At 65.4% G+C, this 111,066-nt stretch carries 106 protein-coding genes and 2 pseudogenes (1 of these 108 only partly in view); 68 read left to right on the top strand and 40 right to left on the bottom strand.

Features of this window, described 5'->3' with window-relative positions; all coding sequences use genetic code 11:
- From fusA to ACIPZ8_RS22355, 4 genes and pseudogenes are all read left to right on the top strand, one after another.
- Positions 1-417 (top strand): annotated as a pseudogene (gene fusA, locus ACIPZ8_RS22340) (elongation factor G); the annotation flags it as partial.
- Between the two features lie 289 nt (positions 418-706).
- Positions 707-2,428 carry an FAD-binding protein gene (locus tag ACIPZ8_RS22345; protein WP_400727628.1) on the top strand — a complete coding sequence of 574 codons (1,722 nt, stop codon included), beginning with the start codon at positions 707-709 and terminating at the stop codon, positions 2,426-2,428.
- Positions 2,425-4,098, top strand: a complete 1,674-nt coding sequence (locus ACIPZ8_RS22350; RefSeq protein ID WP_400727631.1) for an FAD-binding protein — start codon at positions 2,425-2,427, stop codon at positions 4,096-4,098. Before ACIPZ8_RS22345 ends, ACIPZ8_RS22350 begins: the two co-directional genes overlap by 4 nt.
- The gene (locus ACIPZ8_RS22355) at positions 4,095-4,862 is read left to right on the top strand and encodes an SDR family oxidoreductase (protein WP_400727633.1); all 768 of its coding nucleotides are present in this window, start codon (positions 4,095-4,097) and stop codon (positions 4,860-4,862) included. Before ACIPZ8_RS22350 ends, ACIPZ8_RS22355 begins: the two co-directional genes overlap by 4 nt.
- Before the next feature lie 48 nt (positions 4,863-4,910).
- Here the strand turns inward: ACIPZ8_RS22355 and ACIPZ8_RS22360 are convergent, their stop codons facing one another.
- Entirely contained in the window at positions 4,911-5,696 is a 786-nt protein-coding gene (locus ACIPZ8_RS22360; protein WP_400727636.1) for an enoyl-CoA hydratase, read from the bottom strand.
- Positions 5,697-5,831: 135 nt separating this feature from the next.
- On the opposite strand from ACIPZ8_RS22360, the gene ACIPZ8_RS22365 reads away from it, so the two are divergent.
- The 10 genes from ACIPZ8_RS22365 to ACIPZ8_RS22410 all read left to right on the top strand — a co-directional run bounded on the left by ACIPZ8_RS22365 (position 5,832) and on the right by ACIPZ8_RS22410 (position 17,142).
- Positions 5,832-6,605: an SDR family oxidoreductase gene (locus ACIPZ8_RS22365; protein WP_400727639.1), complete on the top strand. Its 774-nt coding sequence runs from the start codon at positions 5,832-5,834 to the stop codon at positions 6,603-6,605.
- Positions 6,606-6,662: 57 nt separating this feature from the next.
- Positions 6,663-7,631 (top strand): bifunctional MaoC family dehydratase N-terminal/OB-fold nucleic acid binding domain-containing protein, encoded by a 969-nt coding sequence (locus ACIPZ8_RS22370; RefSeq protein ID WP_400727642.1) that lies wholly within the window; start codon positions 6,663-6,665, stop codon positions 7,629-7,631.
- 10 nt (positions 7,632-7,641) lie between these two features.
- Positions 7,642-8,775: an acyl-CoA dehydrogenase family protein gene (locus ACIPZ8_RS22375; RefSeq protein WP_400727645.1), complete on the top strand. Its 1,134-nt coding sequence runs from the start codon at positions 7,642-7,644 to the stop codon at positions 8,773-8,775.
- Entirely contained in the window at positions 8,747-9,166 is a 420-nt protein-coding gene (locus ACIPZ8_RS22380; protein ID WP_400727648.1) for a MaoC family dehydratase, read from the top strand. Before ACIPZ8_RS22375 ends, ACIPZ8_RS22380 begins: the two co-directional genes overlap by 29 nt.
- A 14-nt stretch (positions 9,167-9,180) precedes the next feature.
- The gene (locus ACIPZ8_RS22385; protein ID WP_400727651.1) at positions 9,181-10,359 is read left to right on the top strand and encodes a lipid-transfer protein; all 1,179 of its coding nucleotides are present in this window, start codon (positions 9,181-9,183) and stop codon (positions 10,357-10,359) included.
- Positions 10,360-10,369: 10 nt separating this feature from the next.
- Positions 10,370-11,539, top strand: a complete 1,170-nt coding sequence (locus ACIPZ8_RS22390; RefSeq protein ID WP_400727654.1) for an acyl-CoA dehydrogenase family protein — start codon at positions 10,370-10,372, stop codon at positions 11,537-11,539.
- Between the two features lie 68 nt (positions 11,540-11,607).
- Complete coding sequence (locus ACIPZ8_RS22395) at positions 11,608-12,813, top strand: acyl-CoA dehydrogenase family protein (protein ID WP_400727657.1); 1,206 nt, start codon at positions 11,608-11,610, stop codon at positions 12,811-12,813.
- Positions 12,810-13,964 (top strand): acyl-CoA dehydrogenase family protein, encoded by a 1,155-nt coding sequence (locus ACIPZ8_RS22400; protein WP_400727660.1) that lies wholly within the window; start codon positions 12,810-12,812, stop codon positions 13,962-13,964. Before ACIPZ8_RS22395 ends, ACIPZ8_RS22400 begins: the two co-directional genes overlap by 4 nt.
- A gap of 22 nt (positions 13,965-13,986) precedes the next feature.
- Complete coding sequence (locus ACIPZ8_RS22405; RefSeq protein ID WP_400727662.1) at positions 13,987-15,675, top strand: class I adenylate-forming enzyme family protein; 1,689 nt, start codon at positions 13,987-13,989, stop codon at positions 15,673-15,675.
- Positions 15,676-15,783: 108 nt separating this feature from the next.
- Positions 15,784-17,142 (top strand): DUF1329 domain-containing protein, encoded by a 1,359-nt coding sequence (locus ACIPZ8_RS22410; RefSeq protein ID WP_400728111.1) that lies wholly within the window; start codon positions 15,784-15,786, stop codon positions 17,140-17,142.
- Positions 17,143-17,245: 103 nt separating this feature from the next.
- On the opposite strand, the gene ACIPZ8_RS22415 is transcribed toward ACIPZ8_RS22410, so the two are convergent.
- Together ACIPZ8_RS22415 and ACIPZ8_RS22420 are read right to left on the bottom strand one after the other, a co-directional pair.
- The gene (locus ACIPZ8_RS22415) at positions 17,246-18,115 is read right to left on the bottom strand and encodes an RHS repeat-associated core domain-containing protein (protein ID WP_400727664.1); all 870 of its coding nucleotides are present in this window, start codon (positions 18,113-18,115) and stop codon (positions 17,246-17,248) included.
- 438 nt (positions 18,116-18,553) lie between these two features.
- Positions 18,554-19,879: a spinster family MFS transporter gene (locus ACIPZ8_RS22420; protein ID WP_400727667.1), complete on the bottom strand. Its 1,326-nt coding sequence runs from the start codon at positions 19,877-19,879 to the stop codon at positions 18,554-18,556.
- Positions 19,880-20,118: 239 nt separating this feature from the next.
- Here ACIPZ8_RS22420 and ACIPZ8_RS22425 point away from each other — a divergent pair, with 239 nt between their 5' ends.
- The 11 genes from ACIPZ8_RS22425 to ACIPZ8_RS22475 all read left to right on the top strand — a co-directional run bounded on the left by ACIPZ8_RS22425 (position 20,119) and on the right by ACIPZ8_RS22475 (position 34,777).
- Positions 20,119-21,201 (top strand): alkene reductase, encoded by a 1,083-nt coding sequence (locus ACIPZ8_RS22425; protein ID WP_400727670.1) that lies wholly within the window; start codon positions 20,119-20,121, stop codon positions 21,199-21,201.
- Positions 21,198-23,051: a long-chain-acyl-CoA synthetase gene (locus ACIPZ8_RS22430; protein WP_400727673.1), complete on the top strand. Its 1,854-nt coding sequence runs from the start codon at positions 21,198-21,200 to the stop codon at positions 23,049-23,051. The genes ACIPZ8_RS22425 and ACIPZ8_RS22430 overlap by 4 nt, the downstream gene beginning before the upstream one ends.
- On the top strand, positions 23,044-24,192 hold the full coding sequence (locus ACIPZ8_RS22435; protein WP_400727676.1) for an MBL fold metallo-hydrolase: 1,149 nt from the start codon (positions 23,044-23,046) through the stop codon (positions 24,190-24,192). The genes ACIPZ8_RS22430 and ACIPZ8_RS22435 overlap by 8 nt, the downstream gene beginning before the upstream one ends.
- On the top strand, positions 24,170-25,837 hold the full coding sequence (locus ACIPZ8_RS22440; RefSeq protein WP_400727679.1) for a DUF1302 domain-containing protein: 1,668 nt from the start codon (positions 24,170-24,172) through the stop codon (positions 25,835-25,837). The genes ACIPZ8_RS22435 and ACIPZ8_RS22440 overlap by 23 nt, the downstream gene beginning before the upstream one ends.
- 49 nt (positions 25,838-25,886) lie before the next feature.
- Positions 25,887-27,098, top strand: coding sequence for a thiolase family protein (locus tag ACIPZ8_RS22445; RefSeq protein WP_400727681.1), 1,212 nt, complete (start codon positions 25,887-25,889; stop codon positions 27,096-27,098).
- Between the two features lie 5 nt (positions 27,099-27,103).
- A complete protein-coding gene (locus ACIPZ8_RS22450; protein ID WP_400727684.1) occupies positions 27,104-28,048 on the top strand; it encodes an OB-fold domain-containing protein in 945 nt (314 codons plus the stop codon).
- 285 nt (positions 28,049-28,333) lie between these two features.
- Positions 28,334-29,302, top strand: a complete 969-nt coding sequence (locus ACIPZ8_RS22455) for a WD40/YVTN/BNR-like repeat-containing protein (RefSeq protein WP_400727687.1) — start codon at positions 28,334-28,336, stop codon at positions 29,300-29,302.
- A gap of 10 nt (positions 29,303-29,312) precedes the next feature.
- Positions 29,313-31,715 carry an RND family transporter gene (locus tag ACIPZ8_RS22460; protein ID WP_400727690.1) on the top strand — a complete coding sequence of 801 codons (2,403 nt, stop codon included), beginning with the start codon at positions 29,313-29,315 and terminating at the stop codon, positions 31,713-31,715.
- Positions 31,716-31,840: 125 nt separating this feature from the next.
- Positions 31,841-33,070, top strand: a complete 1,230-nt coding sequence (locus tag ACIPZ8_RS22465; protein WP_400727693.1) for a helix-turn-helix transcriptional regulator — start codon at positions 31,841-31,843, stop codon at positions 33,068-33,070.
- A 93-nt stretch (positions 33,071-33,163) separates the two neighbouring features.
- Positions 33,164-33,931 carry an SDR family oxidoreductase gene (locus ACIPZ8_RS22470; RefSeq protein WP_400727696.1) on the top strand — a complete coding sequence of 256 codons (768 nt, stop codon included), beginning with the start codon at positions 33,164-33,166 and terminating at the stop codon, positions 33,929-33,931.
- A gap of 12 nt (positions 33,932-33,943) precedes the next feature.
- Complete coding sequence (locus ACIPZ8_RS22475; RefSeq protein ID WP_400727699.1) at positions 33,944-34,777, top strand: SDR family NAD(P)-dependent oxidoreductase; 834 nt, start codon at positions 33,944-33,946, stop codon at positions 34,775-34,777.
- Positions 34,778-34,914: 137 nt separating this feature from the next.
- Here ACIPZ8_RS22475 and dmpG read toward each other — a convergent pair whose 3' ends face one another.
- The 4 genes from dmpG to ACIPZ8_RS22495 form a co-directional block, all read right to left on the bottom strand.
- Positions 34,915-35,937, bottom strand: a complete 1,023-nt coding sequence (gene dmpG / locus ACIPZ8_RS22480; RefSeq protein ID WP_400727702.1) for a 4-hydroxy-2-oxovalerate aldolase — start codon at positions 35,935-35,937, stop codon at positions 34,915-34,917.
- A 10-nt stretch (positions 35,938-35,947) separates the two neighbouring features.
- Entirely contained in the window at positions 35,948-36,871 is a 924-nt protein-coding gene (locus tag ACIPZ8_RS22485) for an acetaldehyde dehydrogenase (acetylating) (RefSeq protein ID WP_400727704.1), read from the bottom strand.
- Positions 36,872-36,892: 21 nt separating this feature from the next.
- Positions 36,893-37,684, bottom strand: coding sequence for a fumarylacetoacetate hydrolase family protein (locus tag ACIPZ8_RS22490; protein ID WP_400727707.1), 792 nt, complete (start codon positions 37,682-37,684; stop codon positions 36,893-36,895).
- A gap of 87 nt (positions 37,685-37,771) precedes the next feature.
- Entirely contained in the window at positions 37,772-38,545 is a 774-nt protein-coding gene (locus ACIPZ8_RS22495; protein WP_400727709.1) for a glucose 1-dehydrogenase, read from the bottom strand.
- Between the two features lie 192 nt (positions 38,546-38,737).
- On the opposite strand from ACIPZ8_RS22495, the gene ACIPZ8_RS22500 reads away from it, so the two are divergent.
- The 5 genes from ACIPZ8_RS22500 to ACIPZ8_RS22520 are packed head-to-tail and all read left to right on the top strand — an operon-like array spanning position 38,738 to position 45,543.
- Entirely contained in the window at positions 38,738-39,925 is a 1,188-nt protein-coding gene (locus ACIPZ8_RS22500) for an acyl-CoA dehydrogenase family protein (RefSeq protein WP_400727712.1), read from the top strand.
- Between the two features lie 24 nt (positions 39,926-39,949).
- The gene (locus tag ACIPZ8_RS22505; RefSeq protein WP_400727714.1) at positions 39,950-40,972 is read left to right on the top strand and encodes a 2Fe-2S iron-sulfur cluster-binding protein; all 1,023 of its coding nucleotides are present in this window, start codon (positions 39,950-39,952) and stop codon (positions 40,970-40,972) included.
- A gap of 20 nt (positions 40,973-40,992) precedes the next feature.
- Entirely contained in the window at positions 40,993-42,600 is a 1,608-nt protein-coding gene (locus tag ACIPZ8_RS22510; protein WP_400727717.1) for a FadD3 family acyl-CoA ligase, read from the top strand.
- 44 nt (positions 42,601-42,644) lie between these two features.
- Positions 42,645-44,285, top strand: coding sequence for a DUF1302 domain-containing protein (locus ACIPZ8_RS22515; protein WP_400727719.1), 1,641 nt, complete (start codon positions 42,645-42,647; stop codon positions 44,283-44,285).
- A gap of 28 nt (positions 44,286-44,313) precedes the next feature.
- A complete protein-coding gene (locus ACIPZ8_RS22520; RefSeq protein ID WP_400727722.1) occupies positions 44,314-45,543 on the top strand; it encodes an NADH:flavin oxidoreductase in 1,230 nt (409 codons plus the stop codon).
- A gap of 161 nt (positions 45,544-45,704) precedes the next feature.
- Here ACIPZ8_RS22520 and ACIPZ8_RS22525 read toward each other — a convergent pair whose 3' ends face one another.
- Positions 45,705-46,538, bottom strand: coding sequence for an alpha/beta fold hydrolase (locus tag ACIPZ8_RS22525; RefSeq protein ID WP_400727725.1), 834 nt, complete (start codon positions 46,536-46,538; stop codon positions 45,705-45,707).
- A gap of 178 nt (positions 46,539-46,716) precedes the next feature.
- Between ACIPZ8_RS22525 and ACIPZ8_RS22530 the strand changes: the two genes are divergently transcribed.
- The 3 genes from ACIPZ8_RS22530 to ACIPZ8_RS22540 are packed head-to-tail and all read left to right on the top strand — an operon-like array spanning position 46,717 to position 48,871.
- A complete protein-coding gene (locus ACIPZ8_RS22530) occupies positions 46,717-47,451 on the top strand; it encodes an SDR family NAD(P)-dependent oxidoreductase (protein WP_400727727.1) in 735 nt (244 codons plus the stop codon).
- A gap of 14 nt (positions 47,452-47,465) precedes the next feature.
- Positions 47,466-48,236, top strand: coding sequence for an SDR family NAD(P)-dependent oxidoreductase (locus ACIPZ8_RS22535; protein ID WP_400727729.1), 771 nt, complete (start codon positions 47,466-47,468; stop codon positions 48,234-48,236).
- Positions 48,233-48,871 carry a nuclear transport factor 2 family protein gene (locus ACIPZ8_RS22540; protein ID WP_400727732.1) on the top strand — a complete coding sequence of 213 codons (639 nt, stop codon included), beginning with the start codon at positions 48,233-48,235 and terminating at the stop codon, positions 48,869-48,871. Before ACIPZ8_RS22535 ends, ACIPZ8_RS22540 begins: the two co-directional genes overlap by 4 nt.
- Positions 48,872-49,005: 134 nt before the next feature.
- Here ACIPZ8_RS22540 and ACIPZ8_RS22545 read toward each other — a convergent pair whose 3' ends face one another.
- Together ACIPZ8_RS22545 and ACIPZ8_RS22550 are read right to left on the bottom strand one after the other, a co-directional pair.
- Positions 49,006-50,196, bottom strand: coding sequence for an acyl-CoA dehydrogenase family protein (locus ACIPZ8_RS22545; RefSeq protein ID WP_400727735.1), 1,191 nt, complete (start codon positions 50,194-50,196; stop codon positions 49,006-49,008).
- Entirely contained in the window at positions 50,193-51,353 is a 1,161-nt protein-coding gene (locus ACIPZ8_RS22550) for an acyl-CoA dehydrogenase family protein (RefSeq protein WP_400727738.1), read from the bottom strand. Before ACIPZ8_RS22550 ends, ACIPZ8_RS22545 begins: the two co-directional genes overlap by 4 nt.
- A 230-nt stretch (positions 51,354-51,583) precedes the next feature.
- Between ACIPZ8_RS22550 and ACIPZ8_RS22555 the strand changes: the two genes are divergently transcribed.
- From ACIPZ8_RS22555 to ACIPZ8_RS22640, 18 genes are all read left to right on the top strand, one after another.
- The gene (locus tag ACIPZ8_RS22555; protein ID WP_400727741.1) at positions 51,584-52,474 is read left to right on the top strand and encodes a VOC family protein; all 891 of its coding nucleotides are present in this window, start codon (positions 51,584-51,586) and stop codon (positions 52,472-52,474) included.
- Positions 52,475-52,487: 13 nt separating this feature from the next.
- On the top strand, positions 52,488-53,363 hold the full coding sequence (locus tag ACIPZ8_RS22560; RefSeq protein ID WP_346654536.1) for a CoA-transferase: 876 nt from the start codon (positions 52,488-52,490) through the stop codon (positions 53,361-53,363).
- An 11-nt stretch (positions 53,364-53,374) separates the two neighbouring features.
- Positions 53,375-54,172 carry a CoA-transferase subunit beta gene (locus tag ACIPZ8_RS22565; RefSeq protein ID WP_400727744.1) on the top strand — a complete coding sequence of 266 codons (798 nt, stop codon included), beginning with the start codon at positions 53,375-53,377 and terminating at the stop codon, positions 54,170-54,172.
- A 10-nt stretch (positions 54,173-54,182) separates the two neighbouring features.
- Positions 54,183-55,100 carry an enoyl-CoA hydratase gene (locus ACIPZ8_RS22570; RefSeq protein WP_400727747.1) on the top strand — a complete coding sequence of 306 codons (918 nt, stop codon included), beginning with the start codon at positions 54,183-54,185 and terminating at the stop codon, positions 55,098-55,100.
- Entirely contained in the window at positions 55,097-56,221 is a 1,125-nt protein-coding gene (locus tag ACIPZ8_RS22575; protein ID WP_400727750.1) for an NAD(P)H-dependent flavin oxidoreductase, read from the top strand. The genes ACIPZ8_RS22570 and ACIPZ8_RS22575 overlap by 4 nt, the downstream gene beginning before the upstream one ends.
- Complete coding sequence (locus ACIPZ8_RS22580) at positions 56,218-56,970, top strand: enoyl-CoA hydratase family protein (protein WP_400727752.1); 753 nt, start codon at positions 56,218-56,220, stop codon at positions 56,968-56,970. The genes ACIPZ8_RS22575 and ACIPZ8_RS22580 overlap by 4 nt, the downstream gene beginning before the upstream one ends.
- A 9-nt stretch (positions 56,971-56,979) precedes the next feature.
- Positions 56,980-58,128 (top strand): acyl-CoA dehydrogenase family protein, encoded by a 1,149-nt coding sequence (locus ACIPZ8_RS22585; protein ID WP_400727755.1) that lies wholly within the window; start codon positions 56,980-56,982, stop codon positions 58,126-58,128.
- 10 nt (positions 58,129-58,138) lie between these two features.
- Positions 58,139-59,197 carry an acyl-CoA dehydrogenase family protein gene (locus ACIPZ8_RS22590; protein WP_400727758.1) on the top strand — a complete coding sequence of 353 codons (1,059 nt, stop codon included), beginning with the start codon at positions 58,139-58,141 and terminating at the stop codon, positions 59,195-59,197.
- A 3-nt stretch (positions 59,198-59,200) separates the two neighbouring features.
- Positions 59,201-60,352 (top strand): acetyl-CoA C-acetyltransferase, encoded by a 1,152-nt coding sequence (locus ACIPZ8_RS22595; RefSeq protein ID WP_400727761.1) that lies wholly within the window; start codon positions 59,201-59,203, stop codon positions 60,350-60,352.
- 35 nt (positions 60,353-60,387) lie between these two features.
- A complete protein-coding gene (locus tag ACIPZ8_RS22600) occupies positions 60,388-61,266 on the top strand; it encodes an SDR family oxidoreductase (RefSeq protein WP_400727763.1) in 879 nt (292 codons plus the stop codon).
- Positions 61,267-61,303: 37 nt separating this feature from the next.
- Positions 61,304-62,089, top strand: coding sequence for an SDR family oxidoreductase (locus tag ACIPZ8_RS22605; RefSeq protein WP_400727765.1), 786 nt, complete (start codon positions 61,304-61,306; stop codon positions 62,087-62,089).
- A gap of 10 nt (positions 62,090-62,099) precedes the next feature.
- Complete coding sequence (locus ACIPZ8_RS22610; RefSeq protein ID WP_400727766.1) at positions 62,100-62,570, top strand: MaoC family dehydratase; 471 nt, start codon at positions 62,100-62,102, stop codon at positions 62,568-62,570.
- A gap of 6 nt (positions 62,571-62,576) precedes the next feature.
- Entirely contained in the window at positions 62,577-63,785 is a 1,209-nt protein-coding gene (locus tag ACIPZ8_RS22615) for an acetyl-CoA C-acyltransferase (RefSeq protein ID WP_400727769.1), read from the top strand.
- A 361-nt stretch (positions 63,786-64,146) separates the two neighbouring features.
- Entirely contained in the window at positions 64,147-65,142 is a 996-nt protein-coding gene (locus ACIPZ8_RS22620) for a WD40/YVTN/BNR-like repeat-containing protein (RefSeq protein ID WP_400727772.1), read from the top strand.
- A gap of 81 nt (positions 65,143-65,223) precedes the next feature.
- Positions 65,224-66,417 (top strand): helix-turn-helix transcriptional regulator, encoded by a 1,194-nt coding sequence (locus ACIPZ8_RS22625; RefSeq protein WP_400727775.1) that lies wholly within the window; start codon positions 65,224-65,226, stop codon positions 66,415-66,417.
- Positions 66,418-66,493: 76 nt separating this feature from the next.
- Positions 66,494-67,870: a DUF1329 domain-containing protein gene (locus ACIPZ8_RS22630; RefSeq protein ID WP_400727778.1), complete on the top strand. Its 1,377-nt coding sequence runs from the start codon at positions 66,494-66,496 to the stop codon at positions 67,868-67,870.
- A gap of 129 nt (positions 67,871-67,999) precedes the next feature.
- A complete protein-coding gene (locus tag ACIPZ8_RS22635; RefSeq protein ID WP_400727781.1) occupies positions 68,000-69,040 on the top strand; it encodes a Rieske 2Fe-2S domain-containing protein in 1,041 nt (346 codons plus the stop codon).
- 53 nt (positions 69,041-69,093) lie between these two features.
- On the top strand, positions 69,094-69,267 hold the full coding sequence (locus ACIPZ8_RS22640; protein WP_400727784.1) for a hypothetical protein: 174 nt from the start codon (positions 69,094-69,096) through the stop codon (positions 69,265-69,267).
- Positions 69,268-69,331: 64 nt separating this feature from the next.
- Here ACIPZ8_RS22640 and ACIPZ8_RS22645 read toward each other — a convergent pair whose 3' ends face one another.
- Entirely contained in the window at positions 69,332-70,273 is a 942-nt protein-coding gene (locus tag ACIPZ8_RS22645; protein WP_400727786.1) for an electron transfer flavoprotein subunit alpha/FixB family protein, read from the bottom strand.
- On the bottom strand, positions 70,274-71,023 hold the full coding sequence (locus ACIPZ8_RS22650) for an electron transfer flavoprotein subunit beta/FixA family protein (RefSeq protein WP_400727789.1): 750 nt from the start codon (positions 71,021-71,023) through the stop codon (positions 70,274-70,276).
- A 238-nt stretch (positions 71,024-71,261) separates the two neighbouring features.
- Between ACIPZ8_RS22650 and ACIPZ8_RS22655 the strand changes: the two genes are divergently transcribed.
- Both ACIPZ8_RS22655 and ACIPZ8_RS22660 read left to right on the top strand, forming a co-directional pair.
- Positions 71,262-72,248, top strand: a complete 987-nt coding sequence (locus ACIPZ8_RS22655; protein WP_400727792.1) for a DUF1852 domain-containing protein — start codon at positions 71,262-71,264, stop codon at positions 72,246-72,248.
- A 27-nt stretch (positions 72,249-72,275) separates the two neighbouring features.
- Complete coding sequence (locus tag ACIPZ8_RS22660) at positions 72,276-73,307, top strand: methionine synthase (protein ID WP_400727795.1); 1,032 nt, start codon at positions 72,276-72,278, stop codon at positions 73,305-73,307.
- Between the two features lie 193 nt (positions 73,308-73,500).
- Here ACIPZ8_RS22660 and gfa read toward each other — a convergent pair whose 3' ends face one another.
- Positions 73,501-74,079 (bottom strand): S-(hydroxymethyl)glutathione synthase, encoded by a 579-nt coding sequence (gene gfa, locus ACIPZ8_RS22665; RefSeq protein WP_400727798.1) that lies wholly within the window; start codon positions 74,077-74,079, stop codon positions 73,501-73,503.
- Between the two features lie 71 nt (positions 74,080-74,150).
- The gene (locus ACIPZ8_RS22670) at positions 74,151-75,284 is read right to left on the bottom strand and encodes an aminotransferase class V-fold PLP-dependent enzyme (RefSeq protein ID WP_400727801.1); all 1,134 of its coding nucleotides are present in this window, start codon (positions 75,282-75,284) and stop codon (positions 74,151-74,153) included.
- 151 nt (positions 75,285-75,435) lie between these two features.
- Between ACIPZ8_RS22670 and ACIPZ8_RS22675 the strand changes: the two genes are divergently transcribed.
- Entirely contained in the window at positions 75,436-75,906 is a 471-nt protein-coding gene (locus ACIPZ8_RS22675; RefSeq protein ID WP_400727804.1) for a hypothetical protein, read from the top strand.
- Between the two features lie 305 nt (positions 75,907-76,211).
- A complete protein-coding gene (locus tag ACIPZ8_RS22680) occupies positions 76,212-76,913 on the top strand; it encodes a hypothetical protein (RefSeq protein ID WP_400727806.1) in 702 nt (233 codons plus the stop codon).
- A 341-nt stretch (positions 76,914-77,254) separates the two neighbouring features.
- On the opposite strand, the gene ACIPZ8_RS22685 is transcribed toward ACIPZ8_RS22680, so the two are convergent.
- The 3 genes from ACIPZ8_RS22685 to ACIPZ8_RS22695 all read right to left on the bottom strand — a co-directional run bounded on the left by ACIPZ8_RS22685 (position 77,255) and on the right by ACIPZ8_RS22695 (position 79,512).
- Positions 77,255-78,091, bottom strand: coding sequence for an outer membrane protein OmpK (locus ACIPZ8_RS22685; protein ID WP_400727809.1), 837 nt, complete (start codon positions 78,089-78,091; stop codon positions 77,255-77,257).
- Between the two features lie 79 nt (positions 78,092-78,170).
- On the bottom strand, positions 78,171-79,103 hold the full coding sequence (locus ACIPZ8_RS22690; protein WP_400727812.1) for a transporter: 933 nt from the start codon (positions 79,101-79,103) through the stop codon (positions 78,171-78,173).
- 76 nt (positions 79,104-79,179) lie between these two features.
- On the bottom strand, positions 79,180-79,512 hold the full coding sequence (locus ACIPZ8_RS22695) for a potassium channel family protein (protein WP_400727815.1): 333 nt from the start codon (positions 79,510-79,512) through the stop codon (positions 79,180-79,182).
- A 195-nt stretch (positions 79,513-79,707) separates the two neighbouring features.
- Here ACIPZ8_RS22695 and potE point away from each other — a divergent pair, with 195 nt between their 5' ends.
- The 3 genes from potE to ACIPZ8_RS22710 all read left to right on the top strand — a co-directional run bounded on the left by potE (position 79,708) and on the right by ACIPZ8_RS22710 (position 82,362).
- Positions 79,708-81,039 carry a putrescine-ornithine antiporter gene (gene potE, locus ACIPZ8_RS22700; protein WP_400727817.1) on the top strand — a complete coding sequence of 444 codons (1,332 nt, stop codon included), beginning with the start codon at positions 79,708-79,710 and terminating at the stop codon, positions 81,037-81,039.
- Entirely contained in the window at positions 81,036-81,950 is a 915-nt protein-coding gene (locus ACIPZ8_RS22705) for a transporter substrate-binding domain-containing protein (RefSeq protein ID WP_400727820.1), read from the top strand. The genes potE and ACIPZ8_RS22705 overlap by 4 nt, the downstream gene beginning before the upstream one ends.
- A gap of 115 nt (positions 81,951-82,065) precedes the next feature.
- The gene (locus ACIPZ8_RS22710) at positions 82,066-82,362 is read left to right on the top strand and encodes a hypothetical protein (RefSeq protein ID WP_400727823.1); all 297 of its coding nucleotides are present in this window, start codon (positions 82,066-82,068) and stop codon (positions 82,360-82,362) included.
- Positions 82,363-82,397: 35 nt separating this feature from the next.
- Here the strand turns inward: ACIPZ8_RS22710 and ACIPZ8_RS22715 are convergent, their stop codons facing one another.
- The 3 genes from ACIPZ8_RS22715 to ACIPZ8_RS22725 are packed head-to-tail and all read right to left on the bottom strand — an operon-like array spanning position 82,398 to position 84,742.
- Positions 82,398-83,159 (bottom strand): hypothetical protein, encoded by a 762-nt coding sequence (locus ACIPZ8_RS22715; RefSeq protein WP_400727825.1) that lies wholly within the window; start codon positions 83,157-83,159, stop codon positions 82,398-82,400.
- Positions 83,160-83,197: 38 nt separating this feature from the next.
- The gene (locus ACIPZ8_RS22720) at positions 83,198-83,509 is read right to left on the bottom strand and encodes a non-heme iron oxygenase ferredoxin subunit (protein WP_400727826.1); all 312 of its coding nucleotides are present in this window, start codon (positions 83,507-83,509) and stop codon (positions 83,198-83,200) included.
- A 21-nt stretch (positions 83,510-83,530) separates the two neighbouring features.
- Positions 83,531-84,742: an NAD(P)/FAD-dependent oxidoreductase gene (locus ACIPZ8_RS22725; RefSeq protein ID WP_400727829.1), complete on the bottom strand. Its 1,212-nt coding sequence runs from the start codon at positions 84,740-84,742 to the stop codon at positions 83,531-83,533.
- 104 nt (positions 84,743-84,846) lie between these two features.
- On the opposite strand from ACIPZ8_RS22725, the gene ACIPZ8_RS22730 reads away from it, so the two are divergent.
- Positions 84,847-86,256 (top strand): PLP-dependent aminotransferase family protein, encoded by a 1,410-nt coding sequence (locus ACIPZ8_RS22730; RefSeq protein ID WP_400727832.1) that lies wholly within the window; start codon positions 84,847-84,849, stop codon positions 86,254-86,256.
- On the opposite strand, the gene ACIPZ8_RS22735 is transcribed toward ACIPZ8_RS22730, so the two are convergent.
- Positions 86,253-87,044 carry a LysR family transcriptional regulator gene (locus ACIPZ8_RS22735; RefSeq protein WP_400727835.1) on the bottom strand — a complete coding sequence of 264 codons (792 nt, stop codon included), beginning with the start codon at positions 87,042-87,044 and terminating at the stop codon, positions 86,253-86,255. The genes ACIPZ8_RS22730 and ACIPZ8_RS22735 overlap by 4 nt on opposite strands.
- A 122-nt stretch (positions 87,045-87,166) precedes the next feature.
- On the opposite strand from ACIPZ8_RS22735, the gene ACIPZ8_RS22740 reads away from it, so the two are divergent.
- Positions 87,167-87,895: an SDR family oxidoreductase gene (locus tag ACIPZ8_RS22740; RefSeq protein WP_400727838.1), complete on the top strand. Its 729-nt coding sequence runs from the start codon at positions 87,167-87,169 to the stop codon at positions 87,893-87,895.
- 89 nt (positions 87,896-87,984) lie between these two features.
- Here the strand turns inward: ACIPZ8_RS22740 and ACIPZ8_RS22745 are convergent, their stop codons facing one another.
- The 10 genes and pseudogenes from ACIPZ8_RS22745 to ACIPZ8_RS22790 form a co-directional block, all read right to left on the bottom strand.
- Positions 87,985-88,497, bottom strand: a complete 513-nt coding sequence (locus ACIPZ8_RS22745) for a DUF2878 domain-containing protein (RefSeq protein WP_400727841.1) — start codon at positions 88,495-88,497, stop codon at positions 87,985-87,987.
- Between the two features lie 2 nt (positions 88,498-88,499).
- On the bottom strand, positions 88,500-89,759 hold the full coding sequence (locus ACIPZ8_RS22750; RefSeq protein ID WP_400727844.1) for a class I SAM-dependent methyltransferase: 1,260 nt from the start codon (positions 89,757-89,759) through the stop codon (positions 88,500-88,502).
- Complete coding sequence (locus ACIPZ8_RS22755; RefSeq protein WP_400727847.1) at positions 89,734-90,546, bottom strand: DUF1365 domain-containing protein; 813 nt, start codon at positions 90,544-90,546, stop codon at positions 89,734-89,736. Before ACIPZ8_RS22755 ends, ACIPZ8_RS22750 begins: the two co-directional genes overlap by 26 nt.
- Positions 90,543-91,790: an NAD(P)/FAD-dependent oxidoreductase gene (locus ACIPZ8_RS22760; RefSeq protein ID WP_400727850.1), complete on the bottom strand. Its 1,248-nt coding sequence runs from the start codon at positions 91,788-91,790 to the stop codon at positions 90,543-90,545. The genes ACIPZ8_RS22755 and ACIPZ8_RS22760 overlap by 4 nt, the downstream gene beginning before the upstream one ends.
- Positions 91,791-91,793: 3 nt before the next feature.
- The gene (locus ACIPZ8_RS22765) at positions 91,794-92,546 is read right to left on the bottom strand and encodes an SDR family NAD(P)-dependent oxidoreductase (RefSeq protein WP_400727853.1); all 753 of its coding nucleotides are present in this window, start codon (positions 92,544-92,546) and stop codon (positions 91,794-91,796) included.
- A complete protein-coding gene (locus ACIPZ8_RS22770; RefSeq protein WP_400727856.1) occupies positions 92,543-92,965 on the bottom strand; it encodes a nuclear transport factor 2 family protein in 423 nt (140 codons plus the stop codon). The genes ACIPZ8_RS22765 and ACIPZ8_RS22770 overlap by 4 nt, the downstream gene beginning before the upstream one ends.
- Before the next feature lie 74 nt (positions 92,966-93,039).
- Positions 93,040-93,792: a twin-arginine translocase subunit TatC gene (gene tatC / locus ACIPZ8_RS22775; protein ID WP_400727859.1), complete on the bottom strand. Its 753-nt coding sequence runs from the start codon at positions 93,790-93,792 to the stop codon at positions 93,040-93,042.
- Positions 93,793-93,794: 2 nt separating this feature from the next.
- Positions 93,795-94,043, bottom strand: a pseudogene (gene tatB, locus ACIPZ8_RS22780) (Sec-independent protein translocase protein TatB); the annotation flags it as partial.
- 3 nt (positions 94,044-94,046) lie between these two features.
- Entirely contained in the window at positions 94,047-94,256 is a 210-nt protein-coding gene (locus tag ACIPZ8_RS22785; RefSeq protein ID WP_400727862.1) for a twin-arginine translocase TatA/TatE family subunit, read from the bottom strand.
- A gap of 58 nt (positions 94,257-94,314) precedes the next feature.
- Positions 94,315-95,637, bottom strand: a complete 1,323-nt coding sequence (locus ACIPZ8_RS22790) for an NAD(P)/FAD-dependent oxidoreductase (RefSeq protein ID WP_400728113.1) — start codon at positions 95,635-95,637, stop codon at positions 94,315-94,317.
- A gap of 298 nt (positions 95,638-95,935) precedes the next feature.
- On the opposite strand from ACIPZ8_RS22790, the gene ACIPZ8_RS22795 reads away from it, so the two are divergent.
- A complete protein-coding gene (locus ACIPZ8_RS22795; protein WP_400727865.1) occupies positions 95,936-96,898 on the top strand; it encodes a helix-turn-helix domain-containing protein in 963 nt (320 codons plus the stop codon).
- On the opposite strand, the gene ACIPZ8_RS22800 is transcribed toward ACIPZ8_RS22795, so the two are convergent.
- The 3 genes from ACIPZ8_RS22800 to ACIPZ8_RS22810 are packed head-to-tail and all read right to left on the bottom strand — an operon-like array spanning position 96,874 to position 99,784.
- Entirely contained in the window at positions 96,874-98,169 is a 1,296-nt protein-coding gene (locus ACIPZ8_RS22800) for an NAD(P)/FAD-dependent oxidoreductase (RefSeq protein WP_400727868.1), read from the bottom strand. The two genes, ACIPZ8_RS22795 and ACIPZ8_RS22800, sit on opposite strands and share 25 nt — an antisense overlap.
- A gap of 23 nt (positions 98,170-98,192) precedes the next feature.
- Positions 98,193-98,615 carry a Rid family hydrolase gene (locus tag ACIPZ8_RS22805; protein ID WP_400727871.1) on the bottom strand — a complete coding sequence of 141 codons (423 nt, stop codon included), beginning with the start codon at positions 98,613-98,615 and terminating at the stop codon, positions 98,193-98,195.
- Between the two features lie 29 nt (positions 98,616-98,644).
- A complete protein-coding gene (locus ACIPZ8_RS22810) occupies positions 98,645-99,784 on the bottom strand; it encodes a tyramine oxidase subunit B (protein WP_400727874.1) in 1,140 nt (379 codons plus the stop codon).
- A gap of 305 nt (positions 99,785-100,089) precedes the next feature.
- Between ACIPZ8_RS22810 and ACIPZ8_RS22815 the strand changes: the two genes are divergently transcribed.
- Together ACIPZ8_RS22815 and ACIPZ8_RS22820 are read left to right on the top strand one after the other, a co-directional pair.
- Positions 100,090-101,298 (top strand): MFS transporter, encoded by a 1,209-nt coding sequence (locus ACIPZ8_RS22815; protein WP_400727877.1) that lies wholly within the window; start codon positions 100,090-100,092, stop codon positions 101,296-101,298.
- An 85-nt stretch (positions 101,299-101,383) separates the two neighbouring features.
- Complete coding sequence (locus ACIPZ8_RS22820; RefSeq protein WP_400727880.1) at positions 101,384-102,328, top strand: ketopantoate reductase family protein; 945 nt, start codon at positions 101,384-101,386, stop codon at positions 102,326-102,328.
- On the opposite strand, the gene ACIPZ8_RS22825 is transcribed toward ACIPZ8_RS22820, so the two are convergent.
- Entirely contained in the window at positions 102,295-102,921 is a 627-nt protein-coding gene (locus ACIPZ8_RS22825) for an NIPSNAP family protein (RefSeq protein ID WP_400727883.1), read from the bottom strand. The genes ACIPZ8_RS22820 and ACIPZ8_RS22825 overlap by 34 nt on opposite strands.
- Before the next feature lie 269 nt (positions 102,922-103,190).
- Between ACIPZ8_RS22825 and feaR the strand changes: the two genes are divergently transcribed.
- Positions 103,191-104,087, top strand: a complete 897-nt coding sequence (gene feaR / locus ACIPZ8_RS22830) for a transcriptional regulator FeaR (RefSeq protein ID WP_400727890.1) — start codon at positions 103,191-103,193, stop codon at positions 104,085-104,087.
- An 18-nt stretch (positions 104,088-104,105) separates the two neighbouring features.
- Positions 104,106-104,306: a hypothetical protein gene (locus ACIPZ8_RS22835; RefSeq protein WP_400727893.1), complete on the top strand. Its 201-nt coding sequence runs from the start codon at positions 104,106-104,108 to the stop codon at positions 104,304-104,306.
- Between the two features lie 21 nt (positions 104,307-104,327).
- Here the strand turns inward: ACIPZ8_RS22835 and ACIPZ8_RS22840 are convergent, their stop codons facing one another.
- The gene (locus ACIPZ8_RS22840; RefSeq protein WP_400727896.1) at positions 104,328-105,212 is read right to left on the bottom strand and encodes a LysR substrate-binding domain-containing protein; all 885 of its coding nucleotides are present in this window, start codon (positions 105,210-105,212) and stop codon (positions 104,328-104,330) included.
- 129 nt (positions 105,213-105,341) lie between these two features.
- Between ACIPZ8_RS22840 and ACIPZ8_RS22845 the strand changes: the two genes are divergently transcribed.
- Positions 105,342-106,097: a class II aldolase/adducin family protein gene (locus ACIPZ8_RS22845; RefSeq protein WP_400727898.1), complete on the top strand. Its 756-nt coding sequence runs from the start codon at positions 105,342-105,344 to the stop codon at positions 106,095-106,097.
- Between the two features lie 315 nt (positions 106,098-106,412).
- Here ACIPZ8_RS22845 and ACIPZ8_RS22850 read toward each other — a convergent pair whose 3' ends face one another.
- From ACIPZ8_RS22850 to ACIPZ8_RS22865, 4 genes are all read right to left on the bottom strand, one after another.
- Positions 106,413-106,796, bottom strand: coding sequence for a MerR family transcriptional regulator (locus tag ACIPZ8_RS22850; RefSeq protein ID WP_400728115.1), 384 nt, complete (start codon positions 106,794-106,796; stop codon positions 106,413-106,415).
- A 129-nt stretch (positions 106,797-106,925) separates the two neighbouring features.
- Positions 106,926-107,504, bottom strand: coding sequence for an NAD(P)H-dependent oxidoreductase (locus tag ACIPZ8_RS22855; RefSeq protein ID WP_400727901.1), 579 nt, complete (start codon positions 107,502-107,504; stop codon positions 106,926-106,928).
- Between the two features lie 129 nt (positions 107,505-107,633).
- Complete coding sequence (locus ACIPZ8_RS22860; protein ID WP_400727904.1) at positions 107,634-108,095, bottom strand: type II toxin-antitoxin system YhaV family toxin; 462 nt, start codon at positions 108,093-108,095, stop codon at positions 107,634-107,636.
- Positions 108,095-108,412: a type II toxin-antitoxin system PrlF family antitoxin gene (locus ACIPZ8_RS22865; RefSeq protein ID WP_400727907.1), complete on the bottom strand. Its 318-nt coding sequence runs from the start codon at positions 108,410-108,412 to the stop codon at positions 108,095-108,097. Before ACIPZ8_RS22865 ends, ACIPZ8_RS22860 begins: the two co-directional genes overlap by 1 nt.
- A 353-nt stretch (positions 108,413-108,765) precedes the next feature.
- Between ACIPZ8_RS22865 and ACIPZ8_RS22870 the strand changes: the two genes are divergently transcribed.
- On the top strand, positions 108,766-110,238 hold the full coding sequence (locus ACIPZ8_RS22870; protein ID WP_400727910.1) for a DUF262 domain-containing protein: 1,473 nt from the start codon (positions 108,766-108,768) through the stop codon (positions 110,236-110,238).
- Positions 110,238-111,066: the 5' portion of a DUF262 domain-containing protein gene (locus ACIPZ8_RS22875; RefSeq protein ID WP_400727913.1), read on the top strand. It continues 1,130 nt past the right edge of the window; 829 of the gene's 1,959 nt are visible here — the first part of the coding sequence; the start codon lies at positions 110,238-110,240; its stop codon lies beyond the right edge, outside the window. The genes ACIPZ8_RS22870 and ACIPZ8_RS22875 overlap by 1 nt, the downstream gene beginning before the upstream one ends.

Here is a 111,066-nt window from a genome sequence, read left to right on the forward strand (position 1 = left end):
GGCGTTGTTGCCGGCTATCCGCTGCTCGGCCTGAAGGCTACGGTATTCGACGGTTCGTACCACGACGTCGACTCCAACGAAATGGCGTTCAAGATGGCTGCTTCGATGGCCACCAAGCAACTGGCCCAGAAGGGCGGTGGCGTGGTGCTTGAGCCGATCATGAAGGTCGAAGTTGTAACCCCGGAAGACTATCTGGGTGAGGTCATGGGTGACCTGAACAATCGTCGTGGTCTGATAAAGGGTATGGAGGATTCGGTTTCTGGAAAAATTATCAGTGCTGAAGTCCCGCTCGGAGAGTTATTCGGATACGCATCCGACGTTCGTTCCATATCTCAGGGTCGCGCGCACTACTCCATGGAATTCTCGAAATACGCTGAAGTTCCCTCGAATGTTTTCGAAGCACTTTCTAGACGTTGAGTCGTAAACCAGGCCTGGGAGCATGAGACACGCTGTCTATGCTCCCGGGTGGTGTTCATTGATATAACGACCGTTTCGATGGCTCAAGAATTCCAACGACATGCTTGCCAACCGCGTTTAAGGCGCGAGGGCTTGGCCAGTACTTTCACCCGTAATCATGAAATACCGCACTAGTCCGCTTTGACGATGAGTGCCCGTCAGCCAGCGCCGATCATGGGATGCACGCCGCCAGCCGCACCGCGAGGGTGCTGGCGGCTCTTCCCTGACCTTAGCGAATGGCACAACAACAATGACGGCTCAAGATCAGTCTCAAACCCAGTACGACGTGATAGTGGTCGGCTCGGGGGCCGGCGCGATGACCTCGGCGGTGTTCCTTGCCGACCAGGGCTTCAGCGTGCTGGTTCTGGAAAAGAGCGACAAGTTCGGCGGCACCTCGGCCATTTCCGGGGGCGGCATCTGGATCCCCAACAACCACTACTTCGCCCGCCAGGGCGGCAACGACAGCCTCGAGCAGGCGCGCCGCTACCTCGATGCCGCGGCCGCAGGCCAGGTCGACCCGGCCCGCCTTGAGGCCTACCTGGACAACGCGCCGAAGATGATCGAGGCGCTCACCCGCTGCAGCCGCGTGCGCTATGCGGTGGCGGCCAAATACCCGGATTACTACCCGCACCTGCCCGGCGCCTTGCCCGGCGGGCGCACCCTCGACCCGGAGCTGTTCGACAGCAGCCTGCTCGGCGCCGAGCTCGACAACCTGCGCAAGCCGTCACCCTCGACCCTGCTGATGGGCCGTATCGCCTGGACCGCACGGGATGCGCACAAGGCCATGGCCCGCGGCTTTGGCTGGCGCCTGCTGATCTTGCGGCTGATGCTGCGCTACAAGCTCGACTTCAAGTGGCGCCGCAAAAGCCGCTTCGACCGCCGTGCGGCGCTGGGCAGCTCGTTGGTGTGTTCGCTGCGCCGCTCGTTGATGGACCGCAACGTGCCGCTGTGGCTGAACAGCGACTTCCGTGAACTGATCGTCGAGCAGGGCCGGGTCTGCGGCGTGCGCATCTACCGCGAGGGCCGCGAACTCGCGCTGAAGGCCCGCCATGGGGTGATCCTGGCGTCTGGCGGCTTCGAGCAGAACCAGGCGTTGCGTGAACAGTACCTGCCCAAGCCGACGCGTATGGCCTGGAGCGCCACGCCACCGGGCAACAACACCGGCGCCGCGTTGCAGGCCGGCCTGGCCCAGGGCGCGGCCACCGCGCTGATGGATTGGGCCTGGTGGGCGCCGACCATCGCCGTGCCCGGTGAAGACAAACCCCGTGGCATCTTCGCCGAGCGCGCCTTCCCCGGTGCCATCGTGGTCAATGGCGAGGGCCGGCGCTTCGTCAACGAAGCCGCACCGTACCTGGAATTCGTCGACGCCATGCACCGCGACAACGCCCGCACTGGCGGTGGCTCGGTGCCGGCCTGGGTGATCTTCGATGGGCACTTCCGCTTCAACTACGCCATGGGCCCGTTGATGCCGGCCCAGGTCATGCCCGACAGCCGCCTGCGCCCGGAGTGGCGCGACACCTTGTACTGGAAGGCCGACAGCCTGGAGGCCCTGGCCGGAAAGATCGGCATCGACGCCCAGGGCTTGGCCGGCACCGTGGCCCAGGTCAACGACTATGCGCGCACCGGGGTCGACCTGGACTTCGGCCGCGGCGGCAACGTCTTCGACCGTTACTACGGCGACTGCAACATCAAGCCCAACCCGTGCCTGGCACCCCTGAGCAAGGGGCCGTACTACGCCATGCGCCTGGATGCCGGTGACATCGGCACCAAGGGCGGCCTGCTGACCAATGCCCAGGCCCAGGTGCTGCGTGAAGACGGCTCGGTGATCGCCGGCCTGTATGCCATCGGCAACTGCTCGGCCTCGGTGATGGGCACCAGCTACCCCGGTGCTGGCGGCACCCTGGGCCCGGCCATGACCTTTGCCTACGTGGCCGCCAACCACCTGGCGGCCACGCGCCGGGAGGTGGCATGAGCAGCGCCGTCACCGCGATTCTCGAACCGTTGCAGGTGGCCGACGCGGCGGCGCTGCAGTGGCAGGCACATTGCGATGTGCTGGTGATCGGCTGGGGCGCCGCCGGGGCCTGCGCGGCGCTGCAGGCTAGCGCCGAGGGCGCCGATGTGCTGGTCGCCGACCGCTTCACCGGCGGCGGCGCCAGTGCCCGCAGTGGCGGTGTGGTGTATGCCGGCGGTGGTACCCGGCAGCAGCAGGCGGCGGGTTTCGATGACAGCCCCGAGGCAATGTTCGACTACCTGCGGCATGAAACCCAGGGCGTGGTCAGCGACGACACGCTGTGGCGCTTCTGCCGCGACAGCGTCGCCAACCTGCAATGGCTGGAAAGCCACGGCGCGCCATTCGCCCATCAGATGCCACCGGGCGGCAAGACGTCGTACCCGCCCGACGGCGCCTTTCTCTACTACTCGGGCAACGAACTGGTGCCGGCCTATGCCGGCCGGCAGCCGGCGGCGCCGCGCGGCCACCGCACGGTCGGCAACGGCCAGTGTGGCGCGGTGTTGTACAGCCACTTGCAGGCGGCCTGCCTGCGCGCCGGCGTGCGGCCGTTGCCGCAGTCGGCTGCCCGGCGCCTGGTGCTCGACGGGCAGGGGCGGGTGATCGGTGCCGAGCTGTGGCGCCTGGCACCGGGCAGCAAGGCGGCGCGCGAACATGCGCGGCTGGCGGCCCGCGCCGAGCGCCTGCAGAACTTCATGCCGGGCTACTGCGACCGCCTGCGCCGCCGGCTGAGCGCGCTCGAGCACAAGCACGCCAGGCCCTGGCTGGTGCGGGCAGTGAATGGCGTGATCCTGAGCACCGGTGGCTTCATCTTCAACCGCGAGCTGATCAAGGCCCATGCGCCAGCCTTCCGCCGCAACTTCAAGGTCGGCGCCACCGGCTGCGACGGCAGCGGCCTGCGCCTGGGCCTCAGCGTCGGCGCGGCCAGCGACCGCCTGCAGCGGGTCTCGGCGTGGCGCTTCATCAACCCGCCGTACAGCTGGCACAAGGGCATTGTGGTCAACCGGGCCGGCGAGCGCTTCTGCAACGAAGAGGTGTACGGCGCCACCCTCGGCCAGCCATTGATGGAAGAGCAGGGCGGCCAGGCCTGGCTGGTGCTCGATGCGCCGCTGCGCAAGCAAGCCCTGCGCGAGGCGTTGTTTGGCGGTTACTGGTGGTTCCAGGCGTTGCCGGCGTTGGTGCTGATGCTGTTGGGCGCCCGCAAGGGCAAGGACCTGCAGGCACTGGCGCAAACCACCGGCATGCGCGTGGAAAACCTGCGCCAGGCGTTGCTGGCCAACAATGCTGCCGCCCGCGGCCAGGCGCCGGACCCGTTCGGCAAGTCGGCGGGCGGGCGCCAGGTGCTGGAGCAGGGGCCGTTCCATGCCTGCGATATCTCGGTGGGTAACCCGATCTTTCCGCTGGGGGCATTGACCCTCGGTGGCCTGCGCGTGGACGAGCAGAGCGGTGCGGTGCTGGACCAGGAGGGGCAGGCAATCGCCGGGCTCTACGCGGCCGGGCGCACGGCGCTGGGTATTCCTTCACATCTTTACATCAGCGGCCTGTCCCTGGCCGATTGCGTGTTCTCCGGTCGCCGTGCCGGAGCCGCCGTCGCCGGGGCACGCTTGAACACGGACTGCGAGGTGGCGTCATGAGTGAACGAAACGGGCGAGTGCAGGGAAAGGTTGCCTTGGTCACCGGGGGCGCCAAAGGCATCGGCGCAGCGAGTGCACGGCTGCTGGTAGAGCAGGGCGCCCAGGTGTTGATCAGCGATATCGATGAGCAGGCCGGGCTGGCCCTGGCCGAAGCGCTGGGCCCGGCGGCCAGCTTCATCGTCCATGATGCGAGCGATGAAGCGCAGTGGCAGCGGGTGATGGCGGTCATTGCCGAGCGCCATGGCCGGCTGGATATCCTGCTCAACAATGCTGGCATGCTCCAGCCTGGTAACATCGAGGACACCGAACTGCGCGACTGGGAGCGGCTGATGCGGGTGAATGCCGCCAGTGTGTTCCTGGGCTGCCGTGCAGGTATCGCGTTGATGAAACAGCAGGGCGGCTCGATCATCAATCTGTCGTCGGTGGCGGCCTTGGCCGGGCGTGACGATTTCCTGGCCTACAGCGCCTCGAAAGGCGCGGTGGCGGCACTGACCCGCTCGGTGGCGGCGTTCTGCCGGCGGCGGCGTTATCGCATCCGCTGCAACTCGCTGCACCCGGATGGCGTGCTGACCGACATGACCCGTGGTGGTTTTCCTGAAGGTGTCGACCCGGCGCGGTTGACCATCGAGAGCGACCCGATGAACCGCATGTGCCTGCCCGAGGATGTGGCGGCCAGTGTGTTGTACCTGGCCAGTGATGAGGCGCGCGCGGTGAATGGGGTGGAGTTGCGGATCGATAGCGGGCAGTTGGTGATGTCGATCTGAAGGAACCATTCGGGGCCGCTGCGCAGCAGCCCCGGCAAAGAATGCAAATCAGTGCCCCTCAAACCGCGCCGCCCGCTTCTCGATAAACGCCTGCATCCCTTCCTTCTGGTCCCTGGAAGCAAACAACAACGCATTAGCCTTGCGCTCCAGCGCCAGGGCCGCGTCCAGCGGCGCATCCATCCCCGCCAGGATCACCTCCTTGATCTGCTCGGCCGCCAGCGCCGGCATCCCCGCAATCACCCGCGCCAGCTCCAGCGCATGGCCCTGCACCTGGTCATCGTCAACCAGATCGCTGACCAACCCCGCCACCCAGGCCTCTTCGGCACTGATCGGCTGCCCGGTCAGGGCCATGCGCATGGCCTTGGCCTTGCCCACGGCGCGCACCAGGCGCTGGGTGCCGCCGATGCCGGGCATGATGCCGATGCGGATCTCCGGTTGGCAGAAGCGCGCACTGCGCCCGGCGACGATCAGGTCGGCAAGCATCGCCAGTTCGCAGCCGCCGCCATAGGCGTAACCGCAGACCGCCGCGATCACCGGCTTCGGGCAGTGCTGGATCGGCGCCCAGACCCGCTCGGTGTGGCGTTGGTAGATATCGATCGGGCCGACCCCGGCCATGCTGCCGATATCGCCGCCAGCGGCGAACACCTTGTCACCACCGGTCAGCAGGATGCAGCGCACATCCGGGTCTGCACCCAATTCACTGAAGTGGCGCGACAGCAACCCTTGCAGCTCCAGGCTCAGGGCATTGGTGGCGTGCGGGCGGTTCAGGCGCAGCAGCGCCACGCCCGGTAGCGGGCGTTCGAGCAGGACCGGTGGAGCAGCTGAATCAGGCATGGATTTCCTCATGTGCAGGGCGCGATGGCCGCCAGTGTTGCCCCGTGCCCCGGCCCATTCATCGTCCGTTCAGACGAAGTACGGCCGTCATCGAGCCTCTAGAGTCGGTTGCCATGGCAGAACGAGGAACAGGCAATGAGGTTTGATTACAACGGCAAGGTGGTGCTCGTCACCGGCGGTAGCAAAGGGATCGGCGCCGGTATCGCCGAAGGGTTTCTCGCAGCCGGGGCGCAGGTGATCGTCTGCGCCCGCAGCCAGCCCGAACAGCTGCCCAGCGCCGAGGGCCGCAGCGCAGTGTTCATCGCCGCCGACGTGCGTGATGGCGAGTCGCTGCAGGCGCTGTTCGACACCGTCGAGCGTGACTTCGGCCGCCTCGACGTGCTGGTCAACAACGCTGGCGGCAGCCCGTCGGCGGTGGCCGCCACCGCCTCGCCACGCTTTCACGAGGGCGTGCTGCGGCTGAACCTGATCGCACCGCTCAACGCCGCCCAGCACGCCAACCGCCTGATGCAGGCCCAGGCGCAGGGCGGTTGCATCGTCTTCATCGGCAGCATCAGCGCCCTGCGTGCATCACCCGGTACCGCCGCCTACGGCGCGGCCAAGGCCGGGGTGCTGGCGCTGGTGCAATCGCTGGCCGTGGAGTGGGCGCCGAAAGTGCGCGTGGTTGCGGTCAGCCCCGGCCTGGTGCTGACCGACCAGGCCCACCTGCATTACGGCAGCGAGCACGGCATCGCCGCCGTCAGCGCCGGCATTCCGGCCGGGCGCATGGCCGCTGCCAGCGACATCGCCAACGCCTGCCTGTACATCGCCTCACCCCTGGCCAGCTATGCCAGCGGTTGCAACCTGCTGCTGCACGGCGGTGGCGAACGCCCGGCGTTTCTCAGTGCGGCGCAGGCCCTACCGACTTGATCGACCACCTGGCGGCGGCCGCATCGGTCCGCCGCCCTCACGTTGCAGGAGACGACTTTGGCTGACCCACAATTGCTATCCAGCGTGCGCGCCCTCGTGGGCCGCGAATATGGCCGGGTGTATGCCTGGGATGCGGTGAATGCGCCGATGATCCGCCAATGGTGCGAGATCATGGGTGTCGACAACCCGCTCTACAGCGACCCCGACTTTGCCCAGAGCAGCCCGCACCAGGCCATCGTCGCCCCGCCGGCCATGCTCCAGGTGTGGACCATGGAAGGGCTGCACGCCAACCACTACCCGCCGGGCTCCACCGAGCAGAACCCGTACGAAGTGCTCAAGCTGATCGAGGAATACGGCTACGCCTCGGTGGTGGCGGTGAACTCCGAGCTGAGCTTCACCCGCCCGGTGCAGTTGGGCGAGCGGCTGTACTACACCACCCGCCTGGACGCGGTGGGGGACGAGAAGACCACCACCCTGGGCACCGGCTTCTTCGTCACCCTGGTGATGAGCCACTTCGTCGAAAAGCCCGAGGGTGACGAGCCGGTGGGCGAGCTGCTGTTCCGCGTGTTCAAGTTCCGCCCGGCCAACCCGCAACCTGCCGCCAAGCCCGAGGCCGCACCGGCCAAGGCCAAGCGCCCGCTGCCGGGAGTGAGCGACGACACCCGGTTCTTCTGGGAAGGCTGCGCCGAAGGCCGCCTGCTGATCCAGCGCTGCAGCGCCTGCGCCACCTTGCGCCACCCACCGGCACCGGTGTGCATGGCCTGCCACAGCTTCGAGTGGGACAGCGTCCAGGCCAGCGGGCGCGGCAGCCTGTATTCCTTCGTGGTCATGCATTACCCCGAAGTGCCGCCATTCGACCACCCCAACCCGATCGGCCTGATCGAGCTGGACGAGGGCGTACGCCTGGTCGCCGGGCTGATCGGCGTACAGCGCGAGCAACTGCAGATCGGCCAGCGCCTGCAGGTCGAGTTCCACACTTTCGACGAGCAGCAGACCTTGCCGCTGTTCCGGCCAGTGGCCGAATAGGAGGGCGCCCATGGACTTTCAATTGAGCGAAGACCAGCGCGCCATCGAGCAGATGGCCGAGAGCCTGTTCAGCGACCACTGCCATGACGATGCGCTGCGCCACTGGGATGCCAGCGGCGAACCGCTGATGGCGCCGCTCTGGGCGCTGTGCCAGGAAACCGGCCTGCACGCCCTGGCCATCCCGGAACAGCAGGGCGGCAGCGGCCTGGGCATGACCGAGCTGATGCTGGTGTTGCAGGCCCAGGGGCGCAGCCTTGGCCAGGTACCGCTGTGGCGGCACCAGCTGGCGGCCGCGACCCTGGCCGCCTTCGGCCTGGGCGACCTGGCGCAGCTGGCAGCCAGCGCGGCGGCGGGTGAGCGGATGTTGAGCCTGTCGCTGGACGGCCTGTATGCCGCCGGCGGCATCGTCTTGCAGGCCACGGCCTGTGCCGAGGGCTGGCAGGTGTGCGGGCAGGTGGCCGCACTGGCCCTGGGTGGGCAAGCCCACGCGGCGTTGTTGCCGGTGCTTGCCGACGGCCAGCCACGGCTGCTGCTGCTCGACCTCGACAACCCGGCCATCCGCCGTGTGCCGGGGGTGCTGACCCACGGCGAAGCAATCACCGACCTGCACATTGAGGGCCTGCGGGTCAGCGCCGACCGCGTGCTGCCCACCGCCGCACTGGCCTGGCTCGAACCCCGCGCGATCGCCGCCCTGGCGGCGCTGCAGCTTGGGGTCAGTGCCGAGCACATCCAGCGCACCGTGGCCTATGTGGGCGAGCGCCAGCAGTTCGACCGGCGCATCGGCAGCTTCCAGGCGGTGCAGATGAGCATGGCCGATGCGCACATCGCCCTGGAGGCCCTGCGCAGCGCCCTCTGGCAGCTGTGCTACCGGCTGGACGCTGGCCTGCCGGCACCGTCCGAGGCCCAGGCCACCGCCTACCTGGCCTGCGAAGCCGGCCACCGCATCGGCCATGTTGCCCAGCACGCGCACGGCGGCATTGGTGTCGACCTGACCTACCCGATTCACCGCTACCTCTACTGGAGCCGCGCCCTGGGCATTGCCCTGGGTGGTTCGGCGGCCTGCCTGGAACGGCTCGGCGACTGGCTGAGCGACAACGACAAGCTGGGATGGAAATATGACCTCGAAGAACACCAAGCGCTTTGACGATGTGCGCCCCGGCGAAACCCTGCCAGCGCTGCAGGTGCCGATCACGGTGGCGCTGATCGCCGGCGGTGCGATCGCCACGCGCGACTATTTCCCCGGCCACCACGACCTGGATGCCGCCCGTGAACTGGGTTCGCCCCACGTGTTCATGAACATCCTCACCACCAACGGCCTGGTGCAGCGCTTCGTCGAAGGCTGGGCCGGCCCGCTGGCGCGCTTCACCGCGCTGAAGATCAAGCTGGGCGTGCCCAACTACCCCGGCGACTGCATGACCTTCAGCGGCAGCGTGACCAGTTGTGACCCCGAAACCCGCACGGTGGAAGTGACCCTGAGCGGCAAGAACTCAATGGGCAACCACGTGACCGGCACGGTCGCGCTGGTGCTGCCATGATCAGCGGAGGCAGCATGAGCAACCTTTCGATTTCAGGGCGCGCCGCAATCGTCGGCCTTGGCGCCACCGAGTTTTCCAAGAACTCCGGGCGCACCGAACTGCGCCTGGCCCTCGAAGCCACCCTCGAGGCGCTGCGCGACGCCGGCATCGATCCCTCGGAAGTGGAGGGCTTCAGCTCCTATTCGGTGGACAAGGTCCCGGAGTACGAAATCGCCCGCCTGCTGGGTTGCAAGGACGTCAAGTTCTTCTCCCAGGTGCCCCACGGAGGCGGCGCCGCCTGCGCGCCGGTGATGCACGCGGCCATGGCGGTGGCCACCGGGGTGGCCAAGGTGGTGGTGGTGTACCGGGCCATGAATGAACGCTCCTGGTACCGCTTCGGCAGTGGCAGCTACGGCTTTGCCGCCACGCCGATCTTCGACAACGTCAACTACGGCTGGTACATGCCCCACGGCTTCCACACCCCGGCCGCCTGGGTCGGCATGTTTGCCCAGCGCTACATGCACACCTACGGCGCCACCTCGGAAGACTTCGGCCGGGTGGCTGTGGCGGCGCGGGACTTTGCCGCGACCAACCCCAAGGCGTTCTTCCACGGCAAGCCGATCACCCTCGAAGAGCACCAGGCCTCGCGCTGGATCTGCGAACCGCTGCACCTGCTCGACTGCTGCCAGGAGTCCGACGGCGCGGTGGCCATGGTCATCACCTCGGCCGAGCGCGCCCGCGACCTGCGGCAGAAACCGGTGACCATCAAGGCCGGCTCCCAGGGCATCACCCAGGGCCAGCAGAGCATGACCTCGTTCTACCGCGACGACATCACCGGCCTGCCGGAAATGGGCGTGGTCGCCAAGGAGCTGTACCGCCAGTCCGGGCTCGGCCCCGAGGCGCTGCAGACGGCGGTGATCTACGACCACTTCACCCCGTTCGTGCTGCCGCAACTGGAGGAATTCGGCTTTGCCCGGCGCGGCGAGGCCAAGGAGTTTGTCCGCGCCGGGCACCATGCCCGCGGCGGCAAGCTGCCGATCAACACCCACGGCGGGCAGCTGGGCGAGGCCTACATCCACGGCATGAACGGCATCGCCGAGGCGGTGCGCCAGGTGCGTGGCACGGCGGTCAACCAGGTGGCGGGCGTGGAAAACGTGCTGGTCACCGCCGGCACCGGCGTGCCCACCAGCGGCCTGATTCTGGGCACGGCCTGAGGAGCACAGCATGTTCGTCGATCTTACCCCCGAGCAACATGCGCTGCGCCGCCAGGTGCGCGACTACTTCCAGGCGCTGATGACCCCCGAGCTGCGCGAACGTCTGCGCGGCCAGGAGGGCGGCGAGCTGTATCGCCAGACCGTGCGCCAGATGGGCCGTGACGGCTGGCTGGCGGTGGGCTGGCCGAAGGCCCATGGCGGCCAGGGCTACGCCGCCACCGAGCAGCTGATTTTCTTCGAAGAGGCCAACATCGCTGGCGCGCCGCTGCCGTTCGTGACCATCAGCACGGTGGGCCCGGCGTTGATGGAGCACGGCAGCGCGGCGCAGAAGGAACGCTTTCTGCCCGGGATCGCTGCCGGCGAAATCATGTTCGCCATCGGCTACTCCGAGCCCGATGCCGGCAGCGATCTGGCCGTGCTGCGCACCAGCGCCCGGCTGGACGGCGAGCACTTCGTGGTCAACGGCAACAAGCTGTGGACCTCGGGCGCCGAGTCGGCGGACTTCATCTGGCTGGCCGCACGCACCGACCCGAGCCAGGCGCGGCACAAGGGCGTGTCGATCCTGATCCTCGACACCCGCCTGCCAGGCTTTTCCACCACGGTGATCCCGACCACCAGCAACCCGACGGCCGCCACCTACTACGACAACGTGCAGGTGCCCCGGGACATGCTGGTCGGCGAGCTGCACGGCGGCTGGAAGCTGATCACCGCGCAGCTCAACCACGAGCGCCTGGGCCTGGGCTCGTGGTCGGACAAGGTCGTCGGGCTGTTCCGCCGGGTCTACCTGTGGGCCAAGGCCCGCGATGAGCAGGGCCGGCGGGCGATGGACAAGGCCTGGGTGCGCAGTTCGCTGGCCGAATGCTATGCGCGCCTGGAGGCGATGCGCCTGATCAACCTGCGCATCGCCGCCAACCTGGAGCGCGAGCACATGGACGTGGCGTTGAGCTCGACCACCAAGGTGTACGGCTCGGAATCGGCGATCGAGATCCTGCGCCGGCTGTCGGCCATCGTCGGCGCCAATGGCGTGGTCCGTGGCGGCTCGGCCGCGGCGGCGCTGCACGGTGACCTGGAGTACGAACTGCGCGCCTCGGTCACCGTGACCTTTGGCGGCGGCACCAATGAAATCCAGCGCGAGCTGATCGCCCAGTTCGGCCTGGGCATGCCGCGCACCCAGCGCTGAGCCACCCCAACCACAACAAAAGGCCCCGCCCCGGCAGCGCCCGGGGCCTGGGCCGAGGGTTGCACCCGATGAGCACGATAGAGCAATTCAGGCACGAGACCCGTGCCTGGCTGGAAGCCAACTGCCCGCAGTCGATGCGCACCGCCATGGGCGAAGGCGATGTGGTCTGGGGCGCCAGCCAGCCGCAGTTCGCCAATGACGATGCGCGCCTGTGGTTCGAGCGCATGCGCGACAAGCGCTGGTTCTGCCCCGAATGGCCCGAGGCCTACGGCGGTGCCGGGCTGGATGCCGAGCAGCTGGCGGTGCTGGAAAGCGAGATGCGCCGCCTCAAGTGCCGGCCGCCGCAGATCAACCTGGGCATCTGGATGCTCGGGCCGGTGTTGCTGGCCTATGGCAGCGAAGAACAGAAACGCAGCCTGCTGCCGCCCATGGCGCGGGGCGAGGTGCGCTGGTGCCAGGGCTTCTCCGAACCCAATGCCGGCTCCGACCTGGCCAGCCTGAAGATGGCCGCCCGTGACGCCGGCGATCACTTCGTGGTCGATGGCAGCAAGATCTGGACCTCCTACGGTGACAAGTCCGACTGGATGTACGCGCTGGTGCGCACCGACAGCCAGGCGCCCAAGCACGAAGGCATCAGCCTGATCGTGCTGGACATGCGCAGCCCCGGGGTCAAGCCGGTGCCGATCGACCTGATCAGTGGCAAGTCGGCGTTCTGCCAGGTGTTCTTCGATGGCGTGAAGGTGCCCAAGCGTCAGCTGATCGGCCCGCTCAATAGCGGCTGGAACCTCGGCAAGTACCTGCTGCAGCATGAGCGCAAGGCCATGTCGAAGTTCGGCGAGTTCAGCCTGCCGTCGCACTTCGACCTGCTGGCGCTGCTGCGCGAGTACCTGCCGCAGCCGCGCAGCCAGGGTGAGCTGGCGTTGCAGGCGCGGGCGGTGGCCTACGCCATGGACGAGCATGCCTATGGCCTGACGGTGCAGCGCATGGCCGAGGAGGGGCGTGCTGGCGACGACATCAGCGGCCTGATGGCGATCATGAAACTGCTGCACACCGAGCAGGAGCGCGACAAGTTCGAAGTGCTGCTCGACGCCATGGGCGGCCACGCCCTTGGCTGGCAGGCACCGGGCTTCAGCGAGCGCGAGCTGGCGGTGACCCGTGCCTGGCTCAACAGCTATGCCCTGACCATTTCCGGGGGCGCATCGGAAGTGCAGCTCAATGTCATCGCCAAGCGCGTGCTTGGTTTGCCCGACGGCAAGAAAGGAGTGTCGGCATGAACCTGCGTTACAACGAAGAACAACGCCTGCTGGCCGACAGTGCCCGCGATTTTCTCGCCGCGCGCAGCCCGGTGGCGGCGCAGCGGCGCCTGCGTGACCAGGGCGTGGCGCAAGGCTTCGACAGCCAGCTGTGGCGCGAGGCGGTCGAGCTGGGTTGGAGCGCCATCCCGTTTGCCGAGCACCTCGGTGGGCTGGACTTCGGGTGCATGGGCCTGGGGCCGATCTTCGAAGCCAAGGGCCAGCACCTGTCGGCGACGCCCTTGTTGTCCAGCGTGGTCCTGGCCGGCTCGCTGCTGGCCCTGGCCGGTTCGGCGCAGCAGCAGGGCGACTGGCTGCAGGCGGTGATCCAGGGTGAGCGGCGCCTGGCCCTGGCGCTGGACGAGGGCGCCCGCCACCGCCCCAGCGACGTAGCTGTGGCTGCGCTCGCCGAAGGCGACGGTTATCGCCTGAGCGGGGAAAAGTTCTGGGTCATCGACGGTGTCGGTGCCGATGCCTACGTGGTGGCGGCGCGTACCGCCGGCCAGCCGGGCGAAGCGCAGGGCATCAGCCTGTTCCTCGTGCCGGCCGACACCCTGGGCGTGCAATGCACGGCGCTGCCACTGATCGACTCGCGCAACAGCGGACGCCTGCGCCTGGACCAGGTGCGGGTGGGCCGCGAGGCGCTGCTCGGGGAACCCGGGGCGGCCTGGGCGGTGCTGGACGCCGTGCTCGACCGCGGCCGGGCCTGCCTGGCCGCAGAGTTGCTGGGCGCTGCGCAGCAGCTGTTCGAGACCACCGTGGAATACCTCAAGACGCGCGTGCAGTTCGACGTGCCGATCGGCTCGTTCCAGGCCCTGCAGCACCGCGCCGCGCACCTGTACACCCAGCTGGCCCTGGCGCGCAGTGCAGTGATGGCCGGCCTTTCGGCGCTCGATGACCCGCAACTGGACGCCGCCCGGCGCGGGCGGCTGGTCAGCCTGGCCAAGTGGAAGGCCGGCGATACCGCACTGCAGGTTGCCAACGAAGCGGTGCAGATGCATGGCGGCATTGGCGTCACCGACGAGCTGGATGTTGGCCTGTACCTGAAGCGGGTGCGGGTGGCCCAGGCCTGCCTGGGTGATCGCGACTTCCATTGCGAACGCTATGCCGCCCTCGACGCGGCCTGCGCCTAAGCGCAGCGGCTGGAGAACCCTGATGAGCATTGACCATTGGCGGCAGGCCTGGGCGCAGTTGATCGCCCCCGGCTCACCGTTTGAAGTGATGACCCCGGCCGCTGGCGGCCCGCGGCATTTTCGCCATGCGCCGCGCAACCTGGTGCAGGTGATCGACGCCGCACGGGTGCATGGCGACAAGGAATTTGTCGTCTGGCAGCAGCAGCGGCTGAGCTTTGCCGAGTATTTCGACGCGGTCGACCGCCTGGCCGGGCAGTTGGCAGGTCGCCTGGGCCTGCGCCCTGGCGAGCGGGTGGCGATTGCCATGCGCAACCAGCCGGCCTGGCTGGTGGCGTTTGCCGCCATCCAGCGCTGCGGCGCGGTGTGCGTGCCGCTCAACAGCTGGGGCCTGCACGATGAGCTGTTGCATGGCGTGGAGGACAGCGGGGCGCGCCTGCTGATCGGCGACGATGCGCGCCTGGCCTTGCTCCAGGGCGATCTGGCAGCGGCCGGGCGGATCTTCATCGTGGTCGGGCGTGCCGCCGATGCCGGGTTGCCCGCGCACTGCCTGCGCTACGAGGACCTGCTGGCGGCCGAACCGCTGCCGCTGGCCGCCGTGGACCTGGCGCCTGAAGCCCCGGCGCTGATCCTCTACACCTCCGGCACCACCAGCCGCGCCAAGGGCGTGCTGTCCAGTCATGGGGCGATCTGCCAGGCGCTGACCGCGCTGGAGTTCCAGGGCGCGTTCTGCGCGCTGACTTCGCCCGAGCGGGTGGCGGGCATGCTCGGCAGTGGCTTCGCCTCGACCACCCTGATGGCGGTGCCGCTGTTCCATGTCAGTGGCCTGCACGCGCAGTTTCTCTCGGCCTTGCGCGGCGGTCGGCGCCTGCTGCTGATGTACAAGTGGGATGCCGAGCAGGCGCTGGACCTGATCCGCGACGAGCGCTGCACCCAGTTCAATGGCGCCCCGGTGATGATGCAGCAGCTGCTGGCCTCGCCCCGCTATGACAGCAGCGACACCGCCAGCCTGTTCGGCCTGGGCCTGGGCGGCGGTGCCTCGTCGGCCGGGCTGCTGGACGAAATGCTGGTGCGCAGGCCCCAGGTGATCGCCGGCAGTGGCTACGGCCTGACCGAAAGCAACGGCATCGGTGCGGCGATTGGCGGCGACCTGTTCGCTTACTGCCCGGCCAGCGCCGGCTGGCCATTGCCGATTGTCGAGGTGTGCATCGGCGATGACCCCTTGCAGCCGCTGCCGGCCGGCCGCGAAGGGCTGATCTGGCTGCGTTCGCCAACCTTGATGCAGGGCTACTGGAACCTCGCCGAGGCCAGCCGCCAGACCCTGCGCGACGGCTGGCTCGACACCGGCGACCTCGGTTACCTGGACGAAGAGGGCTTCCTGTACATCAGCGGCCGGGTCAAGGACCTGATCAACCGCGGTGGCGAGAAGATTTCCGCTGCCGAGATCGAAACCTGCGTCAGCGACATGCCCGGCGTGCTGGAAGCGGCAGCGTTCGCCGTCGCCGACCCGCTGCACGGCGAAGTGGTGGCGCTGGCGATCCATGGTGCAGCGGCGAGCCTGCCGGCCATTGATCAGGTGCGCACGTTCATCGCCCAGCGCCTGGCCGCCTACAAGGTGCCGGCGCAGGTCTACCGCGTCGACCAGCCATTGCCCCGCAACGCCACCGGCAAGGTGCTCAAGGCCGAACTCAAGGCACGCCTGGGCAGCGCGTGATGTTTAGTCCCTCCGGACGATGCCGCGCCGGCTGGAACCGGAACAATGAAGCCATACCACACGCCTTATCAGCGAAGGAGGCAGTACATGAAAACAACAACAACGGTAATGCTCGCAGCCGCTCTCACCCTCAACAGCGGGCTGGTCACCAGCGCCCACGCCGCCGTGCCACCGGCAGAGGCCGCCCGCCTGGGCAAGGACCTGACCTGCGTCGGTGCCGAGCAGGCCGGCAATGCCGAAGGCACCATCCCGCCCTACACCGGCAAGTACCTGGGCGAGGTGCCAGGCTGGAACCACATCAAGTTCTCCGGTGACCAGCCGGTGGACCCGTACGCCAATGAAAAGCCGATCCTGGTGATCACCGCGCAGAACATGGACCAGTACGCCGCGCACCTGACCGACGGGCAGAAGGCGCTGCTGAAGAAGTACCCGACCACCTACAAGATGAACATCTACCCGGGGCACCGTGACTTCCGCTACCCCGACTACGTGTGCCGCCGCGTCATGGACAATGCCTTGCATGCCCAGCTGGTCAACGATGGATTGGGTGTCGAGGGCCTGGGCCAGGTGCCGTTCCCGATTCCAAAGAATGGCATGGAGGTGCTGTGGAACCACCAGCTGCCGGCGCGCGCCTATACTGAGGAGAAAATCTCCGACCTCGCCTCGGTCCTGCCCAACGGCAGCATTGGCTGGGGCCGCGCCCATGCGCGCAACCTGTCGCAGGCCAACTCGCCGACCGTGGAGCCGAAGACCTCCGACATGATCCAGGCGATGAGCTACAACACCACGCTCAAGCCGGCCCGTGACAACGGCGTGATCAGCATTGCCCACGAGCCCTACAACTTCGTCACCTCATCGCGCCAGGCCTGGGCCTACAGCCCGTCGACCCGGCGCGTGCGGCAGATGCCGGGGTACGGTTACGACCAGCCGATGATCGGCACCAATGGCACCATGACCGTGGACGAGGACCGCCTGTTCAACGGTGCGCCGGAGCGCTACACCTGGAAGCTGCTGGGCAAGCGTGAGATCTACAGCCCGGCCAACGCCTTCAAGGCCAACGCCGGCACGGTCAAGTACGCCGAGCTGCTGACCCCCAATCACCCGAACCCCGAGTTCATGCGGTACGAGCTGCGCCGGGTGTGGGTGGTCGAGGCTGACCTGAAGGAGGGCTACCGCCATGTGTATGGCAAGCGTGTGCTGTTCATCGACGAGGACACCTGGAACGCGGTGATGGCCGACAACTACGATGCCCGTGGGCAGCTGTGGAAGCATGCGATGATCAACTATTACTACCACCCGGACATGAGCGGCTGGCAGGCCGGGTCGCAGTTTTTCATGGACCTGAACTCGGGGCAGTACACCGGGTACGGGATGACCAACGAGGCGAAGAAGGGGCCGATTCTGAACGAGAGCAAGTTTACCCCGGATATGTATACCGCCGATGCGGCGCGGGCGATTGGGCGTTGATGGGGGAGCTTTACTAAATAAATCGGGCCTGGCGGGACGTTCCTGTCAGGCACCTGATTTTCAGAATCTACTCGCTTGGATAACTCTCGATAGGGTGAGTAAATCATCGCTGCCGAACAGTTTTTTGCTGTTCAGGGAGTACTTTAACAGCAATATATTTGTCGTCCGTGCCAAATGCGTTTGCGTTGCGAAATTCAGTAGTTCTGTGTTGAGGTGGTCCAAGGGGTGGAGAGGGCGTGGAGGGTGTCATGTAGATGACGGGCATTCCAAATCGGTTGGCAGCTTTCTGAAAGAAAGAATGGTCAAGAAGTTCTGTTGGTGATAGCTGTAAATTTCCAATGTATTGGATGTTCCCCGGTGTTTTTTCTTTTGGGGATTTGACTATTTTATTAAAATCCTTGAGGAATTCGGCTTTTGTTAATTGGTGCTGATTGTCTGTGCGATTAATGACGAGGCTGTCAGGTACATTGTTTGAATTGCTTTTTACGGCCCATTTCAGTTTCCCTACCTTGCCCGATGCTGTTAATTTTTGAAGCCCTGTAGCTCCGGTCGGAGCGTGACCGGTAGGGTCACTTTTGTTAACGGGGTCGCGTGCAGCGAATCCATACGAGTTTATACCACCGGCACCAAAAGGGCTCAAGCCATCTGGGCTATTGAAGATCCTCAGTGTAGGTAGATAGTAACGGTATCCATTGCCTAGTGGATAACCATTGGAATTCGCATCATAAAACTCTCCCTTGTAGAGAAATGGAGAATTTTTTATGGCTTTCTTAAATCCGTAGGGGCAAAAATTAAGGTGTTCGCCCCCTTGCGAGTGATCGAGAGTAGGCGTGCTTTGATTGTCGTGGCTTATAAGATAAGAAGCGTCGCCATTTTTGATGGCTAAGGTGAAATCATTGGCGCGCGCCAGCTGTATGGCATGGTGAGGCTCGATGAACGTCACTATTTTTCTTGCGTTGTAGAAAAGATGCATTGGCGTGCCCTCCATGGGTGTGTTTCAATCATGAAGCATCATTTGAAGTTGGAAAACTGTTAAAAGTTGCAGTGGCGGTATTGTCTGTTATGTGTTTTCCCGGCCTGCTGGGTTCTTCAGCGGGGTTGAAGTCGTGGCAGTACACCAGGTTCGGCATGAGCCATGAGGCGAAGATGTGAGATCGAGCGCCGCCCGCGCGGCGCATCGCAGGCAAGCCTGCTCCTACATCTGTTTCGGGCCAATTATTCCTGAGGCATTTGCGCGCGCCCCCTTGTTTATACGACGCGATTTCGAGCCATGCACCAAGGGTACGCGCGCCCAATGGCACAGGCTTCACTGGCCCGAAACAGATGTAGGAGCAGGCTTGCCTGCGATGCGCCGCGCGGGCGGCGCTCGATCTCACAGGCGCCAAATCTCTTGAGGCAGGCACCCCGGCCCCTACACCGCCACCGCGCCAACCACCTTGCCACCCGCCAATCCTTTGATCTGCGCCCGATACCGCGGCAACGCAATAGCCAAAAACACCGCCGCCAACACCAGCAACACCACCGAAGCCGCCAACGCATACCGCAGCGATTCCCCCTGCAAGCTCGGCAGGAACAGGTCACTCAGCATCCCGATCAACAACGGCCCCAGCCCAACCCCTAGCAAGGTCATGGCCATGACAAAAATCGCCGTGGCCTGTGCCAGTCGAGTCGCCGGGAACAGATGGGTGATCGCCCCCAGGCACGGCGTCGCCCACCACACCCCAAAGAACCCGAACGCACTGTAGAACAGAAACGCCTGGGGCACGGGCGTGTCGCCAATGTAAAACGCAGTCCCCTGCGGCCACAGGAAGTACGCCAGGGCAAACGGAATGCTCAGCAACGTGCCCAGCAACGGCACGCCGATCTGCCAGCCGACATCGCGCCGGGCCAGGCGGTCGGTGAGCATGCCGCACACCAGGGTACCGATGGTCGACCCGCTGCCACCGATCACCCCCACCAGAAAGCCCGCCTGCTGCATGTTCAGGCCGTGTGAACGGATCAGGAAGCTCGGGCTCCAGGTGCCGATGGCATAGCCTGCGATCGCCGCCGCACCACCGGTCATCACCAGCCACGGGAACGACGGCATGCGCAGCAGCTCGCCCAGGGTCTGCAGCCAGCCTTCGGCCGGCGCGGCGCTGGCCTGCTGCAGCCGCACAGGCTTCGGTGCACGCACGGTCAGCAACAGCAACAGGCCGAGCAGGATGCCGGGTGCGCCAATCAGCAGGAACGCATAACGCCAACCATGCTGCTGGGCAATCCAGCCGCCCAGGCCGAGGCCGACGATGGCGCCCAGGCTCGAACCGAGCATCAGCACCGCCAGGGCGGTGGAGCGACGCTGCGGCGGGTACAGGTCGGAGACCATCGCCACCGACGGCGCGGTGCCGCCGGCTTCACCGATGGCCACGCCGATCCGTGCCAGCACCAGGGTGAAGAAGCTGCCGGCCATGCCGCAGAGCATGGTCATTAGGCTCCAGGCCATGCAGCTGAAGGCGATCACCGGCTTGCGCCCGATGCGGTCCGATAGCCGCCCCAGGGGCAGGCCGAACACCGTGTAGAACACCGCGAAAGTCACCCCTGAAAGCAGGCCGATACCGGTGTCGGAAATGCCGAATTCAAGCTTCACCGGCTCGATCAGGATGGCCATCAGCTGGCGGTCGATGTAGTTGAAAACATAGATGCTGGCCAGCACCAGCAAGGCGTAGTGAGTACGCCAGGTCACAGGAGGGGATGGGTTCACAGCACAGCTCCGCTTCTTGTTTTAGGTGCGCCCGATGCTCGGCGCATGGCGGCGCGATTTCATCGTCTGTTCAGACCAGTTTCGCCGCTGGGCCGGGGCCTTGGCCAGCCTTGCAGCGGGCACTGCAGGACTAGTCTCGACGGACGATGTTTCGCACCTGGCCAAGGTGAATCATTCAGCTCATCTCCGGTGTCGCGCGCCCCTTGCGCACCGGCAACAAGAAGAGTGAAGGAGCTGAAATGAGCATCTTGTTCGAGCCTGTGCGGCTGGGCGACCTGCAGTTGGCCAACCGCATCGTCATGGCTCCGATGACCCGCAGCCGTGCCGACCGCCAAGGTGTGCCGGGCAGCGACATGGTCACCTACTACCGCCAGCGGGCCAGCGCCGGGCTGATCGTGGCCGAGGGCACCGCGCCTTCGGCCAGCGGCCTGGGCTACTGCCGCACCCCGGCCATCTACAGCGCCGAACAGATAGCAGGTTGGCGCCAGGTGACCCGCGCCGTGCACGCCGAAGGGGGGCGCATCGTGCTGCAACTGATGCACGTCGGGCGCGCCGCCAGCCACCATAACAAGCCGCTCGGCGCCGCCACGGTGGCGCCCTCGGCGATCCGCGCCCGCACCCAGCTGTTCAGCGACACAGCCGGCATGGTCGACACCGAGATGCCCGAGGCGCTGTCCCTTGAGGGCATTGCCGGGGTGATCGACGACTATCGCCGCGCCGCGCTGAATGCCCGCGAGGCGGGCTTCGATGGTGTCGAACTGCACTGCACCAGCGGTTACCTGCCCATGCAGTTCATGGCCGCTGGCAGCAACCAGCGCAGCGATGCCTACGGTGGCGACGCCCGCAAGCGGGTGCGCTTTGCCGCAGAAGTGCTGGCGGCCATGGCGGGCGCCATCGGTGCGGGCCGGGTTGGCCTGCGCCTGTGCCCCGGCAACCCGTACAACGACATCGACGACCACGAGCCGGCCGTGACCAGCGCGGCACTGTGTGCGGCGGTGGCGCCCTTGAACTTGGCCTACCTGCATGTCATGCGTTCGCCGCTGCCTGGGCTCGATGCGTTCGCCCTGGCGCGCAGCAATAGCGCACAAGCGCTGATCCTCAACGACGGCTTCGACGGCGCCTCGGCGCAGGCGGCGCTGGCGGCGGGCGAGGGCGCGGCGGTGTCCTTCGGCCGGCACTTCATCGGCAACCCGGACCTGGTCGAGCGCCTGCGCCACGGGCGGCCCTTGGCCGGCTTCGAGCGCAAGACTCTTTACACCCCAGGGGCACGCGGCTACAGCGACTACCCCCGCTGGCAAGCCAGCGCGGAGGTGGCGCAATGAACCTGCCTCAAGCACTGCACGCACCGGTGCAACAGCCGGTCAGTCGCGAACAGACCCAGGCCTTGCTCGACCTGCGCAGCGCCGCCAGCGCGCAGATCAAGCCACGTGACCTGTACACCCTGGCCGATCGCCTGGAAGCGCAGGCCGATCGCCAGGGCGAGCGACCGTTCCTGATCTATGGCGAGCAGGTGCTGAGCTACGCCGAAGTCGACCGCCAGGCCGACCAGGTGGCCCATGCCTGCCTAGCCCGTGGGCTGCGCCCCGGTGACGTGTGCGCCCTGGCCATGGAGAACCGCCCGGCGTTCTTCGCCTGCTGGTTCGGCCTGGTCAAGCTTGGCGTGGTGGTGGCGTTCATCAATACCCAGGTGGCCGGTAAACCCTTGGTGCATGCGCTGCAAACCACCCATGCCAAGGCTTTGCTGGTTGGCGAGGAGTGCCTGGGCAACCTGCAGGCGACCGAAGACTTGCCGCCGCTGCCGGTGTGGCTGGTCAACGACGCCGAACAGCCATGGCCGGGTGAGCTGCCGGCCGGTATCGACACCACGTTCGCCGAGGACCTCGCCGCCGCACCGTGCAGTCGCTTCCCGCGGGCGCTGCGTGCGGATATCGAGGCCCAGGCGCCGACCTTGCTGATCTTCACCTCGGGTACCACCGGCCTGCCGAAAGCCGCGCGCTACAGCCACATGCGCTGGATGTCGTCGGGCGATGTGATGGAAGTGACCTTGCAGGCCACCCACGCCGATGTGTTTTATTGCTGCTTGCCGCTGTACCACGGCGCGGCCGCCACCTCGGTCACCTCCACGGCCCTGCGCGTGGGCGCGAGCATCGTGGTGCGGCGCAAGTTCAGCGTGCGTGAGTTCTGGAACGACGTGACGCGCCATCGCATCAGCGTGTTCCAGTACATTGGCGAAATCTGCCGCTACCTGCTCAACCGCCCGGCCCAGGCCGGGGAGCGCGAGCACAGCCTGCGCTGCATGCTCGGCGCCGGCCTGTCGGCAGAGGCCTGGCAGCGCTGGGTCGAGCGCTTCGGCCCGATCCAGGTTTTCGAGGGCTGGGGTGCCACAGAAGCCAACACCAACCTGATCAACGTCGACAACTACCTCGGCTCCTGCGGCCGGGTGCCGGACTGGAACCGCACCAACCTGCGCCTGGTGCGCTACGACGTGGAGAACGATTGCCACCCACGCGACGCCAACGGCTTCTACCAGCTGTGCGAAGTCGGTGAGGTGGGCGAGGCCATAGGCTTCATCGTCGACCACCCCGACATCGGCGGCGGCCGCTTCGAGGGCTATACCTGCGCGGCAGCCACCGAGAGCAAGATCCGCCGCGATGTGCTGCAGGCCGGCGATGCCTGGTGGAGCTCGGGCGACTTGCTGCGCCAGGATGCCGATGGCTATTGCTATTTCGTCGACCGCATTGGCGACACCTTCCGCTGGAAGAGCGAGAACGTTTCCACCCAGGAGGTGGCCGATGCCCTCAGCGACCTGCCGGGCCTTGAACTGATCAACGTCTACGGCGTGCAGGTGCCGGAGCACGAGGGCAGGGCGGGGATGGCCTCCGTGCTGATGCAGCCGGGGGAAGTGTTCGACCCGCAGGCGTTCTACCAGCTGACCGAGGCACGCCTGCCGCGCTATGCCGCGCCGCTGTTCGTACGGGTAAGCGCGGCGGCAGACCTGACCAGTACCTTCAAGCTGCGCAAGGTCGACCTGCAGCGCCAGGGCTACTGCCCGCAAGCCTGCGCCGATCCGCTGTTCATCCGTGACGAAGGCAGCGCCAGCTATCAGCCCTATTCGCTGCAGATGCTGGCCCAGGTCGGGCTCCCGCCGTTCATTGGTGGCCAACATGGCTGAGCACAGCACGCAAGGTCACGAGCTGGCGGGCGGCCTGCGCTACCCCTGGCCGCAGGCACAAGGCAGTGGCGAGTGGCGCGAGGTGCTGGACGGGGTGTGGTGGCTGCGCATGCCGCTGCCGTACCGCCTCGACCACATCAACCTGTACCTGCTGCGCCATGGCGACGGCTGGGTGGTGGTGGACACCGGCATGAACACCCCGCAGACCCGTGACGCCTGGGAGCAGGTGTTTGCCGGGCTGTTCGCCGGGCAGCCGGTGCTGGCGGTGATCTGCACCCATTATCACTCCGACCATGCCGGCGTCGCCGCCTGGCTCGCAGAACGCTACCGCTGCCCGATCTACATGACCGCCAGCGAGTACCGCTCGCTGTATGTGACGGTGCCAGAGGGGCAGACGCCGGGTTGGGATTTCCACGACTTCCATGCCAAGGCGGGCTTTACCGACGCGCAGATCGACGAGCTGTACCGGTTGATCCAGAGCGGCCACTTCCGCCCGCTGCATTTCAACAGCTACCGGCGCCTGCAAGACGGCGACCGCCTGCCCATCGGCCACCGTCAGTGGCGGGTGGTGGTGGGGCGCGGCCATTCCCCCGAGCACGCCTGCCTGTATGCCGAAGACGGCAGCGTGCTGATTGCCGGCGACCAGGTGCTGCCGCGCATCACCCCGACGGTGGGGGTGCATGCCAGCGAACCCGAGGCCGACCCGCTGCGTGACTGGCTGGCCTCGCTCGAACACCTGCGCAGGCTGCCCGACAGCGTGTTGGTGCTGCCGGCCCACGAGCGGCCGTTCTACAACCTGCATGCGCGCCTGGACCAGTTGCGCGCGCATCACCAGGCCCAGCTGGCAAAGCTGCTGGCCAGCTGTGACGTGCCACGCAGCGCGCTGGAGCTGATGGCCGTGCTGTTCCCCAAGCTGTCAGGTCGTTTCGACGAACTGATGGCGCTTGGCGAAACGTTGGCCCACGCCAACTACCTCATGACCGAAGGGCTGCTGGTGCGCGAGCTGCACCAGGCGCACTACCGCTACCGCCGTGGCGCGCCGGGGCAACCCGCGCCCGGCCCGACGGCAACGTTGACCATTCCAGGCAGCCAGCCGGTTGCCCTTCAGGAGAGTCCGTGTGATCGACAAGAACAACAATAACGATACTGGCCTTGCCAGCCGCGGCTTGCCGCTGGCCGGCCTGACAGCGGCGATTGCCCTGGCATCGGCGTCGGCCTGGGCGGGGGAGACCATCGAGTTCGACAATGGCGCCACCGTCGACTGGTCGGTGACTACCAGCTACGGCATCGGCGTGCGCCTGGCCAAGCCCAGCGACCGCCTGATGGGGGTCAACGCCGACGACGGCGACCGCAACTTCAACCAGGGCAGCCTGACCACCAACCGCCTGGGCGCACTGGGCGAGATGATCATGCGCATGGACAACTATGGCGCGGTGGTGCGCGCCAGTACCTTCTACGACGACGTCTACCACCGCAAGAACGACAACAATTCGCCGGCCACCGTGAACAAGGACGGTGACAACGACGAATTCACCAGCGCTGCCAAGTACTACAGCGGTGGCCGTACCCGCCTGCTGGATGCCTACGTGTTCGGCGGCTGGCGCTTCGACAACGACTCGATGCTTGACGTCAAGGCCGGCCGCCATATCGAATCCTGGGGCGAGAGCCTGTACTACCCTGGGGTCAACGGCGTGCAGAACCCCTCGGACGCGGTCAAGGCTGCGCAACCCGGGGTCGAGGTCAAGGAAGTGCTGCTGCCGGTGGGGCAGGTGTCGGCCTCGTACCGCTTCAACCCGCAGTTCACCTTTGGCGCGTACATGCAGTACGAATGGAAGGGCACCGAGCTGGCCCCGGTGGGCAGCTACCTTTCGGGCACCGACGTGATCGGCCCGGGCCGCGAGTTCCTGATCACGCCGACCGGCAACGTGCCGTACCGTGGCACCGACGAGCCCCGCGACAGCGGCCAGTGGGGCGTGCAGCTGCGCTACCGGCCGGTGCCGGCCCTGGAGCTGTCGCTGTTCCACGTCAACTACCACGACAAGAACCCGGCCACCGCGCTGGTGGGCTACAGCCCGGTGCCGGTGGGTGGCGGCCTGTTCGCCTTCGCCGCCAACGGCTACCGGGTGAAGTACTTCGAGGACATCAAGCTCACCGGTATCAGCGCCTCGACCAAGCTCGGCGAAACCCAGATCGGCGGCGAGTGGTCGTACCGCGACGGCGCGCCGGTGATGGTCAACACCGGCCTCGGGCCGACCCCGGCGCGCGGCAAGGGCCAGCAGTTCCAGCTTTCGGCCATGCGCGTGCTGGGCGACCGGCCATGGGCCAGCCAGACCACCCTCACCGGCGAGATCATCCACGTCAAGGTCGACAGCGTCGACGCCACTTCCGCAGCCGGCAACCTGCAGGGCGTGGCGTTGCTGCCGAGCCTGGCACCGCTGGTCGCGGCGTCCGATGACTACACCTACAAGACCTCGACCGGCTGGCGCACGCGGGGTGCCAGCGCCTACACGGTGGGCGCGTCGTTCAGTTACCCGGGGGTGTTCCAGGGCTGGGACCTGGAGGTGCCGGTGCGCTTCTCCAACGTGTTCAGCGGCTCGACGCCCATGGCCGGGAGCATTTCCGGTGTGCAGGGTGACCGCCGCATCAGCGTCGGCACCACCTTCAAGTACCTGGGCAACCTGGAAGCCGCGCTGACCTATGTCGGCTACCTCGGCTCGCCCGACGCCATCAAGCGGCCCTACGCCGACCGTGACTACGCCACCTTCTCGTTGAAATACACCTTCTGACCGATCACCTGACAACGCTGGCGCCCGCGGGCGCTGGCATGGAGGCACCATGGGGCTCAAAGGCCACGCAGCAATAGTCGGTACCGCGCAGTACAAGCCGGAAAAATACGCCACGGCACCGAAGATGTTCCACCTCGAACAGGTCGCCGACCTGGCCGCCCAAGCCCTGCGCGATGCCGGCCTGCAAGCGTCGGACCTGGATGGCCTGGTGATCAACGGGCCGCAGTTCCACGAAGCCTCGGTGTTCGTCCCGGCCATGGCCGCCGAATACCTGGGCCTGCGGCTGAACTTCGCCGAAGTGGTCGACCTGGGGGGCTGCACCTCGGTCGGCATGGTCTGGCGCGCCGCAGCCGCCATCGAACTGGGGCTGTGCCAGGCAGTGCTGTGCGTGCTGCCAGCGCGCATGGCGCCCTTGGGGCCGGATGAAGACCCGGGCTGGATGGCCCGGGCCATGCGCTTTGGCGGGCACAGCACGGCGTTCGGTGCCCCGGAGGCGGAATTCGACCTGCCCTATGGGCACATGGGCCAGAACACCGGCTACGCAATGATCGCCCAGCGCTACGCCGCCCAGTTTGGCTACGACCCACGGGCCCTGGCGAAAATCGCCGTGGACCAGCGCACCAACGCCCAGGCCAACCCGCAGGCGATGTTCTTCGGCCAGCCGCTGACCGTGGAGCAGGTGCTGGCCAGCCGCATGGTCGCCGACCCGCTGCACGTGCTGGAGATCGTCATGCCGGTGGCTGGCGGCGCGGCGCTAATCATCACCAACAAGGCACTGGCGGCGCGTGCGCGCAAACGCCCGGCGTTCATCACCGGCTTCGGCGAGCACCTGGCCTTCAAGTCACCGACCTACGCCCAGGACATGGTCCACACGCCGGTCGGCCCGGCCTCGCGCCGCGCCTTCGCCATGGCCGGGCTGAAACCGGCCGACGTCGACGCCGCGCAGATCTACGACTGCTACACCATCACCGCCTTGCTGACCCTCGAAGATGCCGGCTTCTGCGGCAAGGGTGAGGGCATGGCGTTTGTCCGCGAGCACGACCTCACCTGGCGCGGCGACTTCCCCATGAACACCCATGGCGGCCAGCTCAGCTTCGGCCAGGCCGGCTCGGCCGGCGGCATGTCCCAGGTCATCGAGGCGGTCACGCAGATCGCCGGGGCCGCGGGCGAACGCCAGTTGCAGCGCTGCGACAGCGTCTACGTCTCCGGGACCGGCGGCGTGATGAGCGAGCAGGGCGCATTGATTCTTCAGGGAGCATGACGATCATGTCGAACAACAAACCGATGCCCGTGGCGACCGAGATCTCCGCGCCGTTCTGGGAAGGGCTCAAGGCCCGCCGCCTGCTGGTCCAGCAGTGTGGCGCCTGTGCCCAGTGGCTGTTCTACCCGCGCCGGCACTGCCCGGCCTGCCTGGCGCCGGACCCGGCGTGGCGCGAGGTGAGCGGCCAGGCGACGCTGTACAGCTACACCTTGGCGCGCATTCCGACCCTGCCGGACTTCAGCGATGAAATGCCTCAGAAACTAGCGGTGGTGGAGCTGGCCGAAGGGGTGCGGGTCAACACCACCCTGGTGGGCCTGGAGGAAGACCAGATCCGCATCGGCATGCCGTTGCAGCCAGTGTTTGCCGAAGTCGATGACAAGGGCACCCGGTTGCTGCGCTTCACTGGCCTTGAGCAGGATGCCGCAGCGCTGGAAGCGCCCCGGGCGGTCGAGGAGGTGGCGCCTGCCGCGGCCTCCGATGACCGCCTGCAGGTCGACTGCCAGGACCATGCCGCCCTGCAAGCCCTGGTCAGCGAGCAATACAGCGACTGGAGCAACAGCCTGCTGGTGGACCAGGCGCTGATCGATGCCTTTGCCGAGCTCTCGGGTGATGACTACTGGATCCACACCGACCCCGAGCGGGCGCGGCGCAGCAGCCCGTTTGGCGGCACCATCGCCCACGGCGCGCTGGTGCAGGTGCTGCAGTCGCGGCTGAAGCTGGCGCTGGGCTTCGAGATCACCGGCTTCACCACGCAGATCAACTACGGCTCCGACCGCCTGCGCTTCCCGGCGCCAGTGCCGGCCGGGTCGCGCATCCATGCCCGGGCACGGGTCAAGGCGGTGGAACTGAACCAGCGTGGTACCCAGCTGACCTTGGAGATCAACACCCACGTGGTCGGCCAGGAACGGCCGTCGGTGATCAATGACCTGGTGATCCTGTACCAGCGCTAAGCATCCCACGATCCCTGTAGGAGCGGCCTTGTGTCGCGAAAGGGCCGCGTAGCGGCCCCAGCAATTCATGCGGCGAAGCTGAAAACCTGGGGGCGCTTCGCACCCCTTTCGCGACACAAGGCCGCTCCTACAAGTGACAGGTCGGTTCAGACAATTCTTAAGCCATTTGGACGATGTTTCCCGATCGTCCCCGACTGACTATCCCCCCATGCCCCCGCCTGACAAGAACAAGAGGAACGGCTCCATGGCTGCGTTGTACCTGCCCCTCGATCAGGAGCGATGCCCATGCGCTCGGTGATCGGCTACCTGGTCTGCCTGTTCGTCGGCCTGACTATCGTCTTTACCTTCCTGCCCCGCCCCGAAGCTGCCCCCGTCGACGACCCGCTGCGTGCCGACCGGGTGCAGGTCAATGCCTTGCTCTACCTCGACACCCGTGTGCTGGCGGTGGGCGAGCGCGGCAGCATCCTGTACAGCGACGACCAGGGCGCCAGCTGGCAGCCGGCGGTGGTCGAGCCGCAACGCGAAGTCGCCCTGACCGCCGTGGTGGCTCTCGACCGCCAGCGCTTGCTCGCGGTCGGCCATGACGGCTGGATCCTGCGCTCTGACGATGGCGGCCAGCACTGGCGCGAGGTGCGCCACGACGACCAGCTCGGCGAACCGCTGCTGGGCGTGTGGGCGGCCGGCGCCGAGCGGGTGCTGGCCTATGGCAGCTTCGGCAAGTTCTACCAGTCTGACGACGCCGGGGCGACCTGGCGGCCGTTGGCGCTGGACATCGACAGCGCCCATCTCAACGGCATGGACGGTGGTGACGACGGCCGGCGCATGCTGGTCGGCGAGCAGGGCCTGGTGCTGCGCAGCCGCGATGGCGGCGGGCAATGGCAGGCCCTGCCGGCGTTCTACAGCGGCTCGCTGTTCGGCGTCGTGCGCCTGAGCGGCAACGACTGGGTGACCTATGGCATGCGCGGGCACGTGTTCGTCAGCCACGACTTCGGCGAGCACTGGCGCCAACTTCCGGTCGGCAATGCACTGCCGCTGTACGGCCACACCCTCCTGCCGGGCGGTGGCCTGCTGATCGTCGGTGCCGGTGGTTCGCTGGTGCGCCTGGACGGGCGCGGTGAACTGGCCAGCGCCACGCGGCTGGCCGGGCACGGCACGCTGACCTCGGCGGCAATGGTGGGCTCACGGCTGCTGCTGGGCGGTGAGCAAGGGGTTTTCGACGCCAGCGCGGGCAACCTCGCTACGCTGGGCAACTGAGAGGCAAACCATGAAAAGAACCGACACCCGGTCCGCGCGCTGTGTCGAGGCCACTGCCCAGGCGCTGATGAAGGGGCGCAAAGGCCTGCTGTTGCTGTTCGTGCTGTTGACCCTGGGCTTGGGCTACAGCGCGACCCACACCCAGCTGGACCCAGGTTTCAACAAGCAGATCCCGGTGCGCCATGACTACATGGTGAACTTCCTGCGCTTCAGCCAGTACTTCACCGGTGCCAACCGCTTCCTGGTCAGCGTGCGCTGGAAGGGCGAGGGCGACCTGTACAACGCACAGTTCCTCGACACCCTGCGCAAGGTCACCGATGACGTGTTCTTCATCTCCGGGGTCAACCGGGCCAGCGTCACCTCGCTGTTCACCGCCAACGTGCGCTACATCGAAATCACCGAGGAAGGCTTCTACGGCGACGTGGTGGTGCCGCCACGCTTCAATGGCAGTGCCGCCGACCTGGCCCAGGTGCGCAGCAACGCCGCAGCCTCCGGGCAGATCGGCCGGCTGATCGCCAACGACCTGAAGTCGGCGATGGTGCGCGCCGACCTGCAGGACATCGACCCGCAGACCGGCAAGGCAGTGGACTATGTCGAAGTCGCCAAGCGACTTGAGGCGCTGCGCCAGAAGTACGCCAGCGACGACATCGAGATCAGCGTGGTCGGTTTCGCCAAGCTGGTCGGCGATGTGGTCGAAGGCCTGAACACGGTGATCGGTTTCTTCGTCATTGCCTTTGCCATCACCGCGCTGCTGCTGTGGCTGTACGCCCGGTCCTGGCGCCTGACCCTGGTCGCGCTGGTGGTGGCGCTGCTGCCGGTGGTGTGGCTGCTGGGCCTGTTGCCGTTGCTGGGACTGGGCATCGACCCGATGTCGATCCTGGTGCCGTTCCTGATCTTCTCCATCGGCGTTTCCCACGCGGTGCAGATGACCAATGCCTGGAAACAGGACGTGGTGGCCGGGGCCAGCGCCCGGCAGGCGGCGCACTCGGCGTTCTGCAAGATCTTCATCCCAGGTTCCCTGGCCTTGCTGATGAACGCCCTGGGCTTTGCCGTGATCATGCTGATCGACATCCCCATCGTGCACGAACTGGGGGTGACCGCCTGCATCGGGGTGATGCTGATGATCATCACCAACAAGCTGATGCTGCCGATCATCCTCTCCTGGCTGCGCCTGGAGCCTGCCACGCTGCAAAAGGCCCAGGCCCGCGACGCCGGGCGCCATCGCCTGTGGTGGCGGCTGTCGGCGCTGGCCGAACCGGGCCCGGCGCTGGCGGTGTTCGCCGTGAGCCTGGCGTTGCTGGTGGGCGGCGCCTGGAAGGCCCGCGAGCTGGCGGTGGGCGATATCGGTGCCGGGGCGCCAGAGCTGCGCGGCGACTCGCGCTACAACCAGGACAATGCACGCATCATCGGCAGTTATTCGATTGGCCTTGATGTGCTGTCGGTGTTCGTCGAGGTCAAGGGTGTCGAGGAGGGCTGCCTGTCGCCAGAGGTGATGCGTGCGGTCGAGGCCTTCGACTTCCGCATGCGTGCAGTCAGTGGCGTGCAGTCGGTGCAGAGCGTGGCCGGCATGGGCAAGCGGGTGATCGCCGGCAACAACGAAGGCAACCCGCGCTGGGCGGCCATCCCGGGCTCGGCCCGTGGCCTGAGCCAGGGGGCGCGGGCCTACATGCCGGACGACGGGCTGGTCACCGAAGGCTGCCAGCAGATGCAGATCCTGGTGTTCCTCGCCGACCACGAGGGCGCCACCATCAGCCACGCCATCGGCGAAGCGCGGCGGATCATCGCCGATGTGCGCACGCCGAAGGTCGACTTCCTCCTGGCCGGTGGCAATGTCGGGGTCATGGCGGCCTCCAACGAGGCGGTCAAGCGCGCCGAAGTGACCATGCTGGCGGCGCTGTTCGGCTCAGTGGCGCTGTTCTGCTGGCTGACCTTCTTCTCGCTGCGGGCGGTGCTGTGCATCCTCGTGCCCCTGGCCATCGTCGCCATCCTGTGCAACGCGCTGATGGCCATGCTCGGCATCGGCCTGAAAGTCGCCACCTTGCCAGTGATGGCCCTGGGCGTCGGGGTCGGGGTGGATTATGGCATCTACCTGTACGAGCGCATCCAGCACGAGATGGCCGCCGGCGCCAACCTGCGCGAGGCGTTCTACCGGGCCATGTGCCAGCGCGGCACGGCGGCGGTGTTCACCGCCCTGACCATGTCGATCGGCGTGTGCACCTGGGCGTTCGCGCCACTGAAGTTCCAGGCCGACATGGGCGTGCTGCTGTCGTTCATGTTCCTGGTCAACGTGCTGGGGGCGATCTTCCTGCTCCCGGCACTGGCGGCCTGGTTCAATCGCGGGCGACCGCTGGTCGCCTGCCAGGCAGCGCCGGAGCCGGTACTGGTGGGCCAAGGCGCAGGAGACATTCGCTAATACAAAATAAACCCTGGCGCCCCTATTGTCGGCGCCAGGGCGGCCAGCGAGACTGTGCCGCGGGCAACATCGCCATATAAAAATAAGAAGGGCAGGCCGAAGCCTGCCCGAGCGAGGAGAAGACTGTGGAAAAAGCTGTCTTGACCCATGATGCGCTGGCCCGGCTCGGCTGCGACCTGGCAACCTTCGATCGCCTGGTCGGTGAAGTCTACGAAGGCGCCCTCGACCCCAAGCTGATGGCCCGTGCGCTGACCAGCTTCCGTACCCTGTATGCCGCCAACTACGCCACCCTGATCCTGCGCGTGCCGGACCAGCCGGACATGGGCGTAATGATCATCTCCGGCGACATCGAAGGGGCCGGTGATGTCACCTACATGACCTACCCGCAAACCAATACGCCCTTTACCAACCAGCCACCGGACCATGTGTTCACGGTCGACGACGTCATGACCCCGGACGAGTGGGAGCGCAGCGCCTACTTCAAGATGTTCTGCAGCCAGCAGGACGTGTACCACGTGATGGGCGCCGACATTTCCACGCCCGACGGCGGCAAGCTGCGGTTTCGCATCACCCGTTCCAGACGCGAGCCGAACTTCTCGGCCGATGAGCGCGCCCTGTGCAGCATGTTCCTGCCGCACCTGCGCCGGGCCCTGCAGGTGCACAACCTGCTCGACCGCAGCGAATCGCTCAGCGAGCTCTACTCCCAGGCCATCAGCCGCCTGTCGGTGGCCACGCTGGTGTTGGACGAGAGCGGCAGCGTGCTGCGGGTCAACCCGGTGGCCCAGGAGATCCTCGCCAGCGCCGATGGCCTGAAATTGGTGGGCGGGCGCCTGGAGGCGACCTATCCGAGCGACAACCGCGAACTGCAACGGCTGATTCGCACGGCGTTTTCCGCCGATGCGCCCAAGGGCGCCGAAGCCATGTCGGTGACCCGCCCCTCGGGCCTGGTCAACCTGGGCCTGGTGGTCGAGTCGATCCCCTCGCTGGACTGGGCCGATGAGCGCGGCAAGCCGGCGGCGCTGGTGTACATCCGTGACGCGGCGAGCAAGTCACTGGCAAGCGAAGTGGTGACCAAGCAACTGTTCAACCTGACCCGCGCCGAAACCGCCCTGGCCATGGAACTGGCCAACGGCCTGTCGCTGGAGGAGGCCGCCGAAGAGTTGAACATCCGCCGCAACACGGCACGGGCGCACTTGCGCTCGATCTTCTCCAAGACCGGCGTGCGCCGGCAGACCGAGCTGGTGCGCATCCTGCTCAACAGCGTGGTCGCCCTCGGCAAGCCCAAGGTCGCGCTAAAGGCGCCCGAGCGCCTCAAGGTGCCGCTGCCGCACCTGGCCGTGGCGCGCCGTGCCTGAGGCGTGGCCAGGGCGTCGGGCTTAGTCCGCAAGGACGATGCGGGCGGCCTGGCCTTCTGCCGATACTGCGCCGACCTATCCTGGAGATCGATCATGTCTGTTACAGCTATCAGTGGCAGTGCCTCGGGCATTGGTGCAGCCGTTGCCGCAGCGTTGCGTGCGGCGGGTCATGAAGTCATCGGCATCGACCGTGCCGGTGCCGAAGTGGTGGCCGACCTTTCCACCGCGCAAGGGCGCGCAGCGGCCGTTGCCGAGGTACTTGAACGTTGCGGCGGGGTGCTCGACGGCCTGGTCTGTTGCGCCGGGGTTGGCGTGACCGCGCCGTCCTGCGGGTTGATACTGGCGGTCAACTACTTTGGCGTGAGCCAGTTGCTCGAAGGTTTGCAAGGTGCCCTGGCACGCGGGCGCAACCCGGCGGCGCTGGTGATCGGTTCGGTGGCCGCCACCCAGCCGGGCGCCGAGCAGCAGGCGATGACCGGCGCCATGCTCGACGCCGACGAAGCGCGGGCGCTGGACCTGGCCAATGGCCTGGGCCAGCCCCATGTGGCCTATGCCTGTTCCAAATATGCCATCACCCAGCATGCCAGAAGCCTTGCCTCGGCGTGGGGCCAGCGTGGCATGCGCCTGAACGTGGTGGCGCCAGGCGCGGTGCAGACGCCGTTGCACCAGGCGTCGCTGGACGATGCGCGCTTCGGCAAGGCGGTGCGCGAGTTTGTCGCGCCGCTGGGGCGCTCCGGGCGCCCGGAGGAAATCGCCGCGCTGGTGGCGTTTCTGCAGTCCGAGCAGGCGCAGTTCGTCCATGGCAGCGTGGTGTTCATCGATGGCGGCATGGACGCGATGGTGCGTGCACCGCGTTTCTGACAAGGACTCCCTATGAACAAAGTGGCCTTCATTACCGGTGCCAGCCGTGGCATCGGCCGTGCGGCGGCGCTGGCGTTTGCCCGTGCCGGTTACCACGTGGCGATCAGCGCACGCACCCTCGAGGAGGGCGAGCAGCACCAGCACGCCCTGCGCGATGGCGCAGGGGCGCCGTTGTCCGGCAGCCTCAATGGCACCGCCGAGGCGATCCGGGCGCTGGGCGCACGCGCCCTGGTGGTGCCGATGGACCTGCTCGACAGCGCCACGGCCGAGCAGGCCTGTGCGGCGGTGTTGGCGGAGTTTGGGCGCATCGATGTGCTGGTGAACAATGCCATCTACCAGGGCAGCGACCTCAACTCGACCTTCCTGGCGCTGCAGCCGGATACCCTGGAGCGGATGTTCAAGGGCTACATCCTCACGCCCCTGCTGCTGACCCAGGCAGTGGTGCAGCGGATGCTGGGGCAGGGCGGCGGGGTGGTGATCAACGTCACCTCCGGCGCCGGCGAAAGCGACCCGCCGGTGGCGGCGGACAAGGGTGGCTGGGGCTATGCCTACGGTGCCGGCAAGGCGGCCGTGTCGCGGCTGTCGGGCATTCTGTCGACCGAGCTGGGCGAGCGGGGGATTCGGGCCTATACCCTGAACCCTGGCGTGGTAACCACCGAGGCGTTGAAGGTGACCATCGGCGAGCAGGGGGTGATTGCCTTGCGCGCTGGTAGCGCACCGCCCGAGGTGCCGGCGGCGGTGATGCTGTGGCTGGCCACCGACCCGCAGGCGCAGCAGTACCAACGGCGGACGGTGGCCGCGCAGGGTTTGGCCCTGGAGCACGGAATCGTCGCCGACTGGCGCTGATAAGGCTGTCGCAATCCTTGTAGGAGCGGCCTTGTGTCGCGAAAGGGCTGCGCAGCAGCCCCAGCTATTCCACCATTTACACCAAAATCCCGGGGCTGCTGCGCAGCCCTTTCGCGACACAAGGCCGCTCCTACAAATCAGGCCCGGCGCTTGGCCAGGGTCATCGCGGTATCTTCGATCATGTCCTCCTGCCCGCCGACCATCCCGCGTCGGCCCATTTCTACCAGGATCTCCCGCGCCGAAACCCCATACTTCTGCTCGGCCCGCTTGGCAAACAGCAGGAACGAGCCATACACCCCGGCATAACCCATGGTCAGTGCATCGCGGTCGCTGCGAATCGGGAAGTCCATGATCGGCACCACCAGGTCCTCGGCCACGTCCTGGATGGCGAACACGTCCACCCCGGTGTCGATGCCCATGCGCTTGCACACCGCCACCAGCACCTCCATCGGCGTATTCCCGGCACCGGCGCCCAACCCCGCGCAGGCCGCGTCGATACGGTTGGCACCGGCGGCGATCGCGGCAATCGAGTTGGCCACGCCCATCGACAGGTTGTGGTGGCCATGGAAGCCGATCTCGGTCTCCGGGCGCAGCGCGGCGCGCATCGCCGCCACCCGCTCGCTGACCTGGTGCGGCAGCAGGTAGCCCGCCGAATCGGTCAGGTAGATGCAGTTGGCACCATAGCTCTCCATCAGCTTGCCCTGGGTAGCCAGGCCTTCGGCGCTGTTCATGTGCGCCATCATCAGGAAGCCCACGGTGTCCATGCCCAGGTGCTGGGCATGGGCGATGTGCTGTTCGCTGACATCGGCCTCGGTGCAGTGGGTGGCCACCCGCAGGGTGCTCACGCCCAGGCCGTGGGCCATCTTCAGGTGCTCCACCGTGCCGATGCCCGGCAGCAGCAGCGCCGAGACCTTGGCCTGTTTCATCAGCGGGATCACCGCCGACAGGTAGGCCTCGTCACTGTGGGCGGGGAAGCCATAGTTGACCGAGCTGCCGCCCAGGCCATCGCCGTGGGTCACCTCGATCAGCGGCACTCCGGCGGCATCCAGGCCGCAGGCGATGCGCTGCATCTCATCGAGGCTGATCTGGTGGCGCTTGGGGTGCATGCCGTCGCGCAGGCACATGTCATGTACGGTAATGCGTTTGCCGTTGAGGTCCATGGTCGGTTCCTTAGGCCAGGGCAGTGGGGGCAGAGCGCAGCAGCAGCTCGCCCTTGAGGATGGCTTCGGCGTACAGCTCGGCGGTACGCGCCGCTGCCGCCGTCATGATGTCGAGGTTGCCGGCATAGCGCGGCAGGTAGTCGCCCAGGCCTTCCACCTCCATGAAGATCGACACGCGCTTGCCGTCGAACACCGGCCCGTTGACCAGCCGGTAGCCCGGCACGTAGCGCTGGACCTGTTCGATCATCGCCTCGATCGCAGCACGGATCGCCGGCTGGTCCGGCTCTTCGTCGGTCAGGCAGTGCACGGTGTCGCGCATGATCAGCGGCGGCTCGGCCGGGTTGATGATGATGATCGCCTTGCCCAGTCGGGCGCCGCCCACCTGTTCCACGGCGCTGGCGGTGGTGCGGGTGAATTCGTCGATGTTCTTGCGCGTGCCCGGGCCCACCGATTTCGACGCTGCGGTAGCGATGATCTCGGCGTAGGCCACCGGCTGCACGCTGGACACCGCCGCCACCAGCGGGATGGTCGCCTGGCCACCGCAGGTGACCATGTTGACGTTCATCACCCCCAGCCCGAGGTTGGCCTTGAGGTTGACCGGCGGCACGCAGTAGGGGCCGATGGCCGCTGGCGTGAGGTCGATCATCAGCACGCCCAGGGCGTTGAGCTTCTGGCTGTTTTGCGCGTGCACGTAGGCCGAGGTGGCATCGAAGGCGATCTGGATGTTGTCGTCCAGCACATGCGGCAACAGGCCGTCGACGCCGTCGGCGGTGGTTTTCAGGCCCAGTTCGCGGGCCCGTGCCAGGCCTTCGGAGCTGGCGTCGATGCCCACCATCCAGACCGGCTCCAGCACTTCGCTGCGCTTGAGTTTGTACAGCAGGTCGGTGCCGATGTTGCCCGGCCCGATCAACGCACATCGGATTTTCTTGCTCATGTTCAACGCTCCACGCAAAGGTCAGGGCACGAAGCGCAGGCTGGACTGGCCCAACCCGCTCATGCTCAGGCTGATACGGTCGCCGGCAGTCACCGGCACCAGCGGCGCCAGGGCGCCGGAAAGAATGATTTCGCCACGGCGGAACGGGATGCCCAGCTCGCCCAGGGTGTTGGCCAGCCAGGCCACTGCCGCGCAGGGGTGGCCCTGGACCGCCGAGCCCAGGCCGCTGCCGGCCGGCTGGCCGTTCTTCAGCAGTTGCATCTGCACCTTGGCCAGGTCCAGCGTGCGCGGGTCGAGGCGTTGCGTGCCGAGGGCGAACACGCCGCACGAGGCGTTGTCGGCCACGGTGTCCTGGATGCGGATCTGCCAGTTGTCGATGCGCGAATCGACGATCTCGAAGCACGGCATCACCCACTGGGTCGCGGCCAGCACGTCCTCGGCGGTGATGCCCGGGCCGTGCAGGTCTTCGCCGAGGATGAAGGCGATCTCGCCTTCGGCGCGCGGCTGGATCAGCTGGTGCCGGGCGAGGCTGACGGCGCTGCCGTCCTCGACCTGCATGGCGTCGGTGAGAAAGCCGAAGTCCGGCTGGTGCACGTCGAGCATTTCCTGCACGGCGCGGCTGGTCACGCCGATCTTCTTGCCGACCACGCGCTCGCCCAGGGCCTCGCGGCGCTGCAGGAAGGCCAGCGAGATGCGGTAGGCCTGGTCGAGGGTCAGCTCAGGGTAGCGGCGGGTCAGCGGTTGCAGGGTATGGCGGCCGCGCAGGGCGTCGAACAGTTCGTTGCCGAGCGCGGTGATCAGGTGGGCGTCCATGGCAGGATTCTCTTTTTCAAGGGCAACTGCTTTCGGGAATAAAAAAGCCGGCCCGAGCAAAGGAGGGCCGGCCAAGGAAACCGTGGGTCAGCCGACCCAGACGCTGGAGTCGGCACCACCGTCGACGTCGATGATCTTGCCGGTGACCCAGCCTGAAGCCGGCGAGGCCAGGTACAGCGCAGCGGCGGCGATGTCTTCGGGGCTGCCCAGGCACTTGAGCGGGGTGTTGGCCTCCATGGCTTGGCGCATGGCGGCCGGCATCACACTGTTCAGCGCGGCGGTGAGGGTCGGGCCGGGGGCTACGGCGTTGACCCGCACCTGAGGTGCGAAGTCCTGGGCCAGCAGGCGGGTCAGGTGGCTGAGCGCCGCCTTGGCCGTGCCATAGGCGCTGAAGTGGCGCTGCGAGTAGCGCGCCGCCACCGAGCTGATGTTGACGATGTTGCCACCACCGGCGTCGCGCATCAGCGGCACGCACAGCTGGCAGAACGCGTAGGCGCTGGACACGTTGAAGCGCAGGATCTCGTCGAACTGCTCCGGGCTCAGGCTCAGCGGGTCATTGGGGCCACCGCCGCCAACGTTGTTGACCAGGTGGGTGATGCGGCCAAGGTGCTCATGGCTCTGGCGCACCAGCGCCTGGCGCTGCTCGCTGTCGTTGACATCGCAGGCGAAGGCCAGGGCATTGCGCCCCAGGGCGCGAATCTCCTCGGCCACCGCTTGCACATCGTCCAGCGAACGGGCGGCGCAGACCACATCGGCGCCGGCTTCGGCATAGGCCAGGGCGATGGCCCGGCCGATGCCACGGCCGCTGCCGGTGACAATGGCGACGCCGCCGTCGATACGAAATCGCTGCAGGATGCTCATGACGGTATCTCCTTCTCAGGGCTGTCGATGGCACCGACTATGGCCATGCCGGCCGCCCCCGTCATCGTCTCAACGGACTAGCGCCCAGGGCGCGCCGGCACTAGTCCGCTTTGACGATGATCGATTGCCTGGGCGCCCCGATGATCGATCCCAGCTCGCGCAGTGGCGCAGCGAGACCGGGAGAGACCAGTGATGCACAGCTTGCGAGAAAAGACCCAGGAAGAAGTCGAACTGATCGAACGTGCGCGGCGCATGGTGCCGCAGCTCAAGGAGCGTGCAGCGCAGGCCGAACGCGACCTGCGCATCCCCGACCAGACCATCGCCGAACTGCAGTCGGCCGGCCTGCTGCGCGCCCTGCAACCGCGCGCCTTTGGTGGCTATGAAGTGGACCCGCGGACGTTCTTCGAAATCCAGATGATCCTCGGTGAAGGCTGCATGTCGACCGCCTGGGTCTACGGCGTGATGGGCGTGCACCCGTGGCAGGTGGCGCGCTACCCGATCGAGGCCCAGCGCGAGGTCTGGGAGCAGGACCATGGCGCCCTGATTTCCTCGACCTACATGCCAGCGGCCAAGGTCAGCGTGGTACCCGGTGGCTACCGCATCAGCGGGCGCTGGGGCTTCTCCAGCGGCAGCGAGCACTGCCAGTGGGTGCTGCTCGGCGGCATTCTGCCGGCCGACGGTGATTTTGCCAGCGAGCACGGCACCTTCCTGCTGCCCCGCGCCGACTACCGTATCGAGCCCAACTGGGATGTGCTCGGCCTGCGCGGCACCGGCAGCCACGACATCGTGGTCGAGGATGCCTTCGTTCCGGCCCATCGCGTGCAGCGCACCAACAACTGGCAGATCGAAGCGACCCCGGGGCGCCTGGTGAACACCAACCCGATCTACGCGATCCCGTTCGCCCAGGTGTTTTCCCGTGCGGTCTCGACCTCGGCCATCGGCGCCCTGCAAGGAGCGATCGATACCTTCCGCGACAACGCCGCCCAGCACATCGGCAAGCACGGTGCGCGCACCGCCGACGACCCGGTCGCGCAAACGGCGGTAGCCGAGGCGGTGATCACCGTCGACAGCCTGAAGCTGGTGCTGGAACGCAACTACGAGCACCTGATGCAACTGGCCCGCGCCGGCGAGTACCCGGACACCGAAACGCGCCTGCTGTACCGCTACCAGTCGTCCTACGTCACCAACATCTGTGCCGAGCGCATCAGCGACCTGCTGCGCAGCATGGCCGCCTCGGGCCTGTACAACAGCAACCCGGTGGCGCGGCTGTTCCGCGACCTGCACCAGGCGCGCGGGCATATCGCCAACAACTTCATGGCCTACGGGCGCAGTTTCGGCGCGGTGCAGCTGGGCCTGCCCAACCCGGACCCGTTCGTCTGAGCCAGGGACAGCGAGTACCTGACCATGAATGACTATCTTGCCTTGCGTGTGGCGCGGGTGATCGAAGAAACCGCCGATGCCCGTTCGCTGGTGTTCGACGTGCCCGCGTCGCTGGCCGAGCGCTTTCACTACAAACCCGGCCAGTTCCTGACCCTGCGGGTGCCATACGACGGCGGCTGGCTGCCGCGCTGCTACTCGCTGTCGAGCACGCCGCTGCTCGATGAGCCGCTGCGGGTGACCGTGAAGCGTGTGCGCGACGGCCGTGCCTCGAACTGGTTGTGCGAGGAGTTGCAGGCAGGCCAGACCCTGCAGGTGCTGCCGCCGGCCGGGGTGTTCGTGCCCCGCGACCTGCAAGCTGACCTGCTGCTGTTCGGTGGCGGCAGCGGCGTCACGCCGGTGCTGTCGATCCTGCGTTCGGCGCTGCTGGCCGGGCAGGCGCGGGTCCTGCTGATCTACGCCAACCGTGACGAACAGTCGGTGATCTTCCGCGATGAGTTGCGCTTGCTTGCGGCGGCCCACCCGCAGCGCCTGCAGGTGGTGCACTGGCTCGACTCGGTGCAAGGCGTGCCGGCCGTGGCCCAGCTGGCCGAGCTGGCCCGGCCGATGGTCGATGCCCAGGCGTTCATCTGTGGCCCGGGGCCGTTCATGGACGCTGCCGTGCAGGCGCTGGCCAGCCTCGGCATGCCCAGTGCGCGCGTGCATGTGGAGCGCTTCGTCTCGCTGCCCGGTGAAGGCGAGCTGCCCCAGGCCAGCCACAGCGAGGCGGCGATGGCCGCGCAGCTGGCGGTGCGCCTGGACGGCGAAGACCATGCGCTGGACTGCGCCAGCGGCGAGACCCTGCTCGATGCCATGCAGCGCGCCGGCCTCGAACCGCCCAGCGCCTGCCGCGTGGGCGGCTGCGCCTCGTGCATGTGCACCCTGGAGAGCGGCGCGGTCGAGTTGCTGCACAACGATGCCCTGGATGCCGACGAGCTGGCCGAAGGCTGGATCCTGGCCTGCCAGGCCGTGCCCACCAGCCCGGTGCTGCGTATCCGCTTTCCCGAGTGATGCCGATGAGTGAGCCTTGCATGAACCCGAACTTCGCTACCTCCCAAGCGCCGGCCGCTGCGCCGGCCACCATCGCCCGCCTGCTGTTCGACAGCGCACAGCGTTTTGCCGGCCATGTCGCCATCGAAGAGCACGGCCAATGCCTGGACTATGCCGACCTGCCCGAGCAGGTACTGCAGGTGACTCGCGGGCTGATGGCGCTGGGCATCCAGCCGGGCGACCGGGTCGGCCTGTGGGCGCCCAACAGCCGCGAGTGGATCCTCGCCGCGCTGGGCATCCACTGCGCCGGCGCGGTGCTGGTGCCGGTCAACACCCGCATGAAGGGCGCCGAAGCGGCGGACGTGCTGGCCCGCAGCGGCTGCCGGGTGTTGTTCGTGCAGCAGCGCTTCCTCGATGTTGACTACCCGGCGCTGCTCGCACCCCATCGCCCGGCGACCCTGGAGCACCAGGTGATCTTTGCCTGCGACCACGCCGTCGCCGCGCACGACCTGAGCCATGAACGCTTTCTGCTCGGCGCCGCGACCATCGAGCCGCTGACGGCCAGGCGCCGGGCCCTGAGCATCCAGCCAGAATCGATCTGCGACCTGCTGTTCACTTCGGGCACCACTGGCAAGCCCAAGGGCGTAATGAGCGCCCATGGCCAGAACCTGCGGGCCTTTGCCGAGTACGTGCGGGTGCTGGGGCTGATGCCGGGCGACCGCTACCTGATCGTCAACCCGTTCTTCCATGCCTTTGGCTACAAGGCCGGCTGGCTGACCTGCCTGATCGCCGGGGCGACCATCCTGCCGCACGCCGTGTTCGATGCCGAGGCGGTATTCCAGCGCATTGCCCGCGAGCGCATCAGCGTGCTGCCCGGGGCGCCGACCCTGTACCTGTCGTTGCTGGCCCACCCGCGCCTGGCCGAAACCGACCTGTCCAGCCTGCGCATTGCCGTGACCGGCTCGGCGAGCATCCCGCCGAGCCTGATCGAACGCATGCGCAACGAGCTGGGTTTCAGCGTGGTGACCACCGCCTATGGCCTGACCGAGTGCGGTGGCCTGGCCACCCTGTGCGACCCGCAGGCACCGGCCGAGGTCATTGCCGGCACCAGCGGGCGGCCGTTGCCGGGCACCGAAGTGAGCATCCGCGATGCCGCCAACCACGCCGTGGCCCAGGGTGAAACCGGGGAAATCTGCCTGCGCGGCTTCCACGTCATGCAGGGCTACTTCCAGGACCCGGCCGCCACCGCCGAGGCGATCGACGCCGAGGGCTGGTTGCACACCGGCGATGTCGGTCGCCTGGACCCAGAGGGCAACCTGGCCATCACCGACCGCCTCAAGGACATGTACATCGTCGGCGGCTTCAACTGCTACCCGGCGGAGATCGAGGCCGCACTGCTGGCCCATCCGGCCATCGCCCAGGTGGCGGTGATCGGCATTGCCGATGCACGCATGGGCGAGGTGGGGTGCGCCTGCGTGGTGCTGCGCGAGGGGCAGCAGCTCGATGAGCAAGCGCTGATCGGCTGGAGCCGCGAGCGCATGGCCAACTACAAGGTGCCGCGCCAGGTGCGGTTCTTCGCGGCACTGCCGCTGAACCCGTCGAACAAGGTCGCCAAGAACGACCTGAGGCATGCCGTGGCCCAGGCCTGAAAGTACCGCTACGGACGAAAACAATAACAACAAAGGAGAGCAGCATGTCTACCGCGAACACGGGCCAGGCCCGGCGCCGCTGGCTGGTCGTGGCCATGGGCCTTGCCAGTGGCGGCGCCAGTGCCGGGCCGACCCTGGAGCTGGGCGAGGACACTACCCTCGATTCATCCCTCACCGTCAACTACACGGCATCGATGCGTACTGCCAAGCAGGCCAACCAGTACCTGAACGACATCAACAACGACGACGGCACGCGTAACTTCAAGCGTGGTTCGCTGATCACCAACCGCCTCAGCCTGTTCGGCGAACTGCGCCTGCGCCATGACAACGTTGGCGCCGTGGTCCGTGGCAGCCACTTCTATGACGACGTCTACCACCAGCGCAACGCCAACGACTCGCCACAGACGGTGAACAAGGTCGGCCGCCCCGACGCGTTCGTCGAGGACACCCGGCGCCTGAGTGGCAGCAAGGCGCGCCTGCTCGATGCCTATGTGTATGGCAACTACGAGCTGGGCGATACCCAGTACCTGTCGCTCAAGGCCGGCCGCCACCTGGTGGCCTGGGGCGAGAGCCTGTTCTGGGCCAACATCAGCCAGGGCCAGGCGCCGGTGGACGCAACCAAGTTCAACGTGCCCGGCACCGAGGCCAAAGACGCCTACCTGCCGGTGGGGCAGGTGTCGGCCTCGTGGTCGCTGAACGAAGACCTGGCGCTGGTCGGCTTCTACCAGTACGAGTGGGAGAAAACCGAGCTCAACCCGGTCGGCGACTACTTTGGCAGCGACTACTTTGGCCCGGGCGCGGAATTTTTCCGGCTCAATGCCGGGGCCATCGACAGCCTGCCCGACAAGAGCTTCACCGGCGTCAACTATGCCGGCGAGGTCAAGCCCCGTGACGGTGGCCAGTGGGGTATGGGCGTGCGCTACCGGGTCACCGAGAACACCGAGGTAGGGCTGTTCCACTACCGCTACCACGAGCGGGTCGGTTCGCTGTACTTCGACTTCACCGGGCAGACCCAGTACTCGTCGAACCCGCGCATCAGCGCCCGCGCCAATACCGGGGCGGCGCCGGCCTACCGCCTGGGCTACTTCGAGGACGTCGAGCTGACCGGGGTGAGCTTCAGCTCCAAGGTCGGCGATGCGGTGCAGTACGCCGGCGACCTCAGCTACCGCAACGGCGCCTCGGTGTACCTGAACAACGGCGCGCCAACCACCGGGCAGATCTGGCAGGGCAACCTCAATGCCTCGTACATCCTCGGCCCGAGCTGGCTGGCCCAGCAGACCACCGTCATGGGTGAAGTGGTGCACCAGTACATCGAGGGCGTCGACACCCTGGTCATCACAGGGGGCGGTGCGGGTGTCGACGGCCGCTTCGACGACTTCCAGTCCAAGACCCAGACTCGCGGCTCGACCCTGCTCGGGGTGGGCGCTTATATGGACTATCCGTCGATCGCCGACGGCCTGGACCTGACCACCCGGGTGGTCTGGCAGCAGAACGTCGACGGCAGCGCCTACCAGGGCCTGGGCCGTGCCGAGAAGCGCCTGACCGTCGGCGGCGACTTCAAGTACCTGGGCAACTTCCAGGTCGGCCTGACCTACGTCGCCTACCTGAGCTCCCCGGACGTCGCCCAGGGCCGCCTACTGGCGGACCGCGACTACCTGTCGTTCAACGCCAAATACACCTTCTGAGCCCAGTACAACCAGAACGAGGCCTGACATGCACCAGAACCCCGATCGATCGCCGTTCAGCCCGGTCAGCATTGGCCCGCTGACTTTGAAAAACCGCTTCATCAAGGCCGCCACCAACGAGGGCATGAGCGCCCAGGGCGTGCCGTCGCGGCAACTGGCCAAGCTGCATGCGGGCCTGGCCAGCGGCGGCGTGGCGCTGACCACCGTGGCCTACTGCGCGGTCAGCCGCGACGGCCGCACGCTGCCCAACCAGCTGATCCTCGAACGCGACAGCCTGCCACATTTCAAGGCCCTGACCGATGCAGTGCACCGCGAAGGCGGCAAGGCCAGCGCGCAGATCACCCACGGCGGCTGCTTCACCTTCATCCGCGAGCGCGCCACGCCCAGGCCGTTGTCGGCCAGTGGCGGCTTCAACAAGATCGGCATGATGAGCGGCATGTTTCTCAAGCAGGCGATGAACGAAGCCGACATGCAGCAGGTGGTGCGCGATTTTGCCCAGGGCGCACGGCTGGCCCGCGAGGCTGGTTTCGACGCCGTGGAAATCCACATGGGCCACGGCTACCTGCTCAGCCAGTTCATCTCGCCGCTGTACAACAAGCGCCGCGACCAGTACGGCGGCAGCCTGGAAAACCGCCTGCGCTTCCCGCGCCGGGTGCTGCGGGCGGTGCTGGATGCGGTCGGCCAGGACCTGGCGGTGGTGTGCAAGTACAGCATCACCGAGGGTGTGCGCGCCGGCAACAGTGCCGAGGACGGCGCGCAGATCGCCCGCATGCTGGAGCAGGAGGGCGCGCACCTGCTGGTGCTCAGCGCCGGGATGAATGCCGAGTCGATCACCACCATGTTCGGCTCGTCGTTCCCCAAGGAAAACCGCGTGCAGCAGAAGAACCCGCTGATTGCCCTGGCGATGGCGCTGCAGCGGCGCATGGACCCGGTGGTGGAATTTCGCGAGCTGTACCTGCTGGAACATGCGCGCAAGGTGCGTGCGGCGGTGAAGATGCCCCTGGCCTACCTGGGCGGGGCCAAGAGCCTGGCGAGCATCGAGCAGGTGATGGCCGAGGGCTTCGACCTTGTAGCCATGGGGCGGGTGCTGATTGCCGAGCCTGATTATGTGAACAAGCTGGCCAGTGGCGCGAGCCGCAACTCGATCTGCACGGCGTGCAACCGCTGCGTGGCGATGATGTATACCCCGGGTGGCACTTCCTGTGTGCTCGGGCAGCCGGGGGATGCCCAGCTCAACAGTCAGCGCGCTGCCGGCTGACCAGAGACCGCATTGCTTTTTGTAGGAGCGGCCTTGTGTCGCGAAAGGGCCGCAAAGCGGCCCCAGCAATTGATGCAGCGACCTTGAAATCCTGGGGCTGCTTCGCAGCCCTTTCGCGACACAAGGCCGCTCCTACACAAATCAGCGCCCGATTTAGTCCATCAACCGTGCTGCAGGAACTCCAGGCAGCTGCGGTTGAACAGCTCGCGATGCTCCACCTGCACCCAGTGCCCGCAGCGGTTGAGCACGATGAACCGCGCCTGGCGTGCCCCGTCGATGATGTACTGGGCGCCGCTGACCGGGTTGAAATTGTCGTTGCTGCCCCAGAACCCGAGGATCGGGCATTCGATCTCGCCCAACCGCGCGCGCATGTTCGGCACCAGCATGGTGCTGAACAGGTTCTTCGGCTGGGTCACCGCCACCGCCACCCGCTCCAGCAGCAGTTCTTCCGGCAGGATCGAGTCGTCGAACAGCTGCAGGCGCATCATGCTGCGCATTTCCTCGAGGCCGATGGGGCCGGCATTGAACAGCCCGACCATGCGCAGGATGCCGGGCATCTGGAAGTAGGTCTCACGCTCCTCGACACCGCCTGGGGCCAGCAGGATCAGGCGCTCCACCCGTTGTGGCAGGCGCAGGGCCAGGCCCAGGGCAATGGCGCCGCCCAGGGAGTTGCCGAGCACGGTGCAGCGCTCGATGCCGAGCTGGTCGAGCAGTGCCGCCAGGCAATCGACGAAGAAGTCCAGCTCGTAGCGCACATCGTCGGGTTTGTCCGAGCGGCCGAAGCCGGGCAGGTCGAGCAGGATGTTGCGGTAGCCGGCCGCCACCAGTTGCGGGTAGTTGCCCTTGAAGTTGCTGAAACCGCTGGCGCCCGGGCCGCTGCCGTGCAGCCACAGCACCACCGGGCCCTGGCCTTCGTCCAGGTAATGCAGGCGCAGGCCGTTGGCCAGGGTGGCGTAGTGGCCGGTGGGCAAGGGCAGGTCGACGGGTTGGTTCATGCCGGTTCTCCAGTTAACGAATGGGTTTGCGCCCTTGATCCTGTGCCGCCCGGTGCGGGCCGGCATCGTCCATCCGGACCACGAGGCACGCTCGCCGCTAGTCCTATCGGACGATGTTCGGCGCTGGCTGGCGCCCAATGATGGTGAAGACCAAAAGGCGTCAACCAAGGAGAACGCTATGAAACTGCAGAACAAGGTGGCCTTCGTCACCGGTGCCGGGCAGGGCATGGGCCAGGCCATCGTGCGCCGCTTCGTCGCCGAAGGGGCGAACGTGGTGGCGGTCGACCTCAACCAGGCCGCGCTCGCTGCGAGCCTTGCCGACCTCGGCGAAAAGGTCCTGGCGCTGGGCTGCAACGTCGCCGATGCCGCGTCGGTGGCCGATGCCATGGGCCAGGTCGAAGCGCATTTCGGCGGCCTGGACATCGTCGTCAACAATGCTGGCGTCGGCGCCCTCGATGCCTTCCTCGACACGCCGGACGACAGCTGGGCACGGGTGATCGGGGTCAACCTGGGCGGCACCTTCCAGTGCTGCCGCGAAGGCGCCCGGCTGATGCTCAAGGGCCAGCGCCAGGGCGTGCTGATCAACCTGTCGAGCACCGCCGCGCTGACCGGAGAAGGGCCAAGCCACTACTGCGCCTCGAAGGCCGCAGTGATGGGCCTGACCCGCTCTATCGCCCGTGAACTGGCGGCCCAGGGCATCCGCGTCAACACCCTGGTGCCGGGCCCGACCAACACGCCGATGATGGCCGGCATTGCCGATGAACACATGCAGGCGCTGCTGAAGAACGTGCCGCTGGGGCGCATGTGCGAAACCGACGAGATCGCCCGGGTGGCGGTGTTCCTGGCCAGTGATGACGCCAGCTTCATCACCGGGCAGAACATCGCCGTCAACGGCGGCATGGCGTTTATCTGACAGGAGCGCAACCGATGAACAAACGTCTGCAAGGCAAGATCGCCTTCGTCACCGGGGCCGGCTCCGGCATTGGCGAGGCGACCGCACTGCGCTTCGCCGAAGAGGGCGCCCTGGTGGTGCTGTGTGGGCGGCGCCGCGAGCCACTCGAAGGGGTGCGCGAGCAGATCCTCGCCCGTGGTGGTTGCGCCGAGGTGGCGGTGGCCGACGTCAGTGACGAGCAGGCCTATGTCGCCGCGCTGCAAGCCACCGCGCAGCGCCATGGCGGCCTCGACATCCTGGTCAACAACGCCATGGCCTACACCTGGGGCGGCATCGACGGCATGAGCACCGCCGACTGGCACGCCAACTTCGCCACCACCGTGGATGGCACGTTCTGGGGCACGCGCACGGCGATGCAGCTGATGAAGGGCAAGGGCGGCTCGATCGTCAACATCGCCTCGATCTGCGGCCTGTTCGGCACCGCCTGGATGGCCGGCTATTGCGCCGCCAAGGCGGCGGTGATCAACTTCAGCCGGGCCGCGGCCAGCGAAGGCGCGGCGGACAACATCCGCTGCAACGTGATAATTCCAGGGGTTGTCGACACCCCGGCAACCGCAGGCATGCTCGGCGACGCCAAGGCGCGGGCCAATACCGAGAAGGTCATCCCCATGCGCCGGGTCGGCCTGCCGCAGGAGCTGGCCAATGCCATCCTGTTCCTGGCCAGCGACGAGGCCTCGTACGTGACCGGGGCGAGCCTGGCGGTGGACGGCGGACGCGGCTCGGACCTGTACACGGTGCTGGAATGACGGCCCTTGAGAGCACCGCGCTGCTGGAGCGCATCGACCGCCTGGAGTCGCTGGACGCGATCCGCCAGCTGGCCGGCAAGTACGCGCTGGCCCTGGACATGCGTGACATGGACGCCATGGCCAACTGCTTTGCCGAAGACGTGCGGGTCGGCCGCGACAAGTTCGGCCGCGCGCACCTCAAGGCCTGGCTCGACGAGACCATGCGCCAGCAGTTCCACGGCACCTCGCACCACCTGGGCCAGCACATCATCGAGTTCAGCGATGCCGACCACGCCACCGGTGTGGTGTATTCGAAGAACGAGCATGAAACCGGGCCGGAGTGGGTGATCATGCAGATGCTGTACTGGGACGATTACGAGCGCATCGACGGGCGCTGGTGCTTCCGCCGGCGGCTGCCGTGCTACTGGTACGCGACTGACTTGAACAAGCCGCCGATTGGTGGCCTGAAGATGCGCTGGCCGGGGCGTGAGCCTTATGCCGGGAGCTTTCACGAGCTGTTTCCGTCGTGGGATGCGTTCTGGGCCCAGCGGCCGGACAAGGATGCCCTGCCACAGATTGCCGAGCCGGCGCCGTTGGAGGGCTTTTTGCAGGCCATGCGGCGTGGGGCGGGGGACCCGAAGATTCGCGTTCGTTAGTAGCGACCCTGGGGCTGCTTTGCAGCCCATCGCAGGCAAGCCAGCTCCCACAGGTACAGCGCATGACTTGAAGGCGGTGCGGTCGGTGTAGGAGCTGGCTTGCCTGCGATGGGCCGCAAAGCGGCCCCAGGGTTTTAGCGCCCCTTCACCTCCCGCGGCATGCCCAGCGCCCGTTCGGCAATCACATTGCGCTGAATCTCGTTACTCCCCCCGTAAATCGTATCCGCCCGAGCAAACAGGAACAGCGACTGCAACCGGCTCAACCCATACGGCGCGCTGTCCAGCACTTCAGCAGCATCCCCCAGCACATCCATGGCCAGCTTGCCCAGCTCGACGTGCCAGCTCGACCAGGCCAGCTTGTAGATCATCGCTTCACGCGCCAGGCTGCCGTCCTGCGGCCCGGAGAGCATGCGCAGCGAGTTGTAGCGCAGCACCTTGAGCCCCGACCAGGCCTGGGCCAGGCGCTGGCGCAGCAGCGGGTCACGGGCGGCGCCGTTGGCGCGGGCGATGCGCAACACCTCTTCCAGCTCGTTGTGAAACTGCATCTGCTGGCCCAGGGTGGACACCCCGCGTTCGAAGCCCAGCAGGGCCATGGCGATCTTCCAGCCCTCGCCGGGCTGGCCGACCAGATTGTTTGCCGCAGTCTCGGCCTGGTCGAAGAACACTTCGTTGAACTCGCTGGTGCCAGTCAGCTGCTGGATCGGCTGCACGCGGATGTTCGCCTGGGCCATCGGCACCAGCAGGAACGACAGCCCCTGATGGCCGACGCTGCCCGGCTCGGTACGGGCCAGCACGAAGCACCAGTCGGCCTCATGGGCCAGCGAGGTCCAGACCTTCTGCCCGCTGATCAGCCAGCGCTCGCCGCTGGCATCGAGGCGGGCGCGGGTCTGGACGTTGGCCAGGTCCGAACCTGCGCCGGGCTCGGAATAGCCCTGGCACCAGAACGCCTCGCCCTTGAGGATGCCCGGCAGCAGGCGCTGACGTTGCTCGAGTGTGCCGAAGGCGGCCAGGGTAGGGCCGACCAGCCCTTCGCCGATGTGGCCCATGCGCCCGGGGCCGCCGGCGCGGGCGTATTCCTCGTGGAAGATCACCTGCTGGCTGATGCTCAGGCCACGCCCACCGTCTTCCTCGCGCCAACCCACTCCAACCCAGCCACCGCCCGCCAGTTCCCGCTCCCAGGCTTTGCGCTCGGCCGGGTAGCTGTGTTCGTCGCCAGGGCCGCCGCGAAATCGCAGCTGGGCGAACTCACCTTGCAGGTGCGCCGCCAGCCAGCTGGCGACCTCGTGGCGGAACGCTTCATCTGCCTTGCTGAAACCGATTTTCATGGGCGTGCTCCCAGCAGTTCGGTGGCCAGGCATTCACGGTGCCAGGCCGGGTTGCCCAGCAGCTGCTCGCTGGCCCTGGCGCGTTTGAAGTACAGGTGCGGGTCGTATTCCCAGGTGAAACCGACGCCGCCGTGCAACTGGATCGACTCGGCCGCACAGTGGAAGAACGTCTCGCTGGCATGGGCCTTGGCGGTGGCTGCCGCGCCAAGCAGTTCACCGCGCACCACCGGGTCGCCGTCTGCGGCCAGGTATTCGCGGGCCACGCAGGCGGCGTACCACACCGCCGAACGGGTGCATTCGATGTGCAGCATCATGTCGGCGCAGCGGTGCTTGATGGCCTGGAAACTGGCCACCGGGCGGCCGAACTGGTGGCGGTCGGCGATGTAGGCCAAGGTCAGGTCCAGTGCCTGCTGGGCGCCGCCGAGCTGTTCGGCGGCCAGGCCAATGGCGGCGATACGCTGGGAGGCCTGCAGCAGCGGCCAGGCCTGGTCGAGGGCGAACAGGCGTTGTGCCTCGGTGACTTCGACCTGATTCAGGTCGAGGCGAGCCAGGCGCCGGGTCTGGTCGAGGGTGCGTAATGTAGTACGTACTATGCCAGGTGTATCGGCCGGTACGGCGAACAGGTTGATACCCTCATCGCCGCTGCTGCCCGGGCGGCGTGCGGCGATCAGCAGCAGATCGGCCTGGGCACCATCGATGACCTGGGCGTGGCAGCCATCGAGGCGGTAGCCGTCGCCATGGGGGCGCAGTTCGGCCTGCAGCTGCCCCGCCTCCAGCGGGCAGGCCAGGGTGGCGTGCAGCTGGCCGCTGGCGATGGCCGGCAGCCAGTGGGCTTGCAGCGCCGGGTTGTCGGCGAGCAACAGCGCCGGAGTAGCCAGGCAAGTGGTGGCAAACAGCGGCGAGCCAAGCAGGAAGCGCCCGCATTGCTCCAGCAGCACGGCCAGCTCGACGAAGCCCAGGCCCATGCCACCGTGTGCCTCGGGCACCAGCAGCGCCGGCCAGTACAGCTCCTGGCCGATCTGCCGGCACAGCTCGGGGTCGTAATCGGCCGCACGGCTCATGCCTGCGCGTACCGCGTGTGAATCGCTGGCCTGGGCGAGGAAACGCTCGGCGCTGTCGCGAATCAGCAACTGCTCCTCGGTGAAAGCGAACTCCATAGGGGCATCTCTAGGCTGGTGTGTAGGAGCGGGCTTGCCCGCGAAGGGCTGCAACGCAGCCCAACACCCCGAATCTAGGGATACGCCAATCACTGCGAATCATTGAAACGGACTAGGCCCGCAACCCTCGGCGCCACGCATGGCGCTTAGTCTCAACGGACGATGAGCACGGCGTGGCTGCTTTGCACAATGTCCCCCAGGCAACCCCTTGAGCCTGGAGGAACATGGGCATGATCGACATTCGTGGTTTGAGCTACTTCGTCGCGCAGATCGAGAACCTTGGCCAGTGGCAACGCTATGCCGAACAGGTGCTCGGCATGCAGGTGCAGGCAGCACCCGGCGGCGGCCTGTACGTGAAGATGGACGAGCGGCCTTACCGCATGCTGGTGGTCGAGGGCGATTCGCCGCGCTACCTGGCCAGTGGCTGGGAGCTGCCGGGCGAGCAGGCCTTCGACCAGGCCCTGCAGCACCTGGAACGCTGCGGCGTGGCCTGGCAGGTCGGCAGCCGTGAGGCCATCGAGCAACGCGGCGTGCAGGCGCTGGTCACCGTCAGCGACCCGTCCGGCAACCAGCATGAGCTGAGCTGGGGCCACCGCTCCGACTGCCAGCCGTTCGTCTCGCCGCAAGGGGTGCCGCGTTTCGTCACCGGCGACATGGGCCTTGGCCACACCGTGCTGCCGGCACCGGATTTCGACGCCACCCTGGCCTTTGCCAAGGACGTGCTCGGCTTCGGCCTGTCGGACATCTTCAACTTCCGCCCCGACCCGTCGGCGCCGCCGGTGCGCATCCACTTCCTGCACTGCGCCAATGCGCGCCACCACAGCCTGGCGCTGGCCGAGTACCCGGTGCCGTCCGGCTGCGTGCACGTGATGGTCGAGGTGGACTCGATGACCGAGGTCGGCCGCGCCCATGACCGCCTGCAGGCCCATGGCGGGCAGCTGTCGGCCACCCTCGGCCAGCACCTGAACGACCGCATGACCAGTTTCTACATGAAGACACCGTCCGGCTTCGACCTGGAGTACGGCCATGGCGGGTTGCAGGTCGACTGGGCCGAGCATTCGGCCTTCGAGTTCACCCGCGTGAGTATCTGGGGCCACGACTTCTCGGTCGGCCAGCAGTAAGGAGCAGTTGAGCATGAACAAACAAATGACCAGTGCCGATGCCGTCGCCCAGCTGCGCGACGGCATGACCATCGGCTTCGGTGGCTGGGGGCCGCGGCGCAAGCCGATGGCCATTGTCCGGGAAATCCTCCGCTCGCCGGTCAAGGACCTGACCGTGGTCGCCTATGGCGGCCCGGAGGTCGGCATGCTGTGTGCGGCCGGCAAGGTGCGCAAGCTGGTGTTCGGCTTCGTCACCCTCGATGCCATCCCGCTTGAACCCTACTACCGCAAAGCCCGCGAGGCGGGCGAGCTGGAGCTGATGGAGCTCGACGAGGGCATGTTCCAGTGGGGCCTGCGTGCGGCTGGCATGCGCCTGCCGTTTCTGCCCACCCGCTGTGGCCTGGCCACCGATGTGACGCGGCTGAACCCGGCGTTGAAGACCGTCCGCTCGCCCTATGACGACGGTGAAGTGCTGCTGGCCATGCCGGCGCTGGAACTGGACGTGGCGTTCTTGCATGTGAACGTCGCCGACCGCCTGGGCAACTGCCTGGTCACCGGCCCCGACCCGTATTTCGACCACCTGTTCGCCCGGGCCGCCAAGCAGTGCTTCGTCTCGTGCGAACGCCTGGAAGAACGCCTGCAGCTCGATGCCGAGCAGGCCCGCGGCAACACCTTCGAGCGTTACCTGGTGACCGGTGTGGTGCATGCACCGCTCGGTGCCCACCCGACCTCTTGTCCGTCGGACTACGGCTGGGACCTGGAGCACCTCAAGGGCTATGTCGCCAGCGCCCAGGAAGAGGGCGGCTGGCAACGCTACGTCGAGGCCTGCGTGGCCGGCGGCGAGCAGGCCTACCAGGCGCACAACGGCGGCGCCGCGCGCATGGGCGCCTTGCCCCTTCCCGTGTTCTGAGGATTCCCTGTATGACAACCACCCAAGCATTCACCCTGGCCGAACTGCTGATCGTGGCCGCCGCCGAAGCCTGGCGCGGCAATGGCGAGGTCATCGCCTCGGGCCTGGGCGTGATTCCGCGCCTGGGCGCCAGCCTTGCCAAGCTCACCCACAGCCCCGAGCTGCTGATGACCGACAGCGAGGCGTTCCTGGTCGAGGAGCCGATCCCGCTGGGCCCGCGTGGCGAACAGGCGCCACGCTACAGCGGCTACCTGAGCTTCGAGCGGGTGTTCGAATGCGTCTGGGGCGGCCGCCGTCACGCCATGATCGGGCCGACCCAGGTCGACCGCTGGGGCCAGACCAACCTGTCCTGCGTCGGCGACTACCACAAACCGCGCACCGCGATGCTCGGCGTGCGTGGCTTGCCGGGCAACAGCATCAATCATCTCAACTCGTTCTTCGTGCCCAACCACAGCACCCGGGTGTTTGTCAGCGGCGAAGTGGACATGGTCTCCGGCGTCGGCTTCAAGGCCGAGCGCTGGCCCGAGGGCGCGCGCCGCGACCTGATGGACATCCGCCAGGTCATCACCGACCTGTGCACCCTGGACTTCGACGGCCCTGGCCGCGCCGCCCAGGTGCGCACCCTGCACCCGGGCGTGAGCTTCGACGAAGTGCAGGACAAGACCGGCTTCCCGTTGCTGCGCTCGGCGCAGCTGCGCGAGACCGTGCACCCGAATGCCGAGCAACTGGCGCTGATCCGCCGTCTCGACCCCCATGGCCTGCGTGCCAGCGCGATCAAGGGCAACCCGCCCGGCATCCGCGCTGCCTGAGGACACCACCATGCACAGCAGCGACAGCCAATTCGTCAGCCGCGAAGATGCGGCCGTGTACGAGACCCAGGACCCGGTGCTGTATGCCGTGGCCGACGGTATCGCCACGCTCACCCTCAATCGCCCGGCGTTCAACAACGCGCAGAACTCGCAGATGACCTACGCCCTGGACGCGGCCTTGCGCCAGGCGGTGGACGACGACAGCGTCAAGGTCATCGTGTTGTGCGGTGAGGGCCGGCACTTTTCCGCAGGCCACGACATCGGCACCCCCGGGCGCGACATCAACAAGCCGTTCGAGCGTGCGCACCTGTGGTGGGACCACACCAACAAGCCAGGTGGCGAGCAGCTGTATGCCCGCGAGCAGGAGGTCTACCTGGGCATGTGCCGGCGCTGGCGCGAGCTGCCCAAGCCGACCATCGCCATGGTCCATGGCGCCTGCGTGGCCGGTGGGCTGATGTTGGCGTGGGTGTGCGACCTGATCGTTGCCAGCGACGATGCGTTCTTCCAGGACCCGGTGGTGCGCATGGGCATCCCCGGGGTGGAGTACTTCGCCCATCCCTATGAACTGAACCCGCGCATCGCCAAGGAATTCCTGTTCTGTGGCGAGCGCATGAGCGCCGAGCGTGCCTACCAGATGGGCATGGTCAACCGCGTGGTACCGCGCGAGCAGTTGCAGGCGGTGACCTATGCCCTGGCGGCGAGCATCGCCCGCCAGCCACGCATGGGCCTGGCCTTGACCAAGCAGGCGATCAACCACGTCGAGGACCTGCAAGGCAAGCGCACGGCCATGGATGCGGCATTCGCCTGGCACCATTTCGCCCATGCCCACAACGAGCTGCTATCGGGTGACAAGCTCGGCGGCTTCGATGCCAAGGGCATGGCCCAGGCCAACAAGCAGGCGCTGCGCGCCGAAGGGGGCGAGCGGTGAGCCGCTGGATGAACACCGCGCTGACCGAGGCGCTGGGCTGCCGCTACCCGGTGGTGCAGACCGCCATGGGTTGGGTTTCCGATGCCAACCTGGTGATCGCCACCACCCAGGCTGGCGGCTTCGGCTTCCTGGCCGGAGCGACGATTGCCGCCCCTGCGCTGGAGGCGGAGATCCGCAGGGTGATCGACGCCACCGGCGGCAGCAACTTCGGCCTCAACTTCCACATGTTCCAGGACAACGCTGCGCAGTGCGTCGACCTGGCCATCCGTTACCGCTTGCGTGCCGTCAGCTATGGGCGCGGGCCGGATGCGCAGACCATCGCCCGCTTCAAGGCGGCCGGGGTGCTGTGCATGCCCACCGTCGGTGCCCTCAAGCATGCGCTCAAGGCCCAGCAGCTGGGCGCCGACCTGATCACCCTGCAGGCGGGCGAGGGCGGTGGCCACACGGGCGGCGTACCGGGCTCGATCCTGTTGCCGCAGGTACTGGCGGCGGTGCGTGTGCCGGTGATCGCTGCAGGTGGCCATTCCACCGGGCGTGGCCTGGCCGCCGTGCTGGCGGCCGGGGCCAGTGGCATCGCCATGGGCACCCGGTTCCTGATGACCCGCGAATCGCCGACCCCGGCCAGCACCCTGGCGCGCTACCTCATGGTCGACGACCCACAACAGGTACGGGTGACCACCGCGGTGGACGGCATGCGCCATCGCATGATCGAAAACCGCTTCATCAACCGCCTCGAACAGGCCGGGCCATTCGGCCGCCTGCGCATCGCCCTGGCCAGTGCCTGGCAATGGAAGCAACAGACCGGCATGAGCCTGGCGCACATGGGCGCGGTGTTCGTGCGCGCCCTGCGCGAGGACCCGGCGGCGCTGTCGCAGGTGGTCATGGCCGCCAACCAGCCGGTGCTGCTGCAGCGCTCGATGGTCGATGGCGAGCCGGACGCCGGCATCCTGCCCAGCGGCCAGGTGGCGGCGGCGATCAGCGAGCTGCTGAGCTGCCGCGAGGTCATCGACGGCATTGTTGCCGAGGCCAACCAGTGCCTGGACGCCTTGCTCGCCCGCTGCCCGGCCGAAGTGTCGGTAACCCCCAACGACAGACTTGCCCCTAGCGGAGAACGCGCATGAACCCGGCCTTCACCACCCAGATCGACCAGGGCATTGCCGAACTGGTCATCGACAAACCACCGGTCAACGCCCTCGACAGCCAGCAATGGCGCGCCCTGGCCGCGCAGATCAGCGCACTGGGTGCCAACCCCGAGGTGCGCGTCATCGTCATCCGCGCCGAGGGGCGCGGCTTCTGTGCCGGCGTCGACATCAAGGAGCTGGACGCCCACCCCGAGCGCATCGTCGAGGTCAACGCCGGCAACTACGAGACCTTCAAGGCGGTGCACCGCAACCCGGTGCCGGTGATCGTCGCCGTGCATGGCTTTGTGCTGGGCGGTGGCATCGGCATTACGGGTGCCGCCGACATCGTCGTGGCCGCCGACTGTGCGCGCTTTGCCCTGCCGGAAGTGGACCGCGGCGCCATGGGCGGCGGCGCCCACCTGCAGCGGCTGTTCCCGGTGCAGAAGGTGCGCTACCTGTTCTTCACCGGCGACAGCATCGACGCCACCCAGGCCCAGGCCTACGGCTTCATCGAGCGCGTGGTACCCCGGGCACAGCTGCGTGAAACGGCCCTGGACATTGCCGCCCGTATCGCCGCCAAGAGCCCGGGGATGATCCGCATCGCCAAGGAAGCCTTGAACGGCATCGAGGACGGCAACCTGGAAGACAAGTACCGCTGGGAGCAGGGCTTCACCTTGCAGGCCTACACCAGCCCCGACTCGGCGGAAACCCGTCGGGCGTTTGTCGAAAAACGCGACGCCAAGTTCTGAGGGAACGCCATGCAACTGACCTATACCCCCAAGCAGCAGGCCTTTCGTGCCGAAGTGCGGGCGTGGCTCGCCCACAACCTGCCACGCGAGCCGCTGGCCAGCTACGACACCCGGGAAGGCTTCGAGCAGCACCGAGCCTGGGAAGCGAAGCTGTTCGAGAGCCGCTGGTCGATGGTGATGTGGCCCGCCGAGCTTGGCGGGCGTGGCTGCGACCTGACCGAATGGCTGATCTTCGAGGAAGAGTACTACGGCGCTGGCGCGCCGATGCGGGTCAACCAGAACGGCCAGTTGCTGCTCGGCCCGACCCTGATGGAGTTCGGTACTGCCGAACAGAAGCGCCGCTTCCTGCCGCGCATGGCAGCCAGCGTCGACATGTGGGCGCAGGGCTGGTCGGAGCCCAACGCCGGCTCGGACATGGCGGCGATCACCAGCAAGGCGCTGCTCGATGGCGACCACTACGTGATCAATGGCCAGAAGACCTGGTCGACCCGGGCGATCTACGCCGACTGGCTGTTCGGCCTGTTCCGCAGCGAGCCGGGCTCCAGCCGCCACCATGGCCTGTCGTTCCTGATGGTGCCGCTCGACGCGCCCGGGGTCAGCATTCGCCCGATCAAGGCGCTCAACGGCAAGGACGCCTTTGCCGAAGTGTTCTTCGACGACGTGCGCGTGCCGGTGGCCAACCGCATCGGCGCCGAGGGCCAGGGTTGGCACGTGGCGATGGCCACTGCCGGCTTCGAGCGGGGGCTGCTGCTGCGCTCGCCGGCGCGCTTCCAGTACACCGCGCGCAAGCTGGTGGAGCTGTTCAAGGCCCACCCTGAAAGCGCCGCGCGCGACCCGGCCCTGGGCGATGCGGTGATCGACTGCTGGATGGGCGCCGAAGCCTATGCCCTGTCGGCCTATCACACGGTGGGGCGGCTGGCCCGCGGCGAGCAGATCGGCGCCGAGTCGAGCATCAACAAGATCATCTGGTCCGAGCTCGACCTGAAGATGCACGAAACCGCCATGCGCCTGCTGGGTGCCCGTGGCGAGCTGCTGGCCGGCGCAGCGGCGGGCTGGCTGGAAGGCTTCCTGTTCGCCCAGGCGGGGCCGATCTACGCCGGCACCAACGAGATCCAGCGCAACATCATCGCCGAGCGCATGCTCGGCCTGCCCAAGTAAGGACCAGGCCATGGACTTCACCTTTACCGATGACCAGCTGTCGTTTCGCGAAGCCATCAGCCGTTTCCTGATGACCGAAGCCGCCCCGGAGATGCTCCGGGAAATCTGGGAGACCGACGCCGGCCGTTCGCCGGACCTGCGCAACCGCATCGCCGCCCAGGGCCTGACCGCGCTGTCGGTGCCCGAAGCCGAAGGCGGGCTGGGCATGGATGATGTGGCTTGGGCGCTGATGACCCAGGAGCTGGGCTACTACGGCATCCCCGACTCGCTGGCCGACACCGCCTACGTGGCCGCCGGCCTGCTGGCCAGCCTCGACCCCGGCCACCCGGCACGGGCCGGGCTGCTGCCGCGCATTGCCGAGGGCAGCGTGCGCCTGGCGATCAGCCACGGCATCAACCCGCTGGTCAGCGATGCCCAACTGGCCGAGGTGCTGATCCTGCCTGCGGGCGACGACTTGCACCTGGTGCCCCGTGCGGCGGTGGATGTGCAGGCCAACCCGAGCATCGATGCCTCGCGGCGCCTCGGCCAGGTGAGCTGGAACCCGACGCCGCAGACCCTGCTGGCCAGTGGCGAGCAAGGTCGGCGCCTGCGGGCGCAGATGCTCGACCGTGGCGCGCTGTCGGTGGCCGGCCAGTTGCTCGGCCTGGCCCAGCGCATGCTCGACCTGTCGGTGGACTACGTGGCCCAGCGCAAGCAGTTCGGCCGGCCGATCGGCAGCTTCCAGGCGGTCAAGCACCACCTGGCCGACGTGGCACGCCAGATCGAGCAAGCCAAACCGGTGCTGTACCGTGCCGCCCATGGCCTGGCCCAGGGCGAGGCGAGCGCTTCGGTTTGGGTTTCGCAGGCCCGCCTGGCGTGCTGCGAGGCCAGCTGGCTGGCGGCGCGCCAGGGCATCCAGGTGCATGGCGCAATGGGGTACACCTGGGAAGTCGACCTGCAGATGTTCATGAAGCGGGCCTGGGCGCTGGACGCGTCCTGGGGCGACCGCGGTTTCCACAAGTCCCGTGTCGGCGCCTTCCTGTTCGCCGACAACACCCGGCTCGGGCCGGGGCATACCTTCGAGGAGTAGCACATGGCACAGGCTTATATCGTCGATGCACTGCGCAGCCCCACCGGCAAGCGCAAGGGCGCGCTGGCCGAGGTGCACGCTATCGACCTGGGCGCGCATGTGCTCAAGGCCCTGGTGGCGCGCAATGCCATCCCGGCCGAGGATTACGACGACGTGATCTTTGGCTGTGTCGACACCATTGGCGCCCAGGCCGGCGACATCGCCCGCACCAGCTGGCTGGCCGCCGGGCTGCCGCTGTCGGTGCCGGGGACCACCGTCGACCGCCAGTGCGGTTCGTCGCAGCAGGCCCTGCACTTTGCCGCCCAGGCGGTGATGAGCGGCACCCAGGATGTGGTGGCGGTCGGCGGCGTGCAGACCATGACCCGCATTCCGATCGCTTCGGCGATGCTCGCCGGGCAGCCGCTGGGCTTTGCCGACCCGTTCAGCGGCAGCGCGGGCTGGCGTGCGCGCTTCGGCACGCAGCCGGTCAACCAGTTCTATGCCGCGCAGCGTATTGCCGACCATTGGCAGATCAGCCGCGAGCAGATGGAGGCGTTCGCCCTGGAAAGCCATCAGCGGGCGTTGGCGGCCATGGCGAGTGGGCGCTTTGCCCGGGAGATCGTCGGTTACCAGGGGCTGAACGTGGATGAAACGCCGCGCCAGAGCAGCCTGGCGAAAATGGCCGAGCTGCAGCCGGTCGATCCGCAGTACCCGTCGATCACGGCCGCGGTGTCGAGCCAGACCTGCGATGCGTCGGCGGCGTTGCTGGTGGTCTCCGAGGCCGCGCTCAAGCGCTACGACCTGACCCCACGGGCGCGCATCCACCACCTGACGGTGCTCGGCGACGACCCGATCTGGCACCTCACCGCGCCCATCGCCGCCACCCGCAGGGCCTTGCAACGCACCGGTCTGCGCATGGGCGACATCGATCGGGTGGAAATCAACGAAGCGTTCGCCTCGGTAGTGATGGCCTGGAGCAAGGAACTCGACTACGACCCGGCCCGTACCAACGTCAATGGTGGTGCCATCGCCCTCGGCCATCCGCTCGGCGCGACCGGCGCCCGGCTGACCACCACGTTGCTCAACGAACTGGAATGCAGCGGTGGCCGTTATGGCTTGCAGACCATGTGCGAGGGCGGTGGCCAGGCCAACGTGACGATCATCGAGCGCCTTTGAGCCGCGCTCTTCATTCCAAGCAAAAGGATTCAGACATGGCGATATGTGAAGGCCGCACCGTGATCATCACCGGTGCCGGCGGCGGGCTGGGCCGCGCCTATGCACTGGCATTTGCCGCCCAGGGCGCCCAGGTGGTGGTCAACGACATCCGCGCCGAGGCGGCCCAGGCGGTGGCCGCCGAGATCCGCGTCAGCGGTGGCCAGGCCATCGGCAACAGCGACGACATCACCAGCCTGGCCAGCGCCCAGCGCATCATCGACGCCGCGCTGTCAGCGTTCGGCGAGGTGCATGTGCTGGTCAATAACGCCGGGGTGCTGCGTGACCGCATGTTCATCAGCCTGGAGGAGGACGACTGGGACCTGGTGATGCGCGTGCACCTCAAAGGCCATTACTGCCTGGCCAACCTGCTCGGGCGCCGCTGGCGCGACCTGGCCAAGGCCGGCACTCCGGTGGCCGGGCGGATCATCAACACCAGCTCCGGGGCCGGCCTGCAGGGTTCGATTGGCCAGTCCAACTATGCCGCAGCCAAAGGTGGCATCGCGGCGCTGACCCTGGTGCAGGCGGCGGAGCTGGCGCGCTACGGCGTCACTGCCAATGCCCTGGCACCGGCGGCGCGCACGGCGATGACCGAAAGTGCGATGCCGGACGTGGTCAAGGCGCCGGAGGACGGCAGTTTCGATGCCTGGGCACCGGAAAACGTCGCGCCGTTGGTGGTGTGGCTGGGCAGTGTCGAGTCCGCCCAGGTGACCGGGCAGGTGTTCGAAAGCCAGGGCGGGCGGATTTCGCTGGCCGATGGCTGGCGCACCGGCACCACCCAGGACAAGGGCGGGCGCTGGCAGGTCGAGGAAATCGGCCCGGCCGTGGCGCAGATCCTGGCCCAGGCACCCGCGGCACAACGGGTCTGGGGCAGCTGATCCGCGCCTGGCGACCTTTGACTTGAGGAAAAAACCCATGAAACACGTTCCCCCTTATGTACCCGGCCACCAGTTGCTGGCCGGCAAGTCGGTGCTGATCACGGCTGCTGCCGGTGCCGGCATCGGTTATTCGGCGGCCCGGCGCAGCGCCGAGGAAGGCTGCCGGGCGCTGATGATTTCCGATGTGCACCCGCGCCGCCTTGAAGAGGCAGTGGAGCGCCTGAAGGTGGAAACCGGCCTGCAAGCCATTCATGGCCAGCTGTGCGACGTCACCGTGGAGGCCGATGTGCAGGCCCTGGTCGACCGCGCCGAAAGCCTGCTGGGCGGCGTCGATGTGCTGATCAACAACGCCGGGCTCGGCGGCCAGAAGGCCGTGGTCGAGATGACCGACCAGGAATGGTCGCGGGTGCTGGATGTGACCCTCACCGGCACCTTCCGCATGACCCGGGCAATGCTGCCGCACATGCAGCGGCGCGGCGCCGGGGCGATCGTCAACAACGCCTCGGTGCTGGGCTGGCGGGCGCAGAAGGAGCAGGCCCACTATGCCGCAGCCAAGGCCGGAGTGATGGCGCTGACCCGCTGCAGCGCGCTGGAGGCGGCCGAGCATGGCGTGCGCATCAACGCGGTGTCGCCGTCGATTGCCCTGCACGACTTCCTCAAGAAGGCCTCCAGCGAAGCGTTGCTGGCCAGCCTGGCCAGCCGCGAGGCCTTTGGCCGCGCCGCCGAGGTCTGGGAGGTCGCCAACGTGATGATGTTCCTGGCCAGTGACTACGCGTCGTACATGGTCGGCGAAGTGTTGTCGGTCAGTTCGCAGCAAGCCTGAGGAGCGCCCCATGAATCATGTCTTCAACAATGCCCAGACCTTGCTCGCCGCCGAGGGCATGGACCTTGGCCACAGTGAATGGCTGACCATCAGCCAGCCGCGCATCGACCTGTTTGCCGAAGCCACGGGCGACCACCAGTGGATTCATGTCGACCCGGAACGGGCCGCGCAAGGCCCGTTCGGTGCCTGCATTGCCCACGGCTACCTGACCCTGTCGCTGGTCAACCTGTTCCTGCCGCAGCTGCTGACCATAGACAACCTGGCCATGGGGGTGAACTACGGCAGCGACCGGGTGCGCTTCCCGGCGCCGGTGCGCGTGGGTGCGCGGGTGCGTGGCCGTGGCCAGATCCTGCGTGCCGAGCAGCTGGCCGACAGCGTGCAGCTGGTGGTGCGGGTCAGCGTCGAGATCGAAGGCGAAAGCCGCCCGGGCTGCGTGATCGACACCATCAGCCGCTACACCTTCAACCCTGTTACCGAGTGAGCCGTCATGGACCAGAATGAAGCCGTCATCGTTGCCACCGCGCGTACTGCGTTGGCCAAGTCGTTCCGTGGGTCGTTCAACGACACCGAGGCCCCTGTGCTGGGCGGGCACGTGGTGCGTGCCGTGGTCGAGCGCAGCGGGGTCGAGGCCGCGGCCATCGACGATGTGATCATGGGCGCCGCCGTACAGCAGGGCACCCAGGCCTACAACATCGGCCGCCTGTGCGCCTATACCGGCGGGCTGCCCCACAGCGTGCCGGGCATGGCCGTGGACCGCATGTGCGCCTCGGGCCTGATCAGCATCGGCATGGCCGCCAAGGGCATCGTCACGGGCGAGCTGAACATTGCCATCGGCGGCGGCGTGGAGTCGCTGTCGCTGACCCAGACCAAGCACAAGAACAGCTACCGGGCCCAGTCCCAGGCGGTGCAGGCGCTGATGCCGGACGCCTACATCCCGATGCTGGAGACCGCCGAGATCGTGTCGCGCCGTTATTGCATCAGCCGTGCCGCGCAGGACGAGTATTCGCTGCAGAGCCAGCTGCGAACCGCGGCTGCCCAGCGTGACGGGCTGTTTGACGAAGAGCTGGTGCCGCTGGAGGTCGACAAGCTGCTGTTCGACCAGGACGGCCAGCCCGCCGGGCATCAGCGCGTGCGCGTCGAGCGTGACGAATGCAACCGCCCGGGCACGCGCCTGGAGGACCTGGCCGCGCTGAAGCCGGTGTGGAAGGACGGCAAGTGGGTGAGCCATGGCGAGTTCGTCACGGCGGGCAATGCTTCGCAGTTTTCCGATGGTGCGTCGGCCAGCCTGTTGATGAGCCGGGCCGAGGCACGCAGGCGCGGGCTGACACCGTTGGGCATCTATCGCGGTATCGCACTGGCCGGTTGTGCGCCGCAGGAAATGGGTATCGGGCCGGTGCTGGCAGTACCCAGGCTGCTCAAGCGCTTTGGCCTGGGGGTGGCGGATATTGGCCTGTGGGAGATCAACGAGGCGTTTGCCTGCCAGGTGCTGCATTGCCGGGATGCGCTGGAAATTCCGCCGGAGCGGTTGAATGTGAATGGCGGGGCGATTGCCATTGGGCATCCGTTTGGCATGTCCGGGGCGCGGATGGTGGGGCATGCGTTGCTGGAAGGGCGGCGGCGCGGGGTGCGGTATGTGGTGGTGGCGATGTGCATTGGTGGCGGGATGGGGGCGGCGGGGTTGTTTGAGTTGCCATGAACCTGGCTTGGGATTTTCAGCGCCTGTGAGATCGAGCGCCGCCCGCGCGGCGCATCGCAGGCAAGCCTGCTCCTACATCTGTTTCGGGCCAGTCATGCCTGCACCAATGGCGCGCGCCCCCTTGTTTGTACGACGCGATATCGAGCCATGCGCCAAGGGCACGCGCGCAAATGGACGCAGGAGAGACTGGCCCGAAACAGATGTAGGAGCAGGCTTGCCTGCGATGCGCCGCGCGGGCGGCGCTCGATCTCATAGGCGCCACACCCCTAAAGGCGAACATCCCCGCGCTACCCCATTTGGACGATGCCCCCAGCCCACCCCACCCAGATCATCCAGGCACAATTCCAAGAGGGTCACCCCAATGAAGCCTGCCTCGCGCCAGCTGACCGGCTATGTCATGAGCGCCATCGTCATCGCCGCCGTGGTTTTTGCCTTCGCCCCCCGCCAACCCGCGCCCCTGGCGGTCACCGAGGTGCTGGCCGACCGGGTCCAGGTCAATGCGCTGATCAGCAGCGGTGACCGGCTGATTGCCGTCGGTGAACGCGGCACACTGCTGGCCAGCCGTGACAGCGGCCGCAGCTGGCAGGCCAGCCAGCCTGGCATCGGGCGCGAGGTGACGCTGACGGGCGTGGTCGCTCTGAACGACCAGGTCCTGGTCGCGGTTGGCCACGATGGCTGGATCCTGCGCTCGGGCGATGCCGGCCAGACCTGGCAGGAAAAGCACTACGACGCCGACCTCGGCGAACCGCTGTTGGGCGTGTGGAGTGCAGACGGCAAGCAGGTGGTGGCCTACGGCAGCTATGGCAAGTACCTGATCTCCGACGATGCCGGTGAGCACTGGGCCGCACGCGAAATGCCCGGTGACGGTGCCCACTTCAACGGCCTCGACGGCGGCACTGACGGCCGCCAGATGCTGGTCGGCGAGCAGGGCCTGGTGCTGCGCTCCAGCGATGGCGGCCAGCACTGGCAGCAGATGCCGGCCTTCTACAATGGCTCGCTGTTCGGTGTGGTGCGCCTCTCGGCTTCGACCTGGCTGGCCTACGGCATGCGTGGCCACGTGTTTCGCAGCCGCGACTTCGGTGACAGCTGGGCGCGGGTCGAGGTCGGCAGCAGCCAGCCGATCTACGGCCACGCCCGCTTGCCGGGGCAGGCCGGGCTGGTGCTGGTGGGCGGCGGCAGCCGGCTGATTCACCTGGATGCCGAAGGCGACTTGCTCGGCATCGACCAGCTCAGTGGCCTGGGTACCTTGACCTCGGCGGTAGGGCTCAGCGGCCGCCACCTGCTGGTAGCCGGTGAACGTGGCGTGTTCCAGGGCGCACAACGCGGCGTGGCGCTGAGCCAGGCGGCGCGGCCATGAGCGGCGCCCGCAGCGAGCCCTGGGTGCGCCGTTGTGCCGACCTGCTGTTCGGTGCCCGTGCCCCTGATCTGGAGCCTGCCCATGCTGCCTAACGCCCAGGTGTTGGCCCAGCTGGGCATCGAGCTCGGCGAGTATGAGCGCCTGATCGGCAACATGTACGATGCGGCGCTCGATACCCAGCGGCTCAACGAGGCCCTGCGCCAACTGCGTGGGCTGTTCGCGGCCAGCTACGTGACGCTGATCCTGCGGGTGCTCGACGCCCCGTTGCTGTCGCCGATGATGGTCGCTGGCGATGTCGAGCCGGAGGAGGGCGGCGTCAACCATTTCGCCTACTGCGAGAAGGCGTCGCTGTTCGACAGGCTGCCGGTGGACACGGTGTTCACCGTCGACGAACTGATGAGCGATGCCGAGTGGGCCTGTTCGTCGTTCTACCTGCTGTACTGCGCGCCCTACGGCTGCTTCCACATGCTCGGCGTCGACATCAGCCTGCCCGACGGTGGGACTCTGCGCCTGCGCATCAACCGCCCACGCGGGCAGGCGCGCTTTGGCGAACTGGAGCGGGCGCTGTGCGCAATGCTGGTGCCGCACCTGCGCCGGGCCCTGTACATGCACGCGCTGCTCGACCGCAGCGCCTCGCTGGGCACGCTGTACTCCCAGGCCATCAACCGCCTGGCCGTCGCCACCATCGTGCTCGACGAGACCGGCAGTGTGCTGCAGCTGAACCCGGTGGCCCGCGACATCCTCGACAGCAACGACGGGCTGAAACTGGTGGGTGGCCGCCTGGAGGCCACCTACCCGAGCGACAACCGCGAGCTGGGCCGGCTGGTGCGCAGCGCCTTCCTGCGCAGCCGGCAAGGCAACCTGACCGCACAAGGCGCCGAGGCGATGTCGGTGTCGCGCCCGTCCGGGCAGGTCAATCTGGGGGTGGTGGTGGAGCTGGTGCCGTCCCAGGAGCTGGTCGAGGGCAAGGGCAAGCCGACGGTGGTGGTGTACGTGCGCGACGCGGTGGGCAAGTCGTTGGCGAGTAACACGGTGACCGCACAGCTGTACAACCTCACCCCGGCAGAAACCGGCCTGGCCCTGGAGCTGGCCAACGGCCTGTCCCTGGAAGAGGCGTCCGAGCGCCTCAACATCCGCCGCAACACGGCACGTGCGCACTTGCGCTCGATCTTCTCGAAGACCGGGGTACGGCGCCAGACCGAGCTGGTGCGGATCATGCTCAACAGCGTGGTTGCGCTGGGCGAGCCCGGCAGCGTGGCGCCGCAAACGCGTTAGTCCGAGCGGACGATGCTGCTGCCGCGAGGGGCTGCCGATACTGGGCCACCGCTATCGGTAACCAAGGAGAACAATAATGACCGAGAGTATTCTGGCGCGCCGCGGCCTGGCCCTGGGCCTGCTGCTGGCTGCGGCGCCGGGTGTGGCGCTGGCCGCGCCCGAGGATGTCGAGCGCCTGGGCAAGGACCTGACCTGCCTCGGCGCCGACCCCAGCGGCAATGCCGACGGCAGCATCCCGCCGTTCTCCGGCAAGTGGCTGGGCGTGCCGCCGCATGTGGCGTTCAAGGGCACCGGCCAGCACCCGGTCGATCCGTACCCTGATGAAAAGCCCTTGTTCGTGATCACTGCCGACAACCTCGGGCAATACGCCGATGCCTTGTCTGACGGGCAGAAGGCGCTGTTCAAGTTGTACCCGGCGACCTTCAAGATGCCGGTCTACCCCAGCCACCGCGACTTTCGCTTCGACGATACGGTGTGCCAGGCCACCCGCGAGAACGCCAGGCTGGCCAAGCTGGTGGACGACGGCGAGGGCGTGGTCGGCAAGACCGGCGGCACGCCATTCCCGGTACCGCGCAGCGGCCTGGAACTGCTGAAGAACGCGTCGACCTTCACCTTGCGCGCCTGGACCGAGGAATACACCTCTGACAACGCCTATGTGCTCAAAAACGGCAACATCAACTGGGGCCGCGTGCATTCGCGCAACCTGGCCCCGGCGCTGGAGCCGGGCAAGGTCGGTGACACGCTGGGCAACTCGTCGTTCTACCTCAACGAAACCCTGCTGCCGCAACGCGACAAGGGCGAGATCAACACCGGCACCGAGTTCTGGAACGACAAGACCGAACCGCGCCAGGCCTGGCGCTACGACCCGGGCACGCGGCGGGTGCGGCAGTCGCCCGGCTATGGCTTCGACATGTCGTTCCCGGGCAGTGGCGGCTCGATCACCGTCGATGAGGTGCGCCTGTTCAACGGCTCGGGCCAGCGTTACGACTGGAAGATCGTCGGCAAGCGGGAAATGTTCATCCCCTACAACGCCTACCGCCTGCATGCGCCGGACCTCAAGTACGCCGACCTGCTCACGCCCGGGCACATCAACCCGCAGGCCATGCGCTACGAGCGCCATCGGGTGTGGGAGCTGGAAGGCACGCTGAAGCCGGGTTACCGCCACTTGTACGGCAAGCGCAAGCTGTACATCGACGAGGACACCTGGTTCCCGATGCTGGCCGACAACTACGACATCCGCGGCGAGCTGTGGCGGACCTCGATGGTCAACTATTTCTATGCCTACGAGTCGCAACGGCCCCAGGCCGGCGTCGGTCTGTACCACGACCTCAACGCCGGCAGCTACCTGGCCTTCAACCTGATCAACCAGCAGCGCACCGGCTACCTGCTCAACCGCCCCGGCTTCAGCCCGCGCGACTTCGGCCCGGAAGCGGCGCGGCGCTTTGGCCAATGAGCCGCGGCCTAGTCCGATTGAAGGATGAGGGCCGGGCACGGCTGCTCAAAGATAGCGGCCAGGTAATCCCCCCGGAACCGCAGGGGTATTGCCGGTGATTGGCGTACCCCCTACAGGAATAACAACAACATGACCAAACTCGCCGAACTCTCCATCGACAGCGCCCAGCGCACCCACCGCTACGCCCGGGGCTGGCATTGCCTGGGCGTGGCCGACGACTACCGTGATGGCAAGCTGCACACCCTGAACGTGTTCGGCACGCGCCTGGTGGCGTTTGCCAATAGTGCCGGCGCCATCAGCATTCTCGACGCGTTCTGCCCGCACATGGGCGCCGACCTGTCCCAGGGCACTATCGAGAACGACACCGTGGTCTGCCCGTTCCACCACTGGAAGTACGACACCAGCGGCAAGTGCGTGGACATCCCTTACTGCAAGCGCATACCACCCAAGGCCAAGACCCGCAGCTGGCTGACCTGCGAGGAAAACAACCTGCTGTTCGTCTGGAACAACCCGGAAGGGCGCCCGCCGAAGGAGGGCGTGGTCATTCCGCACCTGCCAGAGATGGACGACCCCGAGTGGATCCACGACTGGAACATCGACACCATGCTGATCGAGACCAACCCGCGCGAGCTGGTCGACAACCTGGTCGACGCCCAGCATTTCGGGCCGGTGCACGGCACCCCGACCAAGTACTTTGCCAACGAGTTCGAAGGGCACATCGGCCGGCAGATCTTCCACGGCGACTCCGAGCGCCTGGGCGGCGATTTGATTGCGCCATCGGCGTACTACGGGCCGGCCACCCACTTCACCGAGCTGAGCTCGATGTTCGGCGATGTGCGGGTGCATGCGATCCTGCTCAACAGCCACGTGCCGGTGACCCCGGACAGCTTCGTGCTGCGCTTCGGTTGCATGGTCAAGCGGGTGCCGGGCCTGACCGATGAGCAGAACAGTGAGATCGCCAAGGCCTACGTCAAAGGCAACCGCGATTCGTTCTACCAGGACGTGGATATCTGGAAGCACAAGGTGCGTATCGACAAGCCGGTGCTGGCCGAGAACGACGGCCCGGTGTACCAGCTGCGCGAGTGGTACCAGCAGTTCTTTACCGACGAGGACCAGGTGCCGGCAAGCATGGCCGAGCGCCGCGAGATCATCACGGTGGATGAACGCTGAGTGCTTGCGCCCTGCCAGCCAGCCTGGCAGGGCGGCAGATCGAGAGGTGGATCATGAAGATACAGCGCTTGCTGGCGTATTGCGTGCCGCTGTCGGTGGTACTGATCATCGGCCTGACGTTGCTGGCCTCGGTAGCGCCCGAGTCTGCCGGGGCCAGGGCGTGCCGACAGATTCCGGGTTGCATGAGCATCCTGCCGAGCTTCCAGGGCTTTCCCGGGGTTCGCTGAGCGGTGCAGATGCCATGAAAAAGCCCGGCCCTCGGTTTGAGGATCGGGCTTTTGTTTCAGTGGATCAGGCCAGCTGTTCCAGCTCCGGAACGGCTTCGAACAGGTCAGCGACCAGGCCGTAATCGGCCACCTGGAAGATCGGCGCTTCTTCATCCTTGTTGATCGCGACGATCACCTTGGAGTCCTTCATGCCGGCCAGGTGCTGGATCGCGCCGGAGATACCGACGGCGATGTACAGCTGCGGCGCGACGATCTTGCCGGTCTGGCCGACCTGCATGTCGTTCGGCACGAAGCCGGCGTCGACCGCGGCGCGCGAGGCACCGACGGCAGCGCCGAGCTTGTCGGCCAGGCTGTACAGGTGCTTGAAGTTGTCACCGTTGCCCATGCCACGGCCGCCGGAAACGACGATCTTGGCAGCGGTCAGCTCTGGGCGATCGGACTTGGCCAGCGCTTCGCCCACGAAGGCAGAGATGCCAACGTTGTGCGCAGCGCCAACCGCTTCAACCGCAGCCGAGCCACCTTCGGCGGCCACGGCGTCGAAGCCGGTGGTACGCACGGTGATGACCTTGATGGCCGCGCTCGATTGCACGGTGGCAATGGCGTTACCGGCGTAGATCGGGCGCTTGAAGGTGTCGGCCGATTCAACCGAGATGATCTCGGAGATCTGGTCGACGTCCAGCAGCGCGGCAACGCGCGGCAGGATGTTCTTGCCATTGGTGGTGGCCGGGGCCAGCACGTGGCTGTATGCCTTGGCCAGCTCGAAGATCAGCGGCGCGACGTTTTCCGGCAATGCGTGGGCGTAGGCAGCGTTATCGGCAACCAGCACCTTGGCCACACCAGCGATCTTGGCAGCGGCTTCGGCAACGCCACCGACGTTTGCGCCTGCGACCAGCACGTGCACATCACCACCGATCTTGGCGGCAGCGGCGACAGTGTTCAGGGTGGCCGGGGCTACGGCACCTTTTTCCGGACCTTGTAGAAGGTCAGCGACAACCAGGACAGTCATTCAGATCACCTTCGCTTCGTTCTTCAGTTTCTCGACCAGTTCGGCCACCGATTTGACCTTGATGCCAGCGCTGCGGGCAGCCGGGGCTTCGACTTTCAGGGTCTTGTTGGTGGAGGCGAGGGAAACGCCCAGCGCATCTGGAGTGACGGTCTCCAGCGGCTTCTTCTTGGCCTTCATGATGTTCGGCAGCGACGCGTAGCGTGGCTCGTTCAGGCGCAGGTCGGTGGTGACGATGGCAGGCAGATTCAGCGAAACCGTCTGCAGGCCGCCATCGATTTCACGGGTGACGTTCAGCTTGTCGCCAGCCACGATGACCTTGGAGGCGAAGGTGCCCTGGGCAAAACCGGTCAGCGCGGCCAGCATCTGGCCGGTCTGGTTGTTGTCACTGTCGATGGCCTGCTTGCCGAGGATCACCAGCTGCGGCTGCTCCTTGTCGACAACGGCTTTCAGTGCCTTGGCCACGGCCAGGGAGTTCAGCTCGTCAGCGGCTTCAACCAGGATGGCGCGGTCGGCACCCAGGGCCAGGGCGGTACGCAGTTGCTCCTGGACGGCGCCCGGGCCGACCGAAACCACCACGACCTCGCTGGCGATACCCTGTTCCTTCAGGCGCACGGCCTGTTCCACGGCGATTTCGCAGAAGGGGTTCATGGACATCTTGGCATTTGCCAGGTCGACACCGCTGTTGTCCGCCTTGACGCGAACCTTGACGTTGTAATCGACCACTCGCTTGACGCTTACCAATACCCTCATAGGTTCTCCAGTTATTGATGGTGGGGCGGCGGGGAGGGGGTTGGCAACGACGGTAGCGCAGTGTTGGCGAGTGGGGATCGTCCGTTTCAACTAGCGGGGCTGGCGCTGATTGCGCTGAAGGCGTCATGAGCATGACTAAAGATTCTGTGAAATCAATTCAGTTCCACTCGCTCAGACCCTGAACCTAGAATACGGCTCAATTAAAGGCTATTTAAGTATTCCAGTGGGACGGTCGATCATGACGTGCACAGACTTCAAGTTTTCCATCAAGCGCATTGGTTTTGACGAGCACTATCGTCCTGCCGAAACGACGCGCCTCACTACCAACTTCGCCAACTTGGCGAGGGGGGCAAGTCGCCAGGAAAACCTGCGCAATACATTGCAGATGATTGACAACCGTTTCAATGCCCTGGCGCACTGGGATAATCCCGAAGGGGATCGTTACAGGGTCGAGCTTGAAATTGTTTCTGTCGCCATGAGTCTCGGCGACGACAATAGCGATCAGCCACTGCCCTTGATTGAAATCCTGAAGACGACCATCGTCGACCGCACCACGGGCGAGCGCACCGCAGGCATGGTCGGCAACAATTTCTCTTCGTACGTGCGCGATTACGATTTCAGCGTCCTGCTGCCGGGGCACAACAAAAACCAGGCCGCCTTCAGCACGCCCGAGCATTTTGGCGAGCTGCACGGCAAGCTGTTCAAGTGCTTCGTCAACTCGGCAGCGTATGAAGAACACTTTGCCAAGCCACCGGTTATCTGCCTGAGTGTTTCCAGCAGCAAGAAGTATCACCGCACTGAAAATCAGCACCCTGTACTGGGCCATGAATATCAGCAAGATGAATATTCGCTGACGGATGAGTACTTCGGGAAAATGGGCCTGAAGGTCCGTTACTTCATGCCGCCGAACAGTGTCGCGCCCTTGGCGTTCTATTTTTCCGGTGATTTGCTGGGTGACTACAGCAACCTTGAGTTGATCAGCACCATCAGCACCATGGATACGTTCCAGAAGATCTATCGGCCGGAAATCTACAATGCGAATTCCGCGGCAGGCAAATACTACCAGCCCAGCCTGCAGCACCAGGATTATTCATTGACGCGGATTGTCTATGACCGCGAAGAACGCAGCCGGCTGGCCATCGAACAGGGACGTTTTGTCGAAGAGCACTTCATCAAGCCCTGTCAGGCCGTGCTCGAACAATGGTCCGCTCATTACACGTGCTGAATTACCAGGAATACAAGGTCATCCGCCATGAAAAAACTGCTACCCACTTCCACTGCCGGCAGCCTGCCCAAGCCTTCCTGGCTGGCGCAACCGGAAACACTCTGGTCCCCTTGGAAGTTGCAGGATGAAGCCTTGATCGAAGGCAAGCAGGATGCACTGCGCCTGGCCCTGCAAGCGCAGCAGCACGCCGGCATCGATATCGTCAGTGATGGCGAGCAGACGCGCCAACACTTTGTCACGACCTTCATCGAACACCTGAGCGGCGTTGATTTCGAAAAACGCGAGACCGTCAGGATCCGTGATCGCTATGACGCCAGCGTTCCGACGGTGGTGGGGGCTGTCGCCCGTCAGAAGCCGGTCTTCGTCGAAGATGCCAGGTTCCTGCGCCAGCAAACCCGGCAGCCGATCAAGTGGGCGCTGCCAGGCCCCATGACCATGATCGATACGCTGCACGACAGCCATTTCAAAAGCCGCGAAAAACTGGCCTGGGAATTTGCCAGGATCCTCAACGAGGAGGCGCGGGAACTGGAGGCGGCGGGCGTCGACATCATCCAGTTCGATGAACCGGCGTTCAATGTGTTCTTCGACGAGGTGAACGACTGGGGGGTGGCCACCCTGGAAAGGGCGGTCGAAGGCCTGAAATGCGAAACGGCCGTGCATATCTGCTATGGCTATGGCATCAAGGCCAACACCGACTGGAAGAAGACCCTGGGTTCGGAATGGCGGCAATACGAACAAGCCTTCCCCAAGCTGCAGAAGTCCAGCATCGACATCATCTCGCTGGAGTGCCACAACTCCCATGTCCCCATGGAGCTGATCGAACTTATCCGTGGCAAGAAGGTGATGGTCGGTGCCATTGACGTGGCGAACCACACGATCGAGACCCCCGAGGAAGTCGCCAATACTCTGCGCAAGGCGCTGCAGTTCGTGGAGGCCGACAAGCTCTACCCGTGCACCAACTGTGGCATGGCGCCGTTGCCGCGGCGCGTGGCCAACGGCAAGTTGCGTGCCTTGAGTGCGGGGGCAGAGATCGTCCGCCGCGAACTCGCGAGCCATTGAGCTTTCGCCACGCAACAGGCGATTTCCTGCTCACTGCAAAAGACATTTCCTTTGCCACGCTGGAGGGGGTGAACGCGGTGGCAGGGCGCTCTGCCTGATAAGCACGCCTGGCATTCCGCTTCGGTCCGCTGACCAGGCATGGGGCTCAAAGGGGCGTCGAGTCGGCTTGGCCGCGTCGACGCCAAGGGCAGTGTCAGGCGTCGCGGTAGGTGCCTTTCTGCTTGGCGGCGTGTGTCGCCAGTGCATCCATGAGCGGCGGCGACAAGCAGTCGTAGGGTTCCAGGCCAAGTTCACGCAGGCGCCCGCGAATGGCCGCCATCTGTGCCGGTGGCGTGCCGCTTTCGATCACCGAGGACACGAAAGCGGCAAATGCCGGTGCAGACCAGCCGCTTTGCGGGGACAGCTCGGTGTGCACGAAGTCGAGGCCGTAGAAGGCGTGGCCGCTGTTCTCGATGCGGCCGAACAGGTGGGCGCCACAGTCACGGCAGGCGTGGCGCTGGATCACCGCGCCGGGGTCAACCACCTGGAGCTTCTCGCCATGGGCCAGCACGCTGACCTTGTCGCGTGGGACCACGGCCACCACCGAGAAGGTCGCGCCTGCCGGCTTCCAGCACTTGGTGCAGCCACAGGCATGGTTGTGCAGCGTTTGTGCGCTGATGGCAACCTCGACCTTGTCGGTCGGGCACAGGCACTGCAAGGTGCCGCCGGTGAAGCCGGGTTGCTCCGGCTGAATACCTTGGTCGATCGATGGATGTAACGGTACGGCGTTCATGGTACTGGTCCCTCCTGGCGCTGGTGTGAGGTCAGTCTGGAGCGTAGGCCAAATGCAGCCAGGATGAGGGTTCAGTTCATCAGCACTTCGTCCAGTGCCTGCTCAAGGGTGCTGACCGTGCGCTCGATATTGTGCAGTTTTTCGAGCCCGAACAGGCCGATGCGAAAGGTCTGGAAGTCGGCTGGCTCGTCACACTGCAACGGCACCCCGGCGGCTATCTGCAGGCCGTGCTCGGCAAACTTCCTGCCGTTCTTGATTTCGGCATCATCGGTGTAGCTCACCACCACGCCCGGGGCCTGGAAGCCGGCTGCGGCCACGCTCCTGATACCTTTGCCGGCCAACAGGGCGCGGACCCGATCGCCCAGTACCTGTTGTTCGCCGCGCAGCTTGTCGAAGCCATAGGCTTGCATCTCGTTCATCACGTCGTTGAAGCGCGCGAGTGAATCGCTGGGCATGGTCGCATGGTAGGCATGCCCGCCCTGTTCGTAGGCCTGCATGATCTGCAGCCACTTTTTCAGGTCGCAGGCAAAGCTGCTGCTCTGCGTCTGCCCGATGCGCTCCAGGGCCAACGCACTGAACATCACCAGGGCGCAGCAAGGGGAGGCGCTCCAGCCTTTCTGGGGGGCGCTGATCAGCAGGTCGACGGCGCACTTTTGCATATCGACCCAAAGCGTGCCTGAGGCGATGCAGTCCAGCACGAACAAGCCCCCCACCGCATGCACGGCGTCGCCGACGGCCCGCAGGTAATCGTCGGGCAGGATCATCCCGGAAGAGGTTTCGACATGGGGGGCGAAGACCACCTGCGGCTTGTGCGTCTCGATGGCTGCCAGCACTTCGTCCAGTGCAGGAGGGGCGTAGGCCGCCTGGCGCCCCGTTTCGACCGGTCGGGCTTTCAGCACCGTGGTGGCCGCCGGGATGTTGCCCATCTCAAGGATCTGGCTCCAGCGATAACTGAACCAGCCGTTGCGGATCACCAGGCATTGCTGGCCGGAGGCAAACTGCCGCGCTACCGCCTCCATGCCGAAGGTACCGCTGCCCGGGACTACTGCAACGGCCTGGGCGTTGTAGACCTGCTTCAGGGTGCTGGAAATGTTCCTCATCACGCCCTGGAACGCCTGCGACATGTGATTGAGCGAGCGGTCGGTGTAGACCACCGAGTACTCGACCAGCCCCTCGGGATCAATGGCGGGATAGATCTTGGACATGGGGTGACTCCTTTCGGCAGAGAGCTTTCGGCAGAGATGTCAGTGCTATCGACCTTGGCCCAAGACTTGGCAAATGACAAGATTGGGCGGGGCTGATTGCAGGTACCGCTGATCCCCTGTCCACGTTGCTGCTTTCCGGGATGAACCTTGTATGCCTGTATTTGAAATTCTGCCGCTGCATTCCGTAGGCCCGGCGCGCCTCGGCGCTACACGTGTGGAAGTCAGGCAGGCAATGGACGCCAGCGGATTCCCGCTGCAAACGGCCCATGGTAATTGCGATTACTTCAGCAATGCGGCGATGCAGATCGAGTACGGTGCAGATGACAAGGCACTGTTCATTGGCGTGTCGGGAGGGGCTGCTTTCAGGGTGGTGTTCAAGGGCGTTGATGTCTTCAACCTGCCTGCCAATGAGGTTTTCGCCCTGATGGCTGACGCGGATGGCTCTGGCCCGCATGACTTCAACAGTGATGAATATTGCTTTCCTAACCAGATCCTTACGCTTTGGGATGCGGATGAGCAGTATGACCGAGACGGCGACGAAACCCGCCCGATATGGGCACAAGTGGGAATCGGCAGTGGTGCTTATCTGGCGGCTATTGTGGCCATCGACACTAAGGCGTGAATGTCGGGTAGGCTGCTGTGAGTCGTTAGCTGCCCTCTGCCAGGGCAGCTATGAGTAGAAATCGTACATTCACGACTGACTTCCTCAGGGCGTGAAGCGGACGATCGCAACAGCCGCCTTTCGGCCAGATGCGGTGATCAACGTATAGTCGTTTCGGCCTGAGCGCTCATGTGCCTTCCTTTTCCACGCTTCCGATAGCGTATCCCAATACTGTCGTATGGCACGGCTGTAGGCTTAAAACTTGGCTAAGCTGATGGCGAGCAGAACGTAAATTGCTGAAAGTTCATACCAGCTGGAGGCCTTCAATGAACAAGCGAGACAGTATCCTCTTCATCACTGGGAGCGTTGGACTTGCCTTGTTGGTTTTAGCTACGCTGCTCATCGGGTGCCCAACAATTAGCCAGGAACGAACGCTCAACATCGCCCTTGGGCTGATGTCTGCACTGATTGCTGCTTGTATCCCAGGTATTTTGGGGCTGAGAATTGACGCTTTGCCTGCACTTCCAATCCAAGCGGGAGGGGGAATTGTCGTATTTATTCTGGTGGTGTGGTTTAGACCAGCTGCGTTGGCATCAGAACCAGTCGAACTGCAATTTTCCAACGCATCTTGTCAGGGCAACGTGCCAGTGGGAAAAGAGATCAACATTACAAAGCTTCCGCCAGCTTTAGATCCTACGCAACAGCAACTCAAGTCAGAAAGCGCTTTGGGTCGGCCTGTAAGCTTTACCTTCAACTACACCTTCGGAGAGTACGCGGGAAGTCGCCGATGGACTCAAGTAAAACCGGGAGTATGGATCGAGATGTACCCTAACGAAATACTGTTCTCGGCCTTCAGGGAGGTAGGGCAGCAGAAACTATTTAACTGCATGGGAACTGTAGTGGAGCGCCAGGACAGTAGCCATCTTAAAATTTTCATTCCTAATAAAGGCTGCGACGACAAGCTGTGGTTCAATGCCAGCTCTGGTGGTGAATGGGCTTATCTGGGAGAAATGAAATCCGTGGAGTAGAGCATCAGCCTGATGACCTGAATTGAATTAACTATCGTAGCTACATCAGCGGCTGCTTTTGGCCGATTGCGGTCAGCCTTGAATGGCCGCTATGGGTCGTTAGCGGCCATCCACGACCGGCTGCTGCAATAGTTCGATAGCTGCCGATGAGGCCGGCATTGATTATTGTGGTACCAGGCTTGCACCGCGAAGGCGCCGGCCTAGGAAATAGTGTTGCCTGGCACGGGCTTCGCCCGTGTTCGCGGGCAGGCCCGCCCCACAGGGATCTCGTCAGCTTTTAGAAATTGAGCAAGGAAGTTGCTCCCACAGGGATAGCATTTCGCTTGCGGAAAAAGGCCACCTCAGAAGTGATACTTGACCAGGGCACTCGCGGTGTTCTGGTCGGTGGTAAAACCTTTCGAGTCCCTGATGCCGTACTTGTCCGACCAGTAGTCATACTCCAGGCCCACATACAGGTGCTTGGCCTCGTACCCCATGGCCTTGCCGAGGTCGTACTTGAGCTGCGGGTTGAAGTGCAGGTTGGCGTGGTAGTCCGACTGGTTGCGGTGGCTGGAACTGGCATCCTTGTTGTTCACCACCCAATCCATGAAGCCGTCGAACAGGATGTCCGAGTTGCCGACGGGTATGGTGATCGCCCAGGCCGGTGTCACCTGCCACGCGCCGGACGGCACGCGATTGCCGTCCGGCTTGCGGTAGTAGACGTTCAGCTGGAAGTAGTCGAAACCGGGGATGGCGAGGTCCACGGCAGGGCCGAGCAGGTAGGTCTCGACATCTCCTTCGCCGAATTCATAGGTACTGGCAATCAGCACATCCTTGATCGGGCCGAATGACAGGTCGGTGCCGCTGATCTTGCCCAGCGACAGGCGCGGGCTGAACTCGCCGTAATAGCTGCTTTTGCCGTTGTTGGCGCTTTGCTTGCCGTTGTAGTTGATCTGGTCGACGAAGAACCAGATGTCGCCCCAAGTCCAGTTGCTCGCACTTTCGAAGGTGAAGGTCTGCTGGATGGGCGGGTCGACCTTGTAGTTCTTGCCCCACAGATAGGTCAGGCTTTCGTTGTGCCAGAGTAACGGGCCATCGTTGATGGTCGGCCCTGGCGCCATGTCCTTTCCGCCGGCAAGGGACTGCCCGGTTACCAGCAGGCCGCTCGCGATCAGCAGGGAAGCCAGGGTACGCTCCATGTTCGTGCTCCTCACATTGCGATTGGAGAAACCTTATTCACTAGTTCGCCTGGAGGGGGCTGTCAAATGCTGCAGGCTTTCACAGCCCGCCACCAAACCGATACTGCCAGACCACCCCGGCCACATCGAATTCGCTGCCGGTACGGGTGTGCGCACCATTGCTGGCAAACAGTTTCACCGAGTTGTTGCGGTTGAGCGGCAGGGTGAGGGTGCAGCCATAGCGGGTGTTTTCCTGGAAGTCGTGGTTGCCGACTCCGTCGACCGAGGTGTTGCCACCGGCGAAATAGGTACCGTCCAATGAGGCCCAGACTCCATTTTGAAAGGCGTAGATCAGGTGCGCCTGGGTCTGGTAGACCGGCCGCTGGGAAAACCTGCGGCTGCCGAGGTATTGGTCATTGTCGGTGAAGAAGGTGCCCGCGCCTGACAACTCCAGGGTGACCGCGCCGATGCGCTTGGAAATGCCGATTTCAGGCTTGAACGACCAGCGATTGTTGCCGAGGTTGACCAGCCGGCTGGAGTCGTATTGGCCAAGCGGCGCGGTAATCGCCAGGCTGGAGCCGATGATCACATCCTGCTGGTAGCTGGGAAACTCCGCCAGCGACAGGGCCGGGGCGCCATACCAGTTGACCGAGAAACGGAATCTCGGGTCGATCAGGCCGGTCACATTACGCTCCCTGGGTTCACCGGCGAACAGGGCAGAACCGGTCAGCCTGGCCTCGGGCACGACGACATCGAACTTGGCGGAACGGCCCCAGACCTCCAGCGACCTGGCAAAGGCAAACACCACCGTCTGGATGTCCAGCTTGGCATCCTCCAGCGGCACCGAGGGGTTGGCGGTGACATTACCCCGCAGGTCGCTGTAGCCCAGCAGCAGGAAGTTGATGCCGACCGGCGTATTGGCGTAGGCCCTGGGCTCGAGGTCCTCCGCGTTGGCGCCCCGGGCGACCAGCAGCAGCGGCGCCAGGCCCAACGCAGCCAGCCCAGGCACGCAGAAACTGTGTTTCGACGCCATTGGTTCGGTTCCTGTCAGGCTGCCCGGGTGCTATGTACTGTTGTAGTTGATCCGGCAACGGACGTCGCCCCAGGTATCAGTGGATACCTTGGTCTTCCAGCACCTTGCGCAACGCATGCACGCCGACCGCGACGATCAGCCCGGTCATGACGATGCCCGCGATACCGATCAGCATGGCCAGGCAGCGTGCCAGACCCAGCCTGGGCACCAGGTCACCATAGCCAATGGTCAAGCCCGTCACGAAGGAAAAGTACAGGCCGTCGCCCACAGGCCAACCTTCCAGCTCGCCGACGGCCAGCCCGAGCAGGGCCATGAACAGCAGCAGTAGCGACACGATCGGCCAGACGACCAGCAGCCCGCGCCAGAATTCACGGATGAAGTCATGGCGTAACTGTTTGATGGCTCGCATGGGACACTCCTTCAAAGAAGCAAACGACAGATTTGTTCACCCTCACGCCTGGCCGCACGGCCGATCACCAGCCATCATCATGTAGCAGAATCTGGCTGTACTGGCCGCGTTGCGGGTGTGCTGCACCTGGCTGGCCGACGTTCTTGCAGTGCAAACGCCCCATGGGCATCGACGCTTGGCTCGGAGGTCATCATCGTGCGCGATCCTGCAAAGAAAATGGGCCTGGTCGGGCTCACCACGTTGGTCACGGTGAACATGATGGGCTCAGGCATCATCATGCTGCCGGCAAGCATGGCGCAGATCGGCGCCGTTTCGCTGTTGTCCTGGGTGATCACGGCGGTGGGGTCGATGGCCATCGCCTATTGCTTCGCCCAGTGCGGCATCTACTGCACCCGCTCAGGAGGCATGTCGGCCTACAGTGAAGAGGCCCACGGCAAATCCGCCTTCTTCCTCTGTTCTTACCTCTATTTTCTCTCGCTGATGATCGGCAATGTGGCCATCGGCATTTCTGCCGTGGGTTACCTGACGCCCTTCATCCCCTGGCTGGGCAGCGGTGCGGTGCCGTTGCTGGTTGGGGCGGTGGCGCTGATCTGGTTCACGACCCTGGCCAATCTGGGGGGCGCCGACATCACCGGGCGCCTGGGGGCGATCAGTGTCTGGGGCGTGATCGTGCCGGTGGCTGGCCTGAGCCTGATCGGCTGGTTCTGGTTCAGCCCTGCCACCTTCGAGCAGGCCTGGAACCCCGGGCAGGTACCGGTCGGCCAGGCGATCACCAACAGCATTCCGCTGACATTGTGGGCGTTTCTGGGCATGGAGTCGGCCGCGCAGAACTCCGACGCAGTGGAGAACCCCAAGCGCAACGTGCCGCTGGCCTGCCTGTTCGGCACGCTGGGCGCGGCGGTGGTGTACGTCCTGTCGACCAGCGTCATCCAGGGCATCGTGCCCAACCCCGACCTGGCCAACGCCAGCGCACCGTTCGCCCTGGCTTACGCGCGGATGTTCGATGACACCGTGGGCAACGTGATCATGGGCCTGGCGGTGATCGCCTGCGTCGGTTCGCTGCTCGGCTGGCAGTTCACCCTGGCAGAGACCGCCAAGGTCACGGCCGGGCAGGGGCTGTTCCCGAAACTGTTCACCCGCACCACGGCCCGGGGCGTTCCCCTGGCCGGGATGCTCACCTGCGCGCTGATGCAGAGCCTGATCGCCCTGTCGACCTTGTCACCCAACGCCAGCGCCCAGTTCGGCAGGCTGGTCAACCTGGCGGCGGTGACCAACATCATTCCCTACATCACCTCGCTGACCGGCTTGCTGGTGATCATGTACAAGGCCCAGGTGGACATCGCCATTTTCCGCCGCAACAGCGCCATCATGCTGGTCGCCGTGTGCTACTGCTTCTACGCGCTTTACGCCTCGGGCCTGGAAGCGGTGTTCGGTGCGGCGCTGATCATGGCGTTGGGGTACCTGTTGTTCGGCTTCATAGCCAAGCGCTTCATCAAGGGACTGGACATGATCGGAGGCGCGCCATGAGCAGCAGCGCGAAGCTGGCCTGTGTGTGCCTTGCCAGCCTGATCGGCTGGGCTGCACCTTGTGCCACGGTGGCCGCAGCGGATGTGATGGGCCGGATACGTGACAGCCAGGTGCTGACGTTGGGGTACATGGACGGCTTTGCGCCGTTTTCCTCGGGCAATGAACAGGCCCCGCAAGGCTACGCAGTCGAATTGTGCCGGGCAGTCGCCGAAAAGCTGCGCCAGACGCCCGGTTTCGCCGGGCTGCAGGTGCGCTGGCGGGCGCTGCCGGAGCAGGAGGTGGCGCGCACGCTGAGCGAGGGGCAGGTGGACCTGTTCTGCACGCCCGCGGTGGAAACCCTCGCCCGGCGAAAGACCCTGGACTTCTCCATCCCGGTGTTCACCTCTGGCCTGGCCGTCATGGTCAGGCGCGATGCGCCCACGACCTTGCTCGGCCCGCTCAACGGCCGTGCCAGCGATAACGGCCCGCGCTGGCGCGCGACGATCAATGCCGGCCTGAGCAAACACAGCTTTGCCGTGCTGCACGGCACGGTGAGCAGCGACTGGGCCCGCCAACGGATTCGCCAGCTTGGCTTGCAATCCAGCCTGCAGGAGGTGCCCACGTATCAGGAAGGGGTGCGCCGGGTGGCGGCGCGCGAGGTCGATGCGTTCCTCGGCGATCGGATGGTCCTGCTGGGCTATCAGGCCGGGCAGGCCGAACGTGAGCAGCTGTGGGTGCCGGACCGCCTGTTCGACATGAACCGGGTGGCACTGGCGATGGCCCGTGGCGATGAGGACTTTCGGCTGCTGGTGGACAGTGCCTTGAGCCAGGCGCTGGCAGGGCAGCAGGGCGAGGCACTGTTCAGGCGCTTCCTGGGGGAGCAGTCGGCACAGGACCGCTTGCTGCAGAGCCTGTACCCGCTGCCCGACTGACCGGGCCGGCAGTCGGAACCCGTTGGCATTCTGCGTCGCTCGCGTTGCGCTATCGGCCTTCTCCGCTATGGTGTGGTGAGCCATACACATAAGACTAAAGTCGTAGGAGGGCGGCATGCGGATTCGCGGGGATGTGTTCTGGGGCTGGGCTGATCCGATGCTTCACCATCGGGCTCACGGTGAAACCCTGGACGATGGCACGACCATCGATGTCCAGGTACGACTGTCGCGCACAGGCAACACGCAAATGTTCATCGGCGTGTACGCCGGCTGCGGCATGGCTCTGCATGAAGAAGCCTTTGCTTCAAGGCCAGGCGAGTCGATGACCCGGGCGCTGGCCTGGGGCGTGGGGCAGGCGAGACGTGTCGCTGTCGAAGGGCCGCCTCGATCCAGGCAGGCGGCTTACGCATGAACCGAGGCTGACCGGGAATAGCGTGCCTGATCACTTCACAGGCACTTCAGCGATTGCGCCGGGTCGACGAATCGGTACCCCTCGGTTATCAGACCGTCGACCTTCAGTGCCGAACGGTTACGCTCCGCCTGCTCACGCATGGCCGCTGTGACATTGACGTTCAGCTCGATCTGCCGGGGCGTGAAGTCGGCATCCGTCTCTTTGACCGGGACCGCCGATTTCTGCAACTGGGCAACACTCTGTTCGGAAAGCTGCACCGGGTTGATGTTGCGTTGCACGTCCCGTTCGCTGCGGCGGTTGTTGCTGCGGATGGTGAAGCCCGGCTGGGCGACGCGGCCCGTGGGGCTGTAGAAGATCGAGGTGGCGAGCCGGTCCAGGGCGCAGTCTTCTTCCTTGCGCCGATGCACCAGATCACGCGCCGGGCGCTCGGGCAGCGCCAGGCGAGTGATGCCGAAATCGTTTATCGCACCCAGAATCTCGCGGTGGTCGTCCGAGACCTGGATCTCACGACGCGGCGGCCAGAAATCGAAGTTGCCATGGCCGCCCCACCAGCCGCCCACATGGATCGCGAACATCTCCGGGTAGACCTTGCGCTCGGTGCGGCGCATCGGCTTGATGTCGTAGAAGCACATGCACGCCAGCTGGATGAGGTGGGTCGCACCCAGCGCGGCCAGTGGCTCATAGATGACGATGCCGAAGCGATCATGGGCGTTCCAGCCCGGGAACACATCCCACATGCTGGCCGGTTTGTCTGCGCACTCGACTTCGTAGAAGTCCGAGCTCAAAGCGTCGATCACGTGCATATCAATCCCTTATCGTTGTATGGGGTGCTCGGTCACACCAGGCATTGCACTTCATTGCCTTCGAGGCGCACGGGGTAGGTTTTCAGGGCGCATTCGGCCGGCCCTTCAAGCACCGCGCCGGTGGTGATGTCGAAGCGGGCGCCGTGCAGTGGGCATTCGATCTCGCTGCCTTCCAGCCAGCCGTCCGACAGCAGCGCATAGGCGTGGGGGCAGACGTTGTCGGTGGCGAAGTAGCGTTCATCGACCTGATACACCGCAATCATGCGGCCTTCCACTTCGCAGGCGAATGCCGCGTCCGGTTGCACCTCGGCGGCATCGCAGACTTTGATCCAGGCTTGTTCCATGGGGCGGTTCTCCGACCGGTTTCAAAAGGGATTGGCAACTGCTGAGGCGATGGTCGACAAGTAGACGTCCGGCAGCGCCTCGTTGCGTTTCAGCGCGCGCCTGATTGCCGACAGATCGCGCCCCCGGTTCGCGGCGATGGCACAGACCAGCTGGCTCTGCCCGCTCCAGCCCAGCGCCAGCCATTGCGCCGAGCCGGGTTCGCCGATGAACGAGTAGGTGCAGGCGAGGTGGGTGAGGCCGATGCACTGGACGCTGCTGTGGTATTGATCGGACCACAGCCAGGGCATCTCGCTATAGGTGGCGTCCGTCTCTCCGGCTGCCGCCCGACCTGCCACGCAGCCTTGGTCGCTGGCGGCGCTCCATGATTCGGAGCGGGTAGTGACGCCCAGGTGGGCCACCGGGTAGCGGGTCACCTCGCCGGCAGCGAAAATGCCTGGGTCGGACGTCGTGCAGGCCACATCGACCAGGATGCCGTCGTCTACCGACAGGCCGCAGCCCGCAGCCAGTTCCACGTTCGGCTGAACGCCAATACCGACGATGACGATATCGGCCAGGATAGCCCCGGCGCTGGTGTCGACTCGCGCCTTGCCGCCGTCGGCCTGGCCGATGTTCAAGACCTGTGTGCCGAGCTGAATGTCCACGCCATGGGCACGGTGCAAGGCCTCGATCCACTGGCTCAGGGCCGCTGACCCGGTGCGGGCGAGCAGGTGCTGGCGAGGTTCGATGACAGTCACCCGGCAGCCCCGCTGACGGGCCGCAGCCGCCACTTCCAGGCCAATGAAGCCACCGCCGACGATCACCACGGCTGCGCCTTCGACCAGCTTGGCGCGTATGGCCAGTGCTTCATCGAAGGTGCGTAGATAGTGCACGGGGGCGCGCACCTGATCGGCCGGCAGCTGCCTGACCCGTGAGCCGGTGGCGAGGATCAGGCGGTCATAGCCAAGGGCTTCGCCGTTGTCGAGGCGAATACGCGCCGCCGTTCTGTCAATCGCCTCCGCACGCCTGCCGTGCAACAGCTTCAGCCGGGCGTGCGCATGGATATCTGCGCCGGCCAGTAGCTGGGGCTCAACGTCGTCACCGGCGAGAAACCCTTTTGACAGGTGAGGGCGGTCATAGGGCCGGTGATGTTCGGCGCTGACCATCGAGACGCGCGCATCGGGACGCGCTTGCAGGAGGCTTCTGGCCGACTGGTGCGCTGCCAGGCCGCCGCCGACGATGACGATATGCTCCATGTTTCCCTCACTCGGTCAGGTAGTAAGCCGACTCTAGTGCGGGTAGCCTCTGTACTACAATGCACACATTTCTGTGATTTCATGTAGTACAGATTGGAGGGCGGATGCAGCGCTTCAGACACGTTGCCGAGTTGCTACAGAAACGCATCGACTCAGGTGTCATTGCGCCGGGTGACAAGCTCCCTTCGCTGCGTCGCCTGGCCAGCGAGACAGGCTTCAGCGTGGTGACCGTATACCGGGCCTATGAACTGCTGGAGGCGCAGGGTGTTTGCCACTCCAGGGACCGCTCGGGGTTCTACGTTGCGAGTCCCGCCAAGGCTGCGCAGCATCGGATGTCATCCAGAATGCCGGTCATGCCACCGGATGACGTCCGTTCGCTCGATGATGGGCTGGCCCGGCTGCCGTTCCATGCCAGGGCCGCGGCCGCGATGCTGCCGGCTGCCGGGCTGATGCCCGAGGCAGGGCTGATCAAGGGCTTTCGCCGCGCACTCCTGCAAAAGCCTGTCGACACAGGCCAAGGCATCGACGAGTGGGTGGCGTTGAAAACCGCCATTGCGCAGCGCGCAGGGCAGCGGCAAGCGTTCACCGGGCAGGACGGGGTACTGCTCACGCGTTCGGCGATGGAGGCTTTCAACCTGTGCCTGGACAGCTTGTCCCAGGGCGGGGCACCGGTGCTGGTCGAGAGCCCGTCGTTCTACCCGGTACTGGAAAGCCTGCGCCACCGGCGCATCAAGACTGTGGAGATCTACTCCCATCCCACGTACGGCGTCGACCCCGAGCAGTTCGAGCACATTCTCAAGAGCACGGGCGTGAAACGCTGTGTGCTGATGGGCGTCAATCGTTTCCCCACGGGCGTCACTTACAGCGGTGAAAGCCTGGCAAGGCTGGTACGTGCCGCCCGGCAGAACGAGGCGCTGATCATCGAAAACGACATGGCCGGGGAGCTTGGTCATGGCGAACTCAACACCCTCTCGCTCAAGGCGTTCGACGACGATGACACGGTGGTGCAGTTCGGCGGCACCGCCTCATACCTGTCCTCGGCCTATGAAATCGGCTGGGTCGTGGCCGGTCGGCACGCTGCCAGGCTGGTTGCCAACCGACACCTTGCAGGCACGCACCTGCCCCATGTGGCGCTGCAGGCAGCATTGGCCGATTACCTGAAAAGCCGGCAGATCGAGCGTGATCTGCGCCACGCCAGCCACGTACTGGCCGAGCGCATGAGGCAGGGCATCGATTTGCTCATGGCCGCGTCAGGCGGCAAGGTCGCTGTGTCGGCGCCAACCGGCGGTTACCTGTGTTGGGTACGAGGCCCCCGGCATTTCGATTCGATGAAACTGGCGATGACGGCCGGGCATGACACGTTCGACTTCATTCCCGGGCCGTTCTTTTCGCCGGCAGGGGCGTTTTCGAACTTCATGGCGCTGAATTTCTCTGCGCCATGGACCGATAGCCGACGGGAGCACTTGCATCGACTGGTTGTCCAGATGCTGGGCAAGGCCGGCATGGCAGGCTAGGCCGGTTGGCCAATCGAAAGTTGCAAGGCATCGCGCAGCTGAATGACCCCTTCGAGTGCCAACGCCTGAGCCGAATAGCACAGGCCGATGCGCCGACGCATGTCCAGTTGCGGCAGCGGTTCGGTGCGCACGTCACGCTGCTCGGCGGCCAGTGATTGCGGCACGATCGCCGACCCCAGCCCGGCGGCTACCAGTTCCAGGGCCAGGGTAAAGGTTTCGGCTTCGGCCACCGGCGGGCCATCGTAGAACGGCTGTAGCCGCTGATGGCTTGGCTGTGCAGGGCAGATGATCCAGCGTTCATGCCCGTCGCTGGCCAATGGCAGGGCCCGCACGAACGGGTCACTGTGCAAGGGTAGAAACAGCTCATCCTCACACCGCAGTTCTTCGCTGGCCAGTCGCGCAGCGCCCATGCAGCCGGTCACCAGCTGCAGGCGCACGGCAGGTGTGATGGCTGCCGCAGCCAGCGCAAGCTGCTTCACCGTCGCCGAGCTGACATCGTGCTCCACGCCGATCTGCAAGGCTGCACAGTCGCGGTCGCTGCGAAAACGGGTCAGCAGCCTGCTCGCCTCGGCGACCATGCGCTGGGCTTCGGGGTAGAGCGCACGCGCATCGTCGGTGACCTCTACGCCCCTGGGCCGACGTACGAACAGTGTGGTGCCCAGTGCATCTTCCAGTGCCTTGATGCTGCCCGACAGCGCCGGCTGGCTCAGGTGTATGGCGCGTGCGGCGGCGGTGATATTGCGTTCTTCAAACACTGCGATGAACGCACGAAGCTGACGATAATCCACGGGTTACCCATAAGTTCTGCCGATGGCAGCCACAAGAATATCCCATTTTTCGGGGTTTTAACCCTTACCTATACTTGCCCTGCGTTTTATCAATAGGCACTTCGAATATCAGGAGTTTCACCATGACTACCCATAAACCCCTGGTCGTGATCACCGGTGCCAGCTCCGGCATTGGCCTGGCCACCGCCAGGCTGCTGTCCCGCCGCGGTCATGCGTTGCTGCTGTTGGCGCGTCGCCTGGAGCCGATGCTGCAGCTGCAACTGCCCAATGCCCTGGCGCTGTCGGTCGACGTGACCGACCGGGCGGCGGTGCTGGCGGCGGTAGGCCAGGCCGAACAGCGTTTCGGCCCGGTGGATGCGATCATCAACAACGCCGGGGTGATGCTGCTGGGCAACATCGCTACCCAGGACCCGGGCGAATGGGACCGCATGCTCGACATCAATGTGCGTGGGCTGCTCAACGGCATCCATGCCGTGGCTGCCGGCATGGTCGCGCGCAAGCACGGCACCATCATCAATGTCAGCTCCGTCGCCGGGCGCAAGACGTTCCCCAATCACGTCGCCTACGTCGGCACCAAGTTTGCCGTCAGCGGCCTGTCCGAGAACCTGCGCGAAGAACTGTCGCCGAGCAATGTGCGGGTGATCACCATCGAGCCGGGCGCCGTGGACACCGAACTGCTGAGCCACACCAGCGATGAGGCCATCAAGGCAGGCTACGACGAGTGGAAGAAAGACATGGGCGGGGTACTGAGCGCCGAGCACATCGCTGAGGTGATCGACTTCGCTTATGGCCAGCCGCAATCTGTCTGCGTGCGCGAGATCGTGGTCTGCGCTACGCGCCAGCAGCAATAACTGCCACCAAGTGTTCGCCGAGAGTTGTGCTGCGCCTGCAAGATCGAGCGCCGCCCGCGCGGCGCTCGATCTCATAGGCGATACACCTCTCAAGGCATGCGCATGGCAGCCCTGACCGGCCCCCCTGCCGCGAACCGCAAGGCCAGCGGCAGTGCCAATGCCCAGACCGGCGCCAGGACCAGCGCGGTCTCCAGTCGCCCCAGTGGCAGCTCGACACCCGCCAGTCGGGCACCAGCCAGGTAGGCCAGCGGGCCACCAAACAGGCCCAGCAGCACCGCAAGCCACGCCGGCTTGCCAAGCCCTGCCAGGCTGTGGCGCATGCCACTGGCCAACACCAGCCACAGCAATGCCAGCCAAAGCGGCAGCGGCCACTGGCTGAAGCTGAATACGCCGAGCATGCCCAGGGTGCTGTCCAGCAGGCAGCCCGCTGTCGCTATCCACAGCAGCACGCGCAGCTCACCGTCTGGGCTCAGGCACAGGTGCAGCAACAGGCCGATCAGCACGATCAGCAGCAACCAGGGCCTGTGCGCTCCCAGTACGCAAAGCCACCAGCCGGCCTGCAGCCACAGCGCATTACCCAGCAGCCAGCCGCGCCGGCCCATGCTCAGGCGCCCGGTAGCGGCGCCCGCCGCGCCTGGGGCCCGGCCCACAGCATCTGGGCCACGCCGATGGTCCGTTCCTCGAAGCCACCCTGGCAATAGCACAGGTAGAACTCCCACAGGCGCTGGAAAGTGTCGTCGTAACCGAGCCTCGCCAGCTCCGCGCGCGAATGGCGCAGGTTGTCGCGCCAATGGCGCAGGGTGCGCGCATAGTCCTGGCCGAAATCCTCCAGGTGCACCAGGTTCAGCGCGGTCTGGCGGCTGGCGGTGTCGAGCAGGACGCTCAGCGAGGGCAGGGCGCCGCCGGGGAAGATGTAGCGCTGGATGAAGTCCACCGAGCGCCGGGCCTGGGCGTAGCGCTGGTCGCGGATGGTGATGGCTTGCAGCAGCATCAGGCCGTCGTCCTTGAGCAGCGCGGCGCACTGGCGAAAGTAGGTGGGCAGGTAGCGATGGCCGACGGCCTCGATCATCTCGATGGACACCAGCTTGTCGAAGTGCCCGCGCAGGTCGCGATAGTCCTCTTGCAGCACGGTGACAAACCGCTCCAGCCCCAGCGCCTTGACTCGCTGCAAGGTGTGGGAGTGCTGCGCGGCGGACAGGGTGGTGGTGGTGACCCGGCAGCCGTGGTGCAAGGCCGCGTGGATGGCCAGGCTGCCCCAGCCGCTGCCGATTTCCAGCAGGTGTTCGCCGGGCTTGAGCTCGAGCCTCTGGCAGATCTGCCGGAGCTTGTTCGACTGGGCCTGCTCCAGGCTCTGTTCGGCGCTGTCGAAGCGCGCGGCGGAATACATCATGGTCGGATCGAGCAGCCGCTCGAACAGCGCATTGCCCAGGTCGTAGTGAGCCAGGATGTTGCGCCGTGCACCCCGCCGACTGTTGCGGTTGAAGCGGTGCAGCAGGCGCAGGGCCGGGCGTGCCAGGCGGGCCAGGCCGCCTTCCATGGCGTCCAGCACGTCGAGGTTGGCGACGAACAGCCGGGTCACCGCGGCCAGGTCCGGGCTGCGCCAGTAGCCATGGATGTAGCCTTCGCCCGCGCCGATCGAGCCATTGCCGGCCACCAGGCCCCAGGCGGCGTCGTCGACAATCTCCACTTCCGCGTACAGCGGGCTGGCGACGTCGCCGAAGGTCCATTGCCGGTCCTGGCTGATCAGGTGCAGACGGCCACGGCTCAACTGACGCAGCTGCGCCAGCACCGCACGCCGCGCCAGGCCGCCGAGCAGCGGCGCGATGCCTGCCGATTTGCTAACGCTCAAGGTCGGTTCGGACATGGTCGGGTTCCTCGCGGATGGCTTGGCCAAGCGCCAGGTCGTGCTGGCTGGCGGTGTGGTCGTGCACGGGGGTGCGTTTGAGCAGCAGGCGCAGGGCCTGCCAGTAGATGCTGCTGACGGTGCGCAGGCTCATCCAGGGAAAGGCCAGGAGGTGCCGCTGCAGGCTGGCGCGGTCGAGCGGCTGGCGTTGCACGGCGAGGTCCGCGGCGAACACCAGATGCCCGGCGCGCCAGTTCTCCATGTGCACGCGCACGCGTTGCCCATCGACGGCGAAGCGCAGCCGGTAGTCCATGTCCATTGGCATGAACGGCGAGACGTGGAAGGCCTTGGCCACGGCAAATGGCCGGGCCAGGTCGCCTTGCACCGGCAGCACGTAGTGAAAGCGTTCGCGCCAGGGCGTGTTGCGCACCTCCAGCAGCACGGCCGCGACCTGGCCTTGGCGGTCGTGGCAGAAGTAGATGCTCACCGGGTTGAACGACAACCCCCAGCAGCGCGGTTGTGTCAGCAGGTGCACGGCACCTTCGGGCACCTGCCCGGTGGCCTGGCCAACCAGCAGGCGGGCAGCGTCGATCAACGGCATGCCCCGGCGAGTCAACGCGGGCAGGTAGTCGGTTTCGCGCCAGCACAGTGGCGCCAGGCGCGAGCGCCCGAGCCAGCGGGACAGCGCCAGCAGGCGGGGCAGTTCGTCCAGGTCGAGGTAGAACAGGCCGATGCGGTAGCGGAATGCGTGGGGCCTGGGCGTCAGGCGCCGGTGGCTCAGCCAGCCGTGGCACAGGCTGCTGTTCACAGCTGCTCTCCAAAGTGCCGGGCGACGTTCAGCGCACTGAGCACGCCGTCTTCGTGAAAGCCGTTGGCCCAGTAGGCACCGCAGTAGTAGCTGTGCAGCGGGCCCTGCAATTCGCCTTGGCGGGCCTGGGCGGCGACGGCGGCGAGGCTGTACTGTGGATGCGCGTACTCGAAGCGGGCGAGTATCTGCGTCGGGTCCACCAGCGCGGTCTGGTTGAGGCTGACGCAGAAAGTGACCGGCGCCTCGATGCCCTGCAAGATGTTCATCGCGTAGGTGAGCGCAGCGGGGGCCTGCTCGCTGCCACCGAGGCGGTAGTTCCAGCTGGCCCAGGCCCTGCGTCGGCGCGGTAGCAGGCGGGTGTCGGTGTGCAGCACCACGTCGTTGCTGGCGTAGCGGATGGCGCCGAGGATCTCCCGTTCCGCCTCGCTGGGGCCATCCAGCAGCGACAGGGCCTGGTCGCTGTGACAAGCGAATACCACCTTGTCAAAGCGTTCGCTGCCACCCGTCCAGGTCACAGTCACGCCTTCATCGTCGCGGCTCACCTGTTGCACCGGGCAGTTCAGGCGAATGCGTTCGGCAAAGGGCCGGCACAGTGGCGCAAGGTAGCTGCGTGAGCCACCCTCGATCACCCGCCATTGCGGGCGCTGGTTGACCGACAGCAGGCCGTGGTTGCGGCAGAACCGCACGAAGAACTGCAGTGGGAAGTGGAGCATGTCGGCCCGCGACATCGACCAGATCGCCGAACCCATGGGCACGATGTAGTGCTCGATGAAGCGTTGACCGTAGTGGTTATCGCGCAAGTAATCGCCGAGGGTGGTCGCACCATCGATACGTTGCTGGTCGAGGTCGGCCACTGACTGGCGGTTGAAACGCAACACATCGCGCAGCATGCCCCAGAAGCCTGGCGACAACAGGTTGCGACGCTGGGCAAACAGGCTGCGCAGGTTGTGCCCGTTGTACTCGAACCCAGTTCGCGGGTCGTGCACCGAAAAGCTCATCTCGGTAATCCGCGAGGCCACGCCCAGGTGTTGCAGCAGGCGGATGAAGTGCGGGTAGGTCCAGTCGTTGAAGACGATGAAGCCGCTGTCTACGGCAAAGTGCTGGCCGCGCCAGTGGACATCGACGGTATGGGTGTGCCCGCCGACCCGGTCTGCCGCTTCGAACAGCGTGACGGCATGCCGGCGTGACAGCAGGTGGGCGCAGGTGAGGCCGGCGATGCCGCTGCCGATGATGGCAATGTCCATGGCTCAGTCCTGGGGTTGGCGCGCCAGGCGCTTGCCCAGCTTGAGGCGCCAGCGTGCCGGTAGTGCGCCGAGCAGGCGCAGCAACAGGGTGAAGCTGGCGGGGAAGGTGATCTCCAGCGGGCGACGTGGCAGGCGTGCGGCAATGTATTTGGCGGCGCGCTCGGCGCTCCACAGCTGAGGCATGGGAAAGTCGTTGCGGCGCGTCAGCGGGGTATCGACGAAGCCGGGGCTGACCAGGGTGACATCAATGCCCTCGCTGGCCAGGTCCAGGCGCAGCGACTCGACCAGGTAGCGCAGCGCGGCCTTGGACGCGCCATAGGCACCGGCCCGTGGCAGGGCGAACCAGCTGACCGAACTGCCCATCACCACCAGGTGCGGGCGTTGGCCGCGACGCAGCAAGGGCAGGGCGGCGGCCAGGCAATGGCTGGTGCCGATCAGGTTGGTGTGGATGACCCGCTCGACCAGCGCCGGGTCGAACTGGCCTGGCTCCAGGTACTCGCAGGTGCCGGCATTCAGGATCACCAGGTCCAGCGAACCCCAGGCCTGCTCGATCTGCGCGGCGATGCGTGACACCTGCTCAGGCTGGTCGACATCGCCGACGGCCAGCAGCACTTGACCCGCAAAGCGTGTGGCCAGGTCTGCCAGACGCTCTGCCTGGCGAGCCCCAAGCGCTACCTGGTGGCCTTGCTCCAGCAGGTGCTGCGCCAGTTGCGCGCCGATGCCGCTGCTGGCACCGGTGAGCCAGCAGCGGCTCATGCCAGCCTGCCCTTGAGCCAGCGAATCGCCCGGCCCATGACGGGAACATGTTCGTACAGCAAGGCGCCGGCGTCGAAGTAGTCGTGGTGAAAGTAGACCCGGCCGCGCCAGCGCAAATGGCTGCAGCCCTGCAGGCTGATCGGTTGGCCGCCGGCCAGGCGCGGGTGGCGATAGTGCAAGGTCCAGCGGATATAGCCGTGGCCCGGTTGTGGCTCGTCAAGGTCCTCGAAGGTGTAGCGGACCTCGGCAACGTTGGCGTACAGCTGCGCGAAATAGGCACGCAAGGCGGTGAGCCCACTGACGTGATGGAGCGGGTCGCGAAAGCTGACATCTTCGCTGTACAAGTCGCCGAGCAGGTCGAGATTGCGCGGACCCAGCGTGGCAAAGCGTTCGGTGAAATGCTGCAGGTAGGTGGACATGCACAATACCTGTACAAAAAGGAATATCTGTACAAGGTATAGTGCAGGTCAGCGGGGAAATCTATACAGCAAAATTATTTTGTACAAATATTCTGAGGCTGCTTGCGGACCAGGCCGCCACACAGCACGCCTATCTCGAACAGCAGCCACATGGGCACGGCGAGCAGCGTCTGCGAGAAGATGTCCGGCGGGGTGAGGATCATGCCGACCACGAAGCAGCCGATGATCACGTACGGGCGGACCTTCTTCAGGTACTTCACGTCGACCACGCCGATCCACACCAGCAGCACCACGGCCACCGGGATCTCGAAGGCAACGCCGAAGGCGAAGAACAGGGTCATGACGAAATCGAGGTAGGCGGTGATGTCGGTCATCATCGCCACGCCTTCCGGCGTGGCTTTGGCGAAGAAGCTGAACATCAGTGGGAACACCAGGAAGTAGGCGAAAGCCATGCCGGCGTAGAACAGCAGGATGCTCGACACCAGCAGCGGAATGGCGATGCGCTTTTCATGGCGGTACAGTCCGGGTGCGATGAAGCCCCAGATCTGCTGAAGGATGAACGGGATCGCCAGGAACAGCGAAACGATCATGGTCAGCTTGAACGGCGTGAGGAACGGCGAGGCCACGTCGGTGGCGATCATCGTCGCGTTGGCCGGCATATGGTCGCGCAACGGCGCCGAGACCAGGGTGTAGATCTGCTGGGCGAAGGAGAACAGCCCGGCAAAGATCAGGAAGATGACCGCCACGCAGCGCAGCAGGCGGGTACGCAGTTCGGTCAGGTGCGAAACCAGCGGCATGGGCTGGTCGTGTTCGATTCTTTCGCTCATGGGGCTCGCGGCGGTTGAGGCGGTTCGGGCGTGGCAAGCGGATGCAGGCTATGCGTGTTGTGCGGCGGGTGATGGATGTCGCTGGCAGCGATCTCGCGTTCGACTTCGTGTTTGATCGCATTGAAGCTGCGCTTCAGTCGCCCGATCCACAGCCCCGCAGTACGCGCGGCACCGGGCAGGCGCTCGGGGCCGAGCACCAGCAAGGCCACCAGGCCGACCAGCAGCAGCTCGCTGAAACTGATACCGAACATGCTTCAGACGTTCTGCTGCGGCTGCGCGCTGCTTTGTTGCTGCGGCGCGGGTATCGGTGCGGCCGGCGTTTTCTCTTCATCGCTCATGGCCTTGCGAAAGCCCTTGATCGATTCGCCCAGGTCGCCGCCAAGGTTCTTCAGCTTCTTGGTGCCGAAGACCAGGACCACGACGGCCAGCAGGACGATCCAGTGTTTCCAGTCAAAAATGCCCATGGTGTTCTCTATTGTCAGGGTGGGGAGAGGCTGGCGCGCGAAGCGCCAGCCTGCCGGGTCAGGCTTCCAGGCCAGCCTTGGCCTGGCCGGTGCGCAGGGTGAAGTTGACGCCCATCGATAGCACGGGCTGTGGCGGGTTCCAGTTAGGCTTCGGTGCGCTCAGCAGGAACTCGGTCAGCGGCTCCATCTTGCCCGCCAGCATGTTCGCCAGGAGGGTGCCGGTGGCGGTGCCGCGCACGGTGCCCAGGCCGTTGCAGGCCAGTGCGCCATACACGTTCTCGCGCAGTTCGCCGAAGAAGCCGGCGCCGTTGCGGGTCATGCCCAGGCCACCGCCCCAGGTGTGCTCGAACGGCACCTCGGTGAGGGTCGGGAAGCGGCGCTCGAACGACAGGCGGTGGGAAGCACGCACCTTGTCGGTGTAGCCATCCTTGGAGCGGCCGTCAGGGTTGAAGCTGAAGCTGTTGCGCACCAGGATGCGGTTGTCGTGGGTACGACGCAGGGTCGAGCCGAACGGGTCGGCCGGGATCACGCCCCAGAACTCCTGGCCACCGATGCTGGCCTGTTCGGCCGGGGTCAGCGGGCGAGTCAGGCTGCCGTAGGTGAAGATCGGCAGCATGCGGTTCTGCAGGAAACCGAAATGCTGGCCGAAGTGGTTGTTGCCGAGGATCAGCTTGCCGGCGGTGATGCGCCCGGTCGGGTGATGCAGCACGATCTTCTGACCGTAATCGACAGCGGTGATCACCGTGTCTTCATACAGCGTGACGTTCTCCGGCAGGCTGTCGGCCAGGCCTTTGACCAGTGCCGAAGGCTGAACCAGCATGGTGCCCGGGGTGTACAGCGCCTTGCGGTAGAACGAGGTACCGATGTGGTCCTTCAGTTCGTTGCCTTCGATCAGCTCGACCTTTTCGCCCAGGGCTTCCAGGCCGCCACGGTAGGCATTGAGCACCGCGATGCCCTTGTCCTCGATGGCTGCCTGGTATTTGCCGGAGTGGCGCAGGTGGGCGTCGACGATGTTGTGCTGCTCGACCAGGTCGCGAAGGATGCCCTGGCCGCGCTGGTTCAGGTGCAGGATGTTCTTGGCGTTGGTCTTGTCGCCGATGTAGTCCGGCGCGCCGATGTCGTGGGGCACGTCGATCAGGAAGCCGGCGTTGCGGCCCGAGGTGCCGAAGCCGACCTGCTGTGCTTCCACCAGGATCACCTTGTCCTGAGGGAAGTTCAGGGCCAGCTGGCGTGCAGCGGCAAGGCCGGTGAAGCCGCCACCGATCACCACCCATGGCGCCTGGTCATCACCGATCAGCGGGGCTTTGGGCTGGCGCACGCGGCTGGTGTGGAACCAGCCTGGGGACGAATCGTCACGTGGCAGGGCATCGACGCGCACCAGTGAGGCCGGGTCGGCCGGGATTCCGTCATTGAGCAGTGCGGTTGCGCCACCTGCTGCGACAACACCTGCGCCGACGCCGGCGCCAATAAGTACTTTCCTGCGGGTAACTGCCATTTACATCCATTCCAGTCAAAGGTGATTGCGGCAAATCTTTGAAGCGCATTGATTCTTAATTGGAGAATACAATGTGTATACAGATTGTATGGTTGAACTCTAGGGTGCGTCAATCTGACTCTGCGACCGAGTGGCCCATTCCTTGCTTCCGTAGGGCGCATGCAATCGAGGTAACAGTCACGCCATGCACGCCCAACGCCACCGCTTCAACGACGTCAACACCCATGCCAGCGCGATCCTCGGCTGGCAGCAGACCTACGACCAGATCAGCGCTGGCAGTGCACACACCGAGCTCACGCACCTCACTGCCGAGCGCTTTCAGATTTTTCGTGAATGCCTGGACAAGCGTGTGGTCCAGCATGGGGTAGCGCCGGCGCGGCGGTTTTGCCTGGCGCTACCCGCTGGCAGCGCGCGTGCCGGGGTGTTTCAGGGCAGCAGCGTCGGTAGCGCGGATGTCACGCTTCTTCACAGTGGCCAGGAGTTTTTTGTCCATGCGCCCGAAGGCATGGACCTGCTGGCGGTCAGTGTCGATGCCGATCGTCTGGAACGATTGGCCGAACGCGAGTTCAGCGCCCAGGAACTGCGGGCGTTGAACAGGGCCACCCGCTTGAACGTCAGCCCGGCCTTCCTGGGCGCGATACGCACGCAGTTGCAGGGGTTGATCAACGCGGCTGTGCAGGGCGAAGCACTGGTGGAAGCGCAGCTCGAAGACTTGCTGCTGGAATGCATGCTGGTGCTGCTGGAGCACATCAGCCAGGGCGGCGTGGCGCGTGCGGGTAATGTGGCGGTCAGCGCCTACCTGGTGCGGCAGGCGCACCAGATGGCCCTGGATTGCCTGGACGAGCCGTTGTCGGTGTTGCAAATCTGCGAGCGCCTGGATGTCAGCCGCAGCACCTTGCAGCGCAGTTTCCTCGGGGTTACCGGCCTGAGCCCGGTCGAGTACCTGCGTGCGGTGCGCCTGAATGCCGTGCGCCAACGGCTGCAGTGCACCGCCGCCGAGCAGTTCACCGTTGCCCGGGTGGCCAGCGACCTGGGCTTTACCCACCTCGGGCATTTCTCCGGCGCCTACCGCGCGCTGTTCGGTGAACTGCCTTCACACACCGCTCGCCAGGACAGCGTCGTTCAGGCAAAGCGTTCCAGGCGGTAAGGCGTAGGGTCGACCAGCGGGGTGCTGCCATCGACCAGGTCCGCCGCCAGTTGCCCGGCCGCGGGCGAGGTACCGAAGCCGTGACCGGAGAAACCGGTCGCCAGCACCATCCCCGGTAGTTGCCGAACCGGCCCGATCACTGGCAGTGAGTCGGGTGTCACGTCAATGGTGCCGGCCCACGCCTGCTCGATACGCGCTTCCTTGAACACCGGCCAGGCGGCCCTGAGGTTGTTCAGCGCCTCCTGGTTCAAGGCCGGGTTGGCGGCCGGGTCCTGGGTACGAATGCGCTCGAACGGGGAGACTGAGGTGGGCGACCAGCGCCGTGCCAGTGCCAGGTCCTTGAAAAACGGCTTGCCGAACGACACCCGCAGCAACCCCCGCTGGGCGCGAAACTGCGGCAGGTAGCGGCGCCCAAGCAAGGCATGATCGAGGGTCAGGTGGGCATCGAGGGCACCCCGTTGGGTGATGATGAAACCGCCGCCGATATGCTTGCGGAACGAGAAATCCGGGCCGCCCACCGCGATGTCGGTCGGGCCTTCCATGGCCGCCGTGCGCAGTACCGAGCAGTTCAGCGGCAAGGTCGGCAAGGCCACCCCGTGGTTGCCCAGCAGGCGCCGCGACCACAAGCCGCCGGCCAGCAGCACCTGCTCGCAGCGGATTTCGCCGTGTTCGGTCACCACGCCGTCGATACGCCCGGCGGCGGTGGTCACACTGCGCACGGCGCAATGCTCGACAATCACTGCGCCACGGGCCATGGCCGCCTGGGCGATGGCACTGCTGGCCAGGGTTGGCTCGGCACGGCCGTCGCTTTCGGTGAAGATGCCTCCGGCCCAGGTGGCTTGCCCCCCAGGCACGCGCTGGGCGATTTCGGCATTGCTCAGCAGTCGCGAACCGACCGGCAGGCCTTCCACCGACTTCAGCCAGGCTTCATGCATCGCCATTTGCCCGGGCTCGCGGGCGGCGAACAGGATGCCCGCCTGCCGGTAGCCGAGCTCTTGCCCGACCCGGGTGGGCATTTGCGCCCACAACCGGTCTGCGGCCAGGGCCAGGGGCAGGTCCTCGCGATGGCGGCTGGTCTTGCGCACCCAGCCGAGGTTGCGCGATGACTGCTCGCCGGCGATGCGGCCCTTCTCCAGCACCACCACCGGGATGTTGCGCTCGGCGAGGGTCAGGGCAGCGGTCAGGCCGACGATGCCGCCGCCGATGATGACCACGGTGGTGGCGCTGGGTGGCGTGTTTGCGCAGTGCACCGGCGCGATGACAGGGGACATGGACGGTTCTCCTCGAAGTCGGGCTAGCGCGACAGGTCGATCAGCTGGGTGGTGGCACGGGAGGCACCGCGGTAGGCGGTGACCTCCAGCTCCACCCGGTAGACGGTCGAGCCCAGGGGCGGGCAGGTGACCGTGCTGGCCGGGTCGATGCCGCGAAATACTTCGCCGACGATGGTCATCACGCTGGCGACATCCTCAGGCCTCTGGATGAACACCCGCGAGCAGACCACGTCGGCCAGGGTCGCATCCACGGCTTTAAGCGCCGCTTCGATGTTGGCGAACACCTGGCGGGTCTGGGCCTCGAGGTCCTCGGGGATTTCGCCGGTCGCCGGGTTACGCCCGGCGGTGTTTGAAACGAAGATCCAGTCGTCCACGGCCACCAGGCGCGAATAGCTGCCCAGGGTCTCGTACTTCGATCCGGTCTTGAGTTTGGTGATTTGCAGCATGGCATTGTCCTTATGGTTGGAGGGATGAATCAGCTCAGGGCCGGGCTTTCCCACAGGTTGAGGCGCACGCCGACGCCGCGCTCCAGCGCCTGGCGATACACCACCGTGCCCCAGGCCACATCCTCGACCGGCATGCCGCCCACCGACATGATGATGATCTCCTCGTCGTTGCTGCGGCCGGGGGCAACGCCGGCGACGATCTTGCCGATGTCTTCCAGTTGCTCGGCCGGCAGGCTGCCTTCGGCGATCATGTCCATGAAGCGCACGCCCACCAGCGGCACATGGTTGTGCGCGGGTTTCGGCAGCTCCTCGAACCAGGCCTCGTAGAGGCCGGTGTTATCGACCACCTTGCGCACGTCGGCCTGCTCCATGCCGGCGTCGATGCTGCAGCCGGCCGGCATGGCCAGGAACGCACCGGGCTTGACCCATTCGCGCAAGACCCGCGGATAGGTGGACGGGTCACCGGTTTCGCCGGAGGTGCAGTAGGTCACCAGGTCCGACCCCCGCACCACTGCCTCGATGCTGTCCACCACCTCGATGGTGGTGATCTGCGGATAGGTCTCGCGCACCCAGCTGATGAAATCGTCCAGGCTCTTCTGGCCGCGGCCCTTGAGCTTGAGTGTGTCGACCTGCGGGCACACGGCCATGAACGCGGCCACGGTAGTCTTGCCCATCACGCCGGGGCCCAGCAGGCCGATCACCCGCGAGTCGCGGCGGGCCAGGTGGCGTGCGCCGACGCCGGGGATGGCGCCGGTGCGGTAGGCCGACAGCAGGTTGGCCGACATGTGCGCCAGGGGGGCGCCGGTGTCCGGGTCATTGAGGGTGAACATCAGGATCGATCGCGGCAGGCCCTTTTCGCGGTTGGCGATGTTCGAGCCGTACCATTTGACCCCTGCGGTGCAGAAGTCGCCGCCCAGGTAGGCAGGCATGGCCATCATGCGGCGGTCGGCCGTGGGCTTGGGCATGTTGGGGAAGGGCGAATCCTTGGGGAAGGTGATCATCGCACCGTGGGAGTCGCTGTTCGGCCCGGCCATGCGGTAGTCGCCGTGGTGGAGCAGGGCGAACATCTGCTCCATGGTGTTCACGCAGGCCAGCATGTCGGTGACGCCGGCGCGGATCATGTCCTGCTCGGACAGGTAGAGAAAGTCGATTCTTGTAGTTGTAGTCATGGCTCATCTCGGGGCGGAGGAAGAGGGCCGCTAGCGAAGGCTGCTGCCGACGGCGCCGATGTTAGGAATACGCCAGGGCTTGCGGCTATCCCGAATTGGTCAGGAATGACGGGGTACCTGCAGCCATGGTGAACCGCGCGCTCTAGCCTGCGGTTTAGCGGGTTTTCAGCGGCGTTCGGGGCGCTTCGGCGCTGGCAGCCACGGCCAAAAGCGCGGCAACGGGATACATGCCGGGTACCTTCGGGCATTGCACACTGTGGCAGTCACAGGGCACCCGCTCAGCACAATCAATTCAGGATCGACGCATGAGAACAACAACATCCAATCCGATTGACAAAACCTCCGTGTATATCTGCGCCGGCCTGGTTTCCGCCGGCGGGGCCCTGCTGCTCAACGTGCTGCCGGTGCTGTTCGGCGCGCTGGCCGAGCAGTTCGGTTATGGCGAACAGCAACTGGGCAGTCTGGCCATGGCCATGAACCTCGGTTTCGGGGTGCTCGGCCTGGCCTCGCTGCTGTGGATCCAGCGCCTGAGCTGGCGGGTGATTTCCACCCTGTCTTCGCTGCTGGTGGCGGCTGCGCTGGCCGGTATGCTGGGCAACCCTACGTACGAGACGCTGATGCTGCTGATGGCCTTGGCAGGGGCCGGCACCGGTGCGCTGTATGCCCTGGCGATGACCATTTTCGGCGACAGTGCGCAACCTGAGCGGGCCTTCGGCTTCAAGCTGGGCATGGAGACCGTGCCCGGCGCCTTGCTGCTGATCGTGTTGCCGGTCGCGGTGGCACCGCTGTGGGGCTTCCAGGGCATGCTGGTGACGCTGGTCATCAGCATGCTGCTGATGGGTGTGGTCCCCTTGCCATGGGTGCCGAGCCGCAGCGCGCGGCAGCTCGAGGCGCGCGCGGGTGGGGCGCCGGTGTGCCGGCAGAGCCGCACCATTGCCTGGCTGAGCCTGCTCGCCAGCCTGGTGTTCCTGACGGGCATCATGTCGGTGTGGGCATTCCTCGAACTGATGGGCAAGAAGAGCGGCCTGTCTTCGGACACCATCGGTTCGGTGCTGGCGCTGGGCTTCATCATCAATGCCGGCGGCGGTTTCATTGCCTCGTCGGTCGGCCTGAAGGCCGGGCGCTTCCTGCCGGTGGCGGTGATCATCGCGGCCGAGGTGGCGGGCCTGGTGCTGTTGGCACAGTTCGACTCGCTGACCACCTACGTGGCCGGGGTGATGTGCTTCTTGTTCTCGATCAGCTTTGTGCTGGCCTATACCTTCGGCGTGATGGCCGAGTTCGACCTGTCGGGCCGGTTGGTGGCCCTGGGGGCACTGTGCCTGTCGGTCGGTGCGGCGGTGGGGCCGGCGGTCGGTGGCCTGTTGATCGAAACCTACGGCTACACCGCAGTGCTGCTGTTCTCCGGTGCCTGCTCGATCAGCGTGCTGGCGATCTACGGTGCTGCCGTGCTGCGTTCGCAGCAGGCGGGCAAACGCGAGCCGATGGGCGACGCGGTGACCTTGCCGAAGCTGTAAGGGGAGCCGCTGATTCAGATGAGGCTCGCCGGGGATGACCCGGCGAGCTTTTTTCATGGCGCAGACAACGAGGACGAAAGCCATCATGAAGATTGCAGTGATCGGGGCAGGGGCAATGGGCAGTCTGTTTGCCGCCAGGTTGATCGATGCCGGCGCCGAGGTGACCCTGGTGGATGTCGATGAGCGGCTGCTCGACGCCCTGCGGGCCGATGGCCTGCGCCTGGAGGACGAACAGGGAACGCGGCTTTACTGGCCTCGGGTGGCACGCGCCGAACAGTTGCAGGGCGAGGTCGATGCCTTGCTGATGTTGACCAAGAGTCATCACACCCGTAAGGCCATCCAGGCGTGCCGGCACCTGCTTGGCCAGCATTCCCTGGTGCTGACGTTGCAGAACGGCCTGGACAGCGTGCCGGTACTGCGCGAGTACGTGGCTGACCCTTGCCTGGCGATCGGCATGACACTCTACCCGGCCGATGTGCTGGCACCCGGCAGCGTACGCAGCTGCGGCGGTGGCGAGGTGCGCGTGCGCGGGCTGCTGCCGGGGCTGGATTACCCCGGCCCGTTGCAGGCGCTGATCGATGGCTTGCGCCGTGGCGGCATGTGCTGCATCGAAGACCCGGATATCGAGGTGAGCATCTGGGAAAAGGTCGCCTTCAATACGGCCCTGAACTCGCTGTGTGCCCTGACGGGCGCGCGCGTGGGCGAGCTTGGGCGTTGCGCACGTGGCCGCGAGCGGGCGTTGGCACTGGTCGCCGAGGCGGGCGCGATTGCCGCGTCGGTGGGCGTGGCGCTGGACCCGCAACGGGTTGTGCAGGCGGTGGAGGAGGCGTTCGTCGTGCACGCCGGGCACAAGCCCTCCATGCTCCAGGACCTCGAGCATGGCCGGCGCATGGAGATCGACGCGCTGTCCGGCGCGTTGCTTACCCATGCCCGGCGCCAGGGCGTGCGAGCCCCGGCGATGGCCGCCATCGACCGGCTGTTGCGCCGGGTGGAGTGTCAGCGCAGCGGTGAAAAGGCCGCGGGCAGATAGACCACCGAGTTCATCTTCTGCAGTTGCGGGGCGGAATTTTCCGGCGGCCATACCCCGTCGCCGACGGCGCGGGTGCGTACCTCCAGGCGTTGCTCCAGGCTGGCGTAGGGCCAGATGTGCAGGTAACGCGGCAGCCGGCCATTGGTGGCGTAGAACGCGGCATACACCGGCGAATACGGCTCGCCCGTGCGCGGCCCGACCGCCTTGCGCCAGCCGGCCAGGGTCGGTGCCAGGCCCGAGCTGACCAGGTCGTACTCGCGCAGCTCGTAGAACGGCCCATGCTTGCCCGGGGCCAGTGGCTCGAGAAAGGGGAACAGGCGGTAGTCGTCCATGTGCTGCTCGAGCACGAACTCACCGATACCGAAGGCGTCGCTGGCCAGCAGCACACGCTCGCGTTCGGCCGCCTGGACCTCGACGCTGGTGAAGCGGCGCAGTACCGCTAGGGTGTTCTGCGGACCGATCTCGGACACCCAGCAGCCGATCAGCTCGACGCCTTCGATGGCGGCCTGCAAGGCCTCCTGCAGGCGCGGCAGGGCCTGGCCGGGTGTGCGCACGCGCAAGGTGAAGCGCAGCAGTTCGTAGTGGTTGGACATCAAGCGTGACTCCTGGATAAAAGGCCCGGACCTACCTCGCACGGCAACGCCCGGGCAAAACGGTAGGGCACGCTAAAGGGCAGCAGGCCGGGCGCTCAATGACAGGGGAGATCAATGTTGTTGCGCTATCCGCAACGACTTCCCGGTCTGAGATCACCATGGGCAATCTGGCGCGGTATGTGCTTGCGCTTCGTGCATCTGTCTTTTTGTTACCCAGAATCACGTGAATATTGCACTAATATGGCGCGTGCTCCCGATAGAGGTGGTTCATGAACGGTCAAGCGATGTCTGTCTGGAACGAGCGTGTCCACGCGGTATGCGGGCGCTTCGAAACCCGCTACGACCAGTGCCAGAGCCTTTTCATCGGCGATTTGCGCCCCTCGCTGCTGGGCACCACGCAAGTCGCCCACATCCGTAGCAATGCCCATGTGATCGCCCGTTCGGAACGCGAGGCAGGGCGTGACGGTGATTCACATTGTTTCCTTGTGTTACAGCAGCAAGGGGAAATGTCCATCGAGCTGGGTGACCGGGTGATGGAACTGCGCGAAGGTGACATGGCACTGCTGGATTCGGCGCAGGCGATGAAGATGATCCCCCGCGGGCTGTTCTCCCACGTGTCCATCCATGTGCCCCGTGAGCGCCTGAAAAATCTGGACGCCAGCCGTTTCGGCAAGCTGTCCACCGCCGGCGCGTGCGGGCAGCTGCTGGCGACGATGGTGCGCCAGGTGGCCGAAGGGGAACTCGAACAGTGGGCCTGCGCGGAGGACGGTGACGGGCTGCAGGCCGCATTGGTGGGCTTGCTCGGTTCGGTGCTGGAATACCGGGCGCGTGACAGTTCGCCCGGCCTGCACCTGCACGAAGTGCAGTCGCTGATCCAGCAGCGCCTGGACTCGCCGCGCCTGACGCCGGTTGCCCTGGCCGACGAGCTGGGTATTTCCAGTCGCCAGCTGTATCGCCTGTTCGAAGCCAGTGGCGACAGCGTCTGCCGCTACATCCTGCGCGAGCGGCTGCTCAAGGCCGCCCAGGACTTGCGCAACCCTGCCTATGGCCATCGTTCGATCACCGACATCGGCACCCGCTGGGGCTTCGCTGATTCCGCGCATTTCTCCAAGACCTTCAAGAAGCAGCTGGGCGTGACACCGCGCAGCTATCGCGGTCGTTCGTAGCGTTTCACCGTCGCCTCGATGGCGCGCGCCCTCGCCCATGACGACCACATCGACAAGCGCAGCCTGGTCAGCCGGTTGTTCGGCGGCAGGGATGTCGACAGCGAGCAGTTCGGCGGGCGGCTGAGCAACAGCCTGGCGCAACTGAGTGGCTCGGCAGCGCCCCTGATCGTGTTCGCAGGCCCCGCTACCTTGTGGGTGTGGCGCGGCAAAGCTGCTTGATGACGCCGAAAACAGCTGAAGCTAGGTCGTGTGAGCGAGCGTTTCGACCAGCCATTCACTGAACGCCTTGACGATGGGGCGCTCCGCCTTGGCCGGATGGCAGACCAGAAAATACGAACGGTTAGCCCGTGTGCTGATCTCGAACGGGCTCACCAGCAGGCCACGTCTCAGTGCGTCGCTGCTGAGGAGGTTGTCGCCCATCGCGATGCCCTGACCTGCCAGGCAGGCGGCCAGTGCACAAGGGGCGTCAGAGAACAAGACGCCGGCTGAGGAATCGACGTTGTTGCGGCCTGCTGCCCCCAGCCATATCCGCCAATCCGTGTAGTCGTTCATGTGCAGCAGCGTGTAGTTCGACAGGTCATCGAATTGCCGAAGACCGCCGTTGGCATAGAGCAGCTGAGGGCTCAACACCGGAAAATAATGCAGGTCCATCAGCGGCATTACCTGCATGCCCGGCCAATCACCGGTGCCGTAGGAAATGAAGATATCCGCATCGCTCGAGCTGGTATCGGCCGGCGTGCGTGGCGAGACCAGGTGCAATTGAACCTGAGGGTAGAGCGTCATGAACGCGTTGATGTGCTGGCACAACCAGGCGCTGGCAAAACCGGTGTTGCAACTGACGCACAGGCGCCCCGCGATCTGTTGCCCAGGCGGGCCTGCAGCGGCCAGTTGTACGCGCTCAAGGATCTGCTGCACCTCGCGGGCGTACAGCTCCCCTCGAAACGTCAGCCGGACGCCTCGGCCAATGCGTTCAGTCAGGGCGAACCCCAGCTGTTCCTCAAGCGTGCTGATACGGTGACTGACCGCGCTTCGTGTGAGGCTGAGTTCGTCAGCTGCGGTTGAGATGCTTCCGAGTCGTGCCACCGCATCCAGTGCACGCAGCGCCGTCATTGATGGGAAGTGCATAGGGCCCCGCATCGGGTGGAAAAAGGCAATTGGTGAAACTAACACTACATTACCGGCGAAATTAATTCGATTGTTGCATGTTCTGATTCACCGATACTGAGCTGACATCAATACTCTGGAGCGAAATACATGACCCCAACCGAACAGAGGCTGCGCGAGGAGCTGGCCGCCTGCTACCGGCTGATCGCGCATTTCCGCATGACCGACTTGATCTTTACCCACATCTCGGTGCGCATACCGGGCCCTGAGCATCATTTCCTGATCAATCCATACGGGCTGATGTTCGATGAAATCACCGCCTCCAATCTGGTCAGGATCGACCTGGATGGCGCGCCAGTCGGCGATACGCCTTACGCCGTCAACCCGGCCGGTTTTGTCATCCACAGTGCCATTCACCGTGCGCGTCACGATCTTCAATGCGTGCTGCACACCCATACGCGTGCCGGCTGCGCAGTTGCCGCGCTGGAGTGCGGTTTACTGCCGGTGAACCAGATATCCATGGAGTTCTACGGCAAGGTCGCCTATCACCACTATGAAGGGATTGCCCTGGACCTCGATGAGCAACAACGCCTGGTCGCAGACCTGCAAGACAAGAACGTGATGATCTTGCGCAACCATGGCCTGCTGACTGGCGGAGGCAGCGTGGCCGAAGCGTTCATCAGGATGTACTACCTGGAAAAAGCCTGCGAGATACAGCTCGCGGCCCAGCAGGCGGGTCCGTTGCTGCTGCCGAACCATGAAATTTGCGCCCATACCGAGCGACAGTTCAATGAGCCGCAGCGCGAGCTCAAAGCAGGCGAGTTGACCGATCCGGATGCCACTACCTTGGCCTGGAACGCCTTGCTGCGCATGCTGGACCGTATCGCTCCCGACTATCGCAACTGAGTCGGAGGTTCCCAGGGTGGGCCATTGGCAGATCTCTAGTCGCCCGCAAGATAATCAAGGTCCGGCTGATGACTCACAAGTGAACGGGCACAGGCAAAGAAGTGAACGATGAAGGCTATCGATACTGAGCATGCCACCACGCAGTGCGCGGTCAGCGGAGCGCGCTTACAGGCTATCGGGGTCGCCTTCGACATCAAGACTCCGCGTGGCGCGCAGACCACTGAAACCGTGCAAATTCCTCGAACGTCTGGGCCAGCTCATGGCGCTGTCATCCAGCGCCTTCATGACCATTTTCTTGATCACGGCGGTGCGGATTCACCGGGCTTTTTCCGGGAGCTCGAACTGGCATTGCATCTGAGCATCCTTGAGGCTCAGCTCAAACTCAATCAAGCTGTCATGCACTTGTTGCAAGGCCTGGATCTGCCCCATCAATTCCTGTTTCTTGTTATCGATGGCCTGCTTGGCCAGATCCCAGGGCAACTCCTGGCCGCGATGATCCTGCAGAATGGCCCGCATTTCCTTGAGCTTGAAACCGAGTTGCTGAGCGCATTTGATGAAGGTCAGCAGCTCGACACTCTGCTGGCTGTAGATGCGGTATTTGCCTTCGCGTTGCGGGGGTGGCAACAGGCCGATTGCTTCGTAATGACGAATGCTTTTGACGGTGGTGCCCGACAGCTGGGCGGCCTTGCCGATGTACATGAAAATCCCTTTTTTTGACGCATCAGAAGCGAAAAGACGTCGCGCGTTCGTACAGGCGCGCGGCATCTTTACACAAGCGTGAGGGGGCGGGAAGCCGGGTTGGACAGGGGGAGGGCCAGCCGTGGGCGATCAGCGGCTGGCGATCGCCTGGACTTGTTTGAGCCAGGCGTCACGCTGTTCCGGCTTGGAGCCCAATACCGGACCGAAGGTCAGGGTTTTCAGGGGTTTTATGCCACAGAACTCCAGGGTGGTCTTGCGCATTTGGTGCAGGCCCGGCATTCGATACACCCAGCGGTAGTACCACGGCGGCGTGTCCATGGTTACCAAAAGGTGAGCTGTGCGGCCCTTGAGCAGCTTGTCCGGGAAGGGCGAGCCCTTGCGGTACTTGAAGGCAAAACCGGGCAGAAACACGCGGTCGAAGAACCCCTTGAGCAACGCCGGAATGCCGCCCCACCAAATCGGGTACACCACTGCCAGGTGTTCGGCCCAGCTGATGTCGTTCTGAGCGTTGATCAAATCGGGCTCAAGCAACTGGATCTGGTTATAGCCAGCGTGCAAGACCGGATCGAAATCCAGGGTGCCCAGACGCAGCAGCCGCACCTGATGGCCTGCTTGCGTGGCAGCCTCGACGTAACGTTCGGTCACGGCGCCGCAAAAGCTGTTGCTCGAAGGATGTCCGAGGATTACGAGCATGCGTTTGCTCTTCATGACGAACTCCAGATAATGAAGTGCCAAGGGTAAAGTCTGCCCCTAACGGTAGAGTCAAGCCTTGCCGGCTACCGGTAGAGTCAACAATCCAGCAGTGCTCGGGTGTAGCTCGGCAAACAGTCGCGCAGCTTATGCTTTGGGCTCGTCCCAGTCGCTACGCGTTGCAGTAATCAGCGCATCCCAGTCATCAGGAGGGTTGCCGCGGCCCAGCATCTTCTCGAATACGGCGTAGGGATCGGATTTGCTGCCTGCGGACCGTAGGGTATTTTCGTCGTTGACCCATGCATAGACGATGACCTTGGATCTTGAGTCGTAGCGAAAGAACAGCCGAAAGCGCCTACCGATCTTTGCCCGCCGCCAATGTCGGTAGGCGGTGCCCAGCGTGTTGCCTTGGCGGAACTCATCACGGCCCGGGTCAGCAGGCACAGCCTCCATGATCAGATGGCTCAATGCCCGAAACAGCTTCACGTTGGCGTTGCTTTCAAAACCTTGCGGGTCGTTCAGCTCGGCCCGGGCGGCGGCTTCTTGCAATTTGCGTAGCTGTAAAGTCACACCTTCATGGAACAACAGTGTCCAGCCATGTCGCAGCATCAGATTGAGACCTCACCGTCGATCTCTTCGTCCAGGTTAACGGAGTGGTTTGCGTTGGCGAGCATGGTTTGCGCCAAGTCTGCCGGCAGGGTGGTGAGGTTGCGTCCGTTTCGGACATCAGCCTCCAGCAAACCCAGGAATGCACCGATGGCAGGGTCTTCGTGGATGGCGTCTACGCGGCTGACCACGATTTCGCCGCCGCGTACGTCGAATGCAATCTTGCCTCCAGTGTCTATGCCCAAAAGCTGGCGAACGGATTTGGGCAGTGTGATCTGTCCCTTCGAGGTTAGCGTTGCGATTTCATGGATGGCAGGCATGGGCGTTCTCCCGGATGTATTGATCGGATGGTAAGGAATAATCCTTACACGGTCAATATTGGTTCGACGCTGATCAAGCATAAGCAGGGTGAAGGCTCAGAAGTTTGGCAGGACGAGTTGCTCCAATTCCCGGGGCACGAACTGAAAACGCTCTTGAACCGTAGACCAAGGGCCGTATCGCTCAGGCATTTCTCGCCAAATCGCGCATGGACTCTGTTACGACCCGCTGCGGAACTGGACTGCGCAGCTGCTCTGACAACTCTTTCGAATGAAATGGCCTTATGCCATTATCACGTCCTTTGATTGTTTTCTCCGGGGACACCGGCCGCCGGACACAGTACAAGGACTGTCATATGAACCAAGTCGTGAGTGAGCGGCCGCTAGCCCTGCAGTTGCCATTGGACGTGGAGGGCATCGCTGTCGCTTCCACTAGCCTTGATAATGTGTTCAACGGCAAGCGCATCCCCTCCAGCGACGGTGGGGTCATCTTCGGCCGGCTGCATCTGCCGGAGTATCAGCGGCCATACCGCTGGAGCGAGGAGCAACTGGGGCGGCTGCTCGACGACTTACGCAACTTCTTTGGCAGCGATGCGCCGGCCCATGATTTTTACCTGGGTAGCATCATCTTGCACCAAGAAGGGGGCGACGGGCGCCAGCGCGGTCTGCTCAACATCATCGACGGACAGCAGCGAATCACCAGCCTGGCCTTGTTGCATTACCTTCAGCACGGCGAGAAGGGCGCGCCTGAGTTGAAGTTCAACGCGCCGGAGAGCCATCGACGCATCCAGTTGAATCTTCGCTGGCTGGAGCAGCAACGCCTGCCGCGAATCGACTTCACCCGTATCAACGTGACCCTGGTCGTGACTCGACGTGAAGACGACGCCTACCGTTTCTTCGAAACCCAAAACACCTCGGGCGTTCGCCTGAGCGGTGCCGACATCGTCAAGGCCTATCACCTGCGGAGTGTTGCCGCCGCAATGCAAGACGATTACGCCCGGACTTGGGAGTCGCTCGGCGACCTCAAACCGTTGGTCGCGGCCTTCATGAAGTCTCGGCACTGGCAAAGTTTGCGCTGGCGCAACGTCGCCAGCGATCGGGATCCGCTACTGGAGCGCAAGCAGATCGTCACTGAGCTTGCCGAACGCACGCTCCCCGGCACCGGCGATATCGCTTATCGGTCTCTGCAAATTCACCGCGATGCCTGGGGCAAGGAAACACAGATCGTCCAGCCGGGTTATGCCATGCGCCAGCCGCTGGGCACCGGGGTCAATACCATGCGTGTTGTGACCTATTTCCAAGACTTGCACAAGACCTTGCTCGAGGTCGACAAGACGGCCAAGAAACCCACGTTCTCCTACTACTACAAACGCTTGGTCCATGACGCGTGCGGCAGTGTGTTTCTCAGCCGTGCTTTTGATTGTGCGTTGCTGATGTACGCCAGTCAGTTCGGCACTTCCCGTTTGCTTGAAGCCAGCCTGTGGATGTTCCGGATGATCTTCTCCTATCGCCTGATCAAGGGCGTCAGCGTTCGCGAAGATGGCGTGCAGGCGCATCTCAGGGATAACGCGGTGCTGGACTGGATCGCCAGTGCCCACACCCACGAAGAGTTGTTGAATTACTTACGTGCCTACACCTATACGGTCAGCGCTGAGCAACTGGATAAGAACAGTATCAAGAAACGCTTCGTGGAGTCGGTAGACTCGACGCTCAATCTGCATCTGCCCTGGCCTGATCCGCAGCGGGTGGCTGGTGAATATGACGCGCAGTTGCGCATTGCCATCGAACGCGCCAGCAGCGATAAACGCGCCTGCCAAGGAGGTGAATAATGAGCGCCCAAGTCCAGTCTCATGTCCAATCTGCTGCCACTCTGTGCGCGCAGGGGATTTCGTTGGCCATTCCCTGCTACCAGCGCCCCTATGTCTGGCCCGGCGATGCCGTGGAGGAACTGCTTGAGCAGATCATCCAGGCCAGCGAGCCGGGCACGGACGGCCAGCCGATGCAGGCCCATTACTTCATCGGGACGGTGCTGAGCAGCGTTATGCCATCCAACGCCAATCCTGCCGCAAGCATGACTTACGAACTCATCGATGGTCAGCAGCGAATGACCACATTGATGATCCTGGCGCTCGCCTTCTGTGCTTTGAAATCCGGCTCGCCGCTACGATCGCTGGTGGTGCTGGGCAATGTTCCGCGCCTCACCTTCAATATCCGCGACGAAGTCCAGGCACGGTTGAGTGCCTGGGCGGGCTTGACCGAGGAAAAGTCGCTGGACAAGGAGGATGCTGCCAATCCTTATCTGGTGCATCTGAGCGCCGCGCGCAAGGTTGCCAGTGATCGCCTCAAACTGTTGCGCGTCACGGGAGGTGAGCAGGCCTTGGAACGGGTGGGCTTCTACCTGTTCAACCGGGTAACGTGGGTCAACAACGTCATGCCGGCTGGCATGGACCTGAACAAGCTGTTCGCCACGCTCAACACCAGCGGCGTCCAGCTTGAGCAGACGGATATCCTCAAGGCCCGCTTGATGTCGCGGATCAAACATCATCGCACCACCTATGAAGGGATCTGGCAGGCCTGTGAGGACATGGGCAACTACTTCGAAAGGAACCTGCGTGATGTCTTCGCCGATGTCCGCTGGAACCTGGTGGGCATCAATG

The sequence above is a fragment of the Pseudomonas sp. NPDC089422 genome (assembly GCF_044749405.1).
GTDB lineage: Bacteria > Pseudomonadota > Gammaproteobacteria > Pseudomonadales > Pseudomonadaceae > Aquipseudomonas.

What these genes read in the sequence shown, in the direction of transcription:
- ACIPZ8_RS22345 (WP_400727628.1), top strand. Translation starts at nt 707, where the DNA reads ATGACGGCTCAAGATCAGTCTCAAACCCAGTACGACGTGATAGTGGTC.
- ACIPZ8_RS22350 (WP_400727631.1), top strand. Translation starts at nt 2,425, where the DNA reads ATGAGCAGCGCCGTCACCGCGATTCTCGAACCGTTGCAGGTGGCCGAC.
- ACIPZ8_RS22355 (WP_400727633.1), top strand. Translation starts at nt 4,095, where the DNA reads ATGAGTGAACGAAACGGGCGAGTGCAGGGAAAGGTTGCCTTGGTCACC.
- ACIPZ8_RS22360 (WP_400727636.1), bottom strand. Translation starts at nt 5,696, where the DNA reads ATGCCTGATTCAGCTGCTCCACCGGTCCTGCTCGAACGCCCGCTACCG.
- ACIPZ8_RS22365 (WP_400727639.1), top strand. Translation starts at nt 5,832, where the DNA reads ATGAGGTTTGATTACAACGGCAAGGTGGTGCTCGTCACCGGCGGTAGC.
- ACIPZ8_RS22375 (WP_400727645.1), top strand. Translation starts at nt 7,642, where the DNA reads ATGGACTTTCAATTGAGCGAAGACCAGCGCGCCATCGAGCAGATGGCC.
- ACIPZ8_RS22380 (WP_400727648.1), top strand. Translation starts at nt 8,747, where the DNA reads ATGACCTCGAAGAACACCAAGCGCTTTGACGATGTGCGCCCCGGCGAA.
- ACIPZ8_RS22385 (WP_400727651.1), top strand. Translation starts at nt 9,181, where the DNA reads ATGAGCAACCTTTCGATTTCAGGGCGCGCCGCAATCGTCGGCCTTGGC.
- ACIPZ8_RS22390 (WP_400727654.1), top strand. Translation starts at nt 10,370, where the DNA reads ATGTTCGTCGATCTTACCCCCGAGCAACATGCGCTGCGCCGCCAGGTG.
- ACIPZ8_RS22395 (WP_400727657.1), top strand. Translation starts at nt 11,608, where the DNA reads ATGAGCACGATAGAGCAATTCAGGCACGAGACCCGTGCCTGGCTGGAA.
- ACIPZ8_RS22400 (WP_400727660.1), top strand. Translation starts at nt 12,810, where the DNA reads ATGAACCTGCGTTACAACGAAGAACAACGCCTGCTGGCCGACAGTGCC.
- ACIPZ8_RS22405 (WP_400727662.1), top strand. Translation starts at nt 13,987, where the DNA reads ATGAGCATTGACCATTGGCGGCAGGCCTGGGCGCAGTTGATCGCCCCC.
- ACIPZ8_RS22410 (WP_400728111.1), top strand. Translation starts at nt 15,784, where the DNA reads ATGCTCGCAGCCGCTCTCACCCTCAACAGCGGGCTGGTCACCAGCGCC.
- ACIPZ8_RS22415 (WP_400727664.1), bottom strand. Translation starts at nt 18,115, where the DNA reads ATGCATCTTTTCTACAACGCAAGAAAAATAGTGACGTTCATCGAGCCT.
- ACIPZ8_RS22425 (WP_400727670.1), top strand. Translation starts at nt 20,119, where the DNA reads ATGAGCATCTTGTTCGAGCCTGTGCGGCTGGGCGACCTGCAGTTGGCC.
- ACIPZ8_RS22430 (WP_400727673.1), top strand. Translation starts at nt 21,198, where the DNA reads ATGAACCTGCCTCAAGCACTGCACGCACCGGTGCAACAGCCGGTCAGT.
- ACIPZ8_RS22435 (WP_400727676.1), top strand. Translation starts at nt 23,044, where the DNA reads ATGGCTGAGCACAGCACGCAAGGTCACGAGCTGGCGGGCGGCCTGCGC.
- ACIPZ8_RS22445 (WP_400727681.1), top strand. Translation starts at nt 25,887, where the DNA reads ATGGGGCTCAAAGGCCACGCAGCAATAGTCGGTACCGCGCAGTACAAG.
- ACIPZ8_RS22450 (WP_400727684.1), top strand. Translation starts at nt 27,104, where the DNA reads ATGTCGAACAACAAACCGATGCCCGTGGCGACCGAGATCTCCGCGCCG.
- ACIPZ8_RS22455 (WP_400727687.1), top strand. Translation starts at nt 28,334, where the DNA reads ATGCGCTCGGTGATCGGCTACCTGGTCTGCCTGTTCGTCGGCCTGACT.
- ACIPZ8_RS22460 (WP_400727690.1), top strand. Translation starts at nt 29,313, where the DNA reads ATGAAAAGAACCGACACCCGGTCCGCGCGCTGTGTCGAGGCCACTGCC.
- ACIPZ8_RS22470 (WP_400727696.1), top strand. Translation starts at nt 33,164, where the DNA reads ATGTCTGTTACAGCTATCAGTGGCAGTGCCTCGGGCATTGGTGCAGCC.
- ACIPZ8_RS22475 (WP_400727699.1), top strand. Translation starts at nt 33,944, where the DNA reads ATGAACAAAGTGGCCTTCATTACCGGTGCCAGCCGTGGCATCGGCCGT.
- dmpG (WP_400727702.1), bottom strand. Translation starts at nt 35,937, where the DNA reads ATGGACCTCAACGGCAAACGCATTACCGTACATGACATGTGCCTGCGC.
- ACIPZ8_RS22485 (WP_400727704.1), bottom strand. Translation starts at nt 36,871, where the DNA reads ATGAGCAAGAAAATCCGATGTGCGTTGATCGGGCCGGGCAACATCGGC.
- ACIPZ8_RS22490 (WP_400727707.1), bottom strand. Translation starts at nt 37,684, where the DNA reads ATGGACGCCCACCTGATCACCGCGCTCGGCAACGAACTGTTCGACGCC.
- ACIPZ8_RS22495 (WP_400727709.1), bottom strand. Translation starts at nt 38,545, where the DNA reads ATGAGCATCCTGCAGCGATTTCGTATCGACGGCGGCGTCGCCATTGTC.
- ACIPZ8_RS22500 (WP_400727712.1), top strand. Translation starts at nt 38,738, where the DNA reads ATGCACAGCTTGCGAGAAAAGACCCAGGAAGAAGTCGAACTGATCGAA.
- ACIPZ8_RS22505 (WP_400727714.1), top strand. Translation starts at nt 39,950, where the DNA reads ATGAATGACTATCTTGCCTTGCGTGTGGCGCGGGTGATCGAAGAAACC.
- ACIPZ8_RS22510 (WP_400727717.1), top strand. Translation starts at nt 40,993, where the DNA reads ATGAACCCGAACTTCGCTACCTCCCAAGCGCCGGCCGCTGCGCCGGCC.
- ACIPZ8_RS22515 (WP_400727719.1), top strand. Translation starts at nt 42,645, where the DNA reads ATGTCTACCGCGAACACGGGCCAGGCCCGGCGCCGCTGGCTGGTCGTG.
- ACIPZ8_RS22520 (WP_400727722.1), top strand. Translation starts at nt 44,314, where the DNA reads ATGCACCAGAACCCCGATCGATCGCCGTTCAGCCCGGTCAGCATTGGC.
- ACIPZ8_RS22525 (WP_400727725.1), bottom strand. Translation starts at nt 46,538, where the DNA reads ATGAACCAACCCGTCGACCTGCCCTTGCCCACCGGCCACTACGCCACC.
- ACIPZ8_RS22530 (WP_400727727.1), top strand. Translation starts at nt 46,717, where the DNA reads ATGAAACTGCAGAACAAGGTGGCCTTCGTCACCGGTGCCGGGCAGGGC.
- ACIPZ8_RS22535 (WP_400727729.1), top strand. Translation starts at nt 47,466, where the DNA reads ATGAACAAACGTCTGCAAGGCAAGATCGCCTTCGTCACCGGGGCCGGC.
- ACIPZ8_RS22540 (WP_400727732.1), top strand. Translation starts at nt 48,233, where the DNA reads ATGACGGCCCTTGAGAGCACCGCGCTGCTGGAGCGCATCGACCGCCTG.
- ACIPZ8_RS22545 (WP_400727735.1), bottom strand. Translation starts at nt 50,196, where the DNA reads ATGAAAATCGGTTTCAGCAAGGCAGATGAAGCGTTCCGCCACGAGGTC.
- ACIPZ8_RS22550 (WP_400727738.1), bottom strand. Translation starts at nt 51,353, where the DNA reads ATGGAGTTCGCTTTCACCGAGGAGCAGTTGCTGATTCGCGACAGCGCC.
- ACIPZ8_RS22555 (WP_400727741.1), top strand. Translation starts at nt 51,584, where the DNA reads ATGATCGACATTCGTGGTTTGAGCTACTTCGTCGCGCAGATCGAGAAC.
- ACIPZ8_RS22560 (WP_346654536.1), top strand. Translation starts at nt 52,488, where the DNA reads ATGAACAAACAAATGACCAGTGCCGATGCCGTCGCCCAGCTGCGCGAC.
- ACIPZ8_RS22565 (WP_400727744.1), top strand. Translation starts at nt 53,375, where the DNA reads ATGACAACCACCCAAGCATTCACCCTGGCCGAACTGCTGATCGTGGCC.
- ACIPZ8_RS22570 (WP_400727747.1), top strand. Translation starts at nt 54,183, where the DNA reads ATGCACAGCAGCGACAGCCAATTCGTCAGCCGCGAAGATGCGGCCGTG.
- ACIPZ8_RS22580 (WP_400727752.1), top strand. Translation starts at nt 56,218, where the DNA reads ATGAACCCGGCCTTCACCACCCAGATCGACCAGGGCATTGCCGAACTG.
- ACIPZ8_RS22585 (WP_400727755.1), top strand. Translation starts at nt 56,980, where the DNA reads ATGCAACTGACCTATACCCCCAAGCAGCAGGCCTTTCGTGCCGAAGTG.
- ACIPZ8_RS22590 (WP_400727758.1), top strand. Translation starts at nt 58,139, where the DNA reads ATGGACTTCACCTTTACCGATGACCAGCTGTCGTTTCGCGAAGCCATC.
- ACIPZ8_RS22595 (WP_400727761.1), top strand. Translation starts at nt 59,201, where the DNA reads ATGGCACAGGCTTATATCGTCGATGCACTGCGCAGCCCCACCGGCAAG.
- ACIPZ8_RS22600 (WP_400727763.1), top strand. Translation starts at nt 60,388, where the DNA reads ATGGCGATATGTGAAGGCCGCACCGTGATCATCACCGGTGCCGGCGGC.
- ACIPZ8_RS22605 (WP_400727765.1), top strand. Translation starts at nt 61,304, where the DNA reads ATGAAACACGTTCCCCCTTATGTACCCGGCCACCAGTTGCTGGCCGGC.
- ACIPZ8_RS22610 (WP_400727766.1), top strand. Translation starts at nt 62,100, where the DNA reads ATGAATCATGTCTTCAACAATGCCCAGACCTTGCTCGCCGCCGAGGGC.
- ACIPZ8_RS22615 (WP_400727769.1), top strand. Translation starts at nt 62,577, where the DNA reads ATGGACCAGAATGAAGCCGTCATCGTTGCCACCGCGCGTACTGCGTTG.
- ACIPZ8_RS22620 (WP_400727772.1), top strand. Translation starts at nt 64,147, where the DNA reads ATGAAGCCTGCCTCGCGCCAGCTGACCGGCTATGTCATGAGCGCCATC.
- ACIPZ8_RS22625 (WP_400727775.1), top strand. Translation starts at nt 65,224, where the DNA reads ATGCTGCCTAACGCCCAGGTGTTGGCCCAGCTGGGCATCGAGCTCGGC.
- ACIPZ8_RS22630 (WP_400727778.1), top strand. Translation starts at nt 66,494, where the DNA reads ATGACCGAGAGTATTCTGGCGCGCCGCGGCCTGGCCCTGGGCCTGCTG.
- ACIPZ8_RS22635 (WP_400727781.1), top strand. Translation starts at nt 68,000, where the DNA reads ATGACCAAACTCGCCGAACTCTCCATCGACAGCGCCCAGCGCACCCAC.
- ACIPZ8_RS22640 (WP_400727784.1), top strand. Translation starts at nt 69,094, where the DNA reads ATGAAGATACAGCGCTTGCTGGCGTATTGCGTGCCGCTGTCGGTGGTA.
- ACIPZ8_RS22645 (WP_400727786.1), bottom strand. Translation starts at nt 70,273, where the DNA reads ATGACTGTCCTGGTTGTCGCTGACCTTCTACAAGGTCCGGAAAAAGGT.
- ACIPZ8_RS22650 (WP_400727789.1), bottom strand. Translation starts at nt 71,023, where the DNA reads ATGAGGGTATTGGTAAGCGTCAAGCGAGTGGTCGATTACAACGTCAAG.
- ACIPZ8_RS22655 (WP_400727792.1), top strand. Translation starts at nt 71,262, where the DNA reads ATGACGTGCACAGACTTCAAGTTTTCCATCAAGCGCATTGGTTTTGAC.
- ACIPZ8_RS22660 (WP_400727795.1), top strand. Translation starts at nt 72,276, where the DNA reads ATGAAAAAACTGCTACCCACTTCCACTGCCGGCAGCCTGCCCAAGCCT.
- gfa (WP_400727798.1), bottom strand. Translation starts at nt 74,079, where the DNA reads ATGAACGCCGTACCGTTACATCCATCGATCGACCAAGGTATTCAGCCG.
- ACIPZ8_RS22670 (WP_400727801.1), bottom strand. Translation starts at nt 75,284, where the DNA reads ATGTCCAAGATCTATCCCGCCATTGATCCCGAGGGGCTGGTCGAGTAC.
- ACIPZ8_RS22675 (WP_400727804.1), top strand. Translation starts at nt 75,436, where the DNA reads ATGCCTGTATTTGAAATTCTGCCGCTGCATTCCGTAGGCCCGGCGCGC.
- ACIPZ8_RS22680 (WP_400727806.1), top strand. Translation starts at nt 76,212, where the DNA reads ATGAACAAGCGAGACAGTATCCTCTTCATCACTGGGAGCGTTGGACTT.
- ACIPZ8_RS22685 (WP_400727809.1), bottom strand. Translation starts at nt 78,091, where the DNA reads ATGGAGCGTACCCTGGCTTCCCTGCTGATCGCGAGCGGCCTGCTGGTA.
- ACIPZ8_RS22690 (WP_400727812.1), bottom strand. Translation starts at nt 79,103, where the DNA reads ATGGCGTCGAAACACAGTTTCTGCGTGCCTGGGCTGGCTGCGTTGGGC.
- ACIPZ8_RS22695 (WP_400727815.1), bottom strand. Translation starts at nt 79,512, where the DNA reads ATGCGAGCCATCAAACAGTTACGCCATGACTTCATCCGTGAATTCTGG.
- ACIPZ8_RS22705 (WP_400727820.1), top strand. Translation starts at nt 81,036, where the DNA reads ATGAGCAGCAGCGCGAAGCTGGCCTGTGTGTGCCTTGCCAGCCTGATC.
- ACIPZ8_RS22710 (WP_400727823.1), top strand. Translation starts at nt 82,066, where the DNA reads ATGCGGATTCGCGGGGATGTGTTCTGGGGCTGGGCTGATCCGATGCTT.
- ACIPZ8_RS22720 (WP_400727826.1), bottom strand. Translation starts at nt 83,509, where the DNA reads ATGGAACAAGCCTGGATCAAAGTCTGCGATGCCGCCGAGGTGCAACCG.
- ACIPZ8_RS22725 (WP_400727829.1), bottom strand. Translation starts at nt 84,742, where the DNA reads ATGGAGCATATCGTCATCGTCGGCGGCGGCCTGGCAGCGCACCAGTCG.
- ACIPZ8_RS22730 (WP_400727832.1), top strand. Translation starts at nt 84,847, where the DNA reads ATGCAGCGCTTCAGACACGTTGCCGAGTTGCTACAGAAACGCATCGAC.
- ACIPZ8_RS22740 (WP_400727838.1), top strand. Translation starts at nt 87,167, where the DNA reads ATGACTACCCATAAACCCCTGGTCGTGATCACCGGTGCCAGCTCCGGC.
- ACIPZ8_RS22745 (WP_400727841.1), bottom strand. Translation starts at nt 88,497, where the DNA reads ATGGGCCGGCGCGGCTGGCTGCTGGGTAATGCGCTGTGGCTGCAGGCC.
- ACIPZ8_RS22750 (WP_400727844.1), bottom strand. Translation starts at nt 89,759, where the DNA reads ATGTCCGAACCGACCTTGAGCGTTAGCAAATCGGCAGGCATCGCGCCG.
- ACIPZ8_RS22760 (WP_400727850.1), bottom strand. Translation starts at nt 91,790, where the DNA reads ATGGACATTGCCATCATCGGCAGCGGCATCGCCGGCCTCACCTGCGCC.
- ACIPZ8_RS22765 (WP_400727853.1), bottom strand. Translation starts at nt 92,546, where the DNA reads ATGAGCCGCTGCTGGCTCACCGGTGCCAGCAGCGGCATCGGCGCGCAA.
- ACIPZ8_RS22770 (WP_400727856.1), bottom strand. Translation starts at nt 92,965, where the DNA reads ATGTCCACCTACCTGCAGCATTTCACCGAACGCTTTGCCACGCTGGGT.
- tatC (WP_400727859.1), bottom strand. Translation starts at nt 93,792, where the DNA reads ATGAGCGAAAGAATCGAACACGACCAGCCCATGCCGCTGGTTTCGCAC.
- ACIPZ8_RS22785 (WP_400727862.1), bottom strand. Translation starts at nt 94,256, where the DNA reads ATGGGCATTTTTGACTGGAAACACTGGATCGTCCTGCTGGCCGTCGTG.
- ACIPZ8_RS22795 (WP_400727865.1), top strand. Translation starts at nt 95,936, where the DNA reads ATGCACGCCCAACGCCACCGCTTCAACGACGTCAACACCCATGCCAGC.
- ACIPZ8_RS22800 (WP_400727868.1), bottom strand. Translation starts at nt 98,169, where the DNA reads ATGTCCCCTGTCATCGCGCCGGTGCACTGCGCAAACACGCCACCCAGC.
- ACIPZ8_RS22805 (WP_400727871.1), bottom strand. Translation starts at nt 98,615, where the DNA reads ATGCTGCAAATCACCAAACTCAAGACCGGATCGAAGTACGAGACCCTG.
- ACIPZ8_RS22810 (WP_400727874.1), bottom strand. Translation starts at nt 99,784, where the DNA reads ATGACTACAACTACAAGAATCGACTTTCTCTACCTGTCCGAGCAGGAC.
- ACIPZ8_RS22815 (WP_400727877.1), top strand. Translation starts at nt 100,090, where the DNA reads ATGAGAACAACAACATCCAATCCGATTGACAAAACCTCCGTGTATATC.
- ACIPZ8_RS22820 (WP_400727880.1), top strand. Translation starts at nt 101,384, where the DNA reads ATGAAGATTGCAGTGATCGGGGCAGGGGCAATGGGCAGTCTGTTTGCC.
- ACIPZ8_RS22825 (WP_400727883.1), bottom strand. Translation starts at nt 102,921, where the DNA reads ATGTCCAACCACTACGAACTGCTGCGCTTCACCTTGCGCGTGCGCACA.
- feaR (WP_400727890.1), top strand. Translation starts at nt 103,191, where the DNA reads ATGAACGGTCAAGCGATGTCTGTCTGGAACGAGCGTGTCCACGCGGTA.
- ACIPZ8_RS22835 (WP_400727893.1), top strand. Translation starts at nt 104,106, where the DNA reads ATGGCGCGCGCCCTCGCCCATGACGACCACATCGACAAGCGCAGCCTG.
- ACIPZ8_RS22840 (WP_400727896.1), bottom strand. Translation starts at nt 105,212, where the DNA reads ATGCACTTCCCATCAATGACGGCGCTGCGTGCACTGGATGCGGTGGCA.
- ACIPZ8_RS22845 (WP_400727898.1), top strand. Translation starts at nt 105,342, where the DNA reads ATGACCCCAACCGAACAGAGGCTGCGCGAGGAGCTGGCCGCCTGCTAC.
- ACIPZ8_RS22850 (WP_400728115.1), bottom strand. Translation starts at nt 106,796, where the DNA reads ATGTACATCGGCAAGGCCGCCCAGCTGTCGGGCACCACCGTCAAAAGC.
- ACIPZ8_RS22855 (WP_400727901.1), bottom strand. Translation starts at nt 107,504, where the DNA reads ATGAAGAGCAAACGCATGCTCGTAATCCTCGGACATCCTTCGAGCAAC.
- ACIPZ8_RS22860 (WP_400727904.1), bottom strand. Translation starts at nt 108,095, where the DNA reads ATGCTGCGACATGGCTGGACACTGTTGTTCCATGAAGGTGTGACTTTA.
- ACIPZ8_RS22865 (WP_400727907.1), bottom strand. Translation starts at nt 108,412, where the DNA reads ATGCCTGCCATCCATGAAATCGCAACGCTAACCTCGAAGGGACAGATC.
- ACIPZ8_RS22870 (WP_400727910.1), top strand. Translation starts at nt 108,766, where the DNA reads ATGAACCAAGTCGTGAGTGAGCGGCCGCTAGCCCTGCAGTTGCCATTG.